Raw genomic sequence first — 113,347 nt, 5'->3', positions numbered from 1 at the left:
TCTCGATCAAGACCAAGCTGGGCGCCCTGGTGGTCGGCGCGGTGCTGCTGACGTCCGCGCTCGCCCTGGTGGCGATCCGCACCTCCACCGAGTTCCGGTACATCACGATCTTCGCGATGATCGCGACCCTGCTGATCACGCAGTTCGTGGCGCAGTCCCTGACGGCGCCGCTGGACGAGATGAACACGGTGGCGGGTTCGATCTCGCGCGGCGACTTCAGCCGCCGGGTGCAGGGCGCGGACCGGCGGGACGAGCTGGGCGACCTCGCCTCCACCATCAACCGCATGGCGGACGACCTGGAGGCCGTCGACCGGCACCGCAAGGAGCTGGTGGCCAACGTCTCGCACGAGCTGCGCACGCCCATCGCCGCGCTCCGGGCGGTCCTGGAGAACGTCGTGGACGGGGTCTCCGAGGCCGATCCCGAGACCATGCGCTCGGCGCTGAAGCAGACGGAACGCCTCGGCCGGCTGGTGGAGACCCTGCTGGACCTGTCACGTCTCGACAACGGTGTCGTCACGCTCCGGGCCCGCCGCTTCGAGGTGTGGCCGTACCTCTCCGGGGTGCTGCGGGAGGCGAACCTGGCCGCGTCCCAGCGCGGGCTGTCGTCGACGTCGGGGCTCCACCGCCGTACGGACGTCCATCTGCACCTGGACGTGTCACCGCCCGAGCTGACCGCGCACGCGGACCCGGAGCGGCTGCACCAGGTGATGGCGAACCTCATCGACAACGCGGTCAAGCACTCGCCGCCGCACGGCCGGGTCACGGTCCGGGCCCGGCGCGGCCCGTACCCGGACTCGCTGGAGCTGGTGGTCGAGGACGAGGGCCCGGGCATCCCGGAGGCGGAGCGGCACAAGGTGTTCGAGCGCTTCAACCGGGGCACGGTGCCGAATCAGCACGGTCCGGGGAGCGACGGCGGGACCGGACTCGGCCTGGCCATCGCCCGGTGGGCGGTCGATCTCCACGGCGGCGGGATCGGAGTGGCCGAATCATCACGCGGCTGCCGCATCAGAGTCACTCTTCCGGGCAGTCTTCCCTACAGAGATTGACGTAGGGTTCGAACCGGAAGCACACGTTCTGCGTGTACGCGGGCATGACGTGATCAGGGATGCGGCCGAAGGCGGCCGTAGCCGTGTTTTTCCGTACCCTCACACAGGGGGAACCACGGTTGTTTCCCGCCATTCACGGCGGTGAAACGCCGCGTCAAGTGTGACTTGCGCGACGTTGGAGTGCCCGGCCTGCACCTCCCGGCCGGACAGGCGTAGCCTTTATTTCCGCTGTCCATCACCTTGTGAAGCGGAAGAGGGCGGTTGCCGCCGTGTCGTCTCAGTCCCCCAGTACCCCGAGCTCCCCGACCGACCAAGACGGGGCGGGCAAGAGCCCCGCGACCGCCTTCGGTGCCAATGAGTGGCTCGTCGACGAGATCTACCAGCAGTACCTCCAGGACCCGAATTCGGTCGATCGTGCCTGGTGGGACTTCTTCGCCGACTACAAGCCCGGAGCGTCGGAGACCCCCGCCGCCCCGGCCGCCACCACGCCGAGCGCGCCGGCCGCGCCGCAGACGGGCCCCGCACAGGCCGCGCCTGCCGCTCCCGCCGCCGCCCCGGCCGCCGCCGTACCCGCCCCGGCCACCGCTCCGGCACCGGCCCAGCCGAAGCCGGCCGCGGCCCCCGCCGCCCCGGCCGCCGCGAAGCCCGCCGCCGCTCCGGCCCCGGCCAAGGCCGCCGCTCCGGCCGCCAAGGCCCCGGAGGCGACCGAGGCCCCCGCCGGCCCCGAGCTGATCACCCTGCGTGGTCCCGCCGCGGCCGTCGCGAAGAACATGAACGCCTCGCTGGACATGCCGACGGCCACGTCCGTCCGCGCCGTCCCGGTGAAGCTCCTGTTCGACAACCGGATCGTCATCAACAACCACCTGAAGCGCGCCCGGGGCGGGAAGATCTCCTTCACCCACCTCATCGGCTACGCCATGGTGCAGGCCATCAAGGCCATGCCGTCGATGAACTGGTCGTACGCGGAGAAGGACGGCAAGCCGACCCTGGTCAAGCCGGAGCACGTCAACTTCGGTCTCGCCATCGACCTGGTCAAGCCCAACGGCGACCGCCAGCTCGTCGTCGCCGGCATCAAGAAGGCCGAGACGCTGAACTTCTTCGAGTTCTGGCAGGCCTACGAGGACATCGTCAAGCGCGCCCGCGTCGGCAAGCTGACGATGGAGGACTTCACCGGCGTCACGGTCTCCCTGACCAACCCCGGCGGCCTCGGCACCGTCCACTCCGTGCCGCGTCTGATGCCCGGTCAGTCCGTCATCATGGGCGTCGGTTCCATGGACTACCCGGCCGAGTTCCAGGGCACCTCCCAGGACACCCTGAACAAGCTGGGCATCTCCAAGGTCATGACCCTGACCTCGACCTACGACCACCGGGTCATCCAGGGCGCGGCCTCCGGCGAGTTCCTGCGGATCGTCTCCAACCTCCTCCTCGGCGAGGACGGTTTCTACGACGACATCTTCAAGGCGCTGCGCATCCCCTACGAGCCGGTCCGCTGGCTCAAGGACATCGACGCCTCGCACGACGACGACGTCACCAAGGCCGCGCGCGTCTTCGAGCTCATCCACTCCTACCGGGTCCGCGGCCACGTCATGGCCGACACCGACCCGCTGGAGTACAAGCAGCGCAAGCACCCCGACCTGGACATCACCGAGCACGGCCTCACCCTGTGGGACCTGGAGCGGGAGTTCGCGGTCGGCGGCTTCGCCGGCAAGTCGATGATGAAGCTCCGCGACATCCTCGGCGTGCTCCGCGACTCGTACTGCCGCACCACCGGCATCGAGTTCATGCACATCCAGGACCCGAAGCAGCGCAAGTGGATCCAGGACCGCGTCGAGCGCCCGCACGCCCGTGTGGAGCGCGAGGAGCAGCTCCGCATCCTGCGCCGGCTCAACGCCGCCGAGGCCTTCGAGACCTTCCTGCAGACGAAGTACGTCGGCCAGAAGCGGTTCTCCCTGGAGGGCGGCGAGTCCGTCATCCCGCTGCTCGACGCGGTCATCGACTCGGCCGCCGAGTCGCGCCTGGACGAGGTCGTCATCGGCATGGCCCACCGCGGCCGGCTGAACGTCCTCGCCAACATCGTCGGCAAGTCCTACGCGCAGATCTTCCGCGAGTTCGAGGGCAACCTCGACCCGAAGTCGATGCACGGCTCCGGCGACGTGAAGTACCACCTGGGCGCCGAGGGCACCTTCACGGGCCTCGACGGCGAGCAGATCAAGGTCTCCCTGGTCGCCAACCCCTCCCACCTGGAGGCGGTCGACCCGGTCCTGGAGGGCGTCGTCCGCGCCAAGCAGGACATCATCAACAAGGGCGGCACGGACTTCACGGTCCTCCCCGTCGCCCTGCACGGTGACGCGGCCTTCGCGGGCCAGGGCGTCGTGGCCGAGACCCTGAACATGTCGCAGCTGCGCGGCTACCGCACGGGCGGCACGGTCCACATCGTCATCAACAACCAGGTCGGCTTCACCGCCGCCCCGGAGTCCTCGCGTTCCTCGATGTACGCGACCGACGTGGCCCGCATGATCGAGGCGCCGATCTTCCACGTGAACGGCGACGACCCGGAGGCCGTGGTCCGCGTCGCGCGGCTCGCCTTCGAGTTCCGCCAGACGTTCAACAAGGACGTCGTGATCGACCTCATCTGCTACCGCCGCCGCGGTCACAACGAGGGCGACAACCCCTCGTTCACCAACCCGCAGATGTACAACCTGATCGACAAGAAGCGTTCGGTGCGCAAGCTGTACACCGAGTCGCTCATCGGTCGCGGGGACATCACCCTGGAGGAGGCGGAGCAGTCGCTCCAGGACTTCCAGGGACAGCTGGAGAAGGTGTTCGCGGAGGTCCGCGAGGCCACCGCCGCCCCGGCGCCCACGCACGTGCCGGACGCCCGGGCCGAGTTCCCGGTCGCCGTCACCACCGCGGTCTCCCAGGAGGTCGTGAAGCGGATCGCCGAGTCGCAGGTCAACGTCCCGGAGCGGATCACGGTCCACTCGCGCCTGCTGCCGCAGCTGCAGCGCCGCGCGGCCTCCATCGACGACGGCACCATCGACTGGGGCTTCGGCGAGACCCTCGCCATCGGCTCCCTGCTGATGGAGGGCACCCCGGTCCGCCTCTCGGGCCAGGACACCCGCCGCGGCACCTTCGGCCAGCGCCACGCGGTGCTGGTGGACCAGGAGACCGGCGAGGACTACACCCCGCTGCTCTACCTGACGGAGGACCAGGCCCACTACAACGTCTACGACTCGCTGCTCAGCGAGTACGCGGCGATGGGCTTCGAGTACGGCTACTCGCTGGCCCGACCGGACTCCCTGGTCGTCTGGGAGGCCCAGTTCGGTGACTTCGTCAACGGCGCGCAGACCGTCGTCGACGAGTTCATCTCCTCGGCCGAGCAGAAGTGGGGCCAGACCTCCGGCGTCACGCTGCTCCTGCCGCACGGTTACGAGGGCCAGGGCCCGGACCACTCGTCCGCCCGCCCGGAGCGCTTCCTCCAGCTGTGCGCCCAGGACAACATGACGGTCGCCATGCCGACGCTGCCGTCGAACTACTTCCACCTGCTGCGCTGGCAGGTGCACAACCCGCACCACAAGCCGCTCATCGTCTTCACCCCGAAGTCGATGCTGCGTCTGAAGGCCGCGGCGTCCAAGGTGGAGGAGTTCACGACCGGCGGCTTCCGCCCGGTCATCGGAGACGAGTCGGTCAACGCGGCCGACGTCCGCAAGGTCGTCTTCTGCGCGGGCAAGGTCTACTACGACCTCGACGCCGAGCGGAAGAAGCGCGGTGTCACGGACACGGCGATCATCCGGGTGGAGCGCCTGTACCCGCTGCCGGGTGCCGAGCTGCAGGCCGAGATCTCCAAGTACCCGAACGCCGAGAAGTACCTGTGGGCCCAGGAGGAGCCGGCGAACCAGGGTGCGTGGCCGTTCATCGCGCTCAACCTGATCGACCACCTCGACCTGGCGGTCGGCGCGGACATCCCGGCGGGCGAGCGCCTGCGCCGGATCTCGCGCCCGCACTCCTCCTCCCCGGCGGTCGGCTCGGCCAAGCGCCACCAGGCGGAGCAGCAGCAGCTGGTCAACGAGGTCTTCGACGCCTGACCCCGGTACCGCGTACCCGGTACGTACGGAGGCCCGGCACCCCTTGCGGGGGTGCCGGGCCTCCGGCGTTCCCGGACCGCCGCGGAGGGGACCGAGGCGCGTCGGGGGCCCGCCGGGTACGGCCTATCCTGGGCGTATGTACTTCACCGACCGTGGCATCGAGGAACTGGAGAAGCGGCGAGGCGAGGAGGAGGTCACCTTCGAGTGGCTCGCCGAGCAGCTGCGGACCTTCGTCGACCTCAACCCCGACTTCGAGGTGCCGGTCGAGCGCCTCGCCACCTGGCTGGCCCGTCTCGACGACGAGGACGAGGACGAGTAGGAACCCCTGGGGGTCCCGGGGTCCCTCCGGCGGTCGGTACGGCACGGAGCTCGTGCAGGCTCGGTGGCGGGCTCCACGCGCGTGAGGGTGCGGAGGGGGCGGTACGGCGCCGGTAGCGGGCCTCACGCGCGCGTGGGGGCCGGCCCGCCGGCGCGCAGGCGGTCGTGGGCGAGGCCGAGGGCCCCGTGGGCGACGAGGACGGTTCCGGCCGTCGCCCAGCCGCCGCTGCGGCGACGCAGGGCCCACAGCAACAGCGGCAGGCCCGCCGCGAGCTGCGCGGCGGCGAGGGCACGCGCCCGGGGGCCCCGCAGGCAGGGGCCGAGGGGACGGTGCTCCACGATGTCCGGTACGGCGCGTACGGCGTCGCGCCGGCCGCTGCCCTCCACATGTTCGGCGCCCCGGGCGAGCGCGGCGGAGCGCAGCCGGTCCGTGTCCTCCCCGGGACTGATCCCGGCCGGCAGGGCGAGCCCGGCGCGGGTGAGGACGGCGACGAGGCCGACGAGCCGGGCGGCGCCGTCGGCGTCCGGGTCGGGGACGGTGAGCGGTTCGAGGTCCTGGACGTCCAGGACGGGGTCGAGGGCGAGGCGGTCCGCGAAGGTCCGCATCGCCTCGTCCTCGCCGGCGGGCGTGCCGTCCGCGAGCCACGTGTAGCCGACGGGGCGCCGGAATCCGGTGGCGAGGACGAAGCCGGCGCGCTCGCCGTCCCACCAGAGCGCGAGGACGGGCCAGGTGGCGGCGGAGACCGCGAGGGCGGTGGCCCAGCCGCTGACGGCGCGTTCGACGGGTTCCCCGCCGTGGAGCCAGGGGGTCCCCTCCGGCACGAGGACGCTCCAGTCCGTCCCTGCGGGGACCAGCAGCAGGTGTTCCCGAAGGAGTTGGGCCGGCGGCCTGACCAGTGTGGATTCGGCGCGGCAGAGCAGCAGCGCTCCGGCGGGGCTCGGTCGGGAGGTCGCGTTCATGCGCCTTACGCTAGGGCAATTTGTCCGCGTACGGAGGGGATTGCGCCACCCCTGTCAGGGGAGAGTCAGGGTTGACTTCCCCTCACCGCGATATATCGTGTATGCGAGAGACGCGATATGTTGCGTTGCCGATACGGGAGGTCAGCACCATGACAGAGTGGTCCGTCACCGAGCCGACGAAACTCACGCCTGCCGGGCCCGTGACGCGCCTCCAGGTCCGTGTCGTCAACGGCGCGGTGAACGTGGTGGGGACCGAGGAGGCCACCGCGCGGGTGGAGGTCTCCGAGATCGAGGGGCCGCCGCTGATCGTGTCGCAGGAGGGCTCGACGCTGACCGTCAGCTACGAGGACCTGCACTGGAAGGGCATCCTCAAGTGGCTCGACCGCAGGGGCATGCGGCGCCGGGCCGTGGTGTCCGTGGCCGTGCCCGCGGGTGTGGACGTCGAGGTGGGGGTGGTCGGCGCCGAGGCCGTCGTCTCCGGGATCCGGGGGCGTACGGAGGTGCGGGGCGTCACCGGCGACACGACGCTCGTCGGACTCTCCGGACCGGTCCGGGCGGAGACCGTGTCGGGCGCCCTGGAGGCCCAGTCGGTGACGGGGGCCCTGCGGGTCAACTCCGTGACCGGTGACGTGACGGTGATCGAGGGCGCCGGCGCCTCCGTGACGGCGGACACGGTGAGCGGGGACATGGTGATCGACCTCGCCGGGGCCGGTCAGGACGGGCCGCCGGCGGACATCCGGCTCACCAGCGTGTCCGGCGAGGTCGCCATCCGGCTGCCGCACCCGGGCGACGCCCGGGTGGAGGCCACCACCACCAGCGGCTCGCTGTCCAACGCCTTCGAGGACCTGCGGGTGGGCGGGCAGTGGGGCGCCAAATCCCTGACCGGCACCCTCGGTTCCGGCCGGGGGACGCTCAAGGCCACGACCCTCTCCGGATCGATCGCCCTGCTCCGCCGCCCCGAGCCGGACGAGGACGCCGGCTCCCCCGCCCCGTCCGCCCCCTCCTCGACCGGAAAGGTGCTCTGACATGCCGCCCGTCTTCGCCCACGGCCGCCTCCGCCTCTATCTGCTCAAGCTGCTCGAGGAGGCCCCCCGCCACGGCTACGAGGTGATCCGGCTCCTGGAGGAGCGCTTCCAGGGGCTGTACGCCCCCTCGGCGGGCACCGTCTACCCGCGCCTGGCCAAGCTGGAGGCCGAGGGGCTCGTCACCCACGCCAGCGAGGGCGGGCGCAAGGTGTACTCGATCACCGACGCGGGCCGGGCCGAGCTGGCCGCCCGGGGCGCCGAACTGGACGACCTGGAGCGGGAGATCCGCGAGTCGGTGTCGGAGCTCGCGGCGGAGATCCGGGAGGACGTACGGGGCGCGGCCGGCCGGGTCCGCAGCGAGATGCGGGCGGCGGCGGGCCGGACCCGGCAGGCGGAGAGTTCGGCCTTCGCCGACGCCAAGGAGGAGCTGCGCCGGGCCCAGCAGGAATGGAAGGAGCAGGCCCGCCAGGCCCGCGCGGAGGCGCAGAACGCACGGCGCCAGGCCAAGGAGTTCCAGCGGATCGCCCAGCAGGTCCAGGAGCAGGTCCAGGACCGCTTCTCGCGGGGCGAGTGGCCCAAGGGCGTCTGGGAGGGCCTCTCGGACATCACCGCCCAGCTCGGCGGTCTGGTCACCGGCACCACCCACCCCAAGGCCTCGGGCGCCGGTTCGCCGTTCCCGCCGGACCGGGAGGCCTCCGGCGGCACCGGCACGTCCGGTACCCCCGGCACCCCCGGCACGTCCGGCACTGAGACCGCCGAGGCGCCGGAGTGGGCCCGCCCCACGGAGGGTTCGGGCGATCCGGCCCGTGACCTGGACCGCCTGCTGGACCGGTTCCGCGACGAGATCCGCGACGCGGCCCGGGACCACGGGGTGAACGACGAGCAGCTGTCCGAGGCCCGCCGGCACCTGTCGACGGCGGCGGTCCGCATCACGGGGCTCCTGCGTCCCCGGCGCGGAGACTGAGGCCGGGCGCCCGGGCGGAGCCGGCCGCCCGCCGGTCCCCGCCCGCCGGTCCGCCGCCGGTTCCGCCCCGCCGTCAGCCGCGGGTGACCGTCACCGTCACCCGCGCGTCCGGGGCGGCGAGGACCCAGGCCCTGCCCCGGTCCTGGCGGAGCACCAGTGCCCCGCCCCCGGCGGTGACCCGCCAGTCGCCGGGCGGCAGGGAGAGTTCGGTGACGCGGGGGCCGCGGCGTCCGGCGGAGTCGTACACGAGGCGGTAGGCGCCGGCCAGGGAGTCGTACGCGGCGGAGCGCACCGTGCCCGCGACGGCCTCCGCGTACGGCTCGGCGGTCAGCTCCTTGTTGGTGCGGAAGGCCCCGGTGCCGTCCACGGCGCAGTAGCCACCGCCGTAGCACCACACGTATCCGGCCCAGCCGGAGCCGTACCGGCCGAGGGAGGCCATGGCGTCACGGTAGAAGCGGTTCATGTTCGGGAGGGAGTTGTTGAGCGGCCCCCACTCCCCCACCACCACGGGCACCTTGTACTCGGCCGGGTAGCGGGTGACGGCCCGCTCGTAGTTCTCGATCCAGCCGGCGGCCGGGTCGTAGTCGGCACCGGCCTCCATGCCGGTGTTGTAGAAGTGGGGGGCGTAGACGACCTTGGGGTCGTCGATCCGGCCGAGGCCGGTCGGGACGCCCTCGCCGACGATCGGGGTCGGTTCGACGAAGAGCCAGGCGTCCGGGTCGGCCGAACGGACCGCGTCGGCGAGGCGGTTGTACAGGGGGGTGAGGTGGTCCCGTTCGATGCGCCGGGCCGCCGTCGCCAGGTCCTCACCCTCCCGCAGCTCGCCCATGGGTTCGTTGATGAGGTCGTAGCCGAGGACGGCGGGGTGGTCGTCGAAGCGTTCGGCGAGGACCCGCCACATGCGGGCCTGGGCGCGCCTGAGGTCCTCGTCCTCGTAGAGGTGGGTGAAGGCGCGCTGGACGGCCGGTTCGAAGTACTCGGAGAACCAGTCGTCCGGGTGGGGCGTGAAGGGCAGGCCGTCGGTCCTCGTGGCCCAGGCGGGGATGCCCCGGTGCCCGAAGGCCGGGCCGAAGACGTCCTGGTGGGCGTCGATGAGGACGGTGACGTCGTGCCGGTGCGCCCAGTCCAGGATCCGTTCGATCTTCCGGAGGTAGTCCTCGCTGTACCGGCCGGGCCGGGGTTCGAGGTCGTCCCAGAAGACGAGGAGGCGGGCGAAGTTGAAGCCTTGGGCCCGCATGTCGCGGAAGTGCTTCTCGGTGATCGCGGAGAGGGCCGCCTCGCCCCGGTTCGTCTTGTCCTCGACGTTCCAGCCGCGCAGGGTCAGGGTGCGGCCGTGCTCGTCGGTGAGGGCGGGGATGCCCGTCCCGCCACCGGTGCTCCCGGCGCGTGCCACCGAGCCCGTGGAGCCGCTGGAGCCCGTGGAGCCGCTGGAGCCGGTGATGGCGGTGGTGGCGGTGGCCGTGGTGGTGGGGGCGAGGAGGACGGCGAGAACGGCGCTCGCCGCCAGGGTGGTTCGCAACACAGGGAGCACGGGGACCTCCGGCACGACGGTGTGTTCGCGGTGCCGGAGATCCCATCAGGTGATCTGACGCTTCATCAAGAGTTGGTGAGCACGATCTTTCCGAAGAGGTCGCCCGAGGCCATCTTCTCGAAGCCCTCGCGGGCGCGGTCGAGCGGCAGCACCTCGTCGATCACGGGCCGGACACCGGTGGCCGCGCAGAACGACAGCAGGTCCTCCAGCTCGTCCTTGGAGCCCATGGTCGAGCCGACGACCTTCAGCTCCAGGAAGAAGATCCGGGTGAGCTCCGCGTGCGAGGGCCGGTCCCCGCTGGTGGCGCCGGAGATGACGACGGTGCCGCCCGGGCGCAGCGACTTGACCGAGTGCGACCAGGTGGCCGCGCCGACGGTCTCGATGACGGCGTCCACCCGCTGCGGGAGCCGCGCCCCCGGCTCGTACGCCTCGACGGCCCCGAGCTCGACGGCCCGCTTCCGCTTGGCCTCGTCGCGGCTGGTGGCGAAGACGCGCAGGCCGGCCGCCTTGCCGAGGGCGATGGCGGCCGTGGCGACGCCGCCACCGGCGCCCTGGACCAGGATCGAGTCACCGGGGCGCACGCCGGCGTTGGTGAACAGCATCCGGTAGGCGGTGAGCCAGGCCGTGGGGAGGCAGGCGGCCTCCTCGAAGGAGAGCTCCTTCGGCTTGGGCAGCACGTTCCAGCGGGGCACGGTGACGCGCTCGGCGAAGGTGCCCTGGTAGCGCTCGGTGAGGATGGAGCGGGGCTCGTCCGGACCGACGCCGTGGCCCGTCTGGCCGATGACGGAGTGCAGGACGACCTCGTTGCCGTCCTCGTCGATGCCCGCCGCGTCGCAGCCGAGGATCATCGGCAGCTTCTCCTCGGGCAGTCCGACGCCGCGCAGCGACCACAGGTCGTGGTGGTTGAGGGAGGCGGCCTTGACGGTGACGGTGGTCCAGCCGGGCCGGACCTCGGGTTCGGGGCGTTCGCCCAATTCGAGGCCGTTGAGGGGCTGGTCGCGATCGATACGAGCGGCGTAGGCAGCGAACATGGCCCCGACCCTAGGACGCCACCGGCGGTGACGGAACCACGCGCCTGTGTGACGCACGTCCCTCCCGGGCCCGGCGCACGCCCGCGTCCCTCCCGGGACGCGCCGAGGGCCCCGCTCCGTGTGGGGAGCGGGGCCCTCGGGCGTACGGCGCGCGCGTCAGCGGCGGGCGACGCCCTCCGCGCGGGCGGCGGCGGCGACCGCGGCGGCGACGGCCGGAGCGACCCGCTCGTCGAACGGCGAGGGGATCACGCAGTCGGCGGAGAGCTGGTCACCGACGACGTCGGCGATGGCGTTGGCCGCGGCGATCTTCATGCCCTCGGTGATCCGGGAGGCCCGGACCTGGAGCGCGCCGGCGAAGATGCCGGGGAACGCGAGGACGTTGTTGATCTGGTTCGGGTAGTCCGAGCGGCCGGTCGCCACGACGGACGCGTACTTGTGCGCGACGTCGGGGTGGACCTCCGGGTTCGGGTTGGCCATGGCGAACACGAACGCGTTCGGGGCCATGGAGGCGACGGCCTCCTCCGGAACGGTACCGCCGGAGACGCCGATGAAGACGTCGGCGCCGGCCAGGGCGCTCTCCAGGGAGCCGGTGAGGCCGGCCTTGTTGGTGAGCTCGGCGATCTCGCGCTTGACGTCGGTCAGGTCCTCGCGGTCCCGGCTGACGATGCCCTTGCGGTCGGTGACGGCCACGTCACCGAGGCCGGCCTCCAGGAGGAACTTGGCGATGGCGACACCGGCCGCGCCGGCGCCGGAGATGACACCGCGCAGCTCGCCCAGGGTCCGGCCGGTCAGCTTCGCCGCGTTGCGGAGGGCGGCGAGGGTGACGATGGCCGTGCCGTGCTGGTCGTCGTGGAAGACCGGGATGTCGAGGCGCTCCTGGAGCTTGCGCTCGATCTCGAAGCACCGGGGGGCCGAGATGTCCTCCAGGTTGACGCCGCCGAAGGACGGGGCGAGCCGGACGACGGTCTCGACGATCTCGTCGGTGTCCTTGGTCGCGAGCGCGATCGGGACCGCGTCCACGCCGCCGAACTGCTTGAAGAGGATGGCCTTGCCTTCCATGACGGGAAGGGAGGCCTCCGGGCCGATGTCGCCGAGACCGAGCACCGCGGTGCCGTCGGTCACGACCGCGACGACCTGCGACTTCCAGGTGTAGTCGTTGACCAGCTCGGGCTGCTCGGCGATGGCGGTGCACACCTTGGCCACGCCGGGCGTGTACGCGAGGGACAGGTCGTCCTTGTCCCGGAGGGGGACGGTGGCCTGAATGGCCATCTTGCCGCCCCGGTGGAGCGCGAACGCCGGATCGAAGGGCTCCTCGGGAGCTCCTTCCGTCGCGGCCTCGCTGCGAGGATTGACGATCTCCGCTGCCATGTGGGTAGACCCCTTAAGTCTGCTTCAGTGAGGGTGGCCGCTCCTGGTGAGGAGCGGTTGGCGGGTCCCGCGGCCGCCGTGTCTGGCAGCCGCGCGGGCGCGCCGCACAACGCGCCCTGAGCCCCGGATGAGGGGTGTAAGGATCCTTCTTACCGGACGGACGGCACCGCAGACGAGTCCATAACCGCTCGGTGACGCGACTCATACCGAGCGCACCCGCACGGGGACAGGGAGCGACACGTCACTCGATGTCCGGAAAGATGCGCTCCAGAGCCGAATGGCGGCCTTCCACTCGTCCGAATGGCGAGATGAACCGGAGATTTTCCGGTGGTGGGGAAGTGTTTCCGAAGAAGATCCGGCCTTGATGTACCGGCCTGTCGGGATTCGGGGGTCACCCGTTACCCGATTTTGACATCCGAGGCCGTCGGTTTGAGCCGGTCCGAATGGCAAGATGCCGTAATCACACGAGGTCGCGACACCCGAAGGTGCGTACGCGATCTTTGGCAACTCCCTCACACGCCGGAGGAACCCGACCATGACCGCACGCTCCACGCGCTGTACGACCGTCGCCAAGACCCGCACCTCCCGTCTTGCCGCGGTCGCCGCCATCGCGGTCGCCGGCTCCATGCTGCTGACCGCCTGCGGCGACCAGACCGAGGGCGCCAAGAAGCCCGAGGGCGGCGCTTCCAAGGCCCCCGTGAGCACCGCGCCGCTGTTCTCCAAGCTCCCGGCCGACATCCAGAAGGCCGGTGTCATCAAGGTCGGCACGGACGCCACGTACGCCCCGATGGAATTCAAGAAGGGCAAGGACATCGTCGGTGTCGACCCCGACATCGCCGCGGCCCTCTCCAAGCAGCTGGGCGTCCCGTTCGTGTTCGAGAGCGGCACCTTCGACACCCTGCTCACCGCCCTTCCGACCGGCCGTACGGACATCGTCATGTCCTCCATGACCGACACCAAGGCCCGCCAGGAGGGTCTGGACGACAAGGGCAGGAAGACCGGTACCGGTGTCGACTTCGTCGACTACTTCAGCGCCTCGACCGGCATCCTGGTCAAGAAGGGCAACCCGGAGAACATCAAGTCGCTCGACGACCTGTGCGGCAAGAAGCTCGCGGTGCAGCGCGGCACCACGTACGAGCAGGCCGCCAAGGACCAGGCCGCCAAGTGCGAGAAGGACGGCAAGCCGAAGCTGACCTTCGAGTCCTTCCCGACCGACGCCGAGGCCCAGACCCGCGTCAAGGCGGGCGGCGCCGTGGCCGACCTGAACGACTCGCCGGTCGCCGCGTACATCGCCCAGACGGCGGGTGGCGGCAAGGACTTCGACGCGGTCGCCAACAAGTCGGACGCCGGCTACTTCGGCATCGCGGTCGACAAGAAGGACACGCAGCTGCGGGACGCGCTGAAGGAAGCCCTGGACGCGATCATCAAGGACGGCACCTACAAGGCCGCCCTGGACAAGTGGAACGCCGGTTCCGGCGCGATCCCCGCGGCCAAGATCAACGGCGGCTCCTGACTACCCTCCACCCCCTCCACGTAGCACCGAAGGGCAGTCGCTGTGACTGACAAGCTCGCCAAGGTTCCCGCCGGGGCGTCGCCCGCCCCGGCGGGGACCCCGCCGGAGGCCATCAAGGCCATCCCGGTCCGCCACTTCGGGCGCTGGGTCGCCGCGATAGTGGTCATCGCCCTCCTCGCGCTCCTCGGGTACGCCTTCTCCCAGGGCAACGTCCGCTGGGCGACCGTGCCGGAGAAGCTGTTCGACCCGAGCATCCTCACCGGCCTCTGGAACACCATCCAGATCAGCGTCGCGTCCATGGCGCTCGGCCTGGTCCTGGGCATCCTCTTCGCCGTCATGCGGCTGTCGAAGAACCCGGTGACCAGCACCATCGCCTGGCTGTACATCTGGGTCTTCCGGGGCACCCCGGTCTACGTCCAGCTGCTGATCTGGTTCAACCTCGCCCTGATCTTCCCGATCCTCAACATCGGGTTCTACAAGGACGAGATGACCGACGTCATGACCCCCTTCCTGGCCGCCCTCCTGGGTCTCGGCCTCAACGAGGGCGCGTACATGGCGGAGATCGTCCGGGCCGGCATCCAGTCGGTCGACGAGGGCCAGACCGAGGCCGCGCACGCCCTGGGCATGTCCCAGAGCAGGACGATGCGCCGGATCGTGCTGCCCCAGTCGATGCGGGTGATCATCCCGCCGACGGGCAACGAGTTCATCAACATGCTCAAGACCTCCTCCCTCGTGGTCGCGGTCCAGTACCCGGACCTGCTGCGGGCCGCCCAGGACATCGCCTCGGTCTCGTTCGCCGTGATGGAGATGTTCTTCGTCGCCTCGATCTGGTACCTGATCCTCACCACCGTCTTCAGCATCGGGCAGTTCTACCTGGAGCGGCACTACGCGAAGGGCTCGCTGCGCTCGCTGCCGCCCACGCCGTGGCAGAAGATCAAGGCCAATCTGCGCTTCGCGCCGTCGAAGCGCTCCGGAGGTACCGCATGACCCCCATGGTGAAGGCCGAGGGCGTCCACAAGTCCTACGGCGCCGCGCACATCCTCCGCGGCATCGACCTGGAGGTGCAGAACGGCGAGGTGTTCTGCCTGATCGGCCCGTCCGGTTCCGGCAAGTCCACCTTCCTGCGCTGCATCAACCACCTGGAGAAGATCAACGCCGGCCGGCTGTACGTCGACGGCGAGCTGGTCGGGTACCGCCAGAAGGGCGACAAGCTCTACGAGCTCAAGGACAGCGAGGTCGCGCTCCAGCGCCGCGACATCGGCATGGTCTTCCAGCGCTTCAACCTCTTCCCCCACATGACGGCCCTGGCCAACGTGATGGAGGCGCCGATCCAGGTGAAGGGCGAGACCAAGGCGGTGGCGCGCGAGCGCGCCGAGCGCCTGCTCGACCGCGTGGGCCTCGGCGACAAGGCGGGCAACTACCCCTCGCAGCTCTCCGGCGGCCAGCAGCAGCGCGTGGCCATCGCCCGCGCGCTGGCGATGGAGCCGAAGCTGATGCTGTTCGACGAGCCGACCTCGGCGCTCGACCCGGAGCTGGTGGGCGACGTCCTCGACGTCATGCGGGACCTGGCCGAGTCGGGCATGACGATGGTCGTCGTCACGCACGAGATGGGCTTCGCCCGCGAGGTGGGCGACTCGCTGGTCTTCATGGACGGCGGCGTGGTGGTCGAGTCCGGCCACCCGCGCGACGTCCTGACCAAGCCGCAGCACGACCGGACGAAGGCGTTCCTGTCCAAGGTGCTGTAGGACGCGTACGGGAAGGGGCGGTACGGGATCTCCCGTACCGCCCCTTCCCGCGTCCGGTCCGCCGCGTGACCGCCCGGGTGCCCCGCTTCCGGCCCCCCGGGGGTCGCGCTCCGGGTCACCCCTCCGGGTTCACTTCACGGCGAGGACCATCGTGTCCGAGGGCGAGGCCCAGACGGCGCGGGCCTCGCCGAAGCCGGAGGCGCGCAGGATCTCGGCGTGCCGGCGGGCGGAGGGCATGTCACCGTCGGCGTGCTCGCCGTAGATCTCGTACCGCCGGGCGGTGGGCTCGGCGAGGACCGGGTCCTTGGCGGCGAGCGCCCACCAGTCCGCCCAGTCCAGCGCCCCGGCCTCCTTGGCGCGGTCCATGGCGGCGTGCCGGTGGGCGCGCTCGGCGGCGTTGATGCGCGGGGTGGTCTCGTCGATCATGTGGTCGGCGTTCATGAAGACGCCGCCCTCCCGGACGAGGCCGCCGAGCTGCCCGTAGAGCGCCGTGAGGGGCTCGGTGTGCAGCCAGTGCAGCGCGGTGGCGGTGAGGACCGCGTCGTACGTGTCGTGGGGCAGCAGCGCCGTCCACGCGGGGTCCTTGAGGTCGGCGGTCACGAAGGTGACGCGCTCGTCACCGGCGAAGTACCCCTCGGCGATCGTGAGGAGCGCGGGGTCGAGGTCGACCCCGGTGCTCGTCGCCTCCGGGAACCTCTTGAGGAGCCGGTCCGTGATACTTCCCGTACCGCAGGCGAGGTCGAGGACCCGGGGCTTCGGCCCCACGAACGCCTCGACCATGTCGAGCATGACGCGGAACCGCTCCTCGCGGTCCGGCATGTACCACTCCTGCTGACGGTCCCAGCTCTGCTGCCAGGCCGCCCAGTCGGTGTTGTTCATTCGCCGCGTCCTCCCCGTCGACGTAATACCCTCGGATGGGAAACAGTTGTTACCCCTCACGACCACGACCCTAGACCGCCGGAGTAAGGACTACAAGTGGAACTGGCCTATTACTCGGATTACGCCGTGCGTCTGGTCAACACCGAGGAGCCGACCCGCGAGAAGGACTCCCTCACCTCCGTCGAGGTGATCAAGGATCTCTTCGGATCGGCCTCCCAGATGGCCCGCCGCGTGACCGAGGCCGACCTGAGCCGCTTCCGCTCGGTACGGGCACGGCTGCGGGCCGTCTTCACGGCGGCCGACGAGGGCGACCACACCACCGCCGTGGACCTCCTGAACTCCCTCCTCCTGGAATTCCCGGTCAGCCCGCAGATCTCCGGCCACGACATCCTCGACGAGCAGGGGCGCCCCCGCTGGCACATGCACCTCGCCGACCACGCCTCCAACGCCACCGCCGGCTACGCGGCGATCTCGGCGATGGGCCTGGCCTTCCACCTCACCGAGTTCGGCGCCGACCGCCTCGGCCTCTGCCAGGCCCCGCCCTGCCGCAACGCCTACCTCGACACCTCCACCAACCGCTCGCGCCGCTACTGCTCCGACCGCTGCGCGACCCGGGCCAACGTGGCCGCCTACCGGGCCCGCAAGCGCCTGGAGGCCACCGGCCGCACGGCCGAGAACAGCCAGGAGGCCAGCACACCGACGGACCGCTGACGCCCGGGCGTCACCGGCCGGTACCGCGCCAGGACCCGTCCGAGCACCAGCTCGGGCGGTACGGCGCCGAACACCCGGCTGTCGCCCTCCGCGTCCGGGTTGTCCCCCAGCACCCACCAGCCGCCGTCCCGCCGCTCGACCAGCCGCTTCACGACGAGCAGGTCCTGCTGGAGCGGATGCCGCAGCACCGCCACGCATCCGGGCGTCAGCCGCGCCCCGTACCGGACGAGCAGCTGGTCACCGTGGAGCAGCGTGGGCACCATCGAGACGCCCGTCACCTCGGCGATCCCGAACGGAGCCGCCCCCTCGGCCGCCCGCTCCCCCCACGTGTCCCTCATCCGGCACCTCTCGCTCCGCTCGTTCACTCGTACACGAGTCCCATGGTGGCCCTGGACTTTTGACCTAAGCCCCAGGGGGCGCTCGCGAAAACGCCCTTCTCACCGAGTAATGTCCCACCTGAGAAGACGATCACGAGGAAGGACGGCTCAATGCTCTCCCGCCTGTTTGCCCCCAAGGTCAAGGTCAGCGCCCACTGCGACCTCCCCTGCGGTGTCTACGACCCGGCCCAGGCCCGGATCGAGGCCGAGTCGGTCAAGGCTGTCCAGGAGAAGTACCAGGCGAACGAGGACCCGCACTTCCGGGCCCGCGCCACGGTCATCAAGGAGCAGCGCGCGGAGCTCGCCAAGCACCACGTCTCCGTGCTGTGGAGCGACTACTTCAAGGCCCCGCACTTCGAGAAGTACCCGGAGCTCAACCAGCTGGTCAACGACACCCTGAAGGCCCTCTCGGCCGCCAAGGCGTCGACCGACCCGAAGACGGGCGAGAAGGCGCTGGAGCTCATCGCCGAGATCGACCGCATCTTCTGGGAGACCAAGAAGGCCTGACCTTCACATCCTCCTGACCGCACCCGGTCCGCGGGCCGCCGATCCGGCGTCCCGACGGGCCGGGTGCGGCTTTTTCCGCCGGGCCCCGCCCGGCCAGGGGGGCCGGACCGGTCCGCGTCCTCCCACCGGTCACTACGCTGGCGGGCGTGAAGGCGCCGCCGACCCCCTTGCTGGCCCCGGACGCCGCCCGCGCCCTCCAGGGCATGCTCCGGACCGAGATCGCCCCGGGGCTGACCGAGCGGGAGCTCGACGCGGTCGAGGCCCGGTTCGGGTTCACCTTCGCGGCGGACCACCGGGTCTTCCTCGCCGCCGGGCTGCCCCGGGGCTCGGGCTGGCCCGACTGGCGCGGCGGCGACCCCGAGGACCTGGCCGGACGCCTGGCGGGGCCGGTGGAGGGCGTGCTCTTCGACGTGGAGCACGCCGGGTTCTGGTATCCCGCCTGGCCGTCGCGGCCGGCGGAGACGTCCGAGGCGCTGCGCGTGGCCAGGGCGGAGCTGGAGAGCGCGCCGCGACTCGTCCCGGTCTACGGGCACCGCTACCTGCCGGGCACCGCGGGCGAGCACGGGCACCCCGTCCTGTCCGTCCACCAGACCGACATCATCCTGTACGGGAACGACCTCGCCGACTACGTCCGGTACGAATTCGCCGGCCGGTCCAGCGGCCTCTCCGCCCGCTCCACGGTGGACTTCTGGTCGTACTTCACCGAGGGCGGGCCGGGCATCGACGTCACCGCGCCCACACCGTTCGCCCCGTACGCCACGACCGCGCGGGAGGCCGTGGACTGCTTCCGGACGCTGGCCCTGGAACGCCTGATCGGCCGTCGGCACCACCCGGAGCAGCTCATCGAGGCCGGCCTCACGGCTTTGGTCCTCGACGTCGAGACGGAGTCCCTGCCCCTCCTCGCGGGCCTCTCCCGCGCCGAGCGGGAGCAGGCCGACGCGCTGTTCGACCAGGTCCTGTCCGAACTGGACCTGCTCCGGAACCTCCCGGCCGACACCACCCACGTCCCCTGGGAAGCGGCCCGCTGGGAGCTCGTCCGCCGGTGGCTGCGGCTGGTCGTGAACGGCGCCCTGGCCCCCGGCGCCGGCGGTGACCTGGTCACGTACGAGGGGTGGGCCGCTCTGGGCCGGCCGCCGGCGCTCAGGCCGCTGGTCGACCGCACCGATGCCTACAACGCCTGGGCGGCGCTCCCGCGCGGCGACCGGGAACACCTGGCGGAGGCGATCGCCGCGGAGGCACGGCGCCTGCTCGCCGGACCCTGGCCGCCCCGGGAGTGAGGCGCGCGGCGGCCGTACGGGCCCGGCGGCGCCCTCAGGGGCCCGTCAGGCAGGGTTCGGAGAGCCCGCGTCCGTGGAGCCAGGCGCGGTACGGGGCGGCCTGGCGGGCGGCCTCGCGGTAGGCGTCGGCCAGGTCGGCGTAGAGGGCGTCCAGCGCGATCCCCGGGCGGCCGTACAGGAGCAGGCGGACGGCCAGGGGGTCGCCGCGCAGGGGGCGGATGGCCATGTCGTCGCGGGGGCCCGAGGTGGGCTGGCAGGGTGCGACGGCCTCGCCGAGGACGACGAGCGAGGCGGCGGTGAGGTAGTCGCCGTGGAGGACGGGCGGGTCGATGCCGGCGGCGCCGAGCACGCGGCGCAGGCCGTCCCACTCGCCGTCGACGCTCGGGTCGACCATCCAGTGGTCGGTGGCGAGTTCGGCGAGGTCCACGACGGGCCGGGCGGCGGCCGGATGGTCCCGGGCGAGGGAGACGAACTGCGGCTCGCGCGCGACCAGGACGCGCTCCCGCAGCCCCGGGGGCACCCGTAAGGGGAAGCCCTCCACCTCGTGGACGAACGCCACGTCGAGCTGGCCCTCGGCGACCGTGCGCAGCAGGGCGCCGGCGGAGACGTCCACGCGCAGTCCGACCTCCGTCCCGGGAAACCGGCGGCGCAGCCGGCGCAGCCAGCCGGGGAGCGCGCGGCTGGCGGTGGAACCCACCCGCAGGGCGGGGCCCTCGGCGCGGGAGGCGGCGGCCCGGGTGTCGGTGACGAGCGCGGCCAGGTCCGCGATCAGGGGGCGGGCGCGGTTCAGCACGGAACGTCCGAGGGGGGTGGGCAGGCAGCCGGTGCGGTCGCGGGAGAACAGCGGGGCGCCGAGGGAGCTCTCGATCCGGCGCAGCTGGGTGGTCAGGGACGGCTGGCTGATGCCGAGTTGCCGTGCCGCCTTGTGCAGGCTGCCCGCGTCCGCGATGGCGCAGAGCGCCCGCAGGTGTCTCACCTCCAGTTCCATGCCCCGAGGGTAGGGCGGCGCCCCGGGGCGCACCAGATGTCTCCGCGCCCCAGCGCCCCTGACGGAGGGGCAGTTGAGGAGCGGTGATGTGACGGGGTTATCGGGGGTTGACATCATCCGCGCCGGTACCGGTGTCCCCGACACTCGCTTGCGATCCCCTACTGGAGGAGCCCCCCATGCGACACCCCAAGGTCCTCAGCTCGGCCCTGGCCACCGTCCTCGGTCTCGGCCTCGCCGCCTCCCTCGGCGCCGGTCCCGCCACCGCCGCACCCGCCCCCGGCCCCATGCCTGTCATGAGCACGTCTAGTCTGGGCGCGGCCTACGCCGGCTCCGCCGAGGAGGCCTCGGCGAACCGGGCCTTCTTCGACGCCGTCGTGGCATCGGTGGCGAAGAAGCGCGCCGCCACGCCCGGCGCGACCGCGGTGACCGTGGTCTACAGCGCCGCCAACGCCCCCAGCTTCCGTACCCAGATCGCCCGCTCCACCCAGATATGGAACAGCTCGGTGGTGAACGTACGGCTGGTGGAGGGCAGCAACCCGGACTTCCGCTACTACGAGGGCAACGACTCCCGCGGCTCGTACGCGAGCACCGACGGGCACGGCAACGGCTACATCTTCCTCGACTACCGGCAGAACCAGCTCTACAACTCCACCCGGGTCACGGCCCACGAGACCGGCCACGTCCTCGGCCTGCCGGACCACTACAGCGGTCCGTGCAGCGAGCTGATGTCGGGCGGCGGCCCCGGCACGTCCTGCCAGAACGCGACGCCGAACGCCCAGGAGCGGTCCCGTGTCGACCAGTTGTGGCGGTACGGGCTCGCCTCCGCGTTCAAGAACTGACCGAGGCCCCGGTGGCGCCCCCTTCCCGGGGGCGTCACCGTCAGGCGGTCTGGAGCAGGCGGCGGCCGAAGGCGGCGCCGTCCGGGAGCTGGCGCCGGACCCGTTCGAGCGCCTCCTCGAAGTCCCCGCCGGCCACGACCGCCTCGAAGGCGGCGCCGCCGTAGTGGAGCGTGAGACTCAGGTCCGCCCGCTCGCCGAGCGTGAGCAGGCAGCTGAGCGTCGCCTGCTGGTCCACGCCGTCCACGACGACGGGGAGCGGCAGGTCCCACTCCAGGACGCAGCCGGTGAGGGGCTGCCCGCCCGCGGGCGCGGCGCCGAGCGCGGCGAAGCTCTCGCCGGTGTACTCGACCCCCCTGATCCGGGTGGCCACGCGCCGCCCGTCGGCCGTGATGACGATCGCTTCCGCGCCGCTGCGGTCCCGGTACCAGCCGGTCCAGACTTCTGTCGACTCCGATGACATGCGCGGACTGTAGCGGTATGACCGGCTCCTGCGCGCGGCCGGTCACCCGGTGGCCGGACTTCTCCCGATCTCACCGTTCTTGCCGGTCACGTACGTGGTAGCGGCTTCCGCGCCCCTTCCGCGCCCTTCACTCCGCCCCCGGGGCGCTCCGGGCGTCACGCGCCCCGCGTCCGGAGCCGGGCGCGCCCTCTCCCGCTCCGCCCCCACAGCCGGGGGAACGGCAGGGCTGGACCTTCCACTCCGGCACCCACGCCCCGAGGACCTTGTGCCGGGTGGCCACCATGTCGAGGGGACCGCCGCAGGCCGGGCAGACCGGCTCGGCGCGCGGGTCCCGCAGCGTACGAGGCACCTCGTCACCCATGGATCCAGGGTAGGACGCCGGGCGCGCCGCCGCCCCTCGTCACCGCTTCCGGGTGTACGTCCGGACGACCACGCCGTTGTCGAAGGTCCGCACCGGCCCCAGGGTGAACTCCCGGACGGTGAAGTCCGTGCCGAACATCGGCATGCCGGCGCCGTAGACCTGGGGGTACGTCTTGATGATCAGCTCGTCGACCTCGTCGATCAGTGCGCCCGCGAGGGTGGAGCCGCCGCAGAGCCAGATGTCGAGGCCGCTCTCCTCCGTCTTGAGCTCCCGCACCCGGCCCACGAGGTCGTCGGCGATGAGCTCGACGTTGGGGTCGGGCGACTCGGTGAGCGAGCGGGTGGCGACGTACTCGCGCAGGTGGCTGTACGGGCTGGTGACACCGACGTCCAGACCGACCTTGTACGAGTTCAGCCCCTGGATCACGGTGTCGAAGCGCCGGCTCGGGGTGCCGGGCTCGATCCCCAGGGCGGGCCACGCCTGCGCGGGGAGCGTCTCCGGGTACTCGTTCCTCATGTACTCCAGGTACTCGCCCATGACGTAGCCGTACGCGGAGCTGGCGTCGCCCTTCGGGTCACCGATGAAACCGTCGATGGAGCAGGCGACGAAGTAGGTGAGCTTGCGCAAACCGGTCCTCTTTTTTCTGTGGGAGTATGGCCGCGTCCGCAACCACGACGCTTATAGTGCTTCACCTGTAGTGGTTGCGCAAGGCCTTTTTCCCGAGGAAACGAACGACATGGAGGGAGCCCGGCATGGCGAGGAACCCGGAACGCCGCACGGCACTGCTGGACGCGGCGATCGAGGTGCTGGCGGGCGAGGGTGCCCGTGGGCTCACCTTCCGGGCGGTCGACGCCCGGGCCGGTGTGCCCACGGGCACCTCGTCCAACTACTTCACCGACCGGGACCAGATGCTCTCCCAGGTCGCGGACCGCATCTTCGTACGGCTGACGCCGGAGCCCGGTGCCATCGACGCGGCTCTGCTGCCGGCCCCGAGCCGGGAACTCGTCGTGGAGCTGATGCGCTGGCTCGCCCGCCGCATGGCCGCCGAACGCAGCTGCTACCTGGGCCTGTTCGAGCTGCGCCTGGAGGCGGCACGGCGCCCGGAACTCCAGAAGCGGTTCACCGAGGTGCTCCGGTCCGATCTGGACCTGAACATCCGGCTGCACCTCGACTCCGGCATGCCCGGGGACGCGGACACCGTGCGGCTGCTCTACTTCGCCCTGACGGGACTGCTGTTCGACCACTTCACCGTGCCCGGCCTGCACGGCGAACGGGACCTGGACGAGCTCATCGAGACCGTGGTCACCCGGATCGTCCCCGCGTCCTGACCACGGCGGCGCGGCCCCGCCCCGGGAGTCAGCGCGTGCGGCGCGTGACGAACTCCGCGAGGGCGAGGAGGTCACCCGCCGCGTCGAGGTCGGGCACCGCGCGCGCCAGGTGCTCGACCGCGCGGCCCATGGAGTCGGCCGCCCGCGCCTGTGCCCAGTCGCGGCCCCCGGCCCGTTCGACGGCGTCCGCCGCGGCCCGTACCGCGGCCGCGTCGAGGGCCGTACGGGAGTAGAGCGCGGCCAGTTCCTCGCCGGCGGGGGTGCCGGAGGTGAGGGCGGCCACCACGGGCAGGGACTTCTTGCGGGCGGCGAGGTCCGCGCCGGCGGGCTTGCCGGTCCGGTCCGGGTCGCCCCAGATGCCGATGAGGTCGTCGATCAGCTGGAAGGCGAGCCCGGCCTCCCGGCCGAAGGCGTCCAGCGCCGCGACCTCCTCCTCGCCCGCACCCGCGTAGAGCGCCCCGAGCGCGCAGGCGCAGCCGAGCAGGGCGCCGGTCTTCGCGGTGGCCATGGCGAGGCATTCGTCGAGGGACACCTCGGCGGGGCCGCGCCGTTCGAAGGCGCAGTCCGCCTGCTGCCCCGCGCAGAGTTCGATGACGCAGGCGGCGAGCCGCGCGGCGGCGGCCCCGGAGGCGGGGTGCGGGTCCTCGGCGAGCAGCCGGAGGGCGAGGGCGCTCATCGCGTCACCGGCCATGAGGGCGTCCGGGATGCCGAAGACCGTCCAGGCGGTGGGCCGGTGCCGGCGCGTGTGGTCCTCGTCGACGATGTCGTCGTGGAGCAGGGTGAAGTTGTGGGCGAGTTCGACGGCCGCGGCGGCCTTGACGGCGTGGGCGGCGTCGGCGCCGAGCGCCCGGGCGGCCGCGAGGACGAGGGCCGGCCGGATGGCCTTGCCGGCCTGACCGGCGGCCGGTGTCCCATCCGCCTGTTCCCAGCCGAAGTGGTACATGGCCACCCGCCGTATGGAGCCGGGCAGGGACTCGACGGTCGAGCGGAGTTCGGGGTGGACGGCGGCGCGCGTCTGGTCGAGGAGGAGTACGGCCCCCTGACCGTCGGTGACGGCATCCGCGCTGGTCACGGTCACGTTGTCTTCCTTCAGCGCATGGAGCGCGGGGTACGGCGGCGGTGGCGGGGCCGACTCCGGGACGGCCCGGAGGGGGCGCGGCCGCCCGGACGGGCCGGGACGGCTGACGCCGGGGGCGGGAGGGATCGGTTCCCGCCCCCGGCGTCACCGGCTCAGCGCCAGCGGCTGACCTCGACGTTCTCCAGGACACCGAGGGCGTCCGGGACGAGGACGGCGGCCGAGTAGTACGCCGTCACCAGGTAGGAGATGATCGCCTGCTCGTCGATGCCCATGAAGCGGACGGAGAGACTGGGCTCGATCTCGTCGGGCAGCCCGGTCTGGTGCAGACCGATCACGCCCTGGTCGGCCTCACCGGTACGCATGCAGATGATCGAGGTGGTGCGGGCGTCCGAGATCGGGATCTTGTTGCACGGGAAGATCGGGACTCCGCGCCAGGTCGGGATGCGGTTGCCGTTGACGTCGATGGTCTCGGGCACCAGACCACGCTTGTTGAGCTCGCGGCCGAAGGCGGCGATGGCCCGCGGGTGGGCGAGGAACAGCTTGGAGCCGCGGCGGCGGGTGAGCAGCTCGTCCATGTCGTCGGGGCTCGGGACGCCGTCGTGCGGCTGGATCCGCTGACCGTAGTCGCAGTTGGCGAGGAGGCCGAACTCCTTGTTGTTGACGAGCTCGTGCTCCTGGCGCTCGCGGAGCGCCTCGACCGTCAGCCGCAGCTGCTGCTCGGTCTGGTTCATCGGCTGGTTGTACAGGTCGGCGACGCGGCTGTGGACCTTCAGGACGGTCTGGGCGACGCTCAGCTCGTACTCGCGGGGCGCGGCCTCGTAGTCGACGTAGGTGTGCGGGACGACCGCCTCGCCGACGTGGCCGGCGGAGACGTCGATGGCGGCCTCGCCGTACTTGTTCGTGCGGTGCGCGGGCCGGGCGGCAGCGGCGGCCAGGTGGGTGGCGAGCGACTCCGCGCGGTCGGCGAGGTTCCGCACGTCGTCGCGGGTGAGCTCCAGGACGGTGCAGGCGGTGGCCGCGCGGGCGGTCCACTCCCAGGTGAGGCCCTCCCGGACGAGGGAGGAGTCACCGAAGTAGGCGCCGTCCGCGAGGACGCCGAGGACGGTCTCGTCCCCGTACGGTCCCTCGCCGACCTTCTCGATGCGGCCGTGCGCGAGGAGGTGGACGCGGTCGGTGGGCTCGCCGGCGACGGCGATGATCTCGCCCGCCGCGTACTCCCGCTGCCGGCAGCGGGCCGCCAGCTCCGTGAGGGCGTCCACGTCCTCGTAACCGCGCAGGGCGGGGAGTTCGCCGAGTTCCGCCGGGATCACGGCGACGCTGCCACCGGTCTGCACGAAGGTGACCCGGCCGTCCCCCACGGAGTAGCTGAGCCTGCGGTTCACCCGGTACGTACCGCCCTGCACCTCGACCCACGGCAGCATCCGGAGCAGCCACCTGGAGCTGATCTCCTGCATCTGCGGGGCCGACTTGGTGGTCGTGGCGAGGTTCCGCGCGGCGGCGGTACCGAGACTCTGCTGCGGGGCCTGCCGCTCCGCGCGGACCTCGTCGCCAACCGAACCAACGGACATGGAACTCCCTCTCGTATGACTGAGTTACGAGAGAACCCTTTCAGTACGGAGAGTAGGCGCGCCATTACACGATCGGGTGGGACTGTTCGGCGATCTTCGGGGCATGTCACGCTTTTCACCCCCGAACAGAGGAGTCCCAGACGTTTCCCGGCCGGATGTCCGGATCGGCTCGCACGCCGCTCGAACGCCTAGCAGCGGAGCCGACGCCTCCGGTACTCCGGAGGCAGGGACTCCGGCCGCGGTCCGCGCTCCGGAGGTTCGCCCCCCTTCCGAAGGGAGTCGGTCATGGCCAAGCCCATGTCGGCGAGAAGGTTCCTCGAAGCGCTGCGCGACGAAGGCCTCTCGGTCGTCGAGGTCGGCGACTGGTCCACCCACAACCGCAACCACAAGGGCCCCTGGGGGCCGGTCCACGGCGTGATGATCCACCACACCGTCACCCGCGGCACCGCGCACACCGTCCGGATCTGCCGCGACGGGTACTCCGGGCTGCCGGGGCCGCTCTGCCACGGCGTGATCGCCAAGGACGGTACGGTCCACCTCGTCGGATACGGCCGCGCCAACCACGCCGGACTCGGTGACGACGAGGTCCTGCGCGCGGTCATCGCCGAGCGCGGCCTGCCGCCGGACAACGAGGCGACGACGGACGGCAACCGGCACTTCTACGGCTTCGAGTGCGAGAACCTCGGCGACGGCGAGGACCCGTGGCCCAAGGTCCAGACCGACGCCATCGCCAGGGCCGCGGCCGCCGTGTGCCGCGTCCACGGCTGGACGCAGCGCTCGGTGATCGGCCACCTGGAGTGGCAGCCCGGAAAGGTGGACCCGCGCGGTTTCACCATGGGCTCCCTGCGGGAACGGATCGCCGACCGGCTGCGGTGAGGCGGGCGGGAGGCACGGCGCGGGCCGGAAGGCGCGGGCACGGCCGGCGGCGGGGAACCGGGCCGGAGCGGGCGCGCACCCCGGGCCGGCGTGACGGGCGGACCCCGGGCCGGCGTGACGGGCGGACCCCGGGCCGGCGCCGGGCCGTCCTTCCGAGGGCCGGGCCCGGGCCGCCGTACCGCCGGCCCGCCCGCGACAATGGCCGGGTGAACGCGAGTGACCCGTCCCGGCTGCGCCCCCGGCTCCCCTCCCCCCTGGTGCCGGTGGCGGACGAGCGCTTCGCCCGGCGGGGTCTGACGCTGCTGCTCAAGCGGGAGGACCTCATCCACCCGGACCTGCCGGGCAACAAGTGGCGCAAGCTCGCGCCCAACCTCCGCGCCGCCGCGGGCCGCCCCGTGCTCACCTTCGGCGGCGCCTACTCCAACCATCTGCGGGCGACCGCGGCCGCCGGCCGGCTGCTCGGCTTCCCCACCCTCGGGATCGTCCGCGGCGACGAACTCGCCGGACGGCCGCTCAACCCCTCCCTGGCGCGCTGCGCGGCGGACGGGATGCGCCTGGAGTTCACCGACCGGGCCACCTATCGCGCCAAGGCCGACCCGGAGACGCTGGCCGCGCTGCTGGCCCGGGTCCGGGCGCCCGAGGACACGTACGTCGTCCCGGAGGGCGGCAGCAACGCCCTCGCCGTCGAGGGCTGCCGGGAGCTCGGCCGCGAACTCGTGGGGGCGGCGGACGTGGTGGCCGTCGCGGTCGGCACCGGAGGCACCCTCGCCGGCCTCGCCGCCGGGCTCGCGCCGGGGCAGCGGGTCCTGGGCGTCCCGGTCCTCAAGGGCGGTTTCCTCGGCGGGCAGATCCGGGCGCTGCAGGAGGCGGCGTTCGGCGGGCCGCGCGGGGACTGGACGCTCGACGAGCGCTTCCACCGCGGCGGTTACGCCCGTACCGACCCCGCCCTGGAGGCCTTCGCACAGGACTTCGAGGCGCGGCATGAACTCGCCATCGAGCGTCTCTATGTCGCCAAAATGCTTTTCGGTGTCCTGGCCCTCGCGGAGGAGGGCGCCTTCCTGCCCGGCACCCGCGTCGCGGCGGTCGTCACCGGCGGTCCGGACGGCCTTCCTCAGCCCTCCGTCTCGCGGTAGGCGGCGGCCTCCTCCAGATCGAGGCGGCGCAGCAGGGTCCGCAGCATCTCGTCGTCGATCCGCCGCTCGTCGCGCAGCTTCACGAAGACCTCGCGCTCGGCGTCGATCATCTCCCGCGAGAGGCGCCGGTAGGTGTCGTCGGCGGTCTCGCCGGTGGTCTCGTTCACGGCGCCGAGCCGTTCCCATACGGCGTTGCGGCGCCGCTCCAGGACGGTGCGCAGCCGCTGTTCGAGCGGGCCGGGCAGCGTGTTGCGCCCGTCGGCGAGGAGGGCGTCGAGGCGTTCCTCGGCGGCCCGGGAGGCCTCGCTCTGCGCCTGCGCCTCGGCCAGGGTCTCGGCGTGCCGGTCGCGGCCCGGGAGCTTCAGGGAGCGGATCAGCGGGGGCAGCGTGAGGCCCTGCACCACCAGGGTGCCGATGACGGTGGTGAAGGTGAGGAAGAGGACAAGGTTGCGGGCCGGGAACTCCTCGCCGCCGGTGACGGCCGGGATGGAGAACGCGATGGCGAGGGAGACCACGCCGCGCATGCCGGCCCAGCCGACGACGAGCGGGGCCCGCCAGTCGACGCCCGGCTCCCGTTCGCGGATGCGCGCCGAGAACCGGCGGGGCAGGAAGGTCGCCGGGTAGACCCAGACGAAGCGGACGACGACCACGGCGGCGAACACCCCGGCCGCGTACCAGGCGGCCTCGGCGACGCCGTACCGGCCGAGCCCCTGGACGACGTACGGCAGCTGGAGGCCGATGAGGGCGAAGACGGAGGACTCCAGCACGAAGGCGACCATCTTCCAGACGGCCTCCTCCTGGAGCCGGGTCGCGAAGTCGACCTGCCAGGCGCGGTGGCCGAGGAAGAGGCCGACCACCACGACGGCGAGGACACCGGAGGCGTGGACCTCCTCGGCGGCCGCGTAGGCGACGAAGGGGATGAGGAGGGAGAGGGTGTTCTGGAGCAGGGAGTCGTGGATCCGGCAGCGCAGCCAGTGGATCGGCACCATGAGGACCAGGCCGACGCCGATGCCGCCGACCGCGGCGAGCGCGAACTCCTGGATGCCCCCCGCCCAGCTGACCGCCTCGCCCACGGCGGCGGCGAGGGCGACCTTGTAGGCGGTGATGGCGGTGGCGTCGTTCACCAGGGACTCGCCCTGGAGGATCGTGGTGATCCGGTGCGGCAGGCCGAGCTTGCGGGCGATGGCGGTCGCGGCGACCGCGTCCGGCGGGGCGACGACCGCGCCGAGCACCAGGGCGGCGGTGAGCGGGAGGTCGGGCACGAGGACGTACGCGAGCCAGCCGACGGCGACCGTAGCGAAGAGGACGTAGCCGACGGAGAGCAGGGCGACGGGCCGGATGTTGGCCTTGAGGTCGAGGTACGAGGAGTCGACCGCGGCCGTGTAGAGGAGCGGCGGAAGGATCAGCGGCAGGACGATGTGCGGGTCGAGCGTGTAGTCGGGGACGCCGGGGACGGCTGAGGCGACGAGGCCCGCGGCGACCAGGAGCAGCGGCGCCGGGACCGGCGTCCGGCGGGCGAGGCCCGCCACGGCGGCGCTCGCCGCCACCAGTGCCACCAGCTGCAGTGCGTCCATGCCCGTCCCCGTCTCGTGCCGCAACGTAACCTGGCCATCATGAGCGAGTGCCCCCACCTTGCCGAAATGCCGCGCCCCGAACCGGCGCCGCGGGCCGACACCTGCCCGGAGTGCCTGGCGGACGGGACGCACCCGGTCCAGCTGCGGCTCTGTCTGAGCTGCGGGCACGTGGGCTGCTGCGACTCCTCGGTGGGGCGGCACGCGACCGCCCATTTCGACGCGACGGGGCACCCGGTGATGCGGACCTTCGAGCCGGGCGAGGCGTGGCGCTGGTGCTTCGTGGACGGTGTGATCGTCTGACCGCCCCGGAGTGCCGCGGGGGGGCCGGGCACCGGCCGGAGCCCCGCCGTCCGGGCGGCGGTGGCGGACGCGCGTTCCCGCCCGGGCGGTTCAAGGGTGGGGCGACTGGGTACGTCACCCCTCCGCCGGGCGCTCGGTTTTGCCCCCCGCACACCTCTGGCCACTGTCCGTACCCAGCGTCCTACCATGGGTGAGGGACCGGGGTCCGGGGGGCCGGGGACTCGCGGCGACACGGCAGGATGGATCGCGATAGCGTCACGGCGGACTGCGCAGCCCCCTGCGTACCGCCCGGTTCGGGGGCTCCTTCCCCCGGGCCCCGATTGAGCTTGTGCCACCTTGGAGGTGAGGGTGTCCCAGATCGCAGGCGAGCCCGGGACCCAGGACTTCGTGGAAGTCCGGCTGCCCGCTGCGGGTGCCTACCTGTCCGTGCTGCGAACGGCCACGGCCGGCCTCGCGGCGCGCTTGGACTTCACCCTCGACGAGATCGAGGACTTGCGGATCGCGGTCGACGAGGCCTGCGCCATCCTGCTCCAGCAGGCCGTGCCGGGGTCCGTCCTCAGCTGTGTGTTCCGGCTCGTGGACGACTCGCTCGACGTGACCGTCTCCGCCCCGACCACGGACGGGCGGGCGCCCGAGCGGGACACCTTCGCCTGGACGGTGCTGTCGGCGCTGGCCGGGAAGGTGGAGTCGTCCGTGGCGGACGACCGCACGGTCTCGATCAGCCTGTACAAACAGCGCGGCGCGGGGCCAGGCCCGGCGTGAGGAGCGGGGACGCGACGGCCGGCATCCCTGAGCAGCAGGCCCGGCCGCATGAGGTCGCTACGGAGCAGCAGGCGGTCCAGATGAGCGAGCACGAGCAGCAGCACGAGGTTCCCGGCGCGCCGGGCGTCTCCGGGACGGCCGCTGCCTCCGGGACGCCGGCCGGGGACCCGGCGGCGGCCCGGGTTCCGGTGGCGGGGGCCACGGCGGTGGACGGCACGGGCGCCGGGGCCGTGGACGCGGCGGAGAGCTCCGGGGCGGGCGTCGTGCCGCCGCCGGACCCGCACGACCGGAGCGGGGCCCGCGCCCTCTTCGTGGAGCTGCGCGCGCTGCCGGAGGGCTCGCCGGAGAAGGCGGAGCTGCGGAACCGGCTGGTGCGGATGCACCTGCCGCTGGTGGAGCACCTGGCCCGGCGCTTCCGCAACCGGGGCGAGCCGCTGGACGACCTGACCCAGGTGGCGACGATCGGCCTGATCAAGTCGGTGGACCGGTTCGACCCGGAGCGGGGCGTCGAGTTCTCGACGTACGCGACCCCGACGGTGGTCGGCGAGATCAAGCGCCACTTCCGCGACAAGGGCTGGGCGGTCCGGGTGCCGCGCCGGCTCCAGGAGCTGCGGCTGTCGCTGACGACGGCGACGGCGGAGCTGTCACAGCAGCACGGCCGCTCGCCGACCGTGCACGAGCTGGCCGAGCGCCTCGGGATCTCCGAGGAGGAGGTGCTGGAGGGCCTGGAGTCGGCGAACGCCTACTCGACGCTCTCCCTGGACGTCCCCGACACGGACGACGAGTCGCCGGCGGTGGCGGACACGCTGGGCGCGGAGGACGAGGCCCTGGAGGGGGTCGAGTACCGGGAGTCGCTCAAGCCGCTCCTGGAGGACCTGCCGCCCCGGGAGAAGCGGATCCTGCTGCTGCGGTTCTTCGGGAACATGACCCAGTCGCAGATCGCGCAGGAGGTCGGCATCTCGCAGATGCACGTCTCCCGGCTGCTCGCCAGGACCCTGGCGCAGCTGCGGGAGAAGCTGCTCGTGGAGGAGTAGGAGCGGTTACGGAGTGTCCTGGCCGGGGCGCCGGATGCCGAGCGCCTCGGTCGTGGCCGGGTTCACCAGCAGGACGAGCCCGCTGACGGCGAGGACGGCCAGGACGATCCCGGCAGGGATCATCACGCTGTTCGCCTGGAGCATCTGCCAGGCGACCGGCAGGGCCAGGATGTGCGTGATGACGGCGGGGCCGCGGCTCCAGGAGCGGCGCTGCCACAGGCCCCGGGCGGCGGCCAGCGGGATCAGGCCGAGGACCACGAGCGTCACCGCGCCCGTCAGCGCCCCGGTGAGGTCGCCGGACTTCCCGGTGAGGGAGCTCACCAGCATGGCCACGCCTCCGGCCAGGAGCCCCAGGGCCTCGGCGCCGGTGACGGCCGCCGCGGCGGTGAGGCGGGCGGGGCGGGGGCTCTGCTCCGTACTGCTCAGCTCCGTACTGCTCATGGAGGAAGGGTATCCGGGGTGCCGCGCGGGGACGGCCGGGACCCGGAGCGGTGGGCCCGGTTCCGGGCAGGGACGTCACCGTGAGGCGCGGTCCCCGGACCGGGAACGGCGGGTCCGGTTCCGGGCAGGGAGGTGATCGCCGGGACGGGGCGGGGGCCGGGCCGGGGCTGGGAACGGTACCGCCGGGTAGGTACGCTGGCGCTCATGCGCGCACTTCTCGTGGTCAACCCGGCAGCCACCACCACCAGTGCCCGCACGCGTGACGTACTGATCCACGCCCTGGCGAGCGAGATGAAGCTGGAGGCGGTCACCACCGAGTACCGCGGGCACGCGCGGGACCTCGGCCGGCGGGCCGCCGAGTCGGGGAACGTCGACCTGGTCGTGTCCCTCGGCGGCGACGGCACGGTGAACGAGGTCGTCAACGGGCTGCTGCACGACGGACCCGATCCGGAGCGGCTGCCGGGCCTCGCGGTCGTCCCCGGCGGATCGACCAATGTCTTCGCCCGCGCGCTGGGGCTGCCGAACGACGCGGTGGAGGCGACCGGCGCCCTGCTCGACGCGTTGCGTGAGCGGCGGGCACGGACGGTGAGCCTCGGCCTTGCCTCGGGGGCGCCGGGCACGGAGGACGAGGCGGTTCCGGCGCGCTGGTTCACCTTCTGCGCCGGGCTCGGTTTCGACGCGAGCGTGATCGGCCGGGTCGAACAGCAGAGGGAACGCGGGAAGAGATCGACGCACGCGCTGTACCTCCGCCAGGTGGTGCGCCAGTTCCTCGGGGAACCGAACCGCCGGCACGGCACGATCACCCTGGAACGCCCCGGCGCGGAGCCGGTGGAGGACCTGGTCCTCTCCATAATCTGCAACACCTCCCCCTGGACCTACCTGGGCAATCGCCCGGTGTACGCGTCCCCGGAGGCGTCCTTCGACACGGCGCTGGACGTGCTCGGACTGCGGCGCCTGTCGACCCCGGCGGTGGCCCGCTACGCCACCCAGCTGCTCACTTCCACGCCCGAACGCGGGCCCCGGGGCAAGCATGCCGTCCCTCTGCACGATCTGACCGACTTCACCTTGCATTCGAAGGTTCCCCTCCCACTGCAGATGGACGGAGACCACCTCGGACTGCGCACCAGCGTGAAGTTCACAGGCGTACGCCGTGCACTGCGTGTGATTGTGTGAGTGGAAGGGCCCAAAGTCCTTTCACTCGAACGTTTAGCCTGGCATCCACCCCTTAGAAGTACGGCTGTGACCTAGCCGACACCGAGGAATCAAAAAAAACTTTCCGGAAGGGGTTGTATCCGGTGCCGAGGTTTGCGAGTCTCTTCTTGGCGATCGGGACGGCCCGCAAGACCGGCCTCCACTGAGAGCCAGAACCCCTCCTCAATCCAAGGACCACGCCGGTTCACCTGGCAGTCGGCCCTTCCCTTGCGGGGGGATTCGTGAAAGCGTTCACATTCACAAGCAACCTGCACGTAATACCAAGAGAGGTAGCAGCCATGGACTGGCGTCACAACGCCGTTTGTCGTGAGGAAGACCCCGAGCTGTTCTTCCCCATCGGCAACACCGGTCCTGCGCTGCTGCAGATCGAGGAAGCCAAGGCCGTCTGCCGCCGCTGCCCCGTCATGGAGCAGTGCCTGCAGTGGGCGCTCGAGTCCGGCCAGGACTCCGGCGTCTGGGGTGGCCTCAGCGAGGACGAGCGCCGCGCGATGAAGCGCCGCGCCGCTCGCAACCGGGCGCGCAACGCCAGCGCCTGAGTCCACCAGCGAGAGCCCGAGGCACGCGGCGCGTACACAGCGTACGCACTCACCGCCCCCCGAGCCGCAGCGCGCAGCAGTACCCCACAGCATTCGAGCCCCGGACCGATTCCCTTCGGTCCGGGGCTCGCTGCTGTCGGGCCCCCGCCGTCACCTCGCGGCGGCGGGCGGCCGGGTCACTTCTGCGGCTGCACCGGGATGTCGAGGACGACCTTCGTGCCGCGCTCGGCGCCGGGGAGCATGTCGAACGTTCCGCCCAACTCCCCTTCCACGAGCGTGCGTACGATCTGCAGGCCGAGGTTGCCGGCCCGCTGCGGGTCGAACCCCTCGGGCAGACCGCGGCCGTCGTCCCGCACCGTGATGAGCAGTCGGGCGTCGGCGCGGGATTCGCCGCGGACGGCGGTCACCTCGACGGTGCCCTGCTCCCCCGGGGCGAAGGCGTGCTCGAGGGCGTTCTGCAGAACCTCGGTCAGCACCATCGAGAGCGGAGTGGCGACCTCGGCGTCGAGGATGCCGAAGCGGCCGTTGCGCCGGCAGCTGACCTTGCCCGGGGAGATCTCGGCCACCATGGCGATCACCCGGTCGGCGATCTCGTCGAACTCCACGCGCTCGTCCAGGTTCTGGGACAGCGTCTCATGGACGATGGCGATCGAACCCACGCGCCGCACGGCCTCGTTGAGGGCTTCACGGCCCCGGTCGGAGTCCATCCGGCGGGCCTGGAGGCGCAACAGGGCGGCCACGGTCTGGAGGTTGTTCTTCACCCGGTGGTGGATCTCCCGGATGGTGGCGTCCTTGGTGATCAACTCGCGTTCACGGCGGCGCAGTTCTGTGACGTCCCGGAGGAGGACCAGGGAACCGATGCGGGTCCCCTTGGGCTTGAGCGGGATCGCCCGCAGCTGGATCACCCCGCCGTTGCCCTCGACCTCGAACTCGCGCGGCGCGTAGCCGGAGGCCAGCTTGACCAGGGCCTCGTCCACCGGGCCCCGGGAGGGGGCGAGTTCGGCGGTGATCTGACCGAGGTGCTGGCCGACGAGGTCGGCGGCGAGGCCGAGCCGGTGGTAGGCGGAAAGGGCGTTGGGCGAGGCGTACTGGACGAAGCCGTCGGCGTCCAGGCGGACGAGGCCGTCGCCGGCGCGCGGCGAGGAGTCCATGTCCACCTGCTCGCCGGGGAAGGGGAAGGCACCGGCCGCGATCATCTGGGCCAGGTCGGAGGCCGACTGGAGATAGGTGAGCTCCAGGCGCGAGGGGGTGCGGACGGTGAGCAGGTTGGTGTTGCGTGCGATCACGCCGAGCACCCGGCCCTCGCGCCGTACGGGGATGGACTCGACCCGGACGGGGACCTCCTCGCGCCACTCCGGGTCACCCTCGCGCACGATCCGGCCCTCGTCCAGGGCGGCGTCGAGAAGGGGGCGGCGGCCGCGCGGGACCAGGTGGCCGACCATGTCGTCCTGGTAGGAGGTCGGGCCGGTGTTCGGCCGCATCTGGGCCACGGAGACGTACCGCGTGCCGTCCAGGGTGGGGACCCACAGGACGAGGTCGGCGAAGGAGAGATCGGAGAGCAGCTGCCACTCCGACACCAGCAGGTGGAGCCACTCGAGATCCGAGTCGCTCAGGGCGGTGTGCTGGCGCACGAGGTCGTTCATGGAGGGCACGGTGCGAGCGTACCCGCGGAATTAACGGGCGGTGAACCTGGATCTCCGGGCCGTGGTGGTGGAGGATGGGCCGGTACCGCGCGGTAGCCCTGTGGATGGACAGGGAAGAATGGTCTAGTCCACAATGAGCGCACGGTCATGCGAGGATCAGGTCTTCCGTCCTCCCCGCACAGGAGGATGGAACGAGGTACCCGGCGCTCTCTGCCCTGACTGCGCCGAGACCTCCCACACGGCCGAGGGACCGCACACCCCCGGCCGGGCAAACTCCGGGCTGCGGTGCCGGACGGGTTGAGGGTCCCGTCAGGCGCCGCGGCCCGCGGGTGTTTCCGGGGCCGGTACGTGGAGGGCGTCCGCGTCCGGGGCCTGCACGTCGGGGTTCCGCGCGTCCGGAGCCGGCCGAGCGGGGGCCGTGCGGCCCGTGACCTTCGTCTCCCCGGCCGCCGGGGCCGCGTCGGCGGGCCAGGCCCGCATCGCCAGCCGCGCGACGGCCGCCAGCTCCTCCTTCTCCGCCCCGTCCCGGGCCTGCTGGGACATGCCCTGGAGGACGGCTCCGCTGAGCCGCGCGAGAGCGGCGGCGTCGGTGTCGGCGGGCAGCGCGCCGCGTTCCACGTCCCGCCGTATCCGCGCCTCGAACGAGGCCAGATTGGCGTTGCGGCGGGCGCGCAGGGACTCCTCGACCTCGGGGGTCGAGCAGTTGACCGCCGCGGAGATCATCAGGCAGCCGCGCGGGTGGCCGGGCTCGGTGAACAGCTCCGCCGCCTCCGCCAGCAGGCGCCCGATCCCCGCCCGCGCCGTCTCCTCCTCCGCGAGGGCGCGGCCCCCGTAGGCGCCGTAGGAGACGGCGTAGGCCTCGACGACCTCCTCGAAGAGGGTCCTCTTGTCGCCGAAGGCCGCGTAGAGGCTGGGGGCGCTGATGCCCATGGCCCGGGTGAGGTCGGAGACCGACGTCGTCTCGTAGCCGTGCTCCCAGAAGGCCATCGTCGCCTGCTCCAGGGCGGTGAGCCGGTCGAAGGAGCGGGGTCTGCCGCGCTGTCTCGTCGCCATGGAGGAATTCTATAGCGCGCGCTAGAAAAGTGGGGTACGGTCTTTCCATAGCGACCACTACGTAATTGAGGGGGGCGGCGCCATGAGCGTGCGCGCGGAGCAGTCGGCGGGGAAGCGGGACGGACGGGCGGCGGGAGAGCCGACGGACGGCCTCACGGGGAGGCTGTCGGGGAGGACGGCACTGGTCACGGGCGGGAGCCGGGGCATCGGACGCGGGATCGCCGAGCGGCTCGGCCGCGAGGGCGCCCGGGTGGTGGTGCACTACGGCACCAACGAGACGGCGGCGAAGGAGACCGTGGCGGCGATCGAGGCCGCCGGCGGCACGGCCTTCGCGCTCGGACAGGAGCTCGGAGTGCCGGGGGACGCGGCGGCGCTGTGGCGGGCCTTCGACGAGCGGGCGGGCGAGGAGCGCGGGCTCGACATCCTGGTGAACAACGCTGGGATCGCGGCCTCGCAGCCCTTCGCCTCGATCGGCGAGGAGGAGTACGACCGGGTCTTCGCGGTGAACACGAAGGCGCCGTTCTTCCTGGCACAGCTGGGCGCGGAGCGCCTGCGGGACGGCGGCCGGGTCATCAATGTGTCGACGGGGCTGAGCCGGGCTGCGGCGATGCCGGACCTCATCGCGTACGCGATGTCCAAGAGCGCGCTCGACACCTTCACCCGCTATCTGTCGAAGGTCCTCGGGCCCCGGCGGATCACGGTCAACGCGGTGGCCCCGGGCATCGTGGACACGGACATCAACGCGCACTGGCTGCGCGGTGACGAGCAGGCCTGGGCCGGGGCGGCGGCGATGGCCGCCCTCGGCGAGGTCGGGACCCCGGCGGAGATAGCCGACGTGGTGGCCTTCCTGGCCTCCGACGACGCGCGCTGGATCACGGGCCACTGGATCGACGCGACGGGAGGTTCGCTGGCCTGACCGGCTCTGGCCCCGTGCGGGGGACGGGGCCGGGGACGGGGGAGCGCGGGCGGAAGGGGCACGCGCGCTTCGAGTGGCTGGTGGGACGGGGGCGGCCGACGATGGAGAGGGCGCTCGTCCGGGGTGCGGAACGGCATGAGGAGAGGCGCCCTCCTCTGCTAGATTTGGACCCAGATTGGTCTATACCACGGTCCCAGCAGCCCCTCACCAGATCGGCAGGCACAGCGTGGAAGTTGTCATCGTCAAGGACGCCGAGGCGGGCGGCGAGCTCATCGCGGACGGCATCGCCGACCTCCTGCGCCGCAAGCCCGACGCGCTGCTCGGCGTGGCCACGGGCTCGACCCCGATCCCCATCTACGACGCCCTGATCGCCCGGGTCCGGGCCGGGTCCGTGGACGCCTCACGCGCCCGCATCGCCCAGCTGGACGAGTACGTCGGCCTCCCCGCCGGGCACCCGGAGTCCTACCGCTCCACCGTGCTGCGGCAGGTCGTGGAGCCGCTGGGGCTCTCCCAGGACGCCTTCATGGGCCCGGACGGATCGGCCGAGGACGTCCAGGCCGCCTGCGAGGCGTACGACAAGGCGCTGGCCGAGGCCGGCGGCGTGGACCTCCAGATCCTGGGCATCGGCACCGACGGCCACATCGGCTTCAACGAGCCGTGCTCCTCGCTCGCCTCCCGCACCCGCATCAAGACGCTCACCGAGCAGACCCGCGTGGACAACGCCCGCTTCTTCGACGATGACATCGAGCAGGTGCCGCACCACGTCATCACCCAGGGCATCGGCACCATCCTGGAGGCCCGCCACCTGGTGCTCCTCGCCACCGGGGAGGGCAAGGCCGAGGCGGTCGCGCAGACCGTCGAGGGCCCGGTCGCCGCGCTCGTGCCGGCCTCCGCGCTCCAGCTGCACCCGCACGCCACCGTGGTGGTGGACGAGGCCGCCGCGTCCAAGCTGAAGCTGGCCGACTACTTCCGTCACACCTATGCGAACAAGCCCTCCTGGCAGGGCATCTAACCCACCCGGGCCCTCCGGCGAACGGCGAAGGGGCCCGGCACCTGGTTCAGGTGCCGGGCCCCGTGCCGTACAGGGGGGCGGGAGCGGTCAGGAAGTGGCGCCGGCCAGGGCCTCGGCGGCGGCGCGGCCGCAGACCCGGGCCGCGCCGTGGGTGGCGAGGTGCAGGGCCCCCCGGGGCTCCGCCTCGTCGAGGCCCATCTCGACCACCACGGTGTCGGGGCGGGCGGCGAGCAGGGCGTCCAGGGCCGCCGTCATCCACGGGTGCCGGTGGGCGTCCCGTACGACCGCCACAATCCGCCGCTCCCCCGCGGCCGCGAGCACCGCGTCGACCGAGCCGTCGGCGTACGAACCGGTCTCCGTGCCGGGCAGCAGGCGCTCCAGCTCGGCGGCGATGCCCCACGGGGTCTCGTCACCCACGGCGAAGTTGGCGACGGGGGTGAAGGCGGCCACGTAGGGAGCGCTGGTCATCGGCGTGTACGGCCGCTCCCCCGGGGTCACCGTCAGGGCCCGGCGGGCGGCGACGAGTCCGATGTCGACGCCGGGCGCGGTCCCCTCCTGTGACGCCGCGCCCGGCACCGATGCAGCCCCCCTGGCCCGGTGCGCCTGGGTCCAGGACGCCAGGGCGCGCACGCGCGCCGCGGCGTCCGCCAGTCGCTCCTCGGGCAGTTCACCGGTCCGTACGGCGTCGACGAGGGCGTCCCGCAGCCGCAGTACGGTGTCCTCGTCGGCCAGCCCGCCGCCGACGCAGATGGCGTCGGCGCCCGCGGCGATCGCGAGGACGGATCCGCGCTCGATGCCGTACGTCGCCGCGACGGCCCGCATCTCCATGCCGTCGGTGACGATGAGCCCCTCGAAGCCCAGTTCCCGGCGGAGCAGACCGGTGAGGATCTGCGGGCTCAGGGTGGCCGGCCGCTCGGGGTCGAGCGCGGAGAGCAGGATATGCGCGCTCATGACCGCCTTGGTACCGGCGGCGATGGCGGCGCGGAAAGGTACCAGCTCACGGGCGTGCAGTGTGTCGAGGTCCACATCGATCCGGGGCAGGGCGTGGTGCGAGTCCACGCTCGTGTCGCCGTGCCCGGGGAAGTGCTTGGTGCAGGCGGCGACACCGACGCCCTGGAGGCCGTCGACGTAGGCCACGGTGTGGCGGGCGACCAGGTCGGGGTCGGCGCCGAAGGAACGGACGCCGATGACCGGGTTGGCGGCGTTGGAGTTCACGTCCGCCGAGGGGGCCCAGTTGAGGTCGACGCCGCAGGCGGCGAGCCGGCGGCCCAGTTCACGGGCGACGGCCCGGGTCAGTTCGACGTCGTCGACGCTGCCGAGGGCGTAGTTCCCGGGGAAGGAGGAACCCTGGTTGACCTCCAGGCGGGTGACGTCGCCGCCCTCCTCGTCGATGGCGACGAGGACGTCGTCCCGTTCGGCCCGCAGGCGCGCGGTCAGCGCGGCGAGCTGCTCGGGGTCGACGATGTTCCGTCCGAAGAGGCCGACGGAGGAGAGGCCCTCGCCGATGCGGCGGAGGATCCAGTCGGGGGCGGTGGTGCCGACGAAGCCCGGCTGGAGCACCGTGAGGGCGTCCCGCGTCAGCGTGTCGGTGCCGGTTACGAGAGTGGTCATGGGGCGCCGTTATCCCTTCACCGCACCGGCCGTGAGGCCCGCGGCCATCTTGCGCTGGACAAGGAGGAAGAGGGTCACGATGGGCACGGCCATCATGGTCGAGCCGGCCATCATGGGGGCGTACTCGGTGCCGTTCTTGGTGATGAAGTTGCCGAGCCACACGGTGGCCGTCTGGTTCTGCTGGCTCATCAGCATCAGGGCGTACAGGTACTCGTTCCAGGCCTGGATGAAGCCGTAGACCGAGGTGGCGACCATGCCGGGGGCGAGCAGCGGGAAAACGACCCGGATGAACGCGCCGGTGCGGGTGCAACCGTCGACCTGGGCGGCCTCCTCCAGCTCCTTCGGGATGTTCACGATGAAGCCGCGCAGGGTCCACACCGTGAAGGGGAGGATGAAGGTCAGGTAGGTGATGATCAGGCCGCTGAGCTTGTCGTACTGGCCCAGGTCGTTGAGGAGCAGGAAGACCGGGATGATCATGGCGACCAGCGGGACCATCTGCACCGCGAGGATGCCGACGATCACGATCTTGCGGCCGCGGAAGGCGAAGCGGGAGATCGCGAGGGCGGCGAGCAGGCCGACCGCGATGCCGATGACGACCACGACGAGCGAGACGACGAGGCTGCGGAGGACCGGTCCCCAGAAGTCCGCGATGTCGAGGGCGCGCTGGAAGTTCTCGAGCGTGAAGGTCGAGGGGAAGAAGTGCGGGTCGGGGTCGATGGCGTCCTTGGCCGGCTTGAAGGCCGTGTTGACCATCCAGTAGACCGGGAAGCCGGCGGTGAGGACGACGAGCAGGCCGAGCAGGTTCCAGCCGAGCTTGGACCGGCCGGGGCGCCGGGCGGGGGCCGGTGCCGGGGCCTGCGCGGAGGCCGGGCCGGGGGCGGCGGGGGCCTTGACGGCGGTGCCCGCGGAGGTGTTGGCGGCGCTCACTCCACATCTCCGATCTTGAGCATCTGGCGCATGTAGACGGCGACGACGCCGAGCAGCAGGACGACCGTGACGAGCGCGATCGCGGAGCCGGTGCCGTAGTCGTTCACGACGAACGCCCGGTCGAAGGAGTACGTGGTGAGGAGCTGGAACTCCGGCTCGGGGTGGCCGTTGCGCATCACGTAGACCTGCGGGAAGACGCCCATGTCCCAGATCACCGAGAGGGTCGTCAGCATCACGATGATCGGCTTGAGGACGGGCAGGGTGACGAAGCGGAAGACGCCCCAGGCGCCGGCGCCGTCGAGCCGGGCCGCCTCTTCGAGTTCCTTCGGCACCTGGGTGAGGCCGGCACTGAGGGTGATGACGACGAAGGGGACGGCGCCCCAGACGACGAGGAGCATGATGACGGCGAGGCCCTGGGGGCCGCTGGCGAACCAGTTGTGGCCGATCATGTCGACGCCGGGGAGCTTGCTGAGGAGCCAGTTGAGAACGCCGTAGTCCGCGTCGAACAGCCACTTGAAGATGGCGGTGGCGACGATGATGGGCATGCCCCAGCTGGCCACGAGCACGATGTTGATGAGCGCCTTGACCCAGCCGGAGACCCGCTGGAGGAGCAGGGCGATCAGCATGCCGAGGACCATCGTGACGACGACGGCGCCGGCCGCGAAGAGGACCGTGCGCAGGACGACGGCCCAGAACTCGGTGTCACCGAGGATCTTGGTGAAGTTGTCGAGCCCGGCCGACTCCGCCTCCTGGAAGCCCCACAGCTGGGGCTGTCCGAACTTCTGGAAGGACAGGGTGACGAGCCGCACGAGCGGGTAGCCGAGCACCAGGAGCAGGACGATCAGGCAGGGCGCGAGCAGCAGCCATGGGATGCCGGCTCCGCCGTTCGACTTCTTGCCGGGCTTGCCCGGGGTACCGGCCGCGGGGCCGGGGGGTGGCGATTGCCGCGCCGGCGGCACCTTCGCGGTGGTTGTGTCTGCGGCACTCATCCCGTGCTCCTCAGCGGTCCCTCTCGTGATACGGGCGGCAGGGCCCCGCCGTCGGACGGGACCCTGCCCGAAGGTCACTTGGTGTTGATGACCTTGTCGATCGCGGCGTCCGCCTCCTTGGCGGCCTGGTCCACCGGCTTGCCCTTGGCGATGTCGATGAGCATCGTCTTGAGGGTCTGGGCCTTCTCGACCTGGCCCCAGCCGGGGGCGGTCGGGACGAACCAGCTCGACTCGGCCGCGGTGGCCGGGACGGCGGTGGCCGGGTCGCTCTTGAGCGGGGCGAGGTCGGCCTTGTTGTTGGGCAGGTTGCCCTTGGCGACGAGGCCCTTCTGGCCCTCGGCGCCGGTGAAGGCGGCGATCCACTCGGCGGCGACGCCCTGCGCCTTGGACTTGACCGGGACGGCCAGGTCGGAACCGCCGAGGAAGACCGGAAGGTTCTTGCCGTTCGGGCCAGGCATCACGAAGTTCTCGAGCTTGTCCTTGAGCCCGCCGACCTTGTCGGACTTCGGGTCGGCGGCGGTGGCGCCCTCCCAGCCGGCCGCGAAGATGGTGGCGGACTTGCCCTGGCCGAAGACGACGGGACGGTCGGACTCGTCCTTCGTCTTGTCGCCGTGCATGTACTTGTCGAGGATGTTCTTGTACTCGGTGAGGCCCTTGACGGACTCGGGCGAGGAGAGGTTCGCCTTCCAGGTCTCGCCGTCCTGCTTGGCGATGGAGCCGCCGGCGTCGTAGACGAAGGACATCGCGGCGTACCAGTCGGGCGACGGCTGGTACCAGGCGCTGAACTTGTCGCCCTTCTTCTTCTGGATGGCGTCGAGGGCGGCGGTCAGCTCGGCCCAGGTCTTCGGGGCGACCTTGACACCGGCCTCGGCGGCGATGTCCTTGCGCCAGGTGCCCACGCGGCCACCGGCGTAGTAGGGGACGCCGTAGGTCTTGCCGTTGTAGGTGACCGAGTCCTTGAGGGCGTCGAGCCACTTGTCGGAGTTCTCGAACTTCGACGGGTCGACCTCGGCGAAGGCACCCTTGGCCATGTAGCTGATCATCTCGGTGTTGCCCATTTCGACAACATCCGGGGCCTTGTCGGTGGCGAGCACCGCGTCCAGCTTGGTGTTCTTGTCCGGCCAGCCGTAGTACTCGTGCTTGATCTTGATGCCCGGGTGCTTCTTGGCGACCGCGTCGTCGGCGGCCTTGACCAGCTCCGGCCAGTTGTTCTGGGCGTCGACCGTCAGCCAGACGGTGAGCTCCTTGGCCTCGCCGGCCTTGTCGCCGGACTCCGAGCCACCGCACGCCGCGATACCGGCCATCATGCCCGCGACGCCGATCGCCACGATGAGCTTGCGCTTCACGCCACCCTCCTCAGGGATGCCTGCAACCCCCCTGCCCACCGCGCGAAGACATACGTCGAGTAATGCTGTGGGGCCGGGACCTGGTCATTAATGGTTTAGACCAGTACCCGGAGCTTGGCCTAGACCTTTTTGGGTGTCAAGGGTGCGCAGGAGGGGTATCGGCGTCCGTTATCGGACCGACATCTCACCCTCCACACGCGCCGCCCGGCCGGGCGGAAGGGAGAATGCGGACGCGGGAACGGCCGGGCTCGCAATGGCCTAGACCAAGAGGGCGTTCCTCGGTGTATAAGAAGGCAGGGCACGACTCCTCCGGCCGCACCGGCATGTGTCGGCGGGAGAAACCGTGGTGGCGGGCGAACCGTGCCACCATGTGAGCCGCGACAGACGGAGGAGCCGGTGACGGCAGCAGCACAGGAGTCGGGAAGGCAGGCCATGGCCACGGAGGCGGGCAGCACCGAGACAGAGACCGGGGCGGTCACCCGCACCGCGCGCGTGCCCAAGTACTACCGGCTCAAGCGCCATCTCCTCGACATGACGGAGACCCTCCCGCCCGGCACCCCGGTCCCCCCGGAGCGCACGCTGGCCGCCGAGTTCGACACCTCGCGCACCACCGTCCGCCAGGCCCTCCAGGAGCTGGTCGTCGAAGGGCGCCTGGAGCGCATCCAGGGCAAGGGCACCTTCGTCGCGAAGCCCAAGGTCTCCCAGGCCCTCCAACTCACCTCGTACACCGAGGACATGAGGGCCCAGGGGCTCGAGCCCACCTCCCAGCTCCTCGACATCGGCTACGTCACCGCCGACGACACCCTCGCCGGCCTGCTCGACATTTCCGCCGGCGGCCGGGTGCTGCGGATCGAGCGGCTGCGCCTGGCGAGCGGCGAGCCGATGGCCATCGAGACCACCCACCTCTCGGCCAAGCGCTTCCCCGCGCTGCGCCGCTCCCTGGTGAAGTACACCTCGCTCTACACGGCCCTGGCCGAGGTCTACGACGTCCACCTCGCCGAGGCCGAGGAGACCATCGAGACCTCCCTCGCCACCCCGCGCGAGGCGGGACTGCTCGGTACGGACGTGGGCCTGCCGATGCTGATGCTGTCCCGCCACTCGCGCGACGCGCAGGGCGAGCCGGTGGAATGGGTGCGCTCGGTCTACCGCGGCGACCGGTACAAGTTCGTGGCGCGCCTCCAGCGCCCCAACGGCTGAGACCCGCCTGCCGAACGCCCCCGAAAGGCCCCGCCGAGCACCCTCCGCGGGGCCTTCGGCGTTCCCCGGCGGGCAGTTGAGCGGAAAAGCGTTGCCGTACCGATATGCGGACGGGGGGTGACGCTGCGCGAAGCGAGCGCCTAGATTTCCTGCGCATCACACGGTGATCAGCGAGGGGACGGTTGCAGCAATGCCAGAGCCGGAAGCAACACCCGTTACGGAGCGAAAAGGCCTCACGCCCAAGTCCATCGCCATCTGGACGCTCGTCGCCCTGGTGGGCGCGGCGGGCTGGGCCGTGCTCGCGCTCTCCCGCGGTGAGGACGTCTCCGCCGCCTGGATGCTCGCGGCCGCGCTCGGCTCGTACGCGATCGCCTACCGCTTCTACGCCCGGTTCATCGCACGGCGCGTACTGAAGGTCGACAAGACGCGGGCAACTCCCGCCGAGCGGCTCGACAACGGTGTCGACTTCCATCCGACCGACCGCAGGGTGCTCTTCGGACACCACTTCGCGGCGGTCGCCGGCGCGGGCCCGCTGGTCGGTCCGGTGCTCGCCGCGCAGATGGGCTATCTGCCGGGCACGATCTGGATCATCGTCGGCGTCATCTTCGCCGGCGCCGTCCAGGACATGGTGACGCTGTTCTTCTCCACCCGGCGCAACGGCCGGTCGCTGGGCCAGATGGCCCGTGACGAGATCGGCCCGTTCGGTGGCGCCGCCGCGCTGATCGCGGTCTTCGCCATCATGATCATCCTGCTCGCGGTGCTGGCCCTGGTCATCGTCAACGCCCTCGCCCACTCCCCGTGGGGCGTCTTCTCCATCGGCATGACGATCCCGATCGCCCTGCTGATGGGCGTCTATCTGCGCGTCCTGCGCCCGGGCCGGGTCACCGAGGTCTCGGTCATCGGCGTGGCCCTGCTGCTGCTCGCCATCGTCGCGGGCGGCTGGGTCGCCGAGTCGTCCTGGGCCGACACCTTCACGCTCGAACCGGGCACCCTGGTCATCTGGATGATCGTGTACGGCTTCCTGGCCTCCGTGCTCCCGGTCTGGATGCTGCTCGCCCCGCGCGACTACCTGTCGACCTTCATGAAGGTCGGCACCATCGTCTTCCTCGCGCTCGGCGTGGTCATCGCCCTGCCGACCATGAAGATGGACGCCGTCACGGACTTCGCGACGCGCGGCGACGGTCCCGTCTTCGCCGGCTCGATGTTCCCGTTCGTCTTCATCACCATCGCCTGCGGCGCGCTCTCCGGCTTCCACTCCCTGGTCTCCTCGGGCACCACCCCGAAGATGATCCAGAAGGAGACCCAGGTCCGGATGATCGGCTACGGGGCCATGCTCACCGAGTCGTTCGTCGCCATCATGGCGATGATCACCGCGTGCATCATCGACCCGGGTCTGTACTTCGCCATCAACTCCCCCGCCGGAGTCGTCGGCACCACGGTGCAGTCCGCCTCCGAGGCCGTCGCCAACCTGGGCTTCACGATCACCCCGGAGGCGCTGGCCCAGGCGGCCAAGGACGTCGAGGAGGCGAGCCTGCTCTCGCGTACCGGCGGCGCGCCGACCTTCGCGCTCGGCATGTCGGAGATCTTCTCCGCGGTCGTCGGCGGTACCGCGATGAAGGCCTTCTGGTACCACTTCGCGATCATGTTCGAGGCGCTGTTCATCCTCACGACCGTGGACGCGGGAACCCGCGTCGGCCGGTTCATGCTCCAGGACATGCTGGGCAACGTCTACAAGCCGTTCCGCCAGGTCAGCTGGAAGCCGGGCGTCTGGTTCGCCAGCGCGGTCGTCGTCGGCGGCTGGGGCTACTTCCTCTGGGTCGGCGTGCACGACCCGCTGGGCGGCATCAACCAGCTGTTCCCGCTGTTCGGCATCGCCAACCAGCTGCTCGCCGCCGTGGCGCTGGCCGTCTGCACCACGCTGCTCATCAAGTCGGGCCGCCTGAAGTGGGCCTGGGTCACCGGCGTCCCGCTCGCCTGGGACGTCGCCGTCACCCTGACGGCGAGCTGGCAGAAGATCTTCTCCGAGGACCCGCGGGTCGGCTTCTTCGCCCAGCGGGACAAGTACCAGGCGGGCATCGACGCCGACAAGGTGCTCCCGCCCGCCAAGTCGATCGACGACATGCACACCGTCGTCACCAACTCCACCGTGGACGGCGTGCTGTCCGCGCTGTTCGCGATCCTCATCATCGTGGTGATCGCCGACGCGGGCCGGGTCTGCGTCAAGGCGATCAGGAACCCGGAGGGCGTCCGGCTCTCCGAGACGCCGCACGTCGAGTCCAAGCTCGTCGCTCCCGCCGGCATGTTCCCCACGAAGGAGGAGAAGGCGGAGCTGGTGGCCGCCGGACTCGGCGCCGGAGGCGGCATGCGCGGGGAGACCGCACCGGGCGAGTCGCGAGGTGACGCGCCGACCGGGACCGGCTCGGCATGAGCACGGCGCACACGGTCCGCCATCTGAGGCGCGCGGTGCACGCGATCCGCTGGTACGTACGGGAGCTGTCCGGCGAGGCGGTCTACGACCGGTACGTCGCCCACGCCAGAAGCTGCGACCCGGACGCCGAGGTGATGACCCGGCGGGAGTTCGAGCGCAGCCGCACCGACGCGCGGGAGGCCGATCCGCGCGAGGGGTTCCGCTGCTGCTGAGCCCTCACCGGCCGTCCGACGGGCCGCCGCCCTCCCCCTCCGGGGAAGGCGGCGGCCCGCTGCGTGGGGCCCCCGGCCAACTCACCGCGTGCGCCTTCCGCGACGACCGAGACCCCCACGTCGGCAAGCAGCTCCGACACCCGACGCCACTACATGTGGGGGGTGCCGCGAGCGACGCCCCCCACATGTATGCTCATGCTCGCTGTCGACGCAGGGGAATCCGGCGCGAATCCGGAACTGTCCCGCAACGGTGTGTCTTGTACCTGTTCGTACGAGGTGAGTCCGAGGACCTGCCGACGGTGCGCCCGGTCCGTCCGTTCCGGGTGCCACAGACGTCCGGGCCTCGTGGAGTGGGCCGGTGGACGCGGAGCGGCCATGCCCACGGCCGCCCGCCTGCCCGCCTTCCCTCCCCCTGGCCCCGAGCCGAGCGAGGGAGAGCCCCACGTGACCATCGCGCCCGCCGATCCGGCCACCGCGATCGAGAGCGACGGTAACGAGAGCGACGGACCCGGGACCGTACTGCTGCGGACCCTGACCGAGCTGACCGCCGACCTCCCCGACACCGACCCCGGCAAGGTCGCCGCCGCCGCGCTGCGCGGCCGCAGCGCCGCCTCGGACGAGGCGGAGTTGCGCGAGCTGGCCACCGAGGCCGCCGCCGGCCTGATCGCCGAGGACCCGGCGTACTCCCGGCTCGCCGCCCGCCTGCTCACCGTCACGATCGCGGACGAGGCCGCCTCCCAGGGCGCCGTCTCCTTCTCGTCCTCCGTCGCGGTCGGTCACCGCGAGGGCCTGATCGCCGACCGCACCGCCGCCTTCGCCACCCTGCACGCCGCGCGCCTGGACGCGCTGATCGACCCCGCGGCCGACGACCGCTTCGGCTACTTCGGCCTGCGGACCCTCTACTCGCGCTACCTGCTGCGCCACCCGATCACCCGCAAGGTGATCGAGACCCCGCAGCACTTCATGCTGCGCGTCGCCTCCGGCCTCGCCGAGGACGACAGCACCCGGGCCGTGGACGAGGTGGCGGCGCTGTACGGGCTGATGAGCCGGCTCGACTACCTGCCCTCCTCCCCCACCCTGTTCAACTCCGGCACCCGCCACCCCCAGATGTCCTCCTGCTACCTGCTCGACTCCCCGCAGGACGAACTGGACTCCATCTACGACCGCTACCACCAGGTCGCGCGCCTCTCCAAGCACGCGGGCGGCATCGGTCTCTCGTACTCCCGGGTGCGCGCCCGCGGTTCGCTGATCCGCGGCACCAACGGCCACTCCAACGGCATCGTCCCCTTCCTGAAGACGCTCGACGCCTCCGTCGCCGCCGTCAACCAGGGCGGGCGCCGCAAGGGCGCCGCCGCCGTCTACCTGGAGACCTGGCACGCGGACATCGAGGAGTTCCTGGAACTCCGCGACAACACGGGCGAGGACGCCCGCCGGACGCACAACCTGAACCTGGCGCACTGGGTCCCGGACGAGTTCATGCGCCGGGTGAACGCCGACGCCGAGTGGTCGCTGTTCTCCCCCGCCGACGTGCCCGAGCTGGTGGACCTGTGGGGCGAGGAGTTCGACGCCGCGTACCGGAAGGCGGAGGCCGCGGGCCTGGCCCGCCGGACGCTGCCGGCCCGCGACCTGTACGGCCGGATGATGCGGACCCTGGCGCAGACCGGCAACGGCTGGATGACCTTCAAGGACGCCTCGAACCGTACGGCCAACCAGACCGCCGAGCCGGGCCACACCGTCCACTCCTCCAACCTGTGCACCGAGATCCTGGAGGTCACGGACGACGGCGAGACCGCCGTCTGCAACCTGGGCTCGGTGAACCTGGGCGCCTTCGTGGACACGGCCACCGGCGACCTCGACTGGGAGCGGCTCGACGCGACCGTCCGGACCGCCGTCACCTTCCTCGACCGGGTCGTCGACATCAACTTCTACCCGACCGAGCAGGCAGGCCGGTCCAACGCCCGCTGGCGCCCGGTGGGCCTGGGCGCCATGGGCCTCCAGGACGTCTTCTTCCAGCTGAAGCTGCCCTTCGACTCGGCCCCCGCGCGGGCCCTGTCGACCCGGATCGCCGAACGGATCATGCTCGCCGCGTACGAGGCCTCCGCCGACCTCGCCGAGCGTCACGGCCCGCTGCCCGCCTGGGAGAAGACCCGTACGGCGCGGGGCGTGCTGCACCCCGACCACTACGACGTGGAACTGAACTGGCCCGAGCGCTGGGCCGCGCTGCGCGAGCGGATCGCCGCCGTCGGCATGCGCAACAGCCTGCTGCTCGCCATCGCCCCGACGGCGACGATCGCCTCGATCGCCGGCGTGTACGAGTGCATCGAGCCGCAGGTGTCCAACCTCTTCAAGCGCGAGACGCTCTCCGGTGAGTTCCTCCAGGTCAACACGTACCTGGTGGACGAGCTGAAGCGGCTGGGCGTCTGGGACGCGCAGACCCGCGAGGCGCTGCGCGAGGCCAGCGGCTCGGTGCAGGGCTTCAGCTGGGTGCCGGCCGAGGTCCGGGAGCTGTACCGCACGGCCTGGGAGATCCCGCAGCGCGGCCTGATCGACATGGCGGCGGCGCGGACCCCGTTCCTGGACCAGTCGCAGTCGCTCAACCTGTTCCTGGAGACGCCGACCATCGGCAAGCTCAGCTCGATGTACGCGTACGCCTGGAAGCAGGGCCTGAAGACCACCTACTACCTGCGCTCGCGCCCGGCGACCCGGATCGCCCGCGCCGCCCAGGTCACCACCCTCCCCGTCCAGCAGGCGACGCCCGACGCCGACGCCCTCGCCTGCTCCCTTGAGAACCCCGAGTCCTGCGAGGCCTGCCAGTGACGAGCACCACGAACACCGAGAAGAACCTGCTGGACCCGGGCTTCGAGCTGACCCTGCGTCCGATGCGCTACCCGGACTTCTACGAGCGTTACCGCGACGCCATCAAGAACACCTGGACCGTGGAGGAGGTCGACCTCCACTCCGACGTCGCCGACCTCGCCAAGCTGACGCCGGGCGAGCAGCACATGATCGGCCGTCTGGTCGCGTTCTTCGCGACCGGCGACTCGATCGTGGCGAACAACCTGGTCCTGACGCTCTACAAGCACATCAACTCCCCCGAGGCGCGCCTCTACCTGAGCCGCCAGCTGTTCGAGGAGGCCGTGCATGTCCAGTTCTATCTGACGCTGCTCGACACCTACCTGCCCGACCCGGACGACCGCGCCGCCGCGTTCGCCGCCGTCGAGAACATCCCTTCCATCCGGGAGAAGGCGCGGTTCTGCTTCCGCTGGATGGACTCGGTGGAGAAGATCGACCGCCTGGAGACCCGGGCCGACCGCCGCCGCTTCCTGCTCAACCTCATCTGCTTCGCCGCCTGCATCGAAGGGCTGTTCTTCTACGGCGCCTTCGCGTACGTGTACTGGTTCCGGTCCCGCGGCCTGCTGCACGGCCTGGCGACCGGCACCAACTGGGTGTTCCGCGACGAGACGATGCACATGAACTTCGCCTTCGAGGTCGTCGACACCGTCCGCAAGGAGGAGCCGGAGCTGTTCGACGCGGAGCTCCAGGAGCAGGTGACCGCGATGCTGCGGGAAGCCGTGGAGGCGGAGCTCCAGTTCGGCCGTGACCTGTGCGGCGAGGGCCTGCCGGGCATGAACACCGAGTCCATGCGCGCGTACCTCGAGTGCGTGGCCGACCAGCGCCTGGTGCGGCTGGGCTTCGCGCCGGTGTACGGCTCGGAGAACCCGTTCGCGTTCATGGAGCTGCAGGGCGTGCAGGAGCTGACCAACTTCTTCGAGCGCCGTCCGTCCGCCTACCAGGTGGCGGTGGAGGGGTCGGTCGACCTCGACGAGGACTTCTAGCACCTCCGTACGGGGAAGGGCCCCGCGCCGGTGACGGCGCGGGGCCCTTCCCCGTACGGGTGGCGCGGTCAGTCGTTGGGGACCGTCTCGTAGCGGGGGGTGCCCTCCGCCATCTGGCGCAGGGCGTCCTTGCGCTCGCGCTTGGAGAGCTTGTCGATGTACAGCGTGCCGTACAGGTGGTCCGTCTCGTGCTGGAGGCAGCGGGCGAAGTAGCCCGTGCCGCGCACCTTGATCGGGTTGCCCTGGGCGTCCTGGCCGTGCACCTCGGCGTAGTCGGGGCGGGCCAGCGAGGCGTACGCGGTGGGGACCGAAAGGCAGCCCTCGTTGGAGTCGTCGAGGAAGCGGCGCTCCGCCGGCAGCTCCTGCAGGACCGGGTTGACGACGACGCCGGTGTGGCGGACGCCCTCGTCGTCCGGGCAGTCGTAGACGAAGACCTTCAGGTCGACGCCGATCTGGTTCGCGGCCAGGCCCACGCCCTCGGCGGCCTTCTGGCTGGCGAACATGTCGTCGATCAGTGCCGCCAGCTTGTCGTCGAACTCGGTGACGTCACGGCACTCCTTGTGGAGGACCGGGTTGCCGACCACCGTGATCGGCCGCGCGGTGCCGCGCTCGCGGTGGGCGAGCTCACGCGCCTCGCAGTCCTCCGTGTCCACGACGAAGCCGTCGTTGATCTGCTCGTCCGTCTCCTGCTGCGCCATGTGCTGCCGCGCCTTCCTGAAAACCCGATTCCGTCGGAGGACAGCCTACGGGCCCTGCGCGGGAGGCTCAGCAGACCTCTTCGAGATCGCGCCACTCGCGGCTGTCGGGGCTGTCGGCCACCCAGCCGTCGAGGAGCCCGCGCACCAGACCCGCCGGGGCGGCGATGCCGCACTCGCGCTCGGGCACCCACAGCTCGCCGGGCGAGCGGTGGCCGAGCGGCCCGGGATGGCCGGGTTCGCTGTGGTCGTGCGGATCGGAGTGCTCGCCCTCGCCCTCGGCGCTCGGCATGGTCGACTCCGAGCAGGCACGGCAGAGCAGCCGCACGGAGGAGGACCAGTCCTCGGCGGCGAATCCGGCGTCGGCGGCGAGCTGCTCCAGGGCGTCCCGGTCGGCCTCGGTGGCGGCCTCCAGGAGGACCACCCAGGTGGGCACGGGCGAGGGCGCCCAGAGTTCGATCTCGTCGAAGACCGGGTAGGACGGGCCGGCGGTGGTGGTCCGCTCGCCGTTCGGCACGCCGTCGTGCAGGACGACCTCGCCCCAGCGGCGCCCCGAGGAGGGCAGCGGGATGGAGAGGACCTCGATGCGCGCGGGGTCCAGCCTGCGGCCCCACACGACCTCGGCCTCGCCCTCGGGCGAGAGCCGGACGGCGGCGCTGCCCAGCTCCATGCCGGCGGGCTCGCCGGTGCCGGAGGCGGCTCCGGGCACCTTGAGGCCGTACGCCTGCCAGGCGCGGCGGGCCAGCGGCCAGTCCTGGAGCGCGGTGGCGGCGATGCCGACGTTCCACCAGTCGGGGGCGCCGGTCTCCTTGTCGAGCAGGGCGACCGCGCGGAGCCCGGCGGCCCGGGCCTGCTCCCAGTCGTGCCGGAACTTGTGCAGCAGCGCCAGATTGAACCAGGACTCCGAGAGCCAGGGCTCCAGATCCGCCGCTCGCGTCAACAGCGCGCCCGCGTCCTCGTACCGGCCGTCGCCGATCAGCGTGAACGCGCGGTCGGTGGCCTGCCGCCACGAGGCGGAGGGCCGATGCCGTACCTTCCCGAAGATCCTCACGATTCCCGCCTGCCGGTCGCTTCACCCTCTTGTTCGCATCCAACCATGCCCGGTCGGACGCGCGCTCATTACCCATGGGTTACCCAGGGGCGGCCGAGGTCACCCCAGGCGCGCCGCCCCGCGCCAGAACCCTGGCCAGGCACTCGACGACATCCGGGTGATAGTCGCGCGCGGTCCCCAGGCGCAGCCGCTCCAGGGCGCCGAGCGCGGCGCCCGCGCCCGCGTCGGCACCGGCTCCCACCAGGTCGTCGTAGGCGTTGACGACCCGGACGATGCGGGCGGCCCGGGGCTGCTCGCGGTACGGGTCGGCCTGGCGTTCCACCACGAGGGCGACGGCGGCGGGGACGCCGGTCCTGCGGACGACCTCGCCGCCGAGGAGGGCGATCCTGCGCTGCTCCTCGGCGGGCAGCTGGGCGGTGGCCCCGCCGGGCACGGGGTCGACGAGGGAGAGCTGTCCGATGTCGTGCATGAGCGCGGCGTGTTCGAGGACGGTCAGCTCGGGGCCGGTGAGGCCCAGTTCGCGGCCGACGGCGGTGCTGAGGGCGGCGACCCGGTGGGCGTGGCCGGGGGCGGTGCAGCCGGCGATCTCGGTGGCGCGGGCGAGGGAGGCGATGGTCTGCCGGTTGACGGTGCGCACGGCGGCGTACCGCCGGTGGGAGACCTGGGTGAGCAGGAGCGGGACGGCGAGGACGGGCAGGGCCCACAGCCCGGCGGCGGCCACGGCGAGCGCCATGACGGCGCCGGTGGCGCAGACGGCGGAGCGGATGCCGAGCAGGCCGTGCAGTTCGTCGCGCAGGACGGAGCCGTACGGGTGTCCCGTACGGGCCCGCAGGACGAGCGCGGCCAGGACGGCGTCGCACAGGGCGGTGAGGACGAGCAGGAGCAGGAGGAAGAGGACGTAGGCGGGTCCCTGGCCGAGGTGTTCGGTGAGGACGCCGGAGTTGTAGAGGGGCTGGAAGCAGAGGGCGGCGAAGCCGGCGGTGAGGACCCGGCGGGCCAGGTGGTCGCGGCCGGGGCCCCGGCCGCGGGCGATGTGCGGGACGATCCCGGCCAGGGCGCCGGCGAGGACGACGGCGACCGTCTGGAGGACGCCGTGGGTGGTGGGGGTGCCGGCGCTGGCGCCCAGCAGCGCGTAGGCGAGGGCCCCGGCGGCGCCGAGCGGGGCGGGTTCGCTCTCCCGGAGGTCCTCGTCGACGGCCGGTGCCCCCGTGTCGGGGGCACCGCCGCCCCAGCGGGCCAGCTCGCCGGCGGCGACGAGGGTCCCGAAGGCGAGCGCGGTGCCGGGTTCGGCGAGGCCGTGCCAGAAGGTGGCGCCGAGGGCGGCGAGGCCGAGGAGGAGCGCGGCGGCGCGCAGCACGCGGGGGACGGCCGCGCCGGGCGTCACGCGCGTTCCCGGTGGCGGGTGGGGCCGGCGGGGTGCGGGGGGTCGGCGGATTGCGGGGCGCTGGTGGCTTCGCCGGGGTCCGGGGGGTCTTCGGCGCGGGCCGGCCGGCCGGGCTCCTCGGGGCCGGTTTCGCGTGGCGGGGGCACCTGCGTGGCCGGGGCGGCGCCGGGCGGGCGCGGGGCGGCCGGGGCGGTTTCGTCGGCGGTGACGGCGGGCCGCCAGCCGTGCCGGTCGAGAGCGCGGACGAGCGCGTCGACCATCCGGGGGTCGAAGTGGGTGCCGGCGCACCGTTCCAGTTCGGCCACGGCGGCCGGCACGGGCCGGGCACGGCTGTAGCAGCGGGTGGAGGTCATGGCGTCGAAGGCGTCGGCGACGGCAACCATCCGGGCGTACTCGGGGATCTCCTCGCCCCGCAGCCCGTAGGGGTAGCCGGTGCCGTCCATGCGCTCGTGGTGGTGGAGGATCGCGGACCGCGCCTCCCCGAGGAAGCCGATGCCCCGCACCATCTCGTGCCCGTACTCGGGGTGCAGTTCGATGATCCGGCGCTCCTCCGGGGTGAGGGGCCCGTCCTTGCGGAGCACCCGGGTGGGCACGCCGAGTTTTCCGACGTCGTGGAGGATGCCCGCGAACCGCACGACGTCGAGCCGGTCCTCGGGCATGCCGAGCTCACGGGCGATCAGGACGGAGGCGTGGCCGACGCGTTCGCTGTGGCCGCGCGTGTAGCGGTCCTTGATGTCGACGGCCTGAACGAGGGCGCGGATGGTGGCCTGGTGGGCGGCGCGCTCGCGGTGGTACTGGGCGAAGACCCAGCAGGAGATGCCGATGGGCAGCAGGACGAAGAGGGCCGCCACGGGCCCGTACGTGCTGCGCCAGAGCACGGCCGTCATCAGTCCGGCGAGGCCGTGGACGGTGTGCGGGGCGAGGGAGCGGCCGAGGAGGCCGCGCCAGGCGGTGCCGAGCGGCAGCCCGTCGGCGGCGGCGCGGATGCCGCCGTCGAGGGCGGTGAGGGCGAGGCAGAAGGCGAGGGCGGCGGCGCCGGCGGGCAGGAGGGCGTACGGCAGGTCGGGGGCGTCCGGCCCGTGGCCCAGGGCGGCGGGCCCGCCGAGGAGCGCGGCGGCGCGGGCGGCGGCCCAGACGGCGAGCGCGGTGGCCGCGGCCCGCCAGAGGCGGCGCAGGGCGGCGGGCGGTTCGTCGACGCGGGCGAGGAGGCTGCCGGGCAGGGCGGTGAGGGCGGCGGCCGCGGGGTCCAGGAGCAGGGCGGCGGCGAGCAGGACGGGGAAGAAGGAGCCGGTGCCCAGGGGCAGGCGCCCGCCGAGCGCGCGGCCCAGACGCGGGCAGCGGCCGGGCACCTCGCAGAGGGCGTACAGGGCGGCGAGGAGCGCGACCGTCCCCCAGGGGGTGTGCGCGCCGGGGCGCACGGCGGGCAGGGCGCACGCCGCGGCGGCGAGCAGGGCGCAGCCGACGGACAGGCGGGCCGCGCGCGGTACCTCCCTCACGAGCGTCACCCGGCCACGCTAGCGAGTGGGGCGGCCGGCGGCGGGCCGCCGCCGTCGATTCGCACCATCGGGTGATACAAGCTGATGTATGCGTCCGCGACGCGAAAAGCCGCCGCGAACGGATCGCGGCGGCTCGTCCGGACCGGGCGCGCGGGGCGCCCGGAGGCGGCTACTCCTGGGGGGCGGGAGCCCCGGGGGCGGTGAGGTCCTGGTCGGGCACCGCGTGCCCCGAGCGGATGAGCTCGATCCGCCCCATGACCTTGGCGCGCAGGTCGGTGGGGACCTCGTCACTGCCGCAGCAGCGCTTGACGAGCTTCTTCACCGCCTGCTCCAGGCCGTACTTCTCCAGGCACGGGGAGCACTCCTCGAAGTGCACCTCGAACTTGGTGCAGTCGCTGTCGGGCATCTCATGGTCGAGGAACTCGTAGAGATGATCCAGGACCTCTGAGCAATCCGTCTCGTGCGGCTCTCCGCAGCTCATGAGCCCGAGCCTTTCAGATCGTTCGACGACTCTCCGGCGCCCGCGGGAACCAGCCCGCGGTCGCGGGCGTAGTCCTCGAGCATGCCGCGCAGCTGGCGGCGGCCCCGGTGCAGCCGGGACATCACCGTACCGATGGGCGTACCCATGATGTCCGCGATCTCCTTGTACGCAAAGCCCTCGACATCGGCGAGATAGACGGCGATGCGGAACTCCTCGGGGATCGCCTGGAGCGCTTCCTTCACGTCGGAGTCCGGGAGGTGGTCGAGCGCCTGGGACTCGGCGGAGCGCAGACCGGTCGACATGTGCGACTCGGCGCGGGCGAGCTGCCAGTCCTCGATCTCCTCGGCAGCGCTCCGCTGGGGTTCGCGCTGCTTCTTGCGGTACGAGTTGATGAAGGTGTTCGTGAGGATGCGGTAGAGCCACGCCTTGAGGTTCGTGCCCTCACGGAACTGGTGGAACGAGCCGTACGCCTTCGCGTAGGTCTCCTGCACCAGGTCCTCCGCGTCCGCCGGGTTGCGCGTCATGCGCAGGGCGGCCGAGTACATCTGGTCGAGGTAGCCGAGGGCGTCCCGCTCGAAGCGCGCGTTGCGCTCCTCGGTCGTCTCCTCGGGGCCTTCGTCGGTCCCTGTGTCGGTCCCAGTGACCGGACCCACCTCCTCCAGCGTGGCGGCGGGCGCGAACGCGGACCCGCTCGTTTCGGAGGATAGACGAGGAACCGCTCCGCCCGCCCCCCGAATAGGGGCGACCTTGGGCGCGGGCAGCACTGTCCAGTCGAGGTCAGCGGCCTGCGTCCGCTCCGGGCAGATGGTCGAACCCATGCGACGGACTCCCTCTTTCTCACTCTCACACCGACGCCCTGGACAACAGCGGTCAGGCGCCGCGCATTCCCGTCGCGGGGAGCGTCCGGGCAAGCCATTCGGCGACCCCGTCGACGAGGAGCGCGAGGCCCTCCTCCTGCGCGAGGGGCGCGCGCTTCGGAAGGGCGAAGCCGTGGTCGCCGTACGGGATCTCCACCAGCCCGTACGGGCCCTCGGGGAACTCGGCGGGCCGCCCGAAGGGGTCGTTGCCGCCCTGGACGACGAGGGTGGGCAGGCCGGTGCCCAGCAGTTCCTCCGCGCGGGACCGCTCCGGCCTGCCGGGCGGGTGGAGCGGGAAGCTGAGCGCCAGGACGGCGTGTGCGCCCAGGTCACGGCCGGTGCGACAGGCCACGCGGGCACCCGCGCTACGCCCGCCGGCGACGAGGGGGAGGCCGGGCCGGGTGAGGGCGGGCCAGAGCCCGCGCCAGGCGGTGTCGAGGGTCCCGGGGGCGGGGGCGAGCTTCTTGCCGGCGACCCGCCAGGGCTGTTCGACCAGGGCGACGGTCACACCGTGCGCGGGCAGCGCCCCGGCCAGGGCCTGGAGGTCGCGGGCCTCGACGCCGCCCCCGGCGCCGTGGCCGAGGGCGAGGACGGCCCGGGGCTCGGCGGCGGTCCGCCAGGTGACGCGGGCCTCGCCGGCATCGGTGGGGACGGTCTCGGTCTCGTACGAAGTCACGTCCCCCATCCTGCCGTCCCCGGGCGGCGCGGGCGCCCGGCCGGGGCGTGTCTCAGAAGAGGGTGCCCACCTCGGGCCCCTCCAGTTCCGTGAGAAGTTCGGGTCCGTTGTTCCGGACGTTGCTGACGGCGGTGGCCACCGGATAGGCCCGCATCAGACCCCCGGGGGGCGGGGCGAGCAGATCGCGCAGTTCGTCCTCGCCGGTGCGCGCCGGGTCGAGCCAGGCGTCCCAGCGGTCCCCGGTGAGCATCAGCGGCATCCGGGGGTGGATGTCGGCGAGCGAGCGCGGGCCCTCGGCCGGGGCGACGCCGAGCGGGCCGGTCTCGGCCTCGGTGGTGATCACCGAGCAGGTCACCCACCAGGCGGCGGGGCTGCCCCCGGGAGCGGCCGGGTCGCGCCAGAACTCGTAGATCCCGGCCATCGCGAAGACCGATCCGTCCGCCGGGGTCACGAAGTACGGCTGCTTCCTCGGCCGCTTGCGCTTCCCCTCCACCTCCAGCTCCCGCTCGTCGGCGCCCGTCACCCACTCGTAGTAACCGTCGGCGGGCAGGATGCAGCGCCGGGAGGCGAAGGCCCGTTTGAAGGACGGCTTCTCGTGCAGGGTCTCGGCCCGGGCGTTGATCATCCGGGCCGCGCCCTCCGAGGTCTTCGACCAGGACGGGACGAGCCCCCAGCGCAGGCGCCGCAGCTGGCGAACCGGCCGCGGCGATCCGGCGTCCTTCAGAGGGCGCTCCAGTACCGCCCAGACCTCTTTGGTCGGGGCCACGTTCCAGTCCGGGGCCAGGGTTTCCTCCGGCTCCCACTTCTCCACCCCGAAGAGGCCGACGAGGTCCTCGGGGCGCCGACTCGCTGCATACCGTCCGCACATACGTGCCACACTGCCACGACCCCCGACCTCCCGAGGAGCGGCCCGAACGATGGACCTCTTCCGCCCGCAGGCGGCGCCCGCCGAGTGGCTGGTGACCGCCACCGCCGTCGCCGCCCTCGCCGTCACCGTCCCCCGCCGCGTCTGGCTCCTGGCCCGCAACGCGATCACCATCGCGCACGAGGGCGGGCACGCCCTGGTGGCGCTCGCCACCGGCCGCCGTCTGCAGGCGATCACGCTGCACTCGGACACCAGCGGTCTGACGGTGACCCGGGGCCGGCCGACGGGTCTCGGCGTCGTCCTCACCCTCACCGCCGGCTACACCGCCGCGCCGCTGCTCGGCCTCGGCGGCGCCGCCCTGCTGGGGGCCGGCCTGGTCACCCTGCTGCTGTGGGCGGCGACCGCCCTGCTCCTGGCGATGCTGGTGATGATCCGCAACGCGTACGGGGTGCTCACCGTCCTGGTGACGGGCGCCGCCTTCCTGCTGGTGTCCTGGCTGACCGGGCCGGAGGTCCAGGCCCTCTTCGCCTACGCGGTGGTGTGGTTCCTCCTCCTCGGCGGGGTCCGGCCGGCCTTCGAGCTCCAGGTCAGGCGGCGGCGCGGCGGCGCCCCCGACTCGGACGCCGACCAGCTCGCGCGGCTCACCCACGTCCCGGCCGGGGTGTGGCTCCTCTTCTTCCACACGGTCTCGATCTGCTGCCTGATCGGCGGCTGCCGCTGGCTCCTGCCGTTCTGACACCCCCGTACAGTGAGGGCATGACCGCAGCTTCCCCCGCGCAGCAGCCCGATCCCCTCCTCCCCGGCCCGTCCGACGACCTCTGGCCCGCCCCCTTCGCGCGCGGTGCCGTCGACGCGACCGTCACGGTGCCCGGGTCGAAGTCGGTCACCAACCGCGGCCTGATCCTGGCCGCGCTCGCCGCGGAGCCGGGCTGGCTCCGCCGCCCGCTGCGCTCGCGCGACACCCTGCTGATGGCCGAGGGTCTGCGTGCCCTCGGGGTGGGGATCGAGGAGACGGTGTCGTCCAGCTCCTCCGCCGCGGGCGGCCCGGACTCCGCCGGCGAGGCCTGGCGGATCATCCCGGCCCCGCTGCGCGGCCACGCGTCCGTGGACGTCGGCAACGCGGGCACGGTCATGCGCTTCCTGCCGCCGGTCGCGGCGCTCGCCGACGGTCCGGTGCGCTTCGACGGCGACCCCCGCTCCCACGAGCGTCCGCTGCACGGTGTGATCGACGGGCTGCGCGCGCTGGGCGCGCGGATCGAGGACGACGGCCGCGGCGCGCTGCCGATGACCGTGCACGGCTCCGGCGGTCTGGACGGCGGCACGGTCGAGATCGACGCCTCCTCGTCCTCCCAGTTCGTCAGCGCCCTGCTGCTGTCCGCGCCCCGCTTCAACCAGGGCGTGGAGGTACGTCACGTGGGCGCCACACTGCCCTCGCTGCCGCACATCCGGATGACGGTCGACATGCTGCGCGCGGTCGGCGCCCAGGTCGACGAGCCGGAGCACGGCGGCGCCCCGAACGTCTGGCGGGTCACCTCCTCGGCGCTGCGCGGCCGGGACCTGGTGGTCGAGCCGGACCTGTCGAACGCGCAGCCGTTCCTGGCGGCGGCCCTGGTGACCGGTGGCCGGGTGACGATCCCGGACTGGCCCGCGCGGACCACCCAGCCCGGTGACGAGCTGCGGCGGATCTTCACCGAGATGGGTGGTTCCTGCGAGCTGACCGAGGAGGGGCTCACCTTCACCGGTACGGGCCGGATCCACGGCATCGACGTGGACCTCGGCGAGGTCGGCGAGCTGACCCCGGGCATCGCGGCGGTCGCGGCCCTCGCGGACTCCCCCTCCACCCTGCGCGGCGTGGCCCACCTGCGCCTGCACGAGACGGACCGGCTGGCGGCCCTCACCAAGGAGATCAACGAGCTGGGCGGGGACGTCACCGAGACCGAGGACGGCCTCCACATCCGCCCGCGCCCGCTGCACGGCGGCGTGTTCCACACGTACCACGACCACCGCATGGCGACGGCCGGGGCGATCATCGGCCTCGCGGTCGACGGTGTGCTCATCGAGGACGTCGCCACCACGGCCAAGACCTTGCCGGACTTCCCCGAGATGTGGACCGGAATGCTCGGAGTCTGAACCATGCGGCGTTACGGGAAGCACACCGACGAGGACGACATCCGCCAGCGGCCCAACCGCAAGGGGACCCGCCCCCGGACCACGATCCGGCCGAAGCACGAGGACGCGGTCGAGGGCATGGTCCTCACCGTGGACCGGGGCCGGCTGACCTGTCTGGTCGAGGACCGGGTCGTGTTCGCGATGAAGGCGCGCGAGCTGGGCCGCAAGGCGGCCGTGGTCGGTGACCGGGTGTCCCTCGTGGGGGACCTGTCGGGCGAGAAGGACACGCTGGCCCGGATCGTGCGGATCGGGGAGCGCAGTTCGGTGCTCCGCCGCACGGCCGACGACGACGACCCGTACGAGCGGGTCGTGGTCGCCAACGCCGACCAGCTGGCGGTCGTGACCGCGCTGGCCGACCCCGAGCCGCGCCCCCGCCTGATCGACCGCTGCCTGGTGGCGGCCTTCGACGGCGGGCTCGAACCCTTCCTGGTGCTCACCAAGTCGGATCTGGCGCCGCCGGAGAAGCTCCTGGAGCTCTACGGGGCACTGGACATCCCGCACGTGGTGGTGAACCGCGAGGAGCTGTACGACGGCGGGGCGGCGGACCGGGTGCGCGCGTACCTGGACGGCCGGGTCACGGCGTTCGTGGGGCACTCGGGTGTCGGCAAGACGACCCTGGTCAACGCCCTGGTGCCGGAGGACAAGCGCCGGATCACCGGCCATGTGAACGCGGTGACGGGCCGCGGCCGGCACACCACGACCTCGGCCCTGGCGCTGCCGCTGGACGTGGTCGACGGCTGGGTCATCGACACGCCCGGCGTGCGGTCCTTCGGCCTGCACCACGTCGACCCGTCCCGGGTCATCCACGCCTTCCCCGACCTGGAGCCGGGCACGGAGAACTGCCCGCGGGCGTGCAGCCACGACGAGCCCGACTGCGCGCTGGACGCCTGGGTGGCGGAGGGTCACGCCGATCCGGCGCGGCTGTACTCGCTGCGGCGGCTGCTCTCCACCCGGGAGCGACGCGAGGGCGACTGAGTCCTCGTGCGCGGTCGGCCGCCACGAGCACGTGCATAATCACACGGAGCGGGCCCAATCGGACGAAGCGGTCACCGACGGCGTGGGAGGCACTGACGATGGCGTGGCTGCTGGTGGTGGTCGCCGGCCTGCTGGAGACGGGCTTCGCGGTGTGCCTGAAGCTCTCGCACGGATTCACCCGGCTCTGGCCGACGGTCGCCTTCGCGGCCTTCGCCCTCGGCAGCTTCGGCCTGTTGACGCTGGCGCTGCGGAAGCTGGACGTGGGGCCCGCCTACGCGGTGTGGACGGGCATCGGGGCGGCCGGGACGGCGATCTACGGCATGGTCTTCCTCGGCGATCTGGTCTCCACGCTCAAGATCGTCTCGATCACGCTGGTGATCGTGGGCGTCATCGGCCTCCAGCTGTCCGGCTCCACGCACTGACCGCCCGCGCCCGGCAGGGCCGGCGCGACGACATGGCTGAGCGCGAGCCGTACGGCGATCTCGCACCCCGCCGCCCAGCGCTCCCCCGCGCAGGCGGCGGTGGCGGCGACCAGTTCGCCCGGCGCGGGCAGCCCGGCGTCGGCGCGCCGCTGCGCGGGAACGGGAGCGGGCCGGGCGCCCGGGCGCGCGGGGCGGGGCCGCGGCAGCCCGTCCTGCCAGGCTCCGGTGAGCAGCGCCCGCAGTATCGGGCGGTCGGCGGCCCGGGCGACGGTCCACTCGGCGAGGGCGACGAGGTTGCGCTCGGGCGGGGCGGGGGTGGCGAGGAGCCGGCGGGCGCCGTTCAGGAAGGCGTCGGCCTCCCGGCGGGCGAGGGCGCGGGCGAGCCCCTCCTTGCTGCCGAACTCGTTGTAGAGGGTCTGGCGGGAGACCCGGGCCGCGGTGGCGAGGTCCACCATGCGCACGGCGGACCAGGGCCGGTGCGCGAGCGCGGTGAGCGCGGCGTCGAGCAGGGCCTCGCGGGCAGTCGGCATGGGCGCCTCCGTCGTACGGTGCGGTACTCAGCGTCGGCAGGCGGCCACGCGCTGTCAAGGGCCGTCGGGGGGTCGTTCCCCGGCGGGGATAGAGTGCCGCCATGGCCGACTACCACGATGACCTGCGCCTCGCCCACGTCCTGGCGGACGCCGCCGACGCGGCCACCATGGACCGCTTCCAGGCACTCGACCTGAAGGTCGACACCAAGCCGGACATGACCCCGGTGAGCGAGGCCGACAAGGCCGCGGAGGAGCTGATCCGGGGCCAGTTGCAGCGCGCCCGGCCACGGGACGCGATCCTGGGCGAGGAGTACGGCGTGGAGGGCTCGGGCCCGCGCCGCTGGGTGATCGACCCGATCGACGGCACGAAGAACTACGTGCGCGGGGTCCCCGTCTGGGCGACCCTGATCGCGCTGATGGAGGCCGGGGAGACCGGCTTCCAGCCGGTCGTGGGCGTGGTCTCCGCCCCGGCCCTGGGCCGCCGCTGGTGGGCGGCGAAGGGGCTCGGCGCCTACACGGGCCGCAGCCTGGCCTCGGCGAGCCGGATCCAGGTGTCGAAGGTGTCGTCCCTGGCGGACGCCTCGTTCGCGTACTCCTCGCTGAGCGGCTGGGAGGAGCGGGGCCGGCTGGACGGTTTCCTGGACCTCACGCGCGCGTGCTGGCGGACCCGGGCGTACGGCGACTTCTGGCCGTACATGATGGTCGCCGAGGGCTCCGTGGACATCTGCGCCGAGCCGGAGCTGTCGCTGTGGGACATGGCGGCGGTCGCGATCGTGGTGCAGGAGGCCGGCGGCACGTACACCGGTCTCGACGGGCGCCACGGCCCGCACAGCGGGAACGCGGCGGCGTCCAACGGCCTGCTCCACGGCGAGCTGCTGAGCTACCTCAACCAGCGGAACGTCCAGGACTGAGCGTCCCGGCCGGCGGACGCCCGGGGGCCGGGCGCGACCGCCGGCGGGGCGTCGACGGGCCGTCGACAGGGCCGACCCATGGGCGCCCGGCGGGGCGTCCGGGGGCCGAGCGCCCTCGGCGCTCCCCAGGGACGCCTCGCACGCCCTCTTGTCGGGTCCCTCCCCCGGTGCGACTCTGAGGACTCCCCCACTTGTGAACTTGTGCGCTGTTCATCAGGCGCCTCGGGTGCCGGAGTTCTCGTTGAACGGTTCACCAAGGAGGTGGTTCCATCCATGCTCGTCCGTGACGCCATGAGCACGATCGTCCTCACCCTCGGCCCCACCCACACCCTCCGCCAGGCGGCCCGGCTGATGGCGGCCCGCCGCGTCGGCGCGGCCGTCGTCCTGGACGGCGACGCCCACGGGCTCGGCATCCTCACCGAGCGCGACATCCTCAACTCGCTGGCCAGGGACCAGGATCCCGACCGCGAGACCGCCGGATCCCACACCACCCACGACGTCGTCTTCGCCGCGCCGACCTGGACCCTGGAGGAGGCGGCCGAGGCGATGACCCGCGGCGGCTTCCGTCATCTGGTGGTCCTCGACCACCAGGGGCCCGTCGGGATCGTCTCCGTCCGCGACATCATCCGCTGCTGGATCCCGCTGCACAGCGTCGCCGGATGAGCCCGGCTCGCCGGGCGCGCGGGCCGTGCCGGGAGTCCTGAACACGAGAACGGGCCGGGCTCCCGTACGGAAGTCCGGCCCGCTCTCTTATCTACGGCAAGCGCCCTCAGCCACGCAGGGCCTGGACCGCGGCCTCCAGCCGCTTGCCGAAGTCACCGTCCGCCTGGCGGAAGTTGTTGATGGCCCGCTCGGCGATGTCGTCCCGCGAGACCTTGGCGATGAAGCCCGCCAGGTTGTCGACGAGACGGCCCTTCTCGTCCTCCGACATCAGGCGGTAGAGGTTGCCCGCCTGCACGAAGTCGTTGTCCTCGGAGTGGATCGGCGCCGGCTGGTCGCCGGTGACGCCCGTGACCGGGACCGGCTGCCACAGCGGGCGGTCGATCTGGTGCGGGCCGCCGAAGCTGTTGGGCTCGTAGTTCTTCGTGCCCTTGTGGCGGCCGTCGTAGAGGAAGCCGTCACGGGAGTGGGTGCGCGCCTCGGTGGCGTGCGGGCGGTTCACCGGCAGGTGGTCGGCGTTGATGCCGACGCGGTAGCGGTGGGCGTCGCCGTAGGCGAAGAGGCGGCCCTGGAGCATCTTGTCCGGGGACGGGCCGATGCCGGGCACGAAATGGGCCGGACTGAAGATGCTCTGCTCGACCTCGGCGAAGATGTTCTCCGGGTTGCGGTTGAGCTCCAGCTTGCCGATCTCGATCGGCGGGTAGTCCGCGTGCGGCCACACCTTGGTGAGGTCGAACGGGTTGAAGCGGTAGTTCGCCGCCTCGGCCGCCGGCATGATCTGGACCTGCACGGTCCAGCTCGGGAAGTCGCCGCGCTCGATGGCCTCGCGCAGGTCGCGCTGGTGGCTGTCGGGGTCCTCGCCCGCGAGCTTGTTGGCCTCTTCCTGGGTGAGGTTCTTGATGCCCTGGTCGGTCTTGAAGTGGTACTTGACCCAGAAGACCTCGCCGGCCTCGTTGTTCCACTGGAAGGTGTGGGAACCGAAGCCGTCCATGTGGCGGTAGGAGGCGGGGATGCCGCGGTCGCCGAAGAGCCAGGTCACCTGGTGGGTCGACTCCGGCGAGAGGCCCCAGAAGTCCCAGACGTTGTCCGCCTCCTGCGAGCCGGTGTACGGGTCGCGCTTCTGGGTGTGGATGAAGTCGGGGAACTTGATGGCGTCCCTGATGAAGAACACCGGGGTGTTGTTGCCGACGAGGTCGTAGTTGCCCTCTTCGGTGTAGAACTTCAGGGCGAAGCCGCGCGGGTCACGGACGGCGTCCGCCGCGCCCAGGTTGCCGGCGACGGTGGAGAAGCGCAGGAAGGTCTCCGTCTGCTTGCCCACCTCGGAGAGGAACTTCGCCCGGGTGTACTTCGTGACGTCCGCGGTCACGGTGAAGGTGCCGTAGGCACCGGCGCCGCGGGCGTGCACCACGCGCTCCGGGATGCGCTCGCGGTTGAAGTGGGCGAGCTTCTCGAGCAGCAGCTGGTCCTGGACGAGGACCGGACCGCCGACGCCCGCCGTCTCGCTGTTCTGGTTGTCGGCGACCGGCGCGCCTGCCTCGGTGGTGAGCGGTCCCTGGGTCACGTGCGCCTCCTGCGTCATTCCTGCGTGTCCTGTCGTCGGCCGGGCCGTGGACGAAACCCTTGGCCGATGCCAGGATCGATCCTACGATAGACAATGTCTAAGTCAAGTGAACTTCCAAAGTCACACCCGTTCGGGACGGAGTCCCCCGACTGTTAGGCTGGTGCGCATGAGTGACCTGTTGGAACGACTGCGCGGACGCGGCTGGCGCATGACAGCGCAGCGCCGCGTCGTGGCCGAGGTCCTGGACGGTGATCACGTGCATCTGACCGCCGACGAGGTCCACGCACGTGCCGTGACGAGGCTGCCCGAGATCTCCCGGGCGACCGTCTACAACACCCTGGGCGAGATGGTCTCGCTCGGCGAAGTTATGGAAGTCGCGACGGACGGCCGCGCCAAGCGGTACGACCCGAACGCCCACCGACCGCACCAGCACCTGGTCTGCGGCCGCTGCGGCGCGATCCGTGACGTCCACCCGGCGGGCGACCCGCTGGCGGACCTGCCGGCCTCCGAGCGCTTCGGTTTCACGATCTCCGACGTGGAGGTCACCTATCGGGGCATCTGCCCGGGCTGCGCGTCGACCGCGTGACCCGTCGGTGATCCCACCGCGATGATCCGAGGAAGCCCCCGCTCCGGCGGGGGCTTCCTTCATGCCCCGCCCGTTTCATGTCCCGCCCGTCCTCAGCACCCCCGACGCACGACGAAGGCCCGGATCCTGAGGATCCGGGCCTTCGTCGCTACTGAGTAGCGGGGACAGGATTTGAACCTGCGACCTCTGGGTTATGAGCCCAGCGAGCTACCGAGCTGCTCCACCCCGCGTCGGTGAACACCACCTTACGGGACCCCTTCGACCAGCGCAAATCCGTTAAGCGGTGAGCTCCTCGTGCAGCGCCTCGCTCAGCCGGGCCGCGCGCTCGGCCACCTCGGCCGGGCCCAGCTCGACCGCCCGGGCGCACCAGCGGCGCCCCTCGGTGAGCTCGCCGCGCCGCGCGGCGAGCAGGGCGAGCCGCAGCGCGGCCCGGCCGTGACCCGCCCGGGCGGCCCTGGTCCACCAGAGCGCCGCCTCCCGCTCGTTCCCCTCCCGGGCGAGCAGCAGCCCGAGGTTGAAGGCGCCGTTGCGGCTGCCGGCGTCCGCGGCCTCCCGGTACCAGCGGGCGGCCTCCGCCAGGTCCCCCCGCGCGGCGGCGAGCATGCCCACCCGGACCTGCGCGCGCCGGTGCCCCTGCTCGGCGGCCCGCTCGTACCACTCCTCGCACTCGGACTTCTCGTCCCGGGGAGCGCCGAGCACGGCGGGGCCGGGCTCGGGGCGCCGGGCGTCGAGCACCGTCGCCAGCCGGAAGGCGGCCTCGGCGCTGCCCCCGCCGGCCGCGCACCTGAGGTGCCGCTCGGCGGTCTGCTCGTCGCCGTCCCGCAGCGCGGCGATGCCGACCTGGAGCGCGGCCTCGGTGTGGCCGGCGGCCGCGGCCCGCTCGTACCAGACGAGGGCCGCGGCGTCGTCGTCCCGGCCCGCGTAGAGGATGCCCAGGTTGAAGGCGGCGTCCACGCTGCCGGCCTCGGCGGCCTTGGAGAACCACGGCTCGGCGCCGTTGGCGTCGCCCGCCTGCAGCAGCAGGACCGCGAGCGCGTTGGCGGCTTCGCGGTGGCCCGCGTAGGCGGCCCGGCGGTACCACTGCTCGGCCTGCGCGATCCGGTCCTGGGCGGCGCACAGCAGACCCAGGTTGTAGGCCCCGTTGACGTCACCCGCGTCCATCGCCGCCCGGTACCAGCGCTCGGCCGTCTGCTGCTCGCCCCGGGCCGCGTGCAGGGCGCCCAGCGCGTTGGCCGCGTTGCCGTCGCCGTCCTGGGCGGCGCGCAGCCACCAGACGGCCGCGCTCTCCTCGTCACCGGCGTCGCGGAGCAGGAAGCCCAGGGCACAGGCGGCCCGGGACTCGCCCTCCTTGGCGGAGCTGAGGTACCAGCGGCCGGCCTCCTTGAGCTCGCCGCGCTTCTCCAGGAGCGCGCCGAGATGCAGCGCCGCCCGGCGGTGTCCGCGGGCGGCGGCCTGGCGGAACCACTGCTCCGCCTCGGCGAGTTCGTCACCGGGCTCGACGAGACCGGTCACCCCGCCCGGGCCCGCGCCGGCGGCGGAGGACACGGCGGCGGCGCCGGGCAGCCGGGTGCTCGAGGCGCTCTCGTGCGGGCCCCGGGAGGCGGCCGTGGCGCGCCGCTCCAGGGCGAGGGCGAGCCGGTAGGCGGCTTCGCGGTGGCCCTGCTCGGCGGCGGCGCGCAGCCAGCGCTCGGCGCCGACGTCGCTGCGGTGCTCCAGGAGGTCGGCGAGGGCGTACGCGCCGAGGGCGTGGCCCTGTTCGGCGGCCTGGCGCAGCCAGTACTCGGCGGCGGGCTCGTCGCCGCGTTCGCGGTGGTGGCGGCCGAGCGCGTGGGCGGCGGGCGCGGAACCGGCGACGGCGGCGACCCGCCACCAGCCGGCGGCCTCGTCGGGGTAGCCGCGCTGGTGCAGCAGGACGCCGAGGTTGTTGGCGGCGGCCCGGTCCCCTTCGGCGGTGGCGGCGCGCAGGTACGGCTCGGCGCCGTCGAGGTCGCCGCGGCGCAGCAGCAGGGCGCCGAGGGCGCTCATGGAGGCGGTGTCACCGCGCTCGGCCGCACGCCGGTGGCGTGCCTCGGTCTCGGCTTCCGTCTCGTGCTCGGTGTCGGGGTCGGCGTCGGGGGTGGGGGTCCGGGGCTCGGCGGTGGCGTCGGGGACCGCGTCGACGGCCCTCACTGCCTCGATGATCTCGTCCGCGGCATTTCTGGCGTGCCGCTGCACAAACCGCCCTGTCTCCAACAGAGTTGCCCTGTCCCCCATAAATACCATCGTCGCACCACCCACAACCCGCGCACACCTGGTATACCGCAGCCAGTGAGGTCACCTCAGCGTTTTGTCGACATGCCCACAGAGAGACAAGTCAAACACGACTCACGCCAACTCGCCCCCTCCGTACCGCCCTTCGCGTCCCCACCGCCACCCCGACACGCGACGAGGGCCCGGATCCTTATGGATCCGAGCCCTCGTCCTGAGTAGCGGGGACAGGATTTGAACCTGCGACCTCTGGGTTATGAGCCCAGCGAGCTACCGAGCTGCTCCACCCCGCGTCGGTGAAACCACAGTATCACGACGCGGGGGGCAGATGCGCAGGTCAGCCGCCGGAGCCCTCGGCGGGCGGGGTGGCCGGGGCGCTCGGCTTGAGCTTCGCCCCCGCCTCGGCCGCCCGCTGGAGCGCCGTCTGGAGCTCCTCCTGCGCCTTGCCGTACGCGGACCAGTCCTGCTTCTGCAGGGCCGCCTCGCCGGCGTCGTACGCCTTCTGCGCGTCGGCGATGGCCTGCTTCAGCTCGGCGTCGGCCGAGGCCGGCGGCGGGGGCGTGGTGCCCGGCGGCGGGGGCGTCGGCGTGCTCGGCCCCTCCACCCCGAAGACCGCGTTGAGCGCCGCGGTGAGGTTGTCCTCGAAGACGGTGACGTCCTTCGTGGTGTCACCGCCCGGCTGGTCCGCGTCCACGTAGGACACCGCGACCTTCTTCAGCAGCGGGTAGAGCGCGTTGCGGCCCTGCGCGTACACCGGCTCCACGTACAGGAATCCGCCGTCGAGCGGCACGGTGAGCAGGTTGCCGTACTGGATGTCGGAGTCGGCGCCCCGCATGTCCCGGACGAACTGGGCCACGGACGGCAGACCGTTCAGCTTGCTCTGCACCTGGGCAGGTCCCGGCACGTCCTCGGTGACCCGCAGGAGTCTCATCCGGCCGTACTCCTTGCTGGTGGCGTCGGCGTCGACCGCCATGAAGCCGCCCAGGTTGGGCCGCCCGTTCGGCGTGAACGTCGTCGTCAGCGAGAAGCGCTGCGCCGTGTCCCCGGGCATCTTCATGCTCAGGTAGTACGGCGGGACCGCGTTGCCCTCCTTGTTGGTCGGGTCGTCCGGCACCTGCCAGGCGTCCGAACCGCTGTAGAACTGCGCGGGGTCGGTGACGTGGTAGCGGGTCAGCAGCTCGCGCTGCACCTTGAACATGTCCTGCGGGTAGCGCAGGTGCTCCATCAGGGGGCCGCTGATCTCGGACTTGGGCTTGACCGTGTCCGGGAACGCCTTCATCCAGGTCTTCAGGACCGGGTCCTGGGTGTCCCACTGGTAGAGGGTGACCGAGCCGTCGTACGCGTCGACGGTGGCCTTCACCGAGTTCCGGATGTAGTTGACCTGGTTCTGCTGGGCGACGACCGCGCGCTGCTGGTTGCCGACGGTCAGCGAGTCGGCCGTCGTGTCGCCGAGCGTGGTGCGCGAGGCGTACGGGTAGCCGTTGGTGGTCGTGTAGGCGTCGACGATCCACTGGATCCGGCCGCCGACGACCGCCGGGTAGGCGTCGCCGTCGATGGTCAGCCAGGGGGCGACGGCCTCGACGCGCTCCTTCGGCGTGCGGTTGTAGAGGATCCGCGAACCGTCGCCGATGGCTCCCGAGTAGAGGATCTGCGGCTCGCTGAAGGCCACCGCGTACGCGGCGCGGTTGAAGGCGCTGGAGAGGCTGACGCCGCTCTTCTCCTTGTAGCTGGTGGTCTTCTCGCCGTTCTCCTCGTAGTCGAGCTCCTTCTGGGGGCCGCCCACGATCGAGTACTGGTCGGTCTTCTCGCCGTAGTAGATCCGCTGCTCGTACGTCTTCAGCTCACCGGTGGTCGGCAGACCGGACTCGGTGAAGACCGGCGAGCCGTTGGCGTCGGTCTGCGTACCCGTGGCCATGATCGCGCCGTAGCCGTGGGTGTAGGTGAAGTGGTCGTTGATCCAGTTCCGCTTCGGGATGCCGCGGATGTTCAGCTCCCGCAGACCGATCACGGTGTCCTTGCCCTGGTAGCGGTCCACGTCCAGGGTCATCGGGAACTGGTAGTACTTCCGCTTCTGCTCCAGCTGCTGGAACGTGGGCGAGACGATGTTCGGGTCGAGCAGGCGGTAGCTGGCCGCGGTCTGCGAGTCGGCGCGCAGGCGGTCCTTCGCCTTGACCGTCGACTTGCCCGAGTAGTTCTCCGGCTTCGCCCCGTCGATCGCGTACGCCTTGCGGGTCGCGTCGATGTTCTTCTGGATGTACGGCGCTTCCTTGGCCTGCTCGTTCGGCTGGACCTGGAACTTCTGCACGATCGCCGGGTAGAGGCCGCCGATCAGGACCGCGGAGAGCACCATCAGGCCGAAGCCGATGACCGGCAGCTGCCAGGTGCGGCGCCAGAGCGTCGCGAAGAACAGCACGGCGCAGATCGCGGCGATGCAGAACAGGATCGTCTTCGCCGGCAGGTAGGCGTTGGCGTCGACGTACCGCAGGCCCGTCCAGTTGCCGGTCGCCTTGAAGTCGCTGGACTTCACCGCCAGGCCGTACCGGTCGAGCCAGTACGCCACGGCCTTGAGCGAGACGAAGACGCCGAGCAGCACCGAGAGGTGCCCGGTGGCGGCGGCCGTGGCCCGGGCGCCCGGGCTGGTGATCCGCAGCCCGCCGTACAGGTAGTGCGTGAGGGCGGCGGCGATCAGCGACAGGATGGTGGCGGCGAAGCCGAAGGCCAGCAGGAAGCGGTACCAGGGCAGGTCGAAGGCGTAGAACGCCACGTCGAGACCGAACTGGGGATCCTTCTGACCGAACTTCACCCCGTTGACCCACATGAGCCAGGTGCGCCACTGGCCGGAGGCGGAGGCGCCGGCGATCAGGCCCACCAGGGCGGTGACCGCGAGCAGCACCCACTTCTTGAACGGGGCGATGCCCATCCGGTAGCGGTCGAGGCTCTGCTGCTCCAGCGACATCGCGCTGAGCGGCGGCCGCAGCCGGTGGGCCAGCCAGATGTTGAGGCCGACGGCGAACGCCATCAGCAGACCGAAGACCGCGAAGAGGCCGATCTTGGTCCAGAGGGTGGTGGTGAACACGGACGAGTAAGCGACCGAGCGGTACCAGAGCCAGTCCGTCCAGAACCCGGCGAACATCACGAACGCCATGGCCAGAACGGCCAGCACCCCGAGTGTCATGAGCAGGGTCCGGGCCCGCCGGGACGGCCGGCCGACTCTCATCCTTGGCCCGGACGGGCCTCCGCCGCGGTCCGGCATCTGGAAAGCCAACGTGCGCCCCTCGATGTTGATGCGTCTGAAAGCAGGCCCCGCGATCCTAGAGCCCACTGGTGCAACTTACTGAGGCTTTACCTAGTTCCCGTCTTCGGGGGAAGAGGAGGCAGGATATTGGTCATGTCCAACGTTTCCCCCTCCGGGCCGCCCATGGCCTCCAGTCCCCTCACCCGCGCGGTTCTCGAGATCGACGAATACGCGTCGGGTCTCGGCTGGGACCAGCCCGCCCGCCTCTTCGCCCTGGTCGACACCGCGCGGCTGCGCGCCCAGGAGCCCGCCCTCGCCTCGCAGCTGGGGCTCGGCGAGGACGCCACCGCCTACACCCCGATCGAGCAGGACAAGCTGCCCCGGGGGAAGGCCCTCGACGAGTTCCTCGGCACCATCGCCTGGCCGGACGCGGTCGCCGGCTGCGCCCTCACGGTGGAGCGGCTGATGCTGCCCCCGTCGGCGGAGGCCCAGGTGCCGCAGGGCATGAGCGAGAAGCAGCTCGCCGCGTGGGTGGCCGCGCACCCGGACCGGCAGGAGGTGCGGATGACCGTGGCCGTGCTGCGGAACGGGGCGCGCGAGGCGGCGATCCGGCTGCGCGAGAAGGACTCCCCGACCGAGGTCCTGACCGGCCCCGACCTGGTCCCGGGCCTGGCGGAGGCCCTGGCGGCCACCTTCGAGGGCTGACCTTCCACGTCCATGCCGAGGGGCGCCCGGTCGTCGTGACCGGGCGCCCCTCGGCGTCCCGTCCCCCCGCGGGGGCGGGTGCGTCAGCCCTTGGCGCAGCCCGGCAGGGACCGGGTGTCGCCCGCCCGGAGCTTCGCCAGCGAGGTCATGGCGTCGTCGATGGTCCTCACTTTGATGAGCGTGAGCCCCTCGGGCGTGTCGGAGGCGGCGGACTCGCAGTTGTCGGCCGGCGTGAGGAAGTACGTGGCGCCCGCCTTCCGCGCGCCGACGAGCTTCATCTCGATGCCGCCGATCGGGCCCACCTCGCCCTTGTCGTCGATGGTGCCGGTGCCGGCGACGAACCGGCCGCCGGTGAGGCTCTCCGGGGTCAGCTTGTCGACGATGCCGAGGGCGAACATCAGACCGGCGCTGGGCCCGCCGACGTCCGCCAGGTTGATGTCGATGGTGAAGGGGAAGGCGTGGTCGGTGCCGGCCTGGATGCCGACGATCGCCCGGTCGCCCTCCTCGGAGGTGGTGGTCCTGACGACCACCTTCCGGGTCCCGGTGGGCTCCTTGCCGGCCTTCTCCGCCTCGGCCGCCTCCTTGGCGGGGACGAGGGTGAACTCGACGTCCTGGCCCGGCTTGCGCTTGGTGACCTGCTTCGCGACGTCACCGGGCTCGGTGACCGGCGTGCCGTCGACGGCCTTGATCACGTCACCGGCGTGCAGCTTGCCCTCGGAGGGGGAGCCCTTGACGACGGTGGCCACGACCACGCGCGTGGTGAAGGGGATGCCCAGCTCGCGGAGGGCCGCCACCTTGGCGCTCTCCTGCGACTGGCTGAACTCCTCGGCGTTCTCCTGGCTCGACTCCTCCTCCGTCTTCCCGTTCGGGTAGAGGGTGTCGTGCGGCACCACCACGTTGTCGTGGGCCAGCCAGCCGTAGACGGCCTCGACGGCGTTCATCTTGTAGTCCGCGCTGGTGACCCGGACCGTCGTCATGTTGAGGTGACCGTCGGTGGGGTACGTCTTCCGCCCCGAGATCCGCAGAACGGGCTCGCCCCGGGCCTCTCCGAGGGTGTTGACCGTGGGGCCGGGGCTCATCTCCGCGTACGGCACCGGGATCAGGACGCCCGCGATGAGCAGGCAGATCAGAACCAGGGTGGAGGCGAGCATCGTCGCGGTGCGGCGTGGCATGGAACGACAGTACGGGACTCGCCTGTGGGTGCACCCGTGGGGCGGTCCGTCCGAGGCGGGGTCAGCTGGACGGCGAACCGGTGGCGGCGGTCGCGGCGGACGTCGTGGTGGAGGAGGGGGAGTCGGAGGCGGCGGGGGTGGCGTGGGACCGCTCCATGGCGTCCCGGAAACGGGCATAGCCGGCGAGTTCCGCGACGTCACCTATGGTCTTGTTCCTCGATGCCCAGCTTCCCCATATCGCCGCGCCGACGACGGCGAACAGCGGGATCAGCAACCAGGCCAGCGCTGCCATTCCGGCCTCCCATCCCCAGTGAGTCGATCAACAGATTATTCATCTGTGTCATCAACGCTCGTGCCTGGGGGCCGGTTACGCAAATCGGGCGTCCGGCTACACCCTGTCGGCGCGCCTTCTTGCCAGGACGCCCCGGGCTCAGCAGGCCCCCACCCACTCCTCGGTACCGTCCGAGAACGTCTGGTGCTTCCAGATCGGCACCTCGTGCTTGAGGTCGTCGATCAGCTTGCGGCAGGCCTCGAAGGCGTCCCCCCGGTGCGGGCAGGAGACGGCCACTACCACCGCCAGGTCGCCGACCCGCAGGTCACCGACGCGGTGCACGGCCGCCAGGGCGCGGACCGGATGGTCGGCGACGACCTTCTCCGCGACGCGGCGCAGCTCCGCCTCGGCGGTCGGGTGGCAGGAGTACCCCAGGGCGTCGACGTCGGCGCCCCCGTCGTGATTGCGCACGGTGCCGACGAAGAGGGTCGTGCCGCCGGCGGCGTCGTCCCCGACGGCCCGGAAGACCTCGTCGACGGAGAGCGGCGTCTCCCTGATCGCGAGGAGCTTGATCGGGTCGGCGGCGGCCTGCTCGCCGGGGTGGTCGTGCGTGTCAGCCATGGTGCCCATGGTGCCGTACCGCGCCGACATCCTGTAATAGCGTTTTCAACCGGTGGACCGGGGCCGCTCTGGGAGGGTCCTACAAGGGCCGCGGGCGGGCACCCGCGGCACCGCTACAGGCCCAGACCGCGCCGCTTGCGCATCTGCCGCACCAGCGCCGCCGTGCCGAGCAGCGCCACCGTCGCGCCGGCCGCTCCCGCCGCCGTCGCGTCCTTGCGGCCCAGCCGGCGGCCGGCGACCGTGTGCCGGCCCTCGACCTCCTCCAGGAGCGCGGCGAGGACCGCCTCGTTCGTCCAGGCGGGCCGCCATCCGGCGTCGTGCAGCCGTCCCACGGACACGACCCACGGGTGCATGGTGTAGGCGAGGTCGCCCGCCGGGGAGGGGGTGAGCCCGATCCGGTGCAGACGGGCGGCCGCGCCCAGCGCCACCGCCGAGGGCAGCTCCATGCGCCGGATCCCGGAGAGCTCCTCGACCTCCTCCTGCTCCAGCCAGCCGTCGCAGCCGACGGCGAACTCCCCGTCGACCTTCTCCAGGGCCGCGTACTCCAGGGCGCTCACCAGGTCCTCGACGTGGCAGAACTGCCAGGTGGGCCGGGAGCCCGCGACGACGAGCAGCCGGGGCGACTCGAAGTAGCGGGTCAGCGCCGTGTCCGTACCGCCGACGAGGATCGCCGGGCGGACCACGGTCACGTTGAGCCCGGGGTGGGCCCGGGGGGCGCGGCGGCCCAGGCGCTCGATCTCCAGCAGGTCGCCGACGCCGGTGGCCTCGGCCGTCGCGCGCAGCTCGGCGTCCTCGGAGAGCGGGATGTCGTTGTCGGGCAGGGCGCCGTAGACCATGGCGGAGGTGCAGAGCACCACCCGCCGGACCCCGGCCGCCGCGGCGGCGGTGAGCACGGTCTGCGTGCCGCGCACGTTGTAGGCCGTCCGGGCGGCGGGGTCGGTCTCCAGGTCGAGGTCGAGGGCGAGGTGCACGACGACGTCCGCGCCGCGCAGCTTCTCCGCGATGGCCGGATCGCGCACGTCGAGGATCTGCCACCGCGCCTCGGGGACCTCGCCGCGGCGCTCGTCGATGGCGATGACCTGCTTGACCTCCTCCGAGGCGGCGAGGCGCCGGGTCAGCAGGTCACCGACGCCGGAGGCGGCGCCGGTGACCGCGACGACGGGGCCGCGCGCGGCGGACCGGGTGGACGGGTTTCGCGCTCCGCGAACCTGAGGATCTGGGGAACTCACCGGGCGTCTCCAGCGGTTGTCTTCAGTACGTACACGCGTGACGCGTACGGACCAGGTGGCGTCCATCCTGCCGCAGGGCACGGCCCGGCGGAGCACCGAGCCCATATCCGGCCCGGATGTCTACGCTGGTGGTGTGTAGCGGGCAGTCGCCGCCGGCAGGAGGCCGGCGGCCCTACGAGCCGAGGAAACCTGTGAGTGACACCCCATTCGGATTCGGCCTTCCGCCGGAGGAGCCGGAGAACGGCGACGAGGGCAAGAAGAAGGACCCCGCCGGAGGTGGCCAGGGGTCCGGCGGCCAGGGCGGCGGCGGCCCCTTCGGTGCCAACCCGTTCGGCTTCGCCCTGCCCGGCATGGGCGGCCCCGGCGGCGCCGACAACCCCTTCGCCGCGATGTTCGGTTCGCTGAACCCGAACGACCTGGGCGCGGCCTTCCAGCAGCTCGGCCAGATGCTGAGCTACGAGGGCGGTCCCGTGAACTGGGACATGGCCAAGCAGATCGCCCGCCAGGTGGTGGCCCAGGGCACCGCCGACGGCACGAAGGACGCCAGCGTGGGCCCGGCCGAGCGGACGGCCGTCGAGGAGGCCGTGCGCCTCGCCGACCTCTGGCTCGACCAGGTCACCTCGCTGCCCTCCGGCGCCGGTACGGCGGTGGCGTGGAGCCGCGCCGAGTGGGTCGAGGCGACCCTGCCCGCGTGGCAGCAGCTGGTGGACCCGGTCGCGGAGCGGGTCGGCACGGCGATGGGCGACGTCCTGCCGGAGGAGATGCAGGCCATGGCCGGCCCGCTGATCGGGATGATGCGCTCCATGGGCGGCGCCATGTTCGGCCAGCAGATCGGGCAGGCCGTGGGCGCGCTCGCCGGTGAGGTCGTCGGATCGACCGACGCCGGTCTGCCGCTGGGTCCGGCCGGCAAGGCCGCGCTGCTCCCGCTGAACGTGGCAGCCTTCGGCAAGGACCTGGGCGTCCCCGCGGACGAGGTGCGGCTCTACCTGGCGCTGCGCGAGGCGGCCCACCAGCGGCTGTTCGCGCATGTGCCGTGGCTGCGGGCGCACCTCTTCGGCGCGGTGGAGAGCTACGCGCGCGGGATCAAGGTCGACACCTCGAAGCTGGAGGAGGCCGTCGGGCAGCTCGACCCGACGCACCCGGAGCAGCTCCAGGAGGCGCTGCAGTCCGGCATGTTCCAGCCGCAGGACACCCCCGAGCAGAAGGCCTCGCTGGCCCGGCTCGAGACGGCGCTCGCGCTGGTCGAGGGCTGGGTGGACGCGGTGGTCCACGAGGCCGCGAAGGCCCGTCTGACCTCCGCGGACGCACTGCGCGAGACGCTGCGGCGCCGCCGGGCGACCGGCGGTCCGGCCGAGCAGATGTTCGCCACTCTGATCGGTCTGGAGCTGCGCCCGCGCCGGCTGCGGGACGCGGCGCGCCTGTGGGCCTCGCTCACCGACGCGCGCGGGGTCGACGGCCGGGACGGCCTGTGGGAACACCCCGACATGCTGCCGACGGCCTCGGACCTCGACGACCCGGACGGGTTCGTCCACCGCGAGCAGCCCGACTTCTCCGAGCTGGACAAGATGCTGGGCGAGGCCGCCAAGGGTGACACCCCGGAGGACGGGGACGGCACGGCGTGACCCTGTACGACGACGCGGTCCTCGTCCTGAAGGGGTACGAGGGCCAGCCGGAGCTGCGCCAGGTCTACCTGGACCACCTCGCGGCCCATCCGGACGGCATGTACAAGCCCTGCGGGGCCGGTCACCTCACCAGCAGCGCGCTGGTGATCGACCCCTCGCGCGGACGGGTGCTGCTGACGCTGCACCGGAAGCTGAACATGTGGCTGCAGATGGGCGGCCACTGCGAGGAGGGCGACCGGACGGTCGCGGAGGCGGCGCTGCGGGAGGCGGCGGAGGAGTCGGGGATCGCCGGACTCACGCTGCTGCCGGGCGGGCCGGTGCGCCTGGACCGGCATCCGATCCCGGCGCCGTGCCACTGGCACCTGGACGTGCAGTACGCGGCCCTGGCCCCGGCCGGTGCGCAGGCCGCGATCAGCGACGAGTCGCTGGACCTGCGCTGGTTCGCGTACGACGAGGTGGCCGGCGTGGCGGACACCTCGGTGGTACGGCTCCTGGAAGGAACGCTGGCGCGGCTCGGATGACCGGGCGTGCGAGGGGGCGGTCGCCGTGGCGGCCGCCCCCTCGTCGTGTCCGTACGGCTCAGTTCCAGGCGTTGTTCTGGTTCTGGGCGCGCGAGCCGTGCTGCCCCGCGCCGAACTGGGCGGCGACGCCCTGCCCGATGGCCGCGTGCTGCGGGGGCATGACCTCGCTCGGCTGCACGAGGGCGAAGCCCTGGCCGAGGAAGCTGAGCTCCCAGCCCTCGCCCGTGCTGCCGCGCCTGCGGCGGATACTGGCGTTGTGCGTCTGCGCCTGCATCTGCACGCGCAGCCCGGTGGACCAGGCGACGATCGCGTCCGCGTCGGCGCTGACGTACTTCTCGGGCGTCACCTGCATCATCAGCGGCTGCCCCGAGGTCATGAGCGCGACCTTGCCCCGGCCGGAGATGTTGAGCTGGTACTTGCCGGAGCCGGAGATGCCGTACTGGCTGTCGACGGCGATGACCTCGGTGTGGAGGGTCGAGTCGAGCGCGAGGACGTAGGCGCTGTCGACGGTGAGGCCCTCCTGCTCGACGTCCACGACGTGGATGTACTGCGCGAGGTTGGCGAAGTAGACGGTGCCCTGGCCCGAGCAGCGCATCAGGTCGAGGCCCTCGCCGGTGCGGGCGCGGGCCCGCCGCTGGCCGGGCGTCTGGTACTCGCCGTCGAAGTCGACGAGCCCCTGGTACGCGACCATGGCCCCCTTGCGGGCGAGGATGTCGTCCTGCCCGGTGAGGCCGACCCGCAGGAGCTGCGGGTTCTGGACGACGTACCGCTCCTGGCTCTGCTGTTCCGCGTGGTTGAAAAGCGGGCTCTGCATGGTGTGTTCGCTCCCCCTCAGCCCCGGACCCGCAGGCGGTCCGTGCTGTCCTCGCTCGGCTGTACGACGACGATGCCCTGGCCCGAGAAGGCCATCTGGTAGGCCTCGCCGCTGCCCCGTCCGATGAGGGAGGAGGCCTTGAAGCTGCGCTTGCCCTTGACCTTGAGGGCGGGCGACCAGGCGACGAGCGCGTCGGGGTCGACGTACGTCTCGTCCTCGCCGCGGCCGCAGTCGACGACGATCGGCGTGCCGCGCGAGGTGAGCGCGACCCAGCCGGTGCCGGCGATCTGCACGTTGAACAGACCCTGGCCGGCGAACTTCGCGAGGCCCTTGACCCGCTCGACGCCCCACTGGAGGTGGGCGTCGAAGGCGAGCAGGTTGGTGCCGTTGACGGAGAGCGAGTCGTTCTGGAGGTTGATCACGACGACGTCGGCGCCGTAGTCGGCCAGGTAGAGCAGTCCGTCGCCGGAGCACTTCATGACCGGGGCGCCCTCACCTGTGGCCCAGGCCTGCGCGACCTGGCGGACGGCGGGCGGGTTGGGCTCGTAGGTGATGTAGCCCTCGTAGGCGACCATCGAGCCGGTGCGTGCGTACAGGTCCTGGCCGGTGGCCATGGCGACCTTGAGCATGGAGCGGCCGTGGTTCTCCATCCGGGCCGCGACGGGGGTCGGGGCGTAGCCCGCGAGCTGCTGGTTCATGACTTCGGGCTCCCTCAGACCTCGTAGGGCTGGACGACGATGAAGTTGCCGGGGGCACCCCGGAACTGCAGGTTCACGGTCTCGCCGCTGTGGCCCGGGTAGGCGTTGCGGCGCAGACGGACCTGGCTGGAGAGGATGACCTGCGAGGCCGCGGACCAGGCGACGACGGCGTTGCAGTCGGCGAAGGTGGTCGGCGTGACGGGCAGGACCACGGGGATGCCGTGGGTCTTCACGACGACGGTGCCGGTGCCCTGGAACTGCATGGTGAACAGGGCGCCGCCGGGGATGCCGTGGCCCTCGATCCGGCGGACCTCGTACTGGAGGGACTCGTCGAAGGCGAGGACGTTCTCGGCGGAGACGCAGATGGCGTCACCCTGGAGCTCGATCGGGTGGAGATGGGCGCCTTCCTCGGCGAGGAACACCTGGCCCCGGCCGCTGCAGCGCATGAGCTGCATCTCCTGCCCGGTGGCGTTGCCGACGATCCGGCCGGTGAAACCGGCGCCCTTGTGGGAGAAGTCGACCTTGCCCTGGTACATGACCATGGAGCCCTGGCGGGCGAGCACGGGGACGCCGCCCATGGCGAGGTCGACCCGCATGAGCTGCTGGTTCTGCGGGGCCCAGCGGCTGCCGGTGGGCGTCTCCTTGTACGGCGCGAGCGCGGCCGCGAGTCCGGCGCCGGTGGCGGGCGCACCCTGGGGCACGCCGGGCTGCGGGACTCCGGGCTGCGGGACTCCGGGCTGCTGGCCGTACGGCTGCTGCTGACCGTACGGACCGGGGGCCGGCTGCCCGTACGGGGCGCCGTGCGGCGGGGTCTGGCCGGGGACGTGGCCGTACGGGGCGGGCTGCTGCCCGCCGTAGGGACCGGGCGCCGGGGGCTGCCCGTAGGGGCCGGGGGCGGCGGGCGCCACGGGCGGCGGGACCTGCGAGGGAGCGGTCGGGGCCACCATCGTGGGGGTCGCGTGGACCGGCGGCGCGGGGGCGGGCGGGACGGGTGCGGGGGCCGGGGCGGGTGGGGGCGCCTGGGGCGGGGCCTGGGGCGCGCCGAACGCGGGCGCGGGGGCCGGCGGGGCGGCGGGAGCGCCGAAGGCCGGCGGCGCGGCCGCCTGCTGCGGCGGGGCGAACCCGGGCGCCGGGGCCTGCGCCGCGGGCTCCTCCTCGGCGACCTCTCCGCCGAAGTTCCGCAGGAGCGCTTCCAGGCCACCGTCGAAGCCCTGGCCGACGGCGGCGAATCGCCACACGTCCTTCAGGTAGAAGTCACCGAGCATCACGGCGCGCTCGGTGGAGAACTCCGCGCCGGTGAAGGAGTAGCGCGCGACCTCCTCGCCGCCCGCCACGATCCGCAGATGGCCGGGGCCGATCTGGGACATCTGGCCGGCGCCGTCGATGGTCGCGGTGAACGACAGCTTGTGGATGTGCGGCGGGATCCGGTCGAGGGTGACGCGGAAGGACTCGGTGTCCCCGGCCTGCGCCCCGAGCAGCTGGATCGATTCCTCCGGCGACTTCGGCTGGTTGAAGAAGACGAAGTATCGGTCGTCCGAGAGCCGCTCCGCGGCGTCGAGGCCGAAACAGCTGATGTCGAAGGTCAGTCCCGGGGCCGCGATCTGCACGCCCACGTACAGATCCGTCCCGGCGGTCAGATCACGGATCTTGGCCTTGTGGCCGCGTTGGAATTCCCTGGCCATGCGTAACGACCGTCCCCCATCCCGAATGGCGATTGCTCGCGCCAGGCTAACGGCTGGGGGCGACATCAAGACAGGCTGGAACGTTTTCGGTACGAAATCATTCCTCGCCGGCGACATCGTGGTGCGGCAGCCTTCCGGCGGCCACCACGCCCTCCAGGTATCCGCGCGCCCGCTCGGTGCGCGGGTACGCCTCGAGGAGCCGCCAGAAGGCGGGCCCGTGGCCGGGCACGAGCAGATGGGCCAGCTCGTGGAGGAGGACGTAGTCGACCACGTACTCGGGCATGCCCTGGAGCCGGTGGGAGAGGCGGATGCTGCCCTCGGAGGGCGTGCAGGAGCCCCAGCGGGTGTTCTGGTTGGTCACCCACCGCACGGACGCGGGGCGGGCCCGGCCCCCGAAGAACTGCTCGGAAAGGCGCAGTGCCCGCTCGGACAGCTCGCGGTCGCCGAGGACGTTCCGGTTCTCCTTGGCCGCGAGCTTGTCGAGCATCACCGCCACCCACCGGCGCTCCTCGGCCTCGGACATCCGGGCCGGGATGAGGACGATCGTCCGGTCGCCCTCGCGGTAGGCCGAGACGGACTTCCGGCGCCGGGTGCTCCGGCGCACCTCGACCGGGCCGCTCGGCGTGCTCCGGGGCGGTGGGCTGGTCACGCTGGGCTGCGGGTCAGCGGGCATCTCCCCGAGGCTACCGGGCGACGGCACGAGAAGACCTGCCCCGGCGGCCCGCGTCGCATTCGAATGACTATTCCTCGGGCCTGTGGACAACTTTCCGCGGCTCCCGTGCGGCCCGGGGCAATCTCGTCCCGGGAACGACGAGAGGCGTCATTCCATGATCGTGAATGGGGTGGGGGAATTGCGGCCGATGGTGAAGCCCGCGCTGCGCCGGGCCTGGCGGACTCTGCAGTGCGCGCAGTTCGGGGTCACCCCGGCGCACGCGGTGGCGATGGACCCGGTGGACACCTCCACCGGGAGTCTCCTCGCCCTGCTCGACGGCACCCGGGGAACGGAATCGCTGCGCGCCGAGGCCCGTGCCCTCGGCCTGCCCGACGGGCATCTGGAGGCGCTCCTCGGACGGCTCGCCGCCGCCGGACTGCTCGCGGACGCCGCGACCGGGCGGCCCGGGAAGGCGGGGCCGGCGGCCGGGGCGGTGGACACGGCGCTCGACCCGCTGCGGGCGGACCTCGCCGCCCTGTCGGTCGTGCACCCCCGGCCCGAGGCGGCGGCGCGCGCCCTGGCGGCCCGCCGGGCCCACCGGGTCCAGGTCCGGGGCGCGGGGCGGGTGGGGGCGACGGTCGCCGCCCTCCTCTCCGCGGCCGGGGTGGGCACGGTCGAGGTGCTGGACTCCGGCCGGGTCGAGCCGTGGGAGACGGCACCGGGCGGACTGCCCGCCGAAGCGGTCGGCGAGCGCAGGGCGACGGCCGCCCGCCGCCTGGTGAACCGGTGGGCCCGGGACGCCCTGCGGCTCGGACCGGGGGCTCCCCCGGAGGACACGGCCGGGCACGGCGGCGGGTCCGGGCTGTCCCTCGTGGTGGTGGCTCCCCGCGACGGTCTCGGGGCCTACGTGCCCGATCCGCTGCCCGCCGAACAGTGGCTCGCCGCCGGTGTCCCCCACCTGTACGCGGGGGTGCTGGAGGCGACGGGGGTGGTGGGGCCGCTGGTGCTGCCGGGCGCGACGGCCTGCGCTCGGTGCGCCCAGGAGGAACGGACCGACCGGGAGCCGGTGTGGCCCCGGCTCCTCGCCCAGTGGCGCTCGGGCTCCCCGCATCCGCTGCCGGCCTGTGACGTGGGTCTCGCGGCGGCGGTGGCGGGGCTCGCCGTCACCCACGCGCTCGCCCTCCTGGACGGCGAACTCCCGGCGAGCACCGGCACCCGATGGGAGATGACGCCCCCCTGGTCGGAGTGGCGGGCGGAGATCCTGAGACCCCATCCCGCCTGCCCCTGCGGGGCCGCGCGCGGGGCGGAGGGGGAGCGCGTCTCGGCCCCGGAAAGGGCGCAGGACACAATGGCGGGGTAACGGCCCTGCGCGGCACGGCAGTCTGGGTTTTGGAGGGGCGTATGTCTGATCTTCCCCGGAAGGCGGTCACCCGGACCGCGAAGTTGGCCGCGTTGCCCCTGGGCATCGCCGGCCGGGCCACCTGGGGCCTGGGTAAACGCATCGGCGGCAGGTCGGCGGAGCTGGTGGCCCGCGAGCTTCAGCAGCGGACCGCCGACCAGCTGTTCCGCGTGCTCGGGGAGTTGAAGGGCGGGGCGATGAAGCTCGGGCAGGCCCTGTCCGTCTTCGAGTCGGCCCTGCCGGAGGAGGTCGGCGGCCCGTACCGGGCGGCGCTGACGAAACTTCAGGAGGCGGCTCCGCCGATGCCGACCCGCACCGTGCACGCCGTCCTGGCGGAGCGGCTGGGCGAGCGGTGGCGGGACCTCTTCCTGGAGTTCGAGGACAAGCCGGCCGCCGCCGCCTCGATCGGTCAGGTGCACCGGGCGGTGTGGCACGACGGCCGCGAGGTCGCGGTGAAGGTGCAGTACCCGGGCGCGGGGGAGGCACTGCTCTCGGACCTGGCCCAGCTGAGCCGGTTCGCCCGGCTCCTCGGCCCCCTGGTTCCCGGGATGGACGTCAAGCCCCTCATCACGGAGCTGCGGGACCGGGTCTCCGAGGAACTGGACTACGCGCTGGAGGCCGAGGCGCAGCGCAAGCACGCCGAGGAGTTCGCGGACGACCCGCACGTGGTGGTGCCTGACGTGGTGCACCAGTCGGACCAGGTGCTCGTGACCGAGTGGATGGACGGCATCCCGCTCTCCGAGATCGTTTCGGACGGCACGGAGGAGCAGCGGGACCGGGCGGGACAGCTCCTGGCCCGCTTCCTCTTCTCCGGTCCCGCCCGCACCGGCCTGCTGCACGCCGATCCCCACCCGGGCAACTTCCGTCTGCTCCCCGGCCCGGCCGAGGACGGACCGGAGGGCTGGCGGCTCGGAGTCCTCGACTTCGGCACGGTGGACCGGCTGCCGGGCGGTCTGCCGGCGACGATCGGCACCTGTCTGCGGATGACGCTGGCCGGAGAGGCGGAGACGGTGTACGAGCTCCTGCGGGCGGAGGGCTTCGTCAAGGAGTCCGTCGCCCTGGACCCGGAAGCGGTCCTGGAGTACCTGCTGCCGATCATCGAACCGGCCGAGGTCGACGCCTTCGTCTTCACCCGCGCCTGGCTGCGCGCCCAGGCCGCCCGGATCGCCGACCCCCGTTCTCCGGCCCACCAGTTGGGCAAGCAGCTCAACCTGCCGCCGTCGTACCTGCTGATACACCGGGTGACGCTGAGCACGATCGGCGTGCTGTGCCAGTTGAACGCCACGGTCCGGTTGCGTGACGAACTGACGGAGTGGCTGCCGGGCTTCGCTGCCGAGGAGGAGACCTCCGGAGAGAGGGCCGCCGGGGAGGAGAGCGACTAGAGGACGGTCTGTCGAACCGATGTGGTCCGGGGCGCCTGCCAGACGAGGGAGTAGCGCCAGAAGAGACGCCGGCGCAGGCGGGCGCCGGGGAGGACGTTCCGGGCCGCGTGGGTGATCTCGGCGAGGCTCTGCTCGGGCGGTCGCGTGTGGGCGGACATCGCGGCGGGCCGGGGCGCCCGGCGCCCGCGGTTCCGCCACCAGCCGGTCGCGGCGTTCAGCGGCACGGCGAGCAGGCCGAGCAGATGGTCGCCGGGGGTCTTGGGGCGGGCGAGCCCCAGGACGACCAGGGTTCCACCGGGCGCGACCCGGCGGCGCAGGGCCCGCAGCCCCTCGGTGAGCGGCAGATGGTGAAGGGTCGCGACGCAGGTGACGGCCTCGTAGGGGCCGTCGTCGCCGGGGGCGGCGAGGGCGTCCCCGACGGCGAAGGTCACCCGGGCCCCCGGCGCGGTCAGCCCCCGGGCGCGGCCACGATCTCCGGGTCGGCGTCCACCGCCCGTACCTCCGTGGCGCGCCCGGCGAGCAGCCGGGCCAGGTCGCCGGTGCCGCAGCCGACGTCCAGGACCCGGCCCGGGCGGCGCGGCAGCTGCCTCAGGATCCACCGGTGGTAGTGGGCGTTGTGGTCCCAGGGGTGGGCGGCGTTGAACCGGTCGAGCGCCCTCAGTGTCCGGGACGCCGGCGTCTGCGGGGTCGTCATGGCCCGAGTCCACCGGATCCGGGACCGGTTCACCACCACGACGAGTCGAGGCGCCCCTCGATGGCGCGGAGGTTGGCGCGGGCGCAGTCCTCGCAGAAGTACCGCCGCCGACCGTTCTCCACCGAGCAGGTCCAGGTCACCGGCAGGCTCTCGGCGGTCGTGCCGCAGCGGGCGCAGGAGAAGCGCTCCTCGGGGGCGCGGGCGTCGTTCACCCTCGTGACGATAACCCGCCGGGCCACCCCGGCGCGGGCAACGCACCGCGGGCACAACACGCCGCGGGGGCCGGTCCGTTCGGACCGGCCCCCCGGGAGCGTCACGGTGACGCTCAGTGCATGACGGCCATGGCGAGCGCGCGGCGGGCACGCAGCGAGACGCGCTCGGCGCGCCGCTGCATGCGCCGGGCGGCGATCAGGCGCGCGGCCTGACGTCCCGCCTCGGCCTCACGCCGTAGCTCCTGCATATGCGCACGAGCCATGGCTTCTGGAATGAGTTGCATTTCACGGGTCCTGTTCTGACGCGCCGTGTGCGCGCCGACGGTGGAGAAGACTGGGGTCGCGGAGCCGGTGGGCTCACTGGCGGAAGAGGTCATCGGGGCCTGCTTCTGGGGATCGTGCGTGTGAGGGCGGTCGATGGTTCCGGTGGCGTTCATGCCGCGACCGGGTTCTTGCGCGGGCGGCCGCGGGGCCGCTTCCGGGCGACGACCACCCCCTGGACGAACAGCTCGCCGCCCCAGACGCCCCAGGGCTCGCGCCGCTCCTTGGCGCCGGCCAGGCAGGCCTCCATGAGCGGGCAGGTCCGGCAGAGGGACTTGGCGTATTCGACGTCGGCCGGGGACTCCGCGAAGAAGACCTCCGGGTCGTAGGCACGGCAGGGAACGGGTACGCCGAGGTTCTCGATGGCGTCGTCGAGCGCGGTGAGCGCCGTGAGGGGAGTGAGCGGGGTCAACGCGGGGTCCTCCGTGGAGCCGGGCAGGGAGATCGAGTCGGAAGGCGGTACGGACGGGGCGTGCGCTTCGAGTTGCACGGTGGTCATTCCTCGTCTGGTCGTTCCGGCCTGTTGGCCGGGCTGTCGGCTGGTACCGGGTGTTGCTTGTCCCGAGGCCCCTTCGCTCCGTCCTCCCCGTTCGGGGACAAACAGAAGGGCCGCGGATCCCGGGTGGGGTTCCGCGGCCCTGAAGGCGCCGGCCTGATCGTCGATCAGGCTGGATCACTCCAGGGTTCGAGCCCACGGAAGGCCCACATGTGGTGCTGCGTCGTCTGCTGCTGAATTCCGGCACCGGTCGCCGCGAAGCCATAGGCCTTGGCGGCCTTGCCCGCTACTCCTGCTTCCAGTGCCTTGGTCGGTCGCTCGTTGCGCTCGATGGCGGGCATGCCGGTCCGGAACAGGCCGGAGACGGGCAGACCGCTGCCAAGGGACGCAAAGGCGGAGAGGCCGAGCGAGCAGGCGGAGACGACGGAGAGATCGGTCATTTTGGCGTCGCTGACGAAGCCGACGGTGCCGGCGGTGGTGCTGGTCTTGATGATGTTGCTGATCACTTCAATCGCCTCCTCTCGGCGTCTCGGAGGGCTCGGCGTGAGCCGGACCCTCGTGTTCATTTGGACAAGTACAGCACGAAGACAGGGCTTCGTAGAAGCCGCCGTTTCCGTGGTTAAGAACCTATGGGGCTTGACGGGGCGGGCGCAAACTATTTTTGCGACGAGTTTCGCTCAGTCCTCGATGTGGTCCAGGCCACCTTCCTGACCTGCGCAGATGGCGAGGACATCGGCTCCGAAGCGCTCCAGCTTGCGGGCGCCGACGCCGGAGATCGAGGAGAGCTCCCCGTCGGTCGCGGGGACCCGCTCGGCGATGGCCATGAGCGTCTTGTCGGTGAAGACGCAGTACGCGGGCTGCCCGAGTTCCCTGGCCTGCTCCGAGCGCCACTCCCGCAGCCGCTCGTACAGCGCCTCGTCCATGTCCGAAGGGCAGTCCTCGCAGCGCATGAGCTTCATGGCGCCGGCCTCGGTGAGCGTGGCGCCGCAGACCCGGCACTGGACGGGCCCGCGCCGCTTCCGCCGGCCGCCCGCGCCCCGCTCGACGCCGCCGCCTCCACCCGCGCCCCCCGCGCCGGCGGGCCCGGAGCCGGGCCGGAGCCCCTTGAGGAACCGGGTGGGCCGCCGGGAGGCCCGGCCGCCCGGGGAGCGGGAGAGCGCCCACGACAGGGAGAGGTGCAGCCGGGCGCGGGTGACGCCGACGTACAGCAGGCGCCGCTCCTCCTCGACCTGCTCGTCAGTCTTGGCGTAGGTGATCGGCATCATGCCCTCGGTGAGGCCGACCAGGAAGACGGCGTCCCATTCGAGGCCCTTGGCCGCGTGCAGCGAGGCGAGCGTGACGCCCTGGACGGTGGGGGCGTGCTGGGCGGCGGCCCGCTCGTCCAGCTCGGTGACCAGGTCGGAGAGCGTGGCCCCCGGCTTGACGCGGGCGAAGTCCTCGGCGAGCCGGACGAGGGCCGCGAGGGATTCCCAGCGGTCCCGCACGGCTCCGGAGCCGGCGGGCGGCTCGCTGGTCCAGCCCTTGGTGGAGAGCACCGCCCTCACCTGGGACGGCAGGTCGTCGGCCCCGTCGAGCAGGGAGTCGTTGCCCCCGGCGCGGGCGGCCCCGCGCAGGGCGACCCCGGCCTCCCGCACCTCCTGCCGCTCGAAGAAGCGCTCGGCGCCGCGCAGCTGGTAGGGCACCCCGGCGTCGGCGAGGGCCTGCTCGTACACCTCGGACTGGGCGTTGACCCGGTAGAGGACGGCGATCTCACCGGCCGGGACGCCGGCGGCGACGAGGTCGCGGATGCGGCGGGCGGTGCCCTCGGCCTCGGCGGGCTCGTCGGCGTACTCGGTGTAGGCGGGCTCGGGGCCGGGGTCGCGCTGGGAGATGAGCTCCAGGCGGTGTTCGGCGGCCCGGCCGCGCGCCTGGCTCAGCAGCCCGTTGGCCAGGTGGACGACCTGGGGGGTGGAGCGGTAGTCGCGGACGAGCTTGACCACCGTGGCGTTGGGGTGGCGGGTGCGGAAGTTCAGCAGGTGGTCGGGGGTGGCGCCGGTGAAGGAGTAGATCGTCTGGCTGGCGTCACCGACGACGCAGAGGGTGTCGCGGTCACCGAGCCACAGGTCCAGCAGCCGCTGCTGGAGCGGGGAGACGTCCTGGTACTCGTCCACGACGAAGTGCTGGTACTGGCGCCGGACCTGGTCCGCGATGTCGGGGCGGTCCTGGAGGATGCCGACCGTGAGCAGCAGCACGTCCTCGAAGTCGATCACCGAGCGGTCCCGCTTCAGCTGCTCGTACGTCGCATAGATCTGGCCAATCTCGGCCGGGTCCCGGGGGGCGTCCCTGACGGACTTGGCGACGGCCGCCGGATAGTCGGCGGGCACGGTCTGGGTGACCTTCGCCCACTCGATCTCGCTGGTCACATCCCTGAGCTCGTTCCGGTCGAGCCGGATGCGACAGCGGGCGGCCGCCTCGGCGACCAGCTGGATCTTCCGCTCAAGGAGCCGGGGCAGCTCGCCGCCGACCGCTTTCGGCCAGAAGAACTGAAGCTGCCGGAGGGCGGCGGAATGGAAGGTCCGGGCCTGGACACCGCCCGCGCCGAGCTGGCGGAGCCGGCCGCGCATCTCGCCCGCGGCCCGGTTGGTGAAGGTGACGGCCAGCACACTGGCGGGCGGGAGTATGCCCGCTCGCACCCCATAGGCGATCCGGTGCGTGATGGCCCGCGTCTTGCCCGTGCCGGCTCCCGCCAGCACGCACACCGGGCCGTGCAGGGCCAGGGCGACCTCGCGCTGCTCGGGGTCGAGCCCGTCGAGCACCGCGTCGGCCGTCTCCGGGACCTGCGGGAAGAGAGAGGAGTGCGTTGCTGCTGTCACCCCGCCATGCTGCCAGGTTCGCGGGGGTGGATGCGGCGGCTTGTCCACAGCCCCGCGACACCGGTCGTACGAATTCCGGGAATGGCCGGGCCAGGGCGTACGTTCTTCTTCTCGGCACCCCGAGGAACCCGATCAAGAGGAGCGCCTGGCCATGCAGGGCACTGTGACGATGTACAGCACCGAGTGGTGCGGCTACTGCCGCCGGCTGAAGAGTCAGCTGGACCGCGAGGGCATCGCGTACACGGAGATCAACATCGAGCAGGACCCCGAGTCGGCCGCGTTCGTGGAGAAGGCCAACGGGGGCAACCAGACCGTGCCGACCGTTCTCTTCCCGGACGGCTCGACGCTGACGAACCCGTCGCTCGCGCAGGTCAAGCAGAAGATCGGCGTCTGACGCACCTCGTACGGAACCCCCGGCCGGGCCCTGTGCCCGCCGGGGGTTTCGTCGTGTGCGCCACGGGTGCGCGCGGCTCAGGCGAGGTCGCCGGGCTTCGGCAGTGGCTTGCCGTACCAGAGTTCGATCAGGCGGGAGGCGATCGAGATGCCGTACGGGGGCAGGACCTCGCCGGACTCGAAGCCGGCGGCGAGTTCCTCGCGCGAGAACCAGCGGGCCTCCTCGATCTCCTCGCCGTCCACGGTGATCTCCGACGAGGTGGCGCGGGCGAAGAAGCCCAGCATGAGGCTGGACGGGAACGGCCAGGGCTGGCTGCCGACGTACTCGACCTCGCCGACCGTGACGCCCGCCTCCTCGAAGACCTCGCGGACCACGGACTGCTCGATGGACTCGCCCGGCTCGACGAAGCCGGCGAGGGTGGAGAAGCGGCCCTCCGGCCAATGGACCTGGCGGCCGAGGAGGATGCGGTCGTGCGCGTCGGTAACGGCCATGATCACGGCCGGGTCGGTGCGCGGGTAGTGCTCGGCCCCGCAGGCCTGGCAGCGGCGCACGTGGCCGGCCGCGGCGATCACCGTGCGCTCGCCGCAGCGCGAGCAGAAGCGGTGGAGGCGCTGCCAGTTCTCCAGGGCGACCGCGTGGACCATGAGCCCGGCGTCGCGCGGCGACAGCAGCAGCCCCGCCTCGCGCAGGCCGGCCGGACGGGCGGACTGGTCCATGCGGCCCGGCAGGGAGTCCTTCTGCAGGGCGAAGTAGGAGACGCCCTCGGCGTCGGTGCCGAGGAAGTAGCGGTGGGTCTCGGTGAGCGGGGCCTCGAACGCCGGCGTCATCACGAGTTCGGTGCTGCCGTCGGGCCGGTCGTCGATCAGCACCTGGCCGCCGGAGACCACGAAGACGCGCGTCGTGGGGTGGCTCCAGGCCGCCGCGAGCCAGGCCTCGTCGAGGCGGTGGTGCGCCGCGCGGTCGATTCCGCTCGGCGCGGTGAGCGAGATCGGGCGGTCCGCGAACGCGTTGTTCAGGGTGCTCACAGGTGCTTCCAACTCCCCCGGATCGGTGTGTGGGTTCATCGCTGGGCGTCGTGGAGGGCGGCGGGCAGGTCGCCCCACAGGTACGCGGTCGTCTCGACGCCCTTCATGAGGAGATCCAGTTCGATCTTCTCGTCGGGGGCGTGCCAGCCGTCGGAGGGGACGCTGATCCCCAGGAAGAGGACCGGCGCGCCGAGGACGTCCTGGAGGTCGGCGGCGGGGCCCGAGCCGCCCTCGCGGGTGTAGCGGACCGTGGCGCCGTCGAAGGCCCGGCTCATGGCTCCGGCGAGCGCGGTGAGGGCGGGGTGGCCGAGCGGGGTGAGGCAGGGGCGGGTGGGGGCGCCGAAGGCGATCTCGTACCGGATGCCGGCCGGGACGAGCCCGGCCAGCCAGTCCCGTACGGCGCGCTCGATCGTGGCCGGGTCCTGGCCCGCGACCAGCCGGAAGGAGAGCTTCAGCTGGGCGGAGGCGGGCACGATCGTCTTGCCGCCGGGGCCCTGGTAGCCGCCGCCGATGCCGTTGACCTCGGCGGTCGGGCGGGCCCAGACGCGCTCCAGGGTGGAGAAGCCGGCCTCGCCGAGGGTGCCGTGGGACTTGGCGGTACGCAGCCAGGCCGCCTCGTCGAAGGGCAGCTCGGCGACGAGGGCGCGCTCGGCCTCGGTGAGTTCGGTCACGCCGTCGTAGAAGCCGGGGATCGCCACCCGCTCGTGCGCGTCGTGGAGTGCGGCGACGACGCGGCCGGCGACCGTGGCGGGGTTGGGGACGGCGCCGCCGAAGGAACCGGAGTGGATGTCCTGGTCGGGGCCGTGGAAGGTGATCTCGCAGTCGGCGACCCCGCGCATGCCGGTGCAGACGGTGGGGGTGGTCTCGGACCACATGCCGGTGTCGGAGACGATCACGGCGTCGGCGGCCAGCCGTCCGGCGTGCTCCTCGACGAGCGCGCGGAAGTGCGGGGAGCCGGACTCCTCCTCGCCCTCGATCAGCAGCTTGAGGCGGACGGCGGGGGTGGTGCGGCCGGTGGCGGCGAGGTGCGCGCGGACGCCGAGGGTGTGGAAGAACACCTGGCCCTTGTCGTCGGCGGCGCCCCGCGCGTACATCCGGCCGTCGATCACCGTCGGCTCGAAGGGCTCGGTGCGCCAGCCGTCCTCGCGGGCGGCGGGCTGCACGTCGTGGTGGCCGTAGACGAGGACGGTCGGGGCGTCCGGGTCCTCGGAGGGCCATTCGGCGAAGACGGCGGGGGCGCCGGGCGTCTCCCAGACCTCGACGGTGGGGAAGCCGGTCCCGGCGAGGTGGGCGGCGAGCCACTCGGCGCTGCGCCGTACGTCCCCGGCCCGCTCCGGCTGCGCGGAGACGGAGGGGATGCGGAGCCACTCGGCGAGGTCGCCGAGGAAGGTCTCGCGGTGCTGCTCGATGTACGTGCGTACGGCGTGGACGGCGCTGTCCGGGGTCTCGCTCATGGGCCGAGCCTATCCGGCGCCCGGGTGTGCCCCTTCCAGCAGGAGGGCCTCCAGCTCGGCCCGGCCGGGGAGGCGGTCGGGGCGGACGATCTCACCCGTTCGGACGTACACGAACGCGGCGTCCACCTCCTCGGGTGCCAGGCCGTGCTGTTCGGCCCAGGCGAGCCGGTAGAGGGCGAGCTGCAGGGGGTCGGCGGTGCGGGTGCGGCTGGTCTTCCAGTCGACGATCTCGTACGCGCCGGTGCCGGGGTCCCGGTAGACGGCGTCGATGCGGCCCCTGACGACGCGCCCGGCCAGGGTGAGGTGGACGGGGACCTCGACGCGGTGGGGGGTGCGGGCGGCGTACGGGGTGCGGGCGAACGCCTCCTTGAGCGCGTCGAGGTCCCGCTCGTCGCGGATCTCGGGCTCGCCGGCGAAGTCCCCGCCGCCGGGCAGTTCGTCCGGGCCGAGGAACGGCAGGGTCAGCTCCTCGTAGCGGGACTCCACCCAGGCGTGGAAGCGGGTGCCGCGGCGGGCGGCGGGCTGCGGCGGGCGGGGCATGGGCCGCGCCAGTTCCCGGGCGAAGCCGTCGGGGTCGGCGGCGAGCCGCAGCACCTGGGAGGCGGAGAGGTACGCGGGCAGGACGACGTCCCGGGTGGTGGCGCGGGCGCGCCGGAGCTCGGCGGTGAGGGCGCTCAGGTCGCGGTCCCAGGACGCGATGGTGCGGGCCTCTTCGGGGGTGGGATCGCGGTACGGCTCCGAGGGCGCGGGTCCGCTCCCGGGCCGGTCCTCGTGCCCCGGCCCCGGCTCGGGCTCCCGGGGCGCGGGCACCGCGTCCGCGTGGGTGTCCCGGGGAAGGAGCTCGTCGGCGGGGGCGGGTTCCCCGGCCGCCGGGCCACCGGCGGGGGCGGGAGCGGGCGGCTCGGGGCGCGCGGGGGCGTCCTCCCCCGCGGGCTCCTCCGCGGGCTCCTCCGTCTCGGGGTCGCCGTCCCAGGTGGGCTCCGCCTCGGGGTCGTCGTCCCAGGCCGGCTCGTCCTCCCAGGCGGGCTCCTCGTCGGGCCAGAAGTCGTCGGGGGCGGGGCCGGGGTCGCCCGCGGCGGCCGTGGCGGTCCCGGCGGACCGGAGGCGTTCCGCGAGCGCGGACCTGACCCGCTCCGCCGCCTTCCGGCGCAGGCTGAGGGCCCGGTCGTCCAGGGGCAGGGGCCAGGGCCGGTCGCGTTCGGCCTCGGCCAGGAGGGGGTTCTCGGTGTCCTTCTCCGGTGCGTCGGCCCAGGCCTCGATCTCACCGTGGCCGGCGGCGCAGTGCTCGTACAGGGCCAGCAGGAAGTCCGAGGGGCCGCGGGGCTTCTTCTGGGCCGGTCCCCACCAGTGGCCGGAGCCGAGGAGGAGGGAGCGGGGGCGGGTGAAGGTGACGTAGCCGAGGCGGAGCTCCTCGGTGTGCTGGTGGTCCCGCATCTCGTTCTTGAAGGCGGTGAGCGCCTTGGCGTTCCAGGCGTCGAGGGCCGGGAGGGTGGCGGCGTCGCCGCGCAGCGCGTGCGGGAGGACCTGGGGCTGGGAGGTCCAGGACTCGCGGGCACGGGCGGAGGGGAACTGTCCGGAGACGAGGCCAGGGACGGCGACCACGTCCCATTCCAGGCCCTTGGACTTGTGGGCGGTGAGGACCTTGACGGTGTTCTCGCCGCCGGGAAGGGCGTTGTCGAGTCCCTTCTCGAACTGGGCGGCGGTGCGCAGGAAGCCGAGGAAGGCGAGGAGGCTCGCCTCGCCGTCGAGGGAGGCGAAACCGGCGGCGATGTCGAGGAAGTGGCCGAGGGTCTCGCGGCGGCGGGCGGCGAGGGCGTGCGGGGAGGCGGAGAGTTCGACCTCCAGGCCGGTGGCGCCGAGGACGCGGTGGAGCACGTCCATGAGCGGGTCGGCCAGGGAGGTGCGCAGGGCGCGCAGCTCGGCGGCGAGACGGGCGAAGCGGACCCGGGCCTCGGGGGAGAAGGGCAGGCCGTCGTCGGGGTGGCCGCCGGAGTCGAGGAAGGTGTCGAGGGCGTCCGCGAGGGAGACGACCTCGGCCGGGTCGACGCCCTCGACGGCGGCGGCGAGCCGCTGCGCGGGGTCCGGGTCGCCGTCGCCGCGGTGGACGAGGAGGCGGGCGCGGCGGCCGAGGAGCGCCAGATCGCGGGGGCCGATCCGCCAGCGCGGGCCGGTGAGGAGTCGTACGAGGGAGGCGTTGGCGCCGGGGTCCTGGAGGACCTCGCAGACGGCGACGAGGTCGGCGATCTCGGGGAGGTGGAGCAGGCCGGAGAGTCCGACGACCTCGACGGGCACGTCACGGGCGACGAGAGCGGCGTGGAGGGCGGGGAAGTCGGCGGCGGTGCGGCACAGGACGGCGATCTCGCCGGGCTCGCGGCCGGTGCGGACCAGGTGCGCGAGGGAGTCGGCGAGCCAGTCGATCTCCTCGGTGTGGGTGCGCAGCAGCGCGATCCGTACGCTGCCGTCCGCCTCGGCGCCCGGCGCGGGGCGCAGGGCCTCGGCGCCCTGGTGGAGGGCGCGCAGCGGGGCGGCGAGTCCGTTGGCGAGGTCGAGGAGGCGGCCGCCGCTGCGGCGGTTCTCGGAGAGGGCGTGGCGGGCGGCGGGGCTGCCGTCCGCGTGGGGGAAGTGCTCGGGGAAGTCGTCGAGGTTGGCGACGGAGGCGCCGCGCCAGCCGTAGATGGCCTGGCAGGGGTCGCCGACGGCGGTCACGGGGTGGCCGGTGCCCTGTCCGAAGAGGCCGGAGAGCAGCAGTCGCTGGGCGACGGAGGTGTCCTGGTACTCGTCGAGGAGGACGACCCGGAACTCGTGGCGCAGGATCGCGCCGACCTCGGGCCGGGTGGTGGCGAGCTCGGCGGAGAGCGCGATCTGGTCGCCGAAGTCGAGGAGGTCGCGGGAGCGCTTGGCGGCGCGGTAGCGGACGACGAGGTCGAGCAGTTCGCGGCGGGCCGCCGTGGCCTCGGGGATCTTGCGCAGCTCCTCGTTGGTGAGCTCGGCGCCGGCGAGTTCGGTGAGCAGCGCGGAGTCGTACGCCTGGAGTTCTCCGGGCCGGACGAGGTGCTCGGAGAGTTCCGCGTCGAGGGCGAGGAGATCGGTGACGAGGGTGGGGAACGAGCGGGTGAGCGCCGGGTACGGGCCGGGGGCCTCGCGCAGGACGCGGGCGGCGAGCTGGTAGCGGGTGGCGTCGGCGAGGAGGCGGGAGGTGGGCTCCAGGCCGAGGCGCAGCCCGTGGTCGGTGAGGAGCTGCCCGGCGAAGGCGTGGTACGTGGAGATGCGGGGTTCGCCGGGCGGGTGCTCGGCGGTGTCGGGGGAGGTGGCGTCGGGGCCGGGGGCCGGGCGGGGCGCGGGGACGGTGGGTGCCGGGTCGGGGTCGGTGACGCCGGCGCGCAGGAGGGCGGCGCGGACGCGCTCGGCGAGTTCGCCGGCGGCCTTGTTGGTGAAGGTGAGTCCGAGCACCTGCTCGGGGGCGACCTGGCCCGTGCCGACCAGCCAGACCACCCGGGCTGCCATCACGGTCGTCTTTCCGGAGCCGGCTCCGGCGACGATGACGTGCGGGGCGAGCGGCGCGGTGATGCAGGCCGTCTGCTCCGGGGTGAACGGGATGCCGAGCAGCTCCTTGAGCTGCTCGGGGTCGGTGAGGTGTGCGGTCACTCCACAGAGGCTAACCGGGCGGTCCGACAGTGCCGGTCCCGTCGGGCCGTGACCGGCCCGCGCCGGTCCTCCTCCCGGCCGCCGCTCAGGCGGGGCTGCCGCGGTTCAGCTTGGCGAGGTCGACGGTCTCTTCGGGGGGCGGGACGGTGACCCTGACCGGCTTGTCGTAGTCGGAGAGCGTGATCGAGCCGGGTTCGTCGCCTCCGGTCTTCACCGTCCTGAGGATGTACGGCTTGCCTTCCTGGGAGACGGAGACGGTGGACGTCTCGCCGCCGGGCTTCTTCCTGACGAGGGTGGCGACCGGGGTGTCGTCGACCTTGCCGTCGCGGCCCCGGGTCAGGGTGCCGCGGTCCGGGTCGCGGGTGCCGTCCCGGTCCTCGTCCTTGTCCCGGTCGAGGTCGTCGAGGAGGGCCTTGAGGTTGCAGATGCCGCCGAGGTCCTCGCTGCCGGCCTGGCCGGGCGCGACCTTCAGCCAGCGGCCCTTGAGGAGTTCGACGGTGGCGGCGATCCGCCCGTCGGGCATGCCCTGGGACCCCATGGAGGCGCGCCAGAAGGTCTCGTCGCCCTTCATGTACGTGATGTCGTCCGCGCGCCGCAGTTCCGCCGTACCGCCCGCGATCTTCAGGCGGCCGGTGCAGTCGTTCCGGTCGTTGAGGGCGAGGTCGACGTCCAGGGGCTGGTCGTCGCTGACGATCCGGCCCTTCATGCGGAGGGAGGTCGCGGACTGGGTGGCTTCGACGGCCCGGTCGGCGATCTGGTCCGGGGTGAGGCTGGCGAACGGGTCGCCGGGGGACGGGGCGGCGGTCCCGGCGAGCGGGGCGGGGCCCGGCGCGAGGCCGGGGGCCGCCGCGGCGGCCGCCGGGACGGGGCCCGTGACGACGACGGCCACGCAGACGGCGGCCGCGGCGCGGAGCTTTCGGTGGGACGCCATGTGAGCCTCCTGGCGGATGCGCCGAACTCCTTCCCAGGGTCGCCCCACGCGCGCGTGCCCGCTACTTCTGCCCGTGCGGGCCCCCGCGCCCTGCCGGACGGAGCCGGTGGGGCGGGGGCCGCGTGGGGTCAGGAGGCGCCGGCGAGCTGCGCCATGTCGACGACCTGGTCGGCCGGCGGGGCGGTGACGGTGACCGGCTTGTCGTACTCGCCGAGGGTGACCGTGCCGGGCTCGTCGCCGCCGGTCTTCACGACCCGCAGGATGTAGGGCTTGGCGGCGTCCCTGGCCACGTAGAAGGTGGTCGTCTCGTCCTTGGTGCCCTTCTTGGTGAGGGTCACGGCCGGGGCGCCGTCGACGTCGGCGTCGGCACCCCGGGTCAGGCCCTTGCGCTCCTTGTCGTCCTCGTCCATGTCCTTGACGACGGTCTTGAGGTCGCAGAAGGCGCCCATGTCGTTGTCGTCGCCCTCGGAGGGCATCTTCATCCAGCGGCCCTTGAGCAGGGCGGTCATGGCGTTCGCCTCGTCGCCCTCGGCGCCGCTGCTCGCGCGCCAGAACGCGTCGTCGCCCTTCATGTAGGTGACGCCGTCGACGCGGCGGATCTCGGCCTTGCCCGCGCCGGCGCCGGTCATGGTGCCGGTGCAGACGCCCTTGTCGCTCAGCGCGAAGGTGACGGTCATGTCCTTGCCGTCGGTCTTGCCGGTGCCGTTCATGCGGAAGGAGGTGGCCTTCTTCGTGGCCTCCACGGACTTCTCCGCGATGGCGTCGGCCGTCAGGCCCGCGAAGGGGTCGGCGGGCTTGTCGTCGCCCTGGGAACAGCCCGTGACGCCGGCGGCCACGGCCACACAGACCGTCGCGGCCGTCCAGAGCTTCCTGTTGACCCTCATGTGCGTACTCCTCGCGCGTCACTTCTCACAGCTTCTTCTGACGGCGCCCTGACGAAAAAGCGCCGCGACGAGAGTGACAGGTGAGGGCGAACAAGGGATGTACGGAGCGGAACGTGACCCTCCGCACATCCGTACGAAAACGGGGGAACCACTCAGTCCACCACGTGGCGGCCCTCCGGCAGGGCGCTGCACGAGGCCCGGAAGGCGCAGGTCGCGCACTGGCGGCCGGTCGTCGGCGAGAAGCGTTCGTCGAGGACGCGGCCGGCGGCGGTGGCGAGGAGCTCCCCGACCCACTCCCCCGTCTCCGCCCCCTGGGCCTGCACCTTGGGCAGGGCGTCACCGCCCTCCTTCTTCGGGGCGGCCTGCCGCAGCTGGACGAGCTCGGCGCCGCCCGGCTCCGGCCGCTGCCCGTCGAACACCTCGTCCAGGGCGCCCTCGCGGACCGCCAGCTGGTAGACGGCCAGCTGCGGGTGGCGGGCGACCTCGTCGCGGGTGGGGGCCGACTTGCCCGTCTTGAAGTCCACGACGTAGGCCCGGCCCTGCTCGTCCTGCTCGACCCGGTCCATGGAGCCGCGGATGCGGACCTCGTACTCCCCCGCCTCCAGGGTCACGTCGAACGCGTGCTCCGAGGCGACGGGGGCACGGCCACCGCGGTCCATGACGTGCCAGCGCAGGAAGCGCTCCAGCGCCACGCGCGCGTGCTGCTTCTCCTGGGCGGACTTCCACGGCGCGTCGAAGGCGAGGGCGTCCCAGACCGAGTCGAGGCGGGCCATGAGGACGTCGAGATCGGCGGGGGTCCGGCCGGAGGCGACCTCGTCGGCGAGGACGTGGACGACGTTGCCGAAGCCCTGGGCGGCCGACGCGGGCTCGGCGGCCTTCACCTCGCGGCCCAGGAACCACTGCAGGGAGCAGGTCGTGGCGAGGCTCTCCAGGGCGCTCGGCGAGAGGGCCACCGGCCGGTCCCGGTCGCGCAGCGGCACCGTGCTCCGGGTCGGCTCGAACAGGCCCCACCAGCGGTCCGGGTGGGCGGCCGGAACCAGCGGCTGGCCCTCGTCGTCGGTGAGCGCGGCGAGTTCCGCGAGCCGCTGGACGGCGGCCTCGCGCAGGGCGGGCGAGGCCGCCGGGTCGACGGTGGTGGCCCGCAGCTCGGCGACCAGGGCGGAGACGGCGAGGGGGCGGCGGGGGCGGCCGGGGACGTCCTTCGGCTCCGTGCCGAGCTCGGTGAGGAACCGGGACGGCTGGTCCCCGTCCTCGGCCGGGGCCTTCACGGCGGTGACGACGAGCCGGTCGCGGGCGCGGGTGGCGGCCACGTAGAACAGACGCCGTTCCTCCGCGAGGAGGGCGCCGGCGGGGAGCGGCTCGGCGAGGCCGTCGCGGCCGATCCGGTCGGCCTCCAGGAGCGAGCCGCGGCGGCGCAGGTCGGGCCAGAGTCCTTCCTGGACCCCGGCGACGACCACCAGGCTCCATTCGAGGCCCTTGGAACGGTGGGCGGTCATCAGCCGGACGGCGTCCGGGCGGGTGTGCCGGCGGGTGAGGGTGTCGGCGGCGATGTCCTGCGCGTCGAGTTCCTCCAGGAAGTTGCGCACGCCCCGGCCGCCGACGCGCTCCTCGGCGCGGGCGGCGGTCTCGAACAGGGCGCAGACGGCGTCGAGGTCCCGGTCGGCGTTCCGCCCGGCGGGACCGCCCCGGAGCGCGGCGCGCTCCAGCCGGCCGGGCCAGGGAGTGCCGTTCCACAGCGTCCACAGGGCCTCCTCGGCGGTGCCTCCGGCCGCGAGGAGCGCACGGGCCTCGCGCAGGAGCCGGCCGAGGCGGTGGACGCCCTGGGCGTACGCGGAGTCGTGGGCGACGAGCCGCTCGGGCTCGGCGAGCGCGCGGGCGAGCAGCACGTCGGAGGGCGGCGGGACCTTGTTCCCGCCGGCCCGCTCCTCGTCCCGCAGGGCCCGCCCCAGCCGCCGCAGATCGGCGGGGTCGACCCCCGCGAGCGGCGAGGCGAGCAGTTCGAGCGCGGTCTCGACGGGGATCCACCCGGCCTGGGGGACGGCTTCGGCGGTGGCGTCCCCGGCCGCGAGGGTGTCGGTGGGCTCGGCGGCGCCCGACGCCCCGGCGAGCAGGTGCGGTCCCGCCGCCGGCCCCTCCCCCTCGGCGTCCGCCGTCGCTTCCCCGGGAGCGTCCTCCGGGGCCGTGCCCGGGGGCAGGGCGGTGGAGACCGTGCGCAGGGCGAGGAGCAGGGGGGCCACCGCCGGTTCGTGGCGGAGGGGGGTGTCGGCGGCGTCCGTCTCGACCGGGACGCCCGCCGAGGTGAGGGCGCGGCGGAGGGACGGCAGGGAGACGGCGGCGCGGGTCAGGACGGCCATGTCCTGCCAGGGGACGCCGTCCTCCAGGTGCGCGCGCCGCAGCAGGTCGGCGATGTTCTCGGCCTCGGCGGAGGCGGTCGGGTACGTGTACGCCTCGGCCCGGCCCCCGTCCCGTACCGCCGTCAGCTCGCGGTGGGCCCGGACCTTGTCGGCGGGCAGCCGGGGCATCGGCATGCGCCGGGCCAGCTCGCGGGTCGCGCCGAGCAGGGCCGCGCCCGAACGGCGGGAGGTGCCGAGGACGCGGACGTCCGCGCCGCCGAAGGAGGCGGGGAAGTCGAGGATGCCGTTCACGTCGGCGCCCCGGAAGGCGTAGATCGACTGGTCGGGGTCGCCGAAGGCGACGAGGGTGGTCCGCCCGCCGGCGAGCGCGTGCAAGAGCCGGACCTGGGCCGGGTCGGTGTCCTGGTACTCGTCGACGTACACCGCGTCGTACGCGGGCAGGGTGACGCTGCCCGCGAGGAGGACGGCCCGGTGGACGAGTTCCGTGTAGTCGAGGACGCCCTGGAGGTCGAGGACGTCGAGGTACTCGGCGAGGAAGCCGGCCGCCGCCTTCCAGTCCGGGCGGCCGACCCGGTCGGCGAAGCGAGCCAGCTCGTCCGGGCCGAGGCCCAGTTCGCGGGAGCGGGCGAGGACGGCCCGGACCTCGTCGGCGAAGCCGCGGGTGGTGAGGCAGGCGCGCAGCTCGTCGGGCCAGCCGACCCGTCCCAGCCCCGCCTTCTCCAGGTCGATCTGGCCGGCGAGCAGCTCCCGGACGGCGAGGTCCTGCTCGGGTCCGGACAGGAGCCGGAGCGGTTCGGCGAAGAGGTCGGCGTCCTGGTGGGCGCGGATGAGGGCGTAGCAGTACGAGTGGAAGGTGGTGGCCTGCGGGGGGCGCCGCCCGCCGAGCCGGGCGGCCATCCGGTCGCGCAGCTCCACGGCGGCCTTGCGGCTGAACGTGAGGACGAGGAGGCGTTCGGGGTCGGCGCCGCGCTCGATCCGGGCGGCGACGGACTCGACGAGGGTGGTCGTCTTGCCGGTGCCGGGCCCGGCGAGGACGAGAAGCGGTCCGCCGGTGTGGTCAACCACGGCCCGCTGCGCTGCGTCCAGCTGAGGGGGCTCCACCGGGGCCGGCGTGGTGCGCACCAGTCGGTACCCGCCCGGGCTCCGCTGCCTGCCCGGACCCGGGTACGGCTGTCCCTGGTACGGCGGCGTACGCCGGGTGGTGGAGGAGGAACTCACGTGGATCGCCGGTCCTGGTGGGAGTGGTGGTGCGGGTGACGCGGGGAGCGGTGCCGGCCTCCGCCGCGCGTGGGGCGGACGTCGACGTTACGCGAAGCGGGCGGCGGCCGTGCCCCGCTCCGTACGGCTCCGCGGACCGTTCCCGTCCCGTCCTGCCCGGCCTCCCTGGGCCGATGCCGTCAGCCGCGCGCGCCGGTGTGAGTTCCGGCACCTCCCCCGCGACGGCGGCCCTGTGCCCCGCCGCGTCGGTTCTCCGTGCCCCGCCCGGAGCCGGCGCCCCGCCCGGACGAGGCGTCGCCCCCGGGGCCGGAGACCTCGCGCCCTCCGCAGCCCCCTCGGCTGCCGGGGACCTCTCACCCTCCGGGAACCTCGCGCCTCCCGGAGACCTCGCGCCCGTCCCAGCGGGCCCGGCGCATGTCGAGCCTCGGCAGGTGGCCCTCGGCCGCCGGGCCGGACTCCCGCAGCGGGGTCCCCTCCTCGCGGTAGTGGCCGAGGGCGCGCAGTTCGTGCCCCGGCAGCAGGGTCCCGTCGGCGCGGACGACCCGCCACCACGGTGCCGTACCGCCGTAGAGGGACATGACCCGGCCGACCTGGCGCGGGCCGCCCTCGCCGAGCCATTCGGCCACGTCCCCGTAGGTCATGACCCGGCCGGGCGGGATCGCGTCCGCGAGGTCGAGCACCCGTTCCGCGTACTCGGGCAGTTCTCCGGTCTCCCCCACGGGTTCCTCCACGCTCATCCGCCCCATCCTGCCTCACCCCACCGACATGCCCCTGATGCCTCCGCCCGGCGCCTCTTCGTGCCACCATCGTGCGGGCGGTGACTGGTGATACGAGATCAAGAGCGACACGAGCGGCACGATCCACACGAACGGTACGAAAGACACGAGCGGCACGAGCGTCACGAGCGCCCCGGACCGTACGAGCGCGCCGAGCGACCCGTACGCGAAGGGGGCGCGGGACGGGACGCGGAACGAGAACGACGCGACACACATGCAGAGACGGACATGCTGATGGGCCAGGACACCCAGCCTCCCGGAGAGGCTCAGCCCGACGCGCCCGAGCGTGTCTCCGGTGACGAGCCGCTGCTCGCCGCCCGTGTCCACCGGCCCTCGGACCTCATGCGGCTGCTCGCCGGGCTCCTCGCCATCGGCCTCGTCATCGCCATCGCCTACTTCGCCCACGCCACCACCTCCGGGCTCGAGCAGGACATCAACAAGGGCGCCGGCGGGGCCCCGGACGTCTTCGTCAAGATCGCCGGCCTGGTCTCCTCGATCGCCGTCCTGCTGGTGCCCGTCGCCTTCGCCATCGAGCGGCTGATCAAACGGGACGGGCTGCGCATCGCCGACGGGGTCCTCGCCGCCGTCCTCGCCCACGGGGTCACCCTGGCCGTCGACCTGTGGGTCGCCCGGGCCGCGCCCGACACGATCCGGGACGCGCTGACGCAGTCGCAGGCCAACGGCGGGCTCACCGACCCGGTGCACAACTACCTCGCCCCCGTGATCGCGTACATGACGGCCGTCGGCATGGCGCGCCGCCCGCGCTGGCGGGTGGCGCTGTGGGCCGTGCTGCTGCTGGACGCGTTCACGATGCTGGTGGCCGGCTGGACCACCGCCTTCTCGATCGTCCTCACCATCCTGATCGGCTGGACGGTGGCGTACGGCACGCTGTACGCGGTCGGCTCCCCGAACGTCCGGCCCACCGGGCAGACCCTCCTGGCCGGACTGCGCCGGGTGGGCTTCCGGCCGGTGACCGCGCTGCGCGCCGAAGGGGTGCCGGAGGTGGCGGACAGCGGTGACCGGGGCCGCCGGTACATCGTGACCCTGGAGGACGGGCCGCCCCTGGACGTCACCGTCGTGGACCGCGAGCAGCAGGCGCACGGCTTCTTCTACCGGGCGTGGCGGCGGCTGACCCTGCGGGCGATCACCACCCGCCGGTCGATCGTCTCCCTGCGCCAGGCCCTCGAACAGGAAGCGCTGCTCGCCTACGCGGCGATCGCCGCCGGGGCGAACGCACCGAAGCTCATCGCCACCTCCGAGCTCGGCCCCGACGCCGTGATGCTCGTGTACGAGCACATCGGCGGCCGCAGTCTGGACTCGCTGGAGGACCGGGAGATCACCGACGAGCTGGTGCGCGGGGCCTGGCGGCAGGTGCGGGCGCTCCAGTCGCGGCGGATCGCGCACCGCAGGCTGGCCGGGGACGCGATCCTGGTGGATCGTTCCGGCAGGGTGTTCCTGACGGACCTGCGGGGCGGTGAGATCGCCGCGGGCGACCTGGTGCTGCGCATGGACATCGCTCAGCTCCTCACCACCCTCGGCCTGCGGGTCGGGGCGGAGCGGGCGGTCGCGGCGGCCGTGGAGGTCCTCGGGCCCGACACCGTCGCCGACTGTCTTCCCCTGCTGCAGCCGATCGCGCTGAGCCGGTCCACGCGCGCGACGCTGCGGAGACTGGCCCGGGAGCGGTCGAAGCGGGAGCGGGAGGCCGTGCTCGCCGCCTCCGAGGCGGCCCGGCGCGAACGGGAGCTCGCCAAGGCGGACGCGAAGGCGGAGGCCGAGACGCCGGACCCGAAGGCCGTACGGGCCGAGTCGAAGGCCGAGAAGAAGGCGGACAAGAAGGCCGAGAAGCGGGCGCTGGACGAGGCCCTGGACGAGGCCCGCGAGGAGGATCTGCTCGCCCAGATCCGGCAGCAGGTGCTGCTGATCCGCCCGCAGGCCCCGGTGGAGCCGGTCCGTCTGGAGCGGATCAAGCCGCGGACCCTGGTGAGCCTGATCGCGGGCGCGGTCGCCGCGTACTTCCTGCTCTCGCAGATCGCCCGGACCCCGCTGTCGACCATCAGCCAGGCCGACTGGCGGTGGGTGGCCGCGGCGGTGCTGTTCTCCGCCCTCAGCTATGTGGCGGCGGCGATGAGCCTGCTGGGCTTCGTGCCCGAGCGGGTCGGTTTCTGGCGGACGGTGGTGGCGCAGGTCGCCGGCTCGTTCGTGAAGATCGTCGCCCCGGCGGCGGTCGGCGGTGTCGCGCTGAACACCCGCTTCCTCCAGCGGGCGGGCGTCCGGCCCGGGCTCGCGGTGGCGAGTGTCGGCGCCTCGCAGCTGTTCGGGCTCGGGGCGCACATCCTGCTGCTGCTCTCCTTCGGCTACCTGACCGGCACCGAGAAGTCGCAGTCCTTCACCCCGTCGAGGACGGTCATCGCGGGCCTGCTCACGGTCGCGGTGCTCGTCCTGGTGGTGACCGCCATCCCCTTCATGCGGAAGTTCGTGTCGACCCGGCTGCGCTCGCTGTTCGCCGGCGTGGTGCCGCGCATGCTGGACGTGCTCCAGCGGCCGATGAAGCTGCTGACCGGCATCGGCGGGATGCTGCTGCTCACCGGCGCGTTCGTGCTCTGTCTGGACGCCTCGATCCGGGCGTTCGGGCACGGGACCGCCACCATCAGCTACGCGAGCGTCGCCGTCGTCTTCCTCGCCGGCAACGCGCTCGGTTCGGCGGCCCCGACGCCGGGCGGTGTCGGAGCGGTCGAGGGCGCGCTCACCTTCGGTCTGGTCGCGGTCGGCCTCCCCCTGGAGGTCGCGACGCCGGCGGTGCTGCTCTACCGGCTGCTGACCCTGTGGCTGCCGGTGCTGCCGGGGTGGATCTGCTTCAACTGGCTGACCCGGCGCGAGGCGCTGTAGCGGCGCGGGCCCCTCCTCGGCACGGAGCGGTCGGTCCCGGGCATGCCCGTGCCCGGCCCCGAACGGCACCCCGGCCCCGGACACGCCCACCGCCGGGCGCCCACCCGGTTGGCCCCGTGTCCCGCGCGGCCGGCAGGGCGGCGGATCACGATGGGGCTATGCCGATCTCCGCCACCGCCCGCCCCCGCACCGCCCGGCGCGCCGCCCTGCTGGCCGTCACCGCCGTGCTGCTCGCCGCCGGATGCTCGGACGGCGACGGCGACACGGCCACCCCGTCGCGGCAGAGCGGAACCGGCGTACCGCCGTCGCTGCTCACGCAGAAACCGGCCTGGGCCCCGTGCCCGCCCCCGTCCCCGGCCGAGGGCGGCGGCGACGCCCCCTCCCCGCTGCCCGGCGGTACGGCGTGGGAGTGCGCCTTCCTCCAGACGCCGCTCGACTGGTCCCGGCCGGAGGGCGAGACCATCGAGCTGGCCCTCATCCGCGCCCGGGCCCGCGACAGCTCCCGGCGCATCGGCTCGCTCGTCTTCAACTTCGGCGGCCCCGGCGGCTCGGGCGTCACCGGCCTGCCCGGTTTCGCCGAGAAGTTCGAGGCCCTGCGCGGCCGCTACGACCTGGTGTCCTTCGACCCGCGCGGGGTGGGCCGCAGCGACCCCGTCGAATGCGCCACCGACAAGGAGCTGGACGCCTACTACGCCCTGGACTTCAGCCCCGACGACCAGGCCGAGGAGCGGGTCCTGTCGGACGCGCAGAAGAAGTACGCGGCCGGCTGCGAGAAGGACGCGGGCGGGGCCCTGGCGCACGTCGGCACCGAGAGCGCCGCCCGGGACCTGGACCTCATGCGGCAGGTCCTCGGCGACCGGAAGCTGCACTACTTCGGCATCTCGTACGGCACGGAACTCGGCGGGGTGTACGCGCACCTCTTCCCGAAGAACGTGGGCCGGGCCGTGTTCGACGCGGTCGTCGACCCGGACGCGGGCGTCGAGGACGGCGCCCTCGGCCAGGCGAAGGGCTTCCAGCTGGCGCTGGACAACTTCGCCCAGGACTGCGTGGACCGGGGCGACGAGTGCGCGCTGCCCGGCGGCAGCGTCGCCGAGATCGAGGCGGGGATCACCCGGCTGCTGACCGCGCTCGACAAGAAGCCGATCGCGGGCATCAGGGAACGCAGGCTCACCCAGACGCAGGCCACCAACGGCATCGCGCAGGCCTTGTACTCCAAGGAGTTCTGGCCCTATCTGGAACAGGGTCTCGACGCCGCCGACGGCGGGGACGGCGCGCTCCTGCTCGCGCTCTCCGACTCGATGAACGGACGCGGCCAGAACGGCAGTTACAGCAACATCCAGGCCGCCAACACCGCCATCAACTGCGTGGACTTCAAGGAGCGCTACACCCTGGGCCAGACCAGGGAGCGGCTCACCGCCTTCCGCGAGGCCTCCCCCGTCTTCGGCGACTTCATGGGCTGGTCGCTCGCGAACTGCTCCCACTGGCCCGTGCCGGGCCGGTGGGACCACCCGGACGTGTCGGCTCCCGGCGCCGCCCCCGTCCTGGTGATCGGTACGACCGGCGACCCGGCGACCCCGTTCGAGGGCGCGCGGGCCATGGCGAAGGCGCTCGGCAAGGGCGTGGGCGTGGAGCTGACGTTCGAGGGCGAGGGCCACGGCGCCTACAACAGCGGCAACGCGTGCGTGAAGAAGGCGGTCGACGGCTACCTCCTGGACGGCAAGGTCCCGGCCTCGGGAACCGTCTGCAAGTAACCGCCGCAGCCCGGCGGCGCGCGGCCGACGCCACGGGGAAGGCCCCGGATCCCGACCGGATCCGGGGCCTTCCCCGTACGCGCGCGGTGGCTCAGGAGACCGGCTGCCCGGCCCCGGGAGTCACCCTCGCCGGGCTCAGTAGACCGGCTTCTCGGGCTCGATCTGGTGGACCCAGCCGATGACGCCGCCGCCGACGTGCACCGCGTCCGCGAAACCCGCGGACTTCAGCACCGCGAGGACTTCCGCACTGCGGACACCCGTCTTGCAGTGCAGGACGATCCGCTTGTCCTGGGGCAGGTCCTGGAGGGCGTTGCCCATCAGGAACTCGTTCTTCGGGATCAGACGGGCACCGGGGATCGAGACGATCTCGTACTCGTTGACCTCGCGAACGTCGATGATGTCGATGTTCTCGCCGTCGTCGATCCACTCCTTGAGCTGCTTGGGAGTGATCGTCGAGCCGAGCGCCGCCTGCTGGGCCTCCTCGGACACGACGCCGCAGAAGGCCTCGTAGTCGATGAGCTCGGTGACGGTGGGGTTCTCGCCGCAGACCGCGCAGTCGGGGTCCTTGCGGACCTTGACCTGGCGGTACTGCATCTCCAGCGCGTCGTAGATCATCAGGCGGCCGACCAGCGGGTCGCCCACGCCGGCGAGGACCTTGATGGCCTCGGTGACCTGGATGGAGCCGATGGACGCGCACAGCACGCCCAGGACGCCGCCCTCGGCGCACGAGGGGACCATGCCCGGCGGCGGGGGCTCCGGGTAGAGGCAGCGGTAGCAGGGCCCGTACTCGGACCAGAAGACGGAGGCCTGGCCGTCGAAGCGGTAGATGGAACCCCAGACGTACGGCTTGTTCAGCAGCACGCAGGCGTCGTTGACCAGGTACCGGGTGGCGAAGTTGTCCGTGCCGTCGACGATCAGGTCGTACTGGCCGAAGATCTCCATCACGTTGTCGGCCTCGAGCCGCTCCTCGTGAAGGATCACGTTGACGTACGGGTTGATGCCGAGGACGCTGTCGCGCGCCGACTCGGCCTTGGAGCGGCCGATGTCGGACTGGCTGTGGATGATCTGGCGCTGGAGGTTCGACTCGTCGACCTCGTCGAACTCCACGATGCCGAGCGTGCCCACGCCGGCGGCCGCCAGGTACATCAGCGCCGGGGAGCCGAGGCCACCCGCGCCCACACACAGCACCTTGGCGTTCTTCAGCCGCTTCTGACCGTCCATCCCGACGTCCGGGATGATCAGGTGGCGGGAGTACCTGCGGACCTCGTCGACGGTGAGCTCGGCGGCGGGCTCGACCAGGGGTGGCAGCGACACGGAGACCTCATCAATACAGCTGGTCGGTTTGTCATGACGACGGTTGTTCTCCCCGTAACACTGCCACGCCCCTCCTCATTCCGAGACACCCGGTCCGATACGCGAGACGATTTCGTCCCAGTAGCCGGGCAGCGCGTGAAATGCCCCGCTTCGTCCCGGGCCGCCGGTGCGGTCGGTGAAGAAGATCGTTCCGGCCCCCTGCCAGCGGGCGATCCGCAGGGCCTCGTCCAGGTGGGTGCGCGGGACGCCGTGGACGAGATGGACGAAGGTGGACTCGGGAAGATCGGCCGTCCACTCGGCCACCTGGGACCAGCGGTAGTCCGCCCACGCCCCGGAGAAGGTGACCAGCTGGTCGGCCGCCTCCGCGTATCCGGGGTGGGGGTGGGTGCCGTGGCCGAGCACCAGGTGGGCCTCGCCGTCGAGGACGGCCTCCAGGGTCGCCGTGAGCCGCCGGGTCGCGGCCAGGTCGGCCCGGTCGGCGGGGCAGCGGTCCAGGTAGTAGCCGTCCACCCGGTACCAGTCGAGGAACCGGTGGGCGTCGGAGACCAGTTCCCCGAAGGGGCGCGAGCCGTGGGCCAGGTCCAGGTGACCGAGGACCCGCACGCCGGCGTTCCGCAGCCGGCCCGCCGCCTCCAGGCAGTGCGGGTCCGGCCGGGTGCCGGGGCCGTCCGCCACGTTGAGCACCGCCCAGTGCAGCGGGGTCCCCGGCCGGGTCAGCTCGGCCCATTCCACGGGAGCGAGCAGCGGGTGCGCGTAGCCGGGCACGCCGACGCCGAGCGCCTGGACCGCTCCGGTGGCCGTGGCCGCCGTCAGATGCGACACGCCGCCTCCATCCAGATGTCGGCGAGCGACTCCTCCAGGTTGATCCGGGGCCGCCAGCCGAGCCGGTCGCGGGCGGTCCGGACGTCGGCCTGCTGCCAGGGTCCGCAGCCGTCGGGGTACGGGTACGGGGCGGCGGCCAGTTGTTCCGCGATGGTCGCCTCGGTCCGCGGGGCGCCGATCACGGGGCGCTGCGGGACGCCGTGGGGGCCGTCCAGTTCGTGGAGGTTGCCGGCGTATCCGGCGACCCGGGCCAGGACGGCGGCGGCGTCCCGGAGCCGTACGGCCCGGCCCGTACCGATGTTGACGACGCCCTGGGCGGCGGAGAGCGAGGCCGCGTGGACGGCGCGGGCCACGTCCCGCACGTCCACGAAGTCCCGTTGCACGCCGAGGCCGCTCAGCTTGAGCTCGCCGTCGCCGGCCTGCATGGCGCGGCGCATCGCCTCGGCGAGCCGGCCGAGCGGGGAGCCCGCCGGGGTGCCGGGCCCGACCGGGGAGAAAACCCGGAGGACGACCGCGTCGAGGCCGGAGCCGAGGACGAGTTCGGTCGCGGCGAGCTTCGACACCCCGTAGGGGCCGCCGGGCCGGGGGACCGCGTCCTCGGCCGTGGACGAGCCGGGCTGGCTCGGCCCGTACTCGGAGGCACAGCCGATCTGCACGAGGCGGGCGCCGCAGCCGCTGCGGCGCAGGGCCTCGCAGACGGTGGCGACGGCGACGGTGTTGTGCCGGGTCAGGTCGCGGGCGCCGCCGCGGGTGGCGCCCGCGCAGTTGACGACGACGCCCGGGTGGACGGCGTCGAGGAACCGGGTGAGCGCGCCGGGGCTGCCGCTGGCGAGGTCGAAGCGGACGTCGGCGTCGTCCCCGCGGCCGAGGGCGGTCAGGTGGACGGCCGGGTCGGCGAGCAGGCGGTCGGCGACGAAGCGGCCGATGAAGCCGTTGGCTCCGAGCAGTAGCACCCTCATCGTGCGGCCCCTTCGTGCCGACCGGCCGGTGCTGGGGGTTGACGGGTCATGGTCTTGGGTCTCCTTGCGGGGTGAGGGAGGGCCGGGCCGCGCCCGCGGCGTCGGCTCCGCGGGTGCGCCGGGGTCAGGGGGTGGTGTGGGCCGAGGCCCGGGAGAGGGCGCCGGTCGCGTGGGCCAGCAGGCCCAGCGCGGCGGCGCCGCAGACGAGGGTGGGTACCGCTCCGGGGCCCCACGCGTCGGTGACGGCGCGCACGGGGGCGGCGAGCGCGTCGAAGCCGGGCAGGGGCAGCCGGGCCGTCAGGACGCTCGCGACGGCGAGCGCCTCGGCGGCACCGGCGGCGGCGAGGGCGGAGGCGGCGGCCTCCGCGGAGCCGTGGACGGTGAGGAGTCGGGCGAGGAACAGGAGTGCGCCGAGGGCGAGGGCGCCGGGGGTGAAGCCGGTGAGTGCGAGCAGGAGGGTCAGGGCGAGGAGGTGGAGGGCGACGGCGCCGAGGAGGAGCGGGCGGGTGGCGGCGGCGAAGTCGGCGACGCCCCGGCTGTCGGCGAGCCTGCGGCGGGCCCGGCCGCTGAAGAGGTGCGCGCACCAGGCGGCGGGCGCGACGGAGAGCGCGAGCCCGAGCAGCGGTGCGGTGGCGAGCGGCCAGGTGCCGTCGGGGCCGCCGGTGAGCACCTCCGCGAGGAGTCCGTCCCCGCCGGCCGCGTACGCCATGAGCCAGAGGGTCCAGAGCGAGGCCGCCGGCACGGTGTGCCCCGCCGGGGCCCGGAGCGGACCGCGCCGGACGGCCAGCAGTACCGCCCCGGCCAGCGCGAGCGCCCCGGCGGAGGCCGTGGCGAGGCGGGCGGTTCCCTCGGTGAGCCCGAGGGCGAGGGCGGCGAGCGCGGTGACGCCGCCGGGGACGAGCGCGGCGAGTGCCCAGGGGGTACGGGCGCCGGGCGCGGGCGCGGTGGGCGGGGCGGTCGCGCCGCCTCGGGGCACGCGCGCGTACAGCTCCTCGGCGAGCGAGAACACGTCCCGGTGCCGGTATCGCGCGGCGGTCCGGTCCGTGAACCCCTCGGCTTCGAGCCCCGCCGCGATCTCCAGCGGATCCACGGCCCGCTCGCACAGCTCCCGATGCCGGTGCATCAGCACTTTCACGGGGTCACCGCCGGCCCTGCGGGCCCGGGCGGTCGCGGGGGCGGCCGTGGCGGGCTGCGCGCCCCGGCCGGTTCCGGCGGCCCCGGCGCCGGGAGCCACGGAGGGCGCGTCGGCCCGCGCCGTCCCCGGAACGGGCCTGGCGGGTAGCTCGGCCGGGACACGCGCGGGATCCGCCACCGCGGGCGCGACGGGCACGGGGATGGAGGCCCGCCCGGCCCGGCCGGCGGCGGAGGCAGGTGGGGCGGCGGCCTCGTCGGCGGCGGACGCCGCGGGCTTCCCGCCTCCGGCGGCCGGGGCGGCGGCCCGCCCGGTGGGCGCGGTCGGCGCTTCGGCCGGGGCAGGCGCTTCGGGTACGTCGAGGACGGCCGAGGGCCACGGTGTCCCGGGCGCCGGTGCCGGGTCGGTCCCGGGCCCGGCGGGGGTGTCTGCCGTCGGGCGGGCGGGCGCGGGGGGCGTGCTCAGGGGAATCCGGCCGGCCGGGGCGTCCTCCGGTGCGGGAAGGGGCGCGGGGGCCGGTCGGACCGGGGCGAACCACGGGCTCTCCGCAGGCCGCCCGCCCGGGGCGGTGCCGTGGCCGGCGGGAGGGGCGGGGTGGTGCGGGCGGTGGGGGGTGGCGGGCGAGGCCGCCGGGACTATGCCGTCGGGCTCTCCGGAGGGGGGCTCGGCGGCGGCCGGGGTGAGGGCCGGGGTGCCGAGGAGCGCTTCGGAGCGGGCGTCCCAGGCTCCGGGGCTCGTGGGGGCGGCGGGGCCGCGCATCGGGGTGCCTCCTTCAGGCATCGGGGGCTCCTGTGCCCGCGGTGACGGCCTGGTGGGCCCAGCTGCCCGGCACATGGGCCTCGGCCGGGTGGGCGAAGGGCACGTCGGCGCCGGCGCGGTGGCGCACGGGCGCGCGGGAGAGCAGTTCGAGGTAGATGCCGCGGAACGCGGCGAGGTTCTGTTCGACGGTGAAGAGTTCGAGCGCGCGGGCGCGCGCGGCGGCGCCCAGGCGGTGGCGGCGCTCGGGGTCGCGCAACAGCGCGAGGCACGCGTCGGCGAGCGCCCGCGGATTGCGCGGGGGCACGACGAGTCCGGTGCCGCCGATGACCTCGACGACCGCGCCGACATCCGTCGAGACCGTCGCGCGGGCGCAGAACATCGCCTCGACCAGGGTGGTCGGGAAGCCCTCGACGACGCTGGAGAGCACGGTCACCGCGCCGGACGCGTGGACGTCCTCCGGGGTGGGCGCCTCCGGTCCGCCGAGTTCCTCGAAGGAGACGGGGTTCTCGCCCACGGCGTGCGGATCGGCGGCCTCGTCGGGGAAGAGGTGGGCGGCGAGGCCCTTGCAGTGCAGGAGGTACGCCTCGGCCTCCGGCTCCCGGACCGGCGCGGCGACGATCCGCAGCCGGGCGTCGGGCTGCCGGGCACGGACCTCGGCGAAGGCGTGGAGGAGACCGATCAGGTCCTTGGCGGGCTCGACGCGGCCGACCCAGACGAGGGTGGCCGGGTCACCGCTCTCCTCGTCCTCGCCGGCCTCGACGAAGCGCTCGGCCGGCATGCCGGGGTGCACCGTGCGGATCCGGGCGCGGTCGGCGCCGCACCGCTCGTACCACCGGCGCGCGTGGGTGTCGCCGGGGGTGAGGAGCGCGGCCTGCCGGTAGATCTCGGCGGTGAGCCGGCCGTGCAGCGCGGCGAGGAGGGTGCGCAGGGCTCCGGATCGTTCCGTGCCGCCGGGGGCGAGGTAGTGGGCGCGGAGCCGGACGCCGTACTCGGTGACGAGCAGCGGGGTGCCGTGGAACCGGGCGGCGAGGAGGCCGGGGAGGGCGACGGGGCCGCCGCCGGCCGCGTGGCAGAGGTCGGCGGCGCCGAGCGCGTCCTCGCCGTACCAGTCGAGGGAGAGGGGGCGGAGGGTCCGCTCCAGCTCCTCGGCGAGGGCGAGGTGGTCGCGCAGCCCGGCGCCCGCCGCGCCCCGGCGTGCGCCGGGCGCGCGGCAGGCGGCTTCGAGCAGGCGCACGGCCTCGTCGGAGCGCAGCGCGCCCGGCAGCCCGTCGCGCTCGCGGGCCAGGTCGGCGAGCGCGTACAGCCCGGCGGCGAACAGCTCCCCCGCGCCCCCGACCGGGCTCGTACCACCGTCGTCGTACGCCCCCTCGCTCCCGCGCGCTCCCGGATCCTCGGCGCAGAGGCCTTCGGCGAGGGCGGCGAAGGCCGCCAGGAAGCGCCCGCGGTCGCGGCGGCCGAAGGCACGGCGCAGGGAGCGACCGGGCGCGCCGCGGTCCACGGGGTCCTCGCCGGTGGCCGCCGCGCGGACGAGGCGGGCGTGCGGCGGGAGGGGCGAGGCGGGGGCGGCCCCGAGGGTGTAGAGATCGAAGCGGTGCTGGTCGAGACCGCGCACCAGCCGGTCGCACCAGCCGCCCTCGCCGACCACGCCGACCGGGTCACCCGCGCCACTCATGTCACCGACCGCGCGCGGCACGCCACCTTCGGTGATCAGTCCGATCCGCACGAGCGCACCCCCGTTCTCCGTTGACGGCGCCCACCGGTGTCCGGTGGGGCGCGGCTGACTGTCGCAGCGGGAAGAACGTAAGCGGAGAAACCGGTGGTGGGGGGGGGGGGGGTGGTGGGCGGCACGACGCGCGCGGGGGTGGCGGCTGAAAATCTGGCGAGGGGGGTAGAGGGGGGAGT

98 protein-coding genes, 2 tRNA genes, 2 pseudogenes and 1 riboswitch (1 of these 103 cut by a window edge) are annotated in these 113,347 nt (G+C 72.8%); of the genes and pseudogenes, 42 read left to right on the top strand and 60 right to left on the bottom strand.

Going from position 1 to position 113,347, the window contains the following annotated elements; translation table 11 throughout:
• From ABTY40_RS14690 to ABTY40_RS14680, 3 genes are all read left to right on the top strand, one after another.
• Positions 1-1,046 carry the 3' portion of a HAMP domain-containing sensor histidine kinase gene (locus ABTY40_RS14690; RefSeq protein WP_345288976.1) on the top strand. It extends 7 nt beyond the left edge of the window, so 1,046 of the gene's 1,053 nt are visible here — the last part of the coding sequence; the start codon falls outside the window, past its left edge; the stop codon is at positions 1,044-1,046.
• A 269-nt stretch (positions 1,047-1,315) separates the two neighbouring features.
• The gene (locus ABTY40_RS14685; RefSeq protein WP_352059822.1) at positions 1,316-5,131 is read left to right on the top strand and encodes a multifunctional oxoglutarate decarboxylase/oxoglutarate dehydrogenase thiamine pyrophosphate-binding subunit/dihydrolipoyllysine-residue succinyltransferase subunit; all 3,816 of its coding nucleotides are present in this window, start codon (positions 1,316-1,318) and stop codon (positions 5,129-5,131) included.
• Between the two features lie 136 nt (positions 5,132-5,267).
• A complete protein-coding gene (locus tag ABTY40_RS14680; RefSeq protein ID WP_003961784.1) occupies positions 5,268-5,450 on the top strand; it encodes a DUF6104 family protein in 183 nt (60 codons plus the stop codon).
• Between the two features lie 122 nt (positions 5,451-5,572).
• On the opposite strand, the gene ABTY40_RS14675 is transcribed toward ABTY40_RS14680, so the two are convergent.
• The gene (locus tag ABTY40_RS14675) at positions 5,573-6,409 is read right to left on the bottom strand and encodes a hypothetical protein (RefSeq protein ID WP_352059821.1); all 837 of its coding nucleotides are present in this window, start codon (positions 6,407-6,409) and stop codon (positions 5,573-5,575) included.
• Between the two features lie 149 nt (positions 6,410-6,558).
• Here ABTY40_RS14675 and ABTY40_RS14670 point away from each other — a divergent pair, with 149 nt between their 5' ends.
• Together ABTY40_RS14670 and ABTY40_RS14665 are read left to right on the top strand one after the other, a co-directional pair.
• The gene (locus ABTY40_RS14670; RefSeq protein ID WP_352059820.1) at positions 6,559-7,434 is read left to right on the top strand and encodes a DUF4097 family beta strand repeat-containing protein; all 876 of its coding nucleotides are present in this window, start codon (positions 6,559-6,561) and stop codon (positions 7,432-7,434) included.
• Between the two features lies 1 nt (position 7,435).
• Positions 7,436-8,398, top strand: coding sequence for a PadR family transcriptional regulator (locus ABTY40_RS14665; protein WP_352059819.1), 963 nt, complete (start codon positions 7,436-7,438; stop codon positions 8,396-8,398).
• A 73-nt stretch (positions 8,399-8,471) separates the two neighbouring features.
• Here ABTY40_RS14665 and ABTY40_RS14660 read toward each other — a convergent pair whose 3' ends face one another.
• The 3 genes from ABTY40_RS14660 to ABTY40_RS14650 all read right to left on the bottom strand — a co-directional run bounded on the left by ABTY40_RS14660 (position 8,472) and on the right by ABTY40_RS14650 (position 12,328).
• Positions 8,472-9,791, bottom strand: a complete 1,320-nt coding sequence (locus ABTY40_RS14660) for a cellulase family glycosylhydrolase (RefSeq protein WP_352059935.1) — start codon at positions 9,789-9,791, stop codon at positions 8,472-8,474.
• A gap of 203 nt (positions 9,792-9,994) precedes the next feature.
• Entirely contained in the window at positions 9,995-10,960 is a 966-nt protein-coding gene (locus ABTY40_RS14655; protein WP_352059818.1) for a zinc-binding dehydrogenase, read from the bottom strand.
• A gap of 156 nt (positions 10,961-11,116) precedes the next feature.
• Positions 11,117-12,328 (bottom strand): NAD(P)-dependent malic enzyme, encoded by a 1,212-nt coding sequence (locus tag ABTY40_RS14650; RefSeq protein ID WP_309051236.1) that lies wholly within the window; start codon positions 12,326-12,328, stop codon positions 11,117-11,119.
• Positions 12,329-12,863: 535 nt separating this feature from the next.
• Here ABTY40_RS14650 and ABTY40_RS14645 point away from each other — a divergent pair.
• The 3 genes from ABTY40_RS14645 to ABTY40_RS14635 are packed head-to-tail and all read left to right on the top strand — an operon-like array spanning position 12,864 to position 15,586.
• The gene (locus ABTY40_RS14645; RefSeq protein WP_352059817.1) at positions 12,864-13,841 is read left to right on the top strand and encodes an ABC transporter substrate-binding protein; all 978 of its coding nucleotides are present in this window, start codon (positions 12,864-12,866) and stop codon (positions 13,839-13,841) included.
• Positions 13,842-13,883: 42 nt separating this feature from the next.
• Positions 13,884-14,828 (top strand): amino acid ABC transporter permease, encoded by a 945-nt coding sequence (locus ABTY40_RS14640; RefSeq protein WP_345287717.1) that lies wholly within the window; start codon positions 13,884-13,886, stop codon positions 14,826-14,828.
• Positions 14,825-15,586: an amino acid ABC transporter ATP-binding protein gene (locus ABTY40_RS14635; RefSeq protein ID WP_309051233.1), complete on the top strand. Its 762-nt coding sequence runs from the start codon at positions 14,825-14,827 to the stop codon at positions 15,584-15,586. The genes ABTY40_RS14640 and ABTY40_RS14635 overlap by 4 nt, the downstream gene beginning before the upstream one ends.
• A gap of 129 nt (positions 15,587-15,715) precedes the next feature.
• Here ABTY40_RS14635 and ABTY40_RS14630 read toward each other — a convergent pair whose 3' ends face one another.
• Positions 15,716-16,465, bottom strand: a complete 750-nt coding sequence (locus ABTY40_RS14630; RefSeq protein ID WP_352059816.1) for a class I SAM-dependent methyltransferase — start codon at positions 16,463-16,465, stop codon at positions 15,716-15,718.
• A gap of 96 nt (positions 16,466-16,561) precedes the next feature.
• Here ABTY40_RS14630 and ABTY40_RS14625 point away from each other — a divergent pair, with 96 nt between their 5' ends.
• Complete coding sequence (locus ABTY40_RS14625; RefSeq protein WP_352059815.1) at positions 16,562-17,176, top strand: CGNR zinc finger domain-containing protein; 615 nt, start codon at positions 16,562-16,564, stop codon at positions 17,174-17,176.
• Here ABTY40_RS14625 and sodX read toward each other — a convergent pair.
• Complete coding sequence (gene sodX, locus ABTY40_RS14620; RefSeq protein ID WP_345287708.1) at positions 17,095-17,514, bottom strand: nickel-type superoxide dismutase maturation protease; 420 nt, start codon at positions 17,512-17,514, stop codon at positions 17,095-17,097. The two genes, ABTY40_RS14625 and sodX, sit on opposite strands and share 82 nt — an antisense overlap.
• Positions 17,515-17,664: 150 nt before the next feature.
• Between sodX and sodN the strand changes: the two genes are divergently transcribed.
• Both sodN and ABTY40_RS14610 read left to right on the top strand, forming a co-directional pair.
• The gene (sodN, locus tag ABTY40_RS14615; RefSeq protein WP_030207400.1) at positions 17,665-18,060 is read left to right on the top strand and encodes a superoxide dismutase, Ni; all 396 of its coding nucleotides are present in this window, start codon (positions 17,665-17,667) and stop codon (positions 18,058-18,060) included.
• Between the two features lie 146 nt (positions 18,061-18,206).
• On the top strand, positions 18,207-19,337 hold the full coding sequence (locus ABTY40_RS14610; protein ID WP_352059814.1) for a hypothetical protein: 1,131 nt from the start codon (positions 18,207-18,209) through the stop codon (positions 19,335-19,337).
• Between the two features lie 34 nt (positions 19,338-19,371).
• Here ABTY40_RS14610 and ABTY40_RS14605 read toward each other — a convergent pair whose 3' ends face one another.
• Positions 19,372-20,325 (bottom strand): LysR family transcriptional regulator, encoded by a 954-nt coding sequence (locus ABTY40_RS14605; protein ID WP_352059813.1) that lies wholly within the window; start codon positions 20,323-20,325, stop codon positions 19,372-19,374.
• Between the two features lie 176 nt (positions 20,326-20,501).
• On the opposite strand from ABTY40_RS14605, the gene snpA reads away from it, so the two are divergent.
• Complete coding sequence (snpA, locus tag ABTY40_RS14600) at positions 20,502-21,164, top strand: snapalysin (RefSeq protein ID WP_345287699.1); 663 nt, start codon at positions 20,502-20,504, stop codon at positions 21,162-21,164.
• 40 nt (positions 21,165-21,204) lie between these two features.
• On the opposite strand, the gene ABTY40_RS14595 is transcribed toward snpA, so the two are convergent.
• From ABTY40_RS14595 to ABTY40_RS14585, 3 genes are all read right to left on the bottom strand, one after another.
• Positions 21,205-21,624, bottom strand: a complete 420-nt coding sequence (locus tag ABTY40_RS14595; protein ID WP_352059812.1) for a DUF6304 family protein — start codon at positions 21,622-21,624, stop codon at positions 21,205-21,207.
• Positions 21,625-21,751: 127 nt separating this feature from the next.
• Positions 21,752-21,985, bottom strand: a complete 234-nt coding sequence (locus tag ABTY40_RS14590) for a hypothetical protein (RefSeq protein ID WP_352059811.1) — start codon at positions 21,983-21,985, stop codon at positions 21,752-21,754.
• A gap of 39 nt (positions 21,986-22,024) precedes the next feature.
• Positions 22,025-22,612: a dihydrofolate reductase family protein gene (locus ABTY40_RS14585; protein WP_352059810.1), complete on the bottom strand. Its 588-nt coding sequence runs from the start codon at positions 22,610-22,612 to the stop codon at positions 22,025-22,027.
• Between the two features lie 125 nt (positions 22,613-22,737).
• Here ABTY40_RS14585 and ABTY40_RS14580 point away from each other — a divergent pair, with 125 nt between their 5' ends.
• Entirely contained in the window at positions 22,738-23,313 is a 576-nt protein-coding gene (locus ABTY40_RS14580) for a TetR/AcrR family transcriptional regulator (RefSeq protein ID WP_352059809.1), read from the top strand.
• A 28-nt stretch (positions 23,314-23,341) separates the two neighbouring features.
• Here ABTY40_RS14580 and ABTY40_RS14575 read toward each other — a convergent pair whose 3' ends face one another.
• Positions 23,342-24,391, bottom strand: a complete 1,050-nt coding sequence (locus ABTY40_RS14575; RefSeq protein WP_352059808.1) for a family 2 encapsulin nanocompartment cargo protein polyprenyl transferase — start codon at positions 24,389-24,391, stop codon at positions 23,342-23,344.
• Positions 24,392-24,543: 152 nt separating this feature from the next.
• The gene (locus ABTY40_RS14570; protein ID WP_352059807.1) at positions 24,544-25,959 is read right to left on the bottom strand and encodes a family 2B encapsulin nanocompartment shell protein; all 1,416 of its coding nucleotides are present in this window, start codon (positions 25,957-25,959) and stop codon (positions 24,544-24,546) included.
• Between the two features lie 285 nt (positions 25,960-26,244).
• Between ABTY40_RS14570 and ABTY40_RS14565 the strand changes: the two genes are divergently transcribed.
• Positions 26,245-26,835, top strand: coding sequence for an N-acetylmuramoyl-L-alanine amidase (locus tag ABTY40_RS14565; protein WP_352059806.1), 591 nt, complete (start codon positions 26,245-26,247; stop codon positions 26,833-26,835).
• A gap of 206 nt (positions 26,836-27,041) precedes the next feature.
• A complete protein-coding gene (locus ABTY40_RS14560; RefSeq protein ID WP_352059805.1) occupies positions 27,042-27,968 on the top strand; it encodes a 1-aminocyclopropane-1-carboxylate deaminase/D-cysteine desulfhydrase in 927 nt (308 codons plus the stop codon).
• Here the strand turns inward: ABTY40_RS14560 and ABTY40_RS14555 are convergent.
• Positions 27,947-29,542, bottom strand: coding sequence for a Na+/H+ antiporter (locus tag ABTY40_RS14555; protein WP_352059804.1), 1,596 nt, complete (start codon positions 29,540-29,542; stop codon positions 27,947-27,949). The two genes, ABTY40_RS14560 and ABTY40_RS14555, sit on opposite strands and share 22 nt — an antisense overlap.
• A gap of 39 nt (positions 29,543-29,581) precedes the next feature.
• Here ABTY40_RS14555 and ABTY40_RS14550 point away from each other — a divergent pair, with 39 nt between their 5' ends.
• From ABTY40_RS14550 to ABTY40_RS14540, 3 genes are all read left to right on the top strand, one after another.
• Positions 29,582-29,842 (top strand): UBP-type zinc finger domain-containing protein, encoded by a 261-nt coding sequence (locus ABTY40_RS14550; protein WP_345287679.1) that lies wholly within the window; start codon positions 29,582-29,584, stop codon positions 29,840-29,842.
• Positions 29,843-30,190: 348 nt separating this feature from the next.
• Positions 30,191-30,604, top strand: a complete 414-nt coding sequence (locus tag ABTY40_RS14545; RefSeq protein ID WP_019889334.1) for an ATP-binding protein — start codon at positions 30,191-30,193, stop codon at positions 30,602-30,604.
• Between the two features lie 80 nt (positions 30,605-30,684).
• The gene (locus ABTY40_RS14540; RefSeq protein ID WP_352059803.1) at positions 30,685-31,638 is read left to right on the top strand and encodes an RNA polymerase sigma factor SigF; all 954 of its coding nucleotides are present in this window, start codon (positions 30,685-30,687) and stop codon (positions 31,636-31,638) included.
• Positions 31,639-31,644: 6 nt separating this feature from the next.
• Here ABTY40_RS14540 and ABTY40_RS14535 read toward each other — a convergent pair whose 3' ends face one another.
• Positions 31,645-32,079 carry a hypothetical protein gene (locus tag ABTY40_RS14535; protein WP_352059802.1) on the bottom strand — a complete coding sequence of 145 codons (435 nt, stop codon included), beginning with the start codon at positions 32,077-32,079 and terminating at the stop codon, positions 31,645-31,647.
• Positions 32,080-32,283: 204 nt separating this feature from the next.
• Between ABTY40_RS14535 and ABTY40_RS14530 the strand changes: the two genes are divergently transcribed.
• Both ABTY40_RS14530 and ABTY40_RS14525 read left to right on the top strand, forming a co-directional pair.
• Complete coding sequence (locus ABTY40_RS14530; protein ID WP_352059801.1) at positions 32,284-33,252, top strand: diacylglycerol/lipid kinase family protein; 969 nt, start codon at positions 32,284-32,286, stop codon at positions 33,250-33,252.
• A gap of 317 nt (positions 33,253-33,569) precedes the next feature.
• Positions 33,570-33,827, top strand: coding sequence for a WhiB family transcriptional regulator (locus ABTY40_RS14525; RefSeq protein WP_003953983.1), 258 nt, complete (start codon positions 33,570-33,572; stop codon positions 33,825-33,827).
• A 176-nt stretch (positions 33,828-34,003) separates the two neighbouring features.
• Here the strand turns inward: ABTY40_RS14525 and ABTY40_RS14520 are convergent, their stop codons facing one another.
• Both ABTY40_RS14520 and ABTY40_RS14515 read right to left on the bottom strand, forming a co-directional pair.
• Entirely contained in the window at positions 34,004-35,470 is a 1,467-nt protein-coding gene (locus ABTY40_RS14520; protein ID WP_352059800.1) for a sensor histidine kinase, read from the bottom strand.
• A 465-nt stretch (positions 35,471-35,935) separates the two neighbouring features.
• Positions 35,936-36,523 (bottom strand): annotated as a pseudogene (locus tag ABTY40_RS14515) (TetR/AcrR family transcriptional regulator); the annotation flags it as partial.
• An 82-nt stretch (positions 36,524-36,605) separates the two neighbouring features.
• Between ABTY40_RS14515 and ABTY40_RS14510 the strand changes: the two are divergent.
• Together ABTY40_RS14510 and nagB are read left to right on the top strand one after the other, a co-directional pair.
• Positions 36,606-37,439: an SDR family oxidoreductase gene (locus ABTY40_RS14510; protein WP_352059799.1), complete on the top strand. Its 834-nt coding sequence runs from the start codon at positions 36,606-36,608 to the stop codon at positions 37,437-37,439.
• Positions 37,440-37,665: 226 nt separating this feature from the next.
• Positions 37,666-38,451 (top strand): glucosamine-6-phosphate deaminase, encoded by a 786-nt coding sequence (gene nagB / locus ABTY40_RS14505; RefSeq protein WP_352059798.1) that lies wholly within the window; start codon positions 37,666-37,668, stop codon positions 38,449-38,451.
• 87 nt (positions 38,452-38,538) lie between these two features.
• Here nagB and ABTY40_RS14500 read toward each other — a convergent pair whose 3' ends face one another.
• The 4 genes from ABTY40_RS14500 to ABTY40_RS14485 all read right to left on the bottom strand — a co-directional run bounded on the left by ABTY40_RS14500 (position 38,539) and on the right by ABTY40_RS14485 (position 43,324).
• Positions 38,539-40,062: a glycoside hydrolase family 3 protein gene (locus tag ABTY40_RS14500; RefSeq protein WP_352059797.1), complete on the bottom strand. Its 1,524-nt coding sequence runs from the start codon at positions 40,060-40,062 to the stop codon at positions 38,539-38,541.
• A 9-nt stretch (positions 40,063-40,071) separates the two neighbouring features.
• Entirely contained in the window at positions 40,072-40,863 is a 792-nt protein-coding gene (locus ABTY40_RS14495; RefSeq protein ID WP_352059934.1) for a carbohydrate ABC transporter permease, read from the bottom strand.
• Positions 40,864-40,985: 122 nt separating this feature from the next.
• On the bottom strand, positions 40,986-41,978 hold the full coding sequence (locus ABTY40_RS14490; protein ID WP_345287661.1) for a carbohydrate ABC transporter permease: 993 nt from the start codon (positions 41,976-41,978) through the stop codon (positions 40,986-40,988).
• A gap of 74 nt (positions 41,979-42,052) precedes the next feature.
• On the bottom strand, positions 42,053-43,324 hold the full coding sequence (locus ABTY40_RS14485) for an extracellular solute-binding protein (RefSeq protein ID WP_352059796.1): 1,272 nt from the start codon (positions 43,322-43,324) through the stop codon (positions 42,053-42,055).
• A gap of 432 nt (positions 43,325-43,756) precedes the next feature.
• Here ABTY40_RS14485 and ABTY40_RS14480 point away from each other — a divergent pair, with 432 nt between their 5' ends.
• The 5 genes from ABTY40_RS14480 (at position 43,757) to ABTY40_RS14460 (ending at position 50,997) form a co-directional block, all read left to right on the top strand.
• Entirely contained in the window at positions 43,757-44,521 is a 765-nt protein-coding gene (locus ABTY40_RS14480) for a GntR family transcriptional regulator (protein WP_345287743.1), read from the top strand.
• A gap of 190 nt (positions 44,522-44,711) precedes the next feature.
• On the top strand, positions 44,712-46,949 hold the full coding sequence (locus ABTY40_RS14475; RefSeq protein ID WP_352059795.1) for a carbon starvation CstA family protein: 2,238 nt from the start codon (positions 44,712-44,714) through the stop codon (positions 46,947-46,949).
• Positions 46,946-47,161, top strand: coding sequence for a YbdD/YjiX family protein (locus ABTY40_RS14470; RefSeq protein ID WP_352059794.1), 216 nt, complete (start codon positions 46,946-46,948; stop codon positions 47,159-47,161). The genes ABTY40_RS14475 and ABTY40_RS14470 overlap by 4 nt, the downstream gene beginning before the upstream one ends.
• 189 nt (positions 47,162-47,350) lie before the next feature.
• A riboswitch (cobalamin riboswitch) is annotated at positions 47,351-47,473 on the top strand.
• Positions 47,474-47,605: 132 nt separating this feature from the next.
• A complete protein-coding gene (locus ABTY40_RS14465; RefSeq protein ID WP_352059793.1) occupies positions 47,606-49,978 on the top strand; it encodes a ribonucleoside-diphosphate reductase subunit alpha in 2,373 nt (790 codons plus the stop codon).
• 62 nt (positions 49,979-50,040) lie between these two features.
• A complete protein-coding gene (locus tag ABTY40_RS14460) occupies positions 50,041-50,997 on the top strand; it encodes a ribonucleotide-diphosphate reductase subunit beta (RefSeq protein ID WP_352059933.1) in 957 nt (318 codons plus the stop codon).
• A 68-nt stretch (positions 50,998-51,065) separates the two neighbouring features.
• On the opposite strand, the gene def is transcribed toward ABTY40_RS14460, so the two are convergent.
• The 8 genes from def to ABTY40_RS14420 form a co-directional block, all read right to left on the bottom strand.
• Positions 51,066-51,695 carry a peptide deformylase gene (gene def, locus ABTY40_RS14455; RefSeq protein ID WP_309053853.1) on the bottom strand — a complete coding sequence of 210 codons (630 nt, stop codon included), beginning with the start codon at positions 51,693-51,695 and terminating at the stop codon, positions 51,066-51,068.
• Between the two features lie 67 nt (positions 51,696-51,762).
• A complete protein-coding gene (locus ABTY40_RS14450) occupies positions 51,763-52,743 on the bottom strand; it encodes a tetratricopeptide repeat protein (RefSeq protein WP_345287649.1) in 981 nt (326 codons plus the stop codon).
• A gap of 79 nt (positions 52,744-52,822) precedes the next feature.
• Entirely contained in the window at positions 52,823-54,127 is a 1,305-nt protein-coding gene (locus ABTY40_RS14445; RefSeq protein WP_352059792.1) for an HD-GYP domain-containing protein, read from the bottom strand.
• Positions 54,124-55,623 (bottom strand): HD-GYP domain-containing protein, encoded by a 1,500-nt coding sequence (locus ABTY40_RS14440; protein ID WP_352059932.1) that lies wholly within the window; start codon positions 55,621-55,623, stop codon positions 54,124-54,126. Before ABTY40_RS14440 ends, ABTY40_RS14445 begins: the two co-directional genes overlap by 4 nt.
• 169 nt (positions 55,624-55,792) lie before the next feature.
• Positions 55,793-56,104 (bottom strand): mycothiol system anti-sigma-R factor, encoded by a 312-nt coding sequence (rsrA, locus tag ABTY40_RS14435; protein WP_352059791.1) that lies wholly within the window; start codon positions 56,102-56,104, stop codon positions 55,793-55,795.
• Positions 56,101-56,757, bottom strand: coding sequence for a sigma-70 family RNA polymerase sigma factor (locus ABTY40_RS14430; protein WP_056558039.1), 657 nt, complete (start codon positions 56,755-56,757; stop codon positions 56,101-56,103). The genes rsrA and ABTY40_RS14430 overlap by 4 nt, the downstream gene beginning before the upstream one ends.
• 217 nt (positions 56,758-56,974) lie before the next feature.
• On the bottom strand, positions 56,975-57,646 hold the full coding sequence (locus ABTY40_RS14425) for an alpha/beta hydrolase family protein (RefSeq protein WP_352059790.1): 672 nt from the start codon (positions 57,644-57,646) through the stop codon (positions 56,975-56,977).
• A 43-nt stretch (positions 57,647-57,689) separates the two neighbouring features.
• Complete coding sequence (locus ABTY40_RS14420) at positions 57,690-58,505, bottom strand: SOS response-associated peptidase (protein ID WP_352059789.1); 816 nt, start codon at positions 58,503-58,505, stop codon at positions 57,690-57,692.
• A gap of 49 nt (positions 58,506-58,554) precedes the next feature.
• Between ABTY40_RS14420 and ABTY40_RS14415 the strand changes: the two genes are divergently transcribed.
• The 4 genes from ABTY40_RS14415 to ABTY40_RS14400 all read left to right on the top strand — a co-directional run bounded on the left by ABTY40_RS14415 (position 58,555) and on the right by ABTY40_RS14400 (position 62,068).
• A complete protein-coding gene (locus tag ABTY40_RS14415; RefSeq protein ID WP_352059788.1) occupies positions 58,555-59,238 on the top strand; it encodes a M50 family metallopeptidase in 684 nt (227 codons plus the stop codon).
• A gap of 20 nt (positions 59,239-59,258) precedes the next feature.
• Positions 59,259-60,632, top strand: coding sequence for a 3-phosphoshikimate 1-carboxyvinyltransferase (gene aroA / locus ABTY40_RS14410; protein WP_352059787.1), 1,374 nt, complete (start codon positions 59,259-59,261; stop codon positions 60,630-60,632).
• Between the two features lie 3 nt (positions 60,633-60,635).
• Positions 60,636-61,646, top strand: a complete 1,011-nt coding sequence (gene rsgA, locus ABTY40_RS14405; protein ID WP_352059786.1) for a ribosome small subunit-dependent GTPase A — start codon at positions 60,636-60,638, stop codon at positions 61,644-61,646.
• 98 nt (positions 61,647-61,744) lie between these two features.
• Positions 61,745-62,068: a DMT family transporter gene (locus ABTY40_RS14400; protein ID WP_309054198.1), complete on the top strand. Its 324-nt coding sequence runs from the start codon at positions 61,745-61,747 to the stop codon at positions 62,066-62,068.
• Here ABTY40_RS14400 and ABTY40_RS14395 read toward each other — a convergent pair.
• Positions 61,960-62,598 (bottom strand): TetR/AcrR family transcriptional regulator, encoded by a 639-nt coding sequence (locus ABTY40_RS14395; RefSeq protein WP_352059785.1) that lies wholly within the window; start codon positions 62,596-62,598, stop codon positions 61,960-61,962. The genes ABTY40_RS14400 and ABTY40_RS14395 overlap by 109 nt on opposite strands.
• Before the next feature lie 101 nt (positions 62,599-62,699).
• Between ABTY40_RS14395 and hisN the strand changes: the two genes are divergently transcribed.
• Both hisN and ABTY40_RS14385 read left to right on the top strand, forming a co-directional pair.
• Positions 62,700-63,509: a histidinol-phosphatase gene (gene hisN, locus ABTY40_RS14390; protein ID WP_352059784.1), complete on the top strand. Its 810-nt coding sequence runs from the start codon at positions 62,700-62,702 to the stop codon at positions 63,507-63,509.
• Between the two features lie 273 nt (positions 63,510-63,782).
• Complete coding sequence (locus ABTY40_RS14385) at positions 63,783-64,172, top strand: CBS domain-containing protein (protein ID WP_309054201.1); 390 nt, start codon at positions 63,783-63,785, stop codon at positions 64,170-64,172.
• A gap of 106 nt (positions 64,173-64,278) precedes the next feature.
• Here the strand turns inward: ABTY40_RS14385 and ABTY40_RS14380 are convergent, their stop codons facing one another.
• The gene (locus ABTY40_RS14380; protein ID WP_352059783.1) at positions 64,279-65,730 is read right to left on the bottom strand and encodes a catalase; all 1,452 of its coding nucleotides are present in this window, start codon (positions 65,728-65,730) and stop codon (positions 64,279-64,281) included.
• A 166-nt stretch (positions 65,731-65,896) separates the two neighbouring features.
• Here ABTY40_RS14380 and ABTY40_RS14375 point away from each other — a divergent pair, with 166 nt between their 5' ends.
• Complete coding sequence (locus ABTY40_RS14375; protein WP_352059782.1) at positions 65,897-66,316, top strand: Fur family transcriptional regulator; 420 nt, start codon at positions 65,897-65,899, stop codon at positions 66,314-66,316.
• A 156-nt stretch (positions 66,317-66,472) separates the two neighbouring features.
• Here ABTY40_RS14375 and ABTY40_RS14370 read toward each other — a convergent pair.
• From ABTY40_RS14370 to ABTY40_RS14355, 4 genes are all read right to left on the bottom strand, one after another.
• A tRNA-Met gene (locus ABTY40_RS14370) sits at positions 66,473-66,546 on the bottom strand.
• Between the two features lie 46 nt (positions 66,547-66,592).
• A complete protein-coding gene (locus tag ABTY40_RS14365; protein WP_352059781.1) occupies positions 66,593-68,578 on the bottom strand; it encodes a tetratricopeptide repeat protein in 1,986 nt (661 codons plus the stop codon).
• 204 nt (positions 68,579-68,782) lie between these two features.
• Positions 68,783-68,856 (bottom strand) — tRNA-Met (locus tag ABTY40_RS14360).
• A gap of 44 nt (positions 68,857-68,900) precedes the next feature.
• Entirely contained in the window at positions 68,901-71,816 is a 2,916-nt protein-coding gene (locus ABTY40_RS14355; protein WP_345287140.1) for a UPF0182 family membrane protein, read from the bottom strand.
• A 135-nt stretch (positions 71,817-71,951) separates the two neighbouring features.
• On the opposite strand from ABTY40_RS14355, the gene ABTY40_RS14350 reads away from it, so the two are divergent.
• Complete coding sequence (locus ABTY40_RS14350; RefSeq protein WP_352059780.1) at positions 71,952-72,503, top strand: PPA1309 family protein; 552 nt, start codon at positions 71,952-71,954, stop codon at positions 72,501-72,503.
• A gap of 83 nt (positions 72,504-72,586) precedes the next feature.
• On the opposite strand, the gene ABTY40_RS14345 is transcribed toward ABTY40_RS14350, so the two are convergent.
• From ABTY40_RS14345 to ABTY40_RS14330, 4 genes are all read right to left on the bottom strand, one after another.
• The gene (locus ABTY40_RS14345) at positions 72,587-73,675 is read right to left on the bottom strand and encodes a YlbL family protein (RefSeq protein WP_352059779.1); all 1,089 of its coding nucleotides are present in this window, start codon (positions 73,673-73,675) and stop codon (positions 72,587-72,589) included.
• Between the two features lie 61 nt (positions 73,676-73,736).
• A complete protein-coding gene (locus ABTY40_RS14340) occupies positions 73,737-73,967 on the bottom strand; it encodes a hypothetical protein (protein WP_352059778.1) in 231 nt (76 codons plus the stop codon).
• A 138-nt stretch (positions 73,968-74,105) separates the two neighbouring features.
• Complete coding sequence (locus ABTY40_RS14335; RefSeq protein WP_352059777.1) at positions 74,106-74,567, bottom strand: molybdenum cofactor biosynthesis protein MoaE; 462 nt, start codon at positions 74,565-74,567, stop codon at positions 74,106-74,108.
• Between the two features lie 113 nt (positions 74,568-74,680).
• Positions 74,681-75,796, bottom strand: a complete 1,116-nt coding sequence (locus ABTY40_RS14330; RefSeq protein WP_352059776.1) for an SDR family oxidoreductase — start codon at positions 75,794-75,796, stop codon at positions 74,681-74,683.
• A gap of 191 nt (positions 75,797-75,987) precedes the next feature.
• Between ABTY40_RS14330 and ABTY40_RS14325 the strand changes: the two genes are divergently transcribed.
• Positions 75,988-77,418 carry a zinc-dependent metalloprotease gene (locus ABTY40_RS14325; protein WP_352059775.1) on the top strand — a complete coding sequence of 477 codons (1,431 nt, stop codon included), beginning with the start codon at positions 75,988-75,990 and terminating at the stop codon, positions 77,416-77,418.
• A complete protein-coding gene (locus ABTY40_RS14320) occupies positions 77,415-77,939 on the top strand; it encodes an NUDIX hydrolase (protein ID WP_352059774.1) in 525 nt (174 codons plus the stop codon). The genes ABTY40_RS14325 and ABTY40_RS14320 overlap by 4 nt, the downstream gene beginning before the upstream one ends.
• Before the next feature lie 58 nt (positions 77,940-77,997).
• Here the strand turns inward: ABTY40_RS14320 and ABTY40_RS14315 are convergent, their stop codons facing one another.
• The 4 genes from ABTY40_RS14315 to ABTY40_RS14300 all read right to left on the bottom strand — a co-directional run bounded on the left by ABTY40_RS14315 (position 77,998) and on the right by ABTY40_RS14300 (position 81,806).
• Positions 77,998-78,753 carry an AIM24 family protein gene (locus tag ABTY40_RS14315; RefSeq protein ID WP_352059773.1) on the bottom strand — a complete coding sequence of 252 codons (756 nt, stop codon included), beginning with the start codon at positions 78,751-78,753 and terminating at the stop codon, positions 77,998-78,000.
• A gap of 17 nt (positions 78,754-78,770) precedes the next feature.
• Positions 78,771-79,451, bottom strand: coding sequence for an AIM24 family protein (locus ABTY40_RS14310; protein ID WP_352059772.1), 681 nt, complete (start codon positions 79,449-79,451; stop codon positions 78,771-78,773).
• 14 nt (positions 79,452-79,465) lie between these two features.
• Positions 79,466-81,133 carry a TerD family protein gene (locus ABTY40_RS14305; protein ID WP_352059771.1) on the bottom strand — a complete coding sequence of 556 codons (1,668 nt, stop codon included), beginning with the start codon at positions 81,131-81,133 and terminating at the stop codon, positions 79,466-79,468.
• A 97-nt stretch (positions 81,134-81,230) separates the two neighbouring features.
• A complete protein-coding gene (locus ABTY40_RS14300; RefSeq protein WP_345287029.1) occupies positions 81,231-81,806 on the bottom strand; it encodes a M48 metallopeptidase family protein in 576 nt (191 codons plus the stop codon).
• 178 nt (positions 81,807-81,984) lie between these two features.
• Here ABTY40_RS14300 and ABTY40_RS14295 point away from each other — a divergent pair, with 178 nt between their 5' ends.
• Together ABTY40_RS14295 and ABTY40_RS14290 are read left to right on the top strand one after the other, a co-directional pair.
• Positions 81,985-83,145, top strand: a complete 1,161-nt coding sequence (locus tag ABTY40_RS14295; RefSeq protein WP_352059931.1) for a ThiF family adenylyltransferase — start codon at positions 81,985-81,987, stop codon at positions 83,143-83,145.
• 41 nt (positions 83,146-83,186) lie between these two features.
• Positions 83,187-84,566 carry an ABC1 kinase family protein gene (locus ABTY40_RS14290; protein WP_352059770.1) on the top strand — a complete coding sequence of 460 codons (1,380 nt, stop codon included), beginning with the start codon at positions 83,187-83,189 and terminating at the stop codon, positions 84,564-84,566.
• On the opposite strand, the pseudogene ABTY40_RS14285 reads toward ABTY40_RS14290, so the two are convergent.
• The 6 genes and pseudogenes from ABTY40_RS14285 to ABTY40_RS14260 form a co-directional block, all read right to left on the bottom strand.
• Positions 84,563-85,260: pseudogene (locus tag ABTY40_RS14285) on the bottom strand (class I SAM-dependent methyltransferase). The gene ABTY40_RS14290 and the pseudogene ABTY40_RS14285 overlap by 4 nt on opposite strands.
• A 29-nt stretch (positions 85,261-85,289) precedes the next feature.
• The gene (locus ABTY40_RS14280; RefSeq protein ID WP_345287035.1) at positions 85,290-85,472 is read right to left on the bottom strand and encodes a hypothetical protein; all 183 of its coding nucleotides are present in this window, start codon (positions 85,470-85,472) and stop codon (positions 85,290-85,292) included.
• A 113-nt stretch (positions 85,473-85,585) separates the two neighbouring features.
• Positions 85,586-85,909, bottom strand: a complete 324-nt coding sequence (locus tag ABTY40_RS14275; protein ID WP_345287037.1) for a putative WhiB-interacting protein — start codon at positions 85,907-85,909, stop codon at positions 85,586-85,588.
• Positions 85,906-86,283 carry a WhiB family transcriptional regulator gene (locus ABTY40_RS14270; RefSeq protein WP_345287039.1) on the bottom strand — a complete coding sequence of 126 codons (378 nt, stop codon included), beginning with the start codon at positions 86,281-86,283 and terminating at the stop codon, positions 85,906-85,908. The genes ABTY40_RS14275 and ABTY40_RS14270 overlap by 4 nt, the downstream gene beginning before the upstream one ends.
• Positions 86,284-86,456: 173 nt before the next feature.
• A complete protein-coding gene (locus tag ABTY40_RS14265; protein WP_345287041.1) occupies positions 86,457-86,795 on the bottom strand; it encodes a hypothetical protein in 339 nt (112 codons plus the stop codon).
• Between the two features lie 171 nt (positions 86,796-86,966).
• A complete protein-coding gene (locus ABTY40_RS14260) occupies positions 86,967-89,141 on the bottom strand; it encodes an ATP-dependent DNA helicase UvrD2 (RefSeq protein ID WP_352059769.1) in 2,175 nt (724 codons plus the stop codon).
• 151 nt (positions 89,142-89,292) lie between these two features.
• On the opposite strand from ABTY40_RS14260, the gene ABTY40_RS14255 reads away from it, so the two are divergent.
• Positions 89,293-89,535 (top strand): mycoredoxin, encoded by a 243-nt coding sequence (locus ABTY40_RS14255; protein WP_352059768.1) that lies wholly within the window; start codon positions 89,293-89,295, stop codon positions 89,533-89,535.
• Between the two features lie 77 nt (positions 89,536-89,612).
• On the opposite strand, the gene nudC is transcribed toward ABTY40_RS14255, so the two are convergent.
• From nudC to ABTY40_RS14220, 7 genes are all read right to left on the bottom strand, one after another.
• A complete protein-coding gene (gene nudC, locus ABTY40_RS14250) occupies positions 89,613-90,560 on the bottom strand; it encodes an NAD(+) diphosphatase (protein ID WP_352059767.1) in 948 nt (315 codons plus the stop codon).
• Positions 90,561-90,595: 35 nt separating this feature from the next.
• Complete coding sequence (locus ABTY40_RS14245) at positions 90,596-92,014, bottom strand: dipeptidase (RefSeq protein WP_352059766.1); 1,419 nt, start codon at positions 92,012-92,014, stop codon at positions 90,596-90,598.
• A gap of 9 nt (positions 92,015-92,023) precedes the next feature.
• Positions 92,024-95,659 carry an ATP-dependent helicase gene (locus ABTY40_RS14240; protein ID WP_352059765.1) on the bottom strand — a complete coding sequence of 1,212 codons (3,636 nt, stop codon included), beginning with the start codon at positions 95,657-95,659 and terminating at the stop codon, positions 92,024-92,026.
• An 85-nt stretch (positions 95,660-95,744) separates the two neighbouring features.
• Positions 95,745-96,590 carry a hypothetical protein gene (locus ABTY40_RS14235; protein WP_352059764.1) on the bottom strand — a complete coding sequence of 282 codons (846 nt, stop codon included), beginning with the start codon at positions 96,588-96,590 and terminating at the stop codon, positions 95,745-95,747.
• A gap of 128 nt (positions 96,591-96,718) precedes the next feature.
• On the bottom strand, positions 96,719-97,474 hold the full coding sequence (locus ABTY40_RS14230) for a hypothetical protein (protein ID WP_352059763.1): 756 nt from the start codon (positions 97,472-97,474) through the stop codon (positions 96,719-96,721).
• A 152-nt stretch (positions 97,475-97,626) separates the two neighbouring features.
• Positions 97,627-101,046: an ATP-dependent helicase gene (locus tag ABTY40_RS14225; RefSeq protein WP_502990580.1), complete on the bottom strand. Its 3,420-nt coding sequence runs from the start codon at positions 101,044-101,046 to the stop codon at positions 97,627-97,629.
• Between the two features lie 353 nt (positions 101,047-101,399).
• Positions 101,400-101,792: an MGMT family protein gene (locus ABTY40_RS14220; protein ID WP_352059761.1), complete on the bottom strand. Its 393-nt coding sequence runs from the start codon at positions 101,790-101,792 to the stop codon at positions 101,400-101,402.
• Positions 101,793-102,050: 258 nt separating this feature from the next.
• On the opposite strand from ABTY40_RS14220, the gene ABTY40_RS14215 reads away from it, so the two are divergent.
• Both ABTY40_RS14215 and ABTY40_RS14210 read left to right on the top strand, forming a co-directional pair.
• Entirely contained in the window at positions 102,051-104,708 is a 2,658-nt protein-coding gene (locus tag ABTY40_RS14215; RefSeq protein WP_502990579.1) for a lysylphosphatidylglycerol synthase transmembrane domain-containing protein, read from the top strand.
• 158 nt (positions 104,709-104,866) lie between these two features.
• Complete coding sequence (locus tag ABTY40_RS14210; protein WP_352059760.1) at positions 104,867-106,459, top strand: alpha/beta hydrolase; 1,593 nt, start codon at positions 104,867-104,869, stop codon at positions 106,457-106,459.
• A gap of 135 nt (positions 106,460-106,594) precedes the next feature.
• On the opposite strand, the gene moeZ is transcribed toward ABTY40_RS14210, so the two are convergent.
• From moeZ to ABTY40_RS14185, 5 genes are all read right to left on the bottom strand, one after another.
• Positions 106,595-107,773, bottom strand: a complete 1,179-nt coding sequence (gene moeZ, locus ABTY40_RS14205; protein WP_345287064.1) for an adenylyltransferase/sulfurtransferase MoeZ — start codon at positions 107,771-107,773, stop codon at positions 106,595-106,597.
• A 75-nt stretch (positions 107,774-107,848) separates the two neighbouring features.
• A complete protein-coding gene (locus ABTY40_RS14200; RefSeq protein WP_345287066.1) occupies positions 107,849-108,595 on the bottom strand; it encodes a spherulation-specific family 4 protein in 747 nt (248 codons plus the stop codon).
• Positions 108,583-109,554 (bottom strand): NAD-dependent epimerase/dehydratase family protein, encoded by a 972-nt coding sequence (locus ABTY40_RS14195; RefSeq protein ID WP_352059759.1) that lies wholly within the window; start codon positions 109,552-109,554, stop codon positions 108,583-108,585. Before ABTY40_RS14195 ends, ABTY40_RS14200 begins: the two co-directional genes overlap by 13 nt.
• Positions 109,555-109,678: 124 nt before the next feature.
• On the bottom strand, positions 109,679-111,466 hold the full coding sequence (locus tag ABTY40_RS14190; protein WP_502990578.1) for a hypothetical protein: 1,788 nt from the start codon (positions 111,464-111,466) through the stop codon (positions 109,679-109,681).
• Positions 111,459-113,168, bottom strand: coding sequence for a glycosyltransferase (locus tag ABTY40_RS14185; RefSeq protein WP_352059758.1), 1,710 nt, complete (start codon positions 113,166-113,168; stop codon positions 111,459-111,461). The genes ABTY40_RS14190 and ABTY40_RS14185 overlap by 8 nt, the downstream gene beginning before the upstream one ends.
• Positions 113,169-113,347 lie beyond the last annotated feature (179 nt).

Source organism: Streptomyces sp. NPDC126503 (assembly GCF_040302405.1).
In the GTDB taxonomy this organism is placed as follows: Bacteria; Actinomycetota; Actinomycetes; order Streptomycetales; family Streptomycetaceae; genus Streptomyces; species Streptomyces gulbargensis.
Note: the sequence above shows the minus strand (reverse complement) of the source record. Positions and strands in the feature narration are given on the sequence as shown.

Bases quoted from the DNA above. Each gene is read 5' to 3' on its own strand.
- ABTY40_RS14680 (WP_003961784.1), top strand. From the start codon at position 5,268: ATGTACTTCACCGACCGTGGCATCGAGGAACTGGAGAAGCGGCGAGGC.
- ABTY40_RS14675 (WP_352059821.1), bottom strand. From the start codon at position 6,409: ATGAACGCGACCTCCCGACCGAGCCCCGCCGGAGCGCTGCTGCTCTGC.
- ABTY40_RS14670 (WP_352059820.1), top strand. From the start codon at position 6,559: ATGACAGAGTGGTCCGTCACCGAGCCGACGAAACTCACGCCTGCCGGG.
- ABTY40_RS14665 (WP_352059819.1), top strand. From the start codon at position 7,436: ATGCCGCCCGTCTTCGCCCACGGCCGCCTCCGCCTCTATCTGCTCAAG.
- ABTY40_RS14655 (WP_352059818.1), bottom strand. From the start codon at position 10,960: ATGTTCGCTGCCTACGCCGCTCGTATCGATCGCGACCAGCCCCTCAAC.
- ABTY40_RS14650 (WP_309051236.1), bottom strand. From the start codon at position 12,328: ATGGCAGCGGAGATCGTCAATCCTCGCAGCGAGGCCGCGACGGAAGGA.
- ABTY40_RS14645 (WP_352059817.1), top strand. From the start codon at position 12,864: ATGACCGCACGCTCCACGCGCTGTACGACCGTCGCCAAGACCCGCACC.
- ABTY40_RS14635 (WP_309051233.1), top strand. From the start codon at position 14,825: ATGACCCCCATGGTGAAGGCCGAGGGCGTCCACAAGTCCTACGGCGCC.
- ABTY40_RS14630 (WP_352059816.1), bottom strand. From the start codon at position 16,465: ATGAACAACACCGACTGGGCGGCCTGGCAGCAGAGCTGGGACCGTCAG.
- sodX (WP_345287708.1), bottom strand. From the start codon at position 17,514: ATGAGGGACACGTGGGGGGAGCGGGCGGCCGAGGGGGCGGCTCCGTTC.
- sodN (WP_030207400.1), top strand. From the start codon at position 17,665: ATGCTCTCCCGCCTGTTTGCCCCCAAGGTCAAGGTCAGCGCCCACTGC.
- ABTY40_RS14605 (WP_352059813.1), bottom strand. From the start codon at position 20,325: ATGGAACTGGAGGTGAGACACCTGCGGGCGCTCTGCGCCATCGCGGAC.
- snpA (WP_345287699.1), top strand. From the start codon at position 20,502: ATGCGACACCCCAAGGTCCTCAGCTCGGCCCTGGCCACCGTCCTCGGT.
- ABTY40_RS14595 (WP_352059812.1), bottom strand. From the start codon at position 21,624: ATGTCATCGGAGTCGACAGAAGTCTGGACCGGCTGGTACCGGGACCGC.
- ABTY40_RS14590 (WP_352059811.1), bottom strand. From the start codon at position 21,985: ATGGGTGACGAGGTGCCTCGTACGCTGCGGGACCCGCGCGCCGAGCCG.
- ABTY40_RS14580 (WP_352059809.1), top strand. From the start codon at position 22,738: ATGGCGAGGAACCCGGAACGCCGCACGGCACTGCTGGACGCGGCGATC.
- ABTY40_RS14570 (WP_352059807.1), bottom strand. From the start codon at position 25,959: ATGTCCGTTGGTTCGGTTGGCGACGAGGTCCGCGCGGAGCGGCAGGCC.
- ABTY40_RS14565 (WP_352059806.1), top strand. From the start codon at position 26,245: ATGGCCAAGCCCATGTCGGCGAGAAGGTTCCTCGAAGCGCTGCGCGAC.
- ABTY40_RS14555 (WP_352059804.1), bottom strand. From the start codon at position 29,542: ATGGACGCACTGCAGCTGGTGGCACTGGTGGCGGCGAGCGCCGCCGTG.
- ABTY40_RS14550 (WP_345287679.1), top strand. From the start codon at position 29,582: ATGAGCGAGTGCCCCCACCTTGCCGAAATGCCGCGCCCCGAACCGGCG.
- ABTY40_RS14540 (WP_352059803.1), top strand. From the start codon at position 30,685: ATGAGCGAGCACGAGCAGCAGCACGAGGTTCCCGGCGCGCCGGGCGTC.
- ABTY40_RS14535 (WP_352059802.1), bottom strand. From the start codon at position 32,079: ATGAGCAGTACGGAGCTGAGCAGTACGGAGCAGAGCCCCCGCCCCGCC.
- ABTY40_RS14530 (WP_352059801.1), top strand. From the start codon at position 32,284: ATGCGCGCACTTCTCGTGGTCAACCCGGCAGCCACCACCACCAGTGCC.
- ABTY40_RS14525 (WP_003953983.1), top strand. From the start codon at position 33,570: ATGGACTGGCGTCACAACGCCGTTTGTCGTGAGGAAGACCCCGAGCTG.
- ABTY40_RS14520 (WP_352059800.1), bottom strand. From the start codon at position 35,470: ATGAACGACCTCGTGCGCCAGCACACCGCCCTGAGCGACTCGGATCTC.
- ABTY40_RS14510 (WP_352059799.1), top strand. From the start codon at position 36,606: ATGAGCGTGCGCGCGGAGCAGTCGGCGGGGAAGCGGGACGGACGGGCG.
- ABTY40_RS14500 (WP_352059797.1), bottom strand. From the start codon at position 40,062: ATGACCACTCTCGTAACCGGCACCGACACGCTGACGCGGGACGCCCTC.
- ABTY40_RS14490 (WP_345287661.1), bottom strand. From the start codon at position 41,978: ATGAGTGCCGCAGACACAACCACCGCGAAGGTGCCGCCGGCGCGGCAA.
- ABTY40_RS14480 (WP_345287743.1), top strand. From the start codon at position 43,757: ATGGCCACGGAGGCGGGCAGCACCGAGACAGAGACCGGGGCGGTCACC.
- ABTY40_RS14475 (WP_352059795.1), top strand. From the start codon at position 44,712: ATGCCAGAGCCGGAAGCAACACCCGTTACGGAGCGAAAAGGCCTCACG.
- ABTY40_RS14470 (WP_352059794.1), top strand. From the start codon at position 46,946: ATGAGCACGGCGCACACGGTCCGCCATCTGAGGCGCGCGGTGCACGCG.
- ABTY40_RS14460 (WP_352059933.1), top strand. From the start codon at position 50,041: ATGCGCTACCCGGACTTCTACGAGCGTTACCGCGACGCCATCAAGAAC.
- def (WP_309053853.1), bottom strand. From the start codon at position 51,695: ATGGCGCAGCAGGAGACGGACGAGCAGATCAACGACGGCTTCGTCGTG.
- rsrA (WP_352059791.1), bottom strand. From the start codon at position 56,104: ATGAGCTGCGGAGAGCCGCACGAGACGGATTGCTCAGAGGTCCTGGAT.
- ABTY40_RS14425 (WP_352059790.1), bottom strand. From the start codon at position 57,646: ATGGGGGACGTGACTTCGTACGAGACCGAGACCGTCCCCACCGATGCC.
- ABTY40_RS14420 (WP_352059789.1), bottom strand. From the start codon at position 58,505: ATGTGCGGACGGTATGCAGCGAGTCGGCGCCCCGAGGACCTCGTCGGC.
- ABTY40_RS14415 (WP_352059788.1), top strand. From the start codon at position 58,555: ATGGACCTCTTCCGCCCGCAGGCGGCGCCCGCCGAGTGGCTGGTGACC.
- aroA (WP_352059787.1), top strand. From the start codon at position 59,259: ATGACCGCAGCTTCCCCCGCGCAGCAGCCCGATCCCCTCCTCCCCGGC.
- rsgA (WP_352059786.1), top strand. From the start codon at position 60,636: ATGCGGCGTTACGGGAAGCACACCGACGAGGACGACATCCGCCAGCGG.
- ABTY40_RS14400 (WP_309054198.1), top strand. From the start codon at position 61,745: ATGGCGTGGCTGCTGGTGGTGGTCGCCGGCCTGCTGGAGACGGGCTTC.
- ABTY40_RS14395 (WP_352059785.1), bottom strand. From the start codon at position 62,598: ATGCCGACTGCCCGCGAGGCCCTGCTCGACGCCGCGCTCACCGCGCTC.
- hisN (WP_352059784.1), top strand. From the start codon at position 62,700: ATGGCCGACTACCACGATGACCTGCGCCTCGCCCACGTCCTGGCGGAC.
- ABTY40_RS14385 (WP_309054201.1), top strand. From the start codon at position 63,783: ATGCTCGTCCGTGACGCCATGAGCACGATCGTCCTCACCCTCGGCCCC.
- ABTY40_RS14375 (WP_352059782.1), top strand. From the start codon at position 65,897: ATGAGTGACCTGTTGGAACGACTGCGCGGACGCGGCTGGCGCATGACA.
- ABTY40_RS14365 (WP_352059781.1), bottom strand. From the start codon at position 68,578: ATGGTATTTATGGGGGACAGGGCAACTCTGTTGGAGACAGGGCGGTTT.
- ABTY40_RS14355 (WP_345287140.1), bottom strand. From the start codon at position 71,816: ATGCCGGACCGCGGCGGAGGCCCGTCCGGGCCAAGGATGAGAGTCGGC.
- ABTY40_RS14350 (WP_352059780.1), top strand. From the start codon at position 71,952: ATGTCCAACGTTTCCCCCTCCGGGCCGCCCATGGCCTCCAGTCCCCTC.
- ABTY40_RS14345 (WP_352059779.1), bottom strand. From the start codon at position 73,675: ATGCCACGCCGCACCGCGACGATGCTCGCCTCCACCCTGGTTCTGATC.
- ABTY40_RS14340 (WP_352059778.1), bottom strand. From the start codon at position 73,967: ATGGCAGCGCTGGCCTGGTTGCTGATCCCGCTGTTCGCCGTCGTCGGC.
- ABTY40_RS14335 (WP_352059777.1), bottom strand. From the start codon at position 74,567: ATGGCTGACACGCACGACCACCCCGGCGAGCAGGCCGCCGCCGACCCG.
- ABTY40_RS14315 (WP_352059773.1), bottom strand. From the start codon at position 78,753: ATGCAGAGCCCGCTTTTCAACCACGCGGAACAGCAGAGCCAGGAGCGG.
- ABTY40_RS14310 (WP_352059772.1), bottom strand. From the start codon at position 79,451: ATGAACCAGCAGCTCGCGGGCTACGCCCCGACCCCCGTCGCGGCCCGG.
- ABTY40_RS14305 (WP_352059771.1), bottom strand. From the start codon at position 81,133: ATGGCCAGGGAATTCCAACGCGGCCACAAGGCCAAGATCCGTGATCTG.
- ABTY40_RS14300 (WP_345287029.1), bottom strand. From the start codon at position 81,806: ATGCCCGCTGACCCGCAGCCCAGCGTGACCAGCCCACCGCCCCGGAGC.
- ABTY40_RS14290 (WP_352059770.1), top strand. From the start codon at position 83,187: ATGTCTGATCTTCCCCGGAAGGCGGTCACCCGGACCGCGAAGTTGGCC.
- ABTY40_RS14275 (WP_345287037.1), bottom strand. From the start codon at position 85,909: ATGAACGCCACCGGAACCATCGACCGCCCTCACACGCACGATCCCCAG.
- ABTY40_RS14255 (WP_352059768.1), top strand. From the start codon at position 89,293: ATGCAGGGCACTGTGACGATGTACAGCACCGAGTGGTGCGGCTACTGC.
- ABTY40_RS14245 (WP_352059766.1), bottom strand. From the start codon at position 92,014: ATGAGCGAGACCCCGGACAGCGCCGTCCACGCCGTACGCACGTACATC.
- ABTY40_RS14235 (WP_352059764.1), bottom strand. From the start codon at position 96,590: ATGGCGTCCCACCGAAAGCTCCGCGCCGCGGCCGCCGTCTGCGTGGCC.
- ABTY40_RS14230 (WP_352059763.1), bottom strand. From the start codon at position 97,474: ATGAGGGTCAACAGGAAGCTCTGGACGGCCGCGACGGTCTGTGTGGCC.
- ABTY40_RS14220 (WP_352059761.1), bottom strand. From the start codon at position 101,792: ATGGGGCGGATGAGCGTGGAGGAACCCGTGGGGGAGACCGGAGAACTG.
- ABTY40_RS14215 (WP_502990579.1), top strand. From the start codon at position 102,051: ATGCTGATGGGCCAGGACACCCAGCCTCCCGGAGAGGCTCAGCCCGAC.
- ABTY40_RS14210 (WP_352059760.1), top strand. From the start codon at position 104,867: ATGCCGATCTCCGCCACCGCCCGCCCCCGCACCGCCCGGCGCGCCGCC.
- ABTY40_RS14195 (WP_352059759.1), bottom strand. From the start codon at position 109,554: ATGAGGGTGCTACTGCTCGGAGCCAACGGCTTCATCGGCCGCTTCGTC.
- ABTY40_RS14190 (WP_502990578.1), bottom strand. From the start codon at position 111,466: ATGCCTGAAGGAGGCACCCCGATGCGCGGCCCCGCCGCCCCCACGAGC.